The organism is Aeromonas sp. ASNIH7 (assembly GCF_002903485.1).
Taxonomy (GTDB): Bacteria; Pseudomonadota; Gammaproteobacteria; order Enterobacterales; family Aeromonadaceae; genus Aeromonas; species Aeromonas caviae.
Genome location: NZ_CP026226.1, coordinates 3,952,183 through 4,067,525, shown reverse-complemented (window position 1 = coordinate 4,067,525; position 115,343 = coordinate 3,952,183). Strand labels below are relative to the sequence as shown.

Annotated in this window: 94 protein-coding genes, 1 tRNA gene and 14 pseudogenes (2 of these 109 only partly in view); 47 read left to right on the top strand and 62 right to left on the bottom strand. The window is 59.6% G+C overall.

All coding sequences use genetic code 11. The annotated features are described in order from the left end of the window. Positions 1–581, bottom strand: the 5' portion of a protein-coding gene (locus tag C2U47_RS19175) for a DUF808 domain-containing protein (protein ID WP_041212856.1). It extends 331 nt beyond the left edge of the window; 581 of the gene's 912 nt are visible here — the first part of the coding sequence; the start codon lies at positions 579–581; the stop codon falls past the left edge of the window. Positions 582–787: 206 nt separating this feature from the next. On the opposite strand from C2U47_RS19175, the gene C2U47_RS19170 reads away from it, so the two are divergent. Continuing rightward, positions 788–1,390: a DUF924 family protein gene (locus tag C2U47_RS19170; protein ID WP_103261856.1), complete on the top strand. Its 603-nt coding sequence runs from the start codon at positions 788–790 to the stop codon at positions 1,388–1,390. A 54-nt stretch (positions 1,391–1,444) separates the two neighbouring features. Here the strand turns inward: C2U47_RS19170 and C2U47_RS19165 are convergent, their stop codons facing one another. From C2U47_RS19165 to hinT, 10 genes and pseudogenes are all read right to left on the bottom strand, one after another. Beyond that, complete coding sequence (locus tag C2U47_RS19165) at positions 1,445–3,043, bottom strand: methyl-accepting chemotaxis protein (protein WP_103261855.1); 1,599 nt, start codon at positions 3,041–3,043, stop codon at positions 1,445–1,447. Positions 3,044–3,292: 249 nt separating this feature from the next. Further along, positions 3,293–4,207: a protein translocase subunit SecF gene (secF, locus tag C2U47_RS19160; RefSeq protein WP_029314368.1), complete on the bottom strand. Its 915-nt coding sequence runs from the start codon at positions 4,205–4,207 to the stop codon at positions 3,293–3,295. A 109-nt stretch (positions 4,208–4,316) separates the two neighbouring features. Continuing rightward, positions 4,317–6,119: a protein translocase subunit SecD gene (gene secD, locus C2U47_RS19155; RefSeq protein WP_103261854.1), complete on the bottom strand. Its 1,803-nt coding sequence runs from the start codon at positions 6,117–6,119 to the stop codon at positions 4,317–4,319. A gap of 148 nt (positions 6,120–6,267) precedes the next feature. Then, positions 6,268–6,736, bottom strand: a pseudogene (locus C2U47_RS23660) (hypothetical protein). A 106-nt stretch (positions 6,737–6,842) separates the two neighbouring features. After that, positions 6,843–7,703 carry a DUF6279 family lipoprotein gene (locus tag C2U47_RS19145; RefSeq protein WP_041215412.1) on the bottom strand — a complete coding sequence of 287 codons (861 nt, stop codon included), beginning with the start codon at positions 7,701–7,703 and terminating at the stop codon, positions 6,843–6,845. A 51-nt stretch (positions 7,704–7,754) separates the two neighbouring features. Then, positions 7,755–8,618 carry a phosphotransferase gene (locus tag C2U47_RS19140; protein WP_103261853.1) on the bottom strand — a complete coding sequence of 288 codons (864 nt, stop codon included), beginning with the start codon at positions 8,616–8,618 and terminating at the stop codon, positions 7,755–7,757. Beyond that, on the bottom strand, positions 8,608–9,204 hold the full coding sequence (gene lpoB, locus C2U47_RS19135) for a penicillin-binding protein activator LpoB (protein WP_103261852.1): 597 nt from the start codon (positions 9,202–9,204) through the stop codon (positions 8,608–8,610). The genes C2U47_RS19140 and lpoB overlap by 11 nt, the downstream gene beginning before the upstream one ends. Continuing rightward, entirely contained in the window at positions 9,204–9,602 is a 399-nt protein-coding gene (locus tag C2U47_RS19130) for a YcfL family protein (RefSeq protein WP_010674345.1), read from the bottom strand. The genes lpoB and C2U47_RS19130 overlap by 1 nt, the downstream gene beginning before the upstream one ends. A gap of 68 nt (positions 9,603–9,670) precedes the next feature. Then, the gene (locus C2U47_RS19125; protein WP_171865461.1) at positions 9,671–11,092 is read right to left on the bottom strand and encodes a COG3014 family protein; all 1,422 of its coding nucleotides are present in this window, start codon (positions 11,090–11,092) and stop codon (positions 9,671–9,673) included. Continuing rightward, the gene (gene hinT, locus C2U47_RS19120; RefSeq protein WP_010674343.1) at positions 11,092–11,442 is read right to left on the bottom strand and encodes a purine nucleoside phosphoramidase; all 351 of its coding nucleotides are present in this window, start codon (positions 11,440–11,442) and stop codon (positions 11,092–11,094) included. The genes C2U47_RS19125 and hinT overlap by 1 nt, the downstream gene beginning before the upstream one ends. Positions 11,443–11,698: 256 nt before the next feature. Here hinT and C2U47_RS19115 point away from each other — a divergent pair, with 256 nt between their 5' ends. Next, a complete protein-coding gene (locus C2U47_RS19115; protein WP_103261851.1) occupies positions 11,699–13,711 on the top strand; it encodes a methyl-accepting chemotaxis protein in 2,013 nt (670 codons plus the stop codon). A 70-nt stretch (positions 13,712–13,781) separates the two neighbouring features. Here C2U47_RS19115 and C2U47_RS19110 read toward each other — a convergent pair whose 3' ends face one another. Continuing rightward, on the bottom strand, positions 13,782–14,666 hold the full coding sequence (locus tag C2U47_RS19110; protein WP_199766826.1) for a 6-carboxytetrahydropterin synthase: 885 nt from the start codon (positions 14,664–14,666) through the stop codon (positions 13,782–13,784). A gap of 79 nt (positions 14,667–14,745) precedes the next feature. On the opposite strand from C2U47_RS19110, the gene C2U47_RS19105 reads away from it, so the two are divergent. Further along, positions 14,746–16,089 (top strand): dihydroorotase, encoded by a 1,344-nt coding sequence (locus tag C2U47_RS19105; RefSeq protein WP_041212846.1) that lies wholly within the window; start codon positions 14,746–14,748, stop codon positions 16,087–16,089. On the opposite strand, the gene C2U47_RS19100 is transcribed toward C2U47_RS19105, so the two are convergent. Beyond that, entirely contained in the window at positions 16,079–16,393 is a 315-nt protein-coding gene (locus tag C2U47_RS19100; RefSeq protein ID WP_103261850.1) for a hypothetical protein, read from the bottom strand. The genes C2U47_RS19105 and C2U47_RS19100 overlap by 11 nt on opposite strands. A gap of 33 nt (positions 16,394–16,426) precedes the next feature. Here C2U47_RS19100 and C2U47_RS19095 point away from each other — a divergent pair. The 3 genes from C2U47_RS19095 (at position 16,427) to C2U47_RS19085 (ending at position 18,563) form a co-directional block, all read left to right on the top strand. After that, positions 16,427–16,503, top strand: a tRNA-Pro gene (locus C2U47_RS19095). Between the two features lie 120 nt (positions 16,504–16,623). Next, on the top strand, positions 16,624–17,100 hold the full coding sequence (locus C2U47_RS19090; protein WP_041212844.1) for a CC0125/CC1285 family lipoprotein: 477 nt from the start codon (positions 16,624–16,626) through the stop codon (positions 17,098–17,100). A 203-nt stretch (positions 17,101–17,303) separates the two neighbouring features. Then, on the top strand, positions 17,304–18,563 hold the full coding sequence (locus tag C2U47_RS19085) for a dicarboxylate/amino acid:cation symporter (protein WP_041212843.1): 1,260 nt from the start codon (positions 17,304–17,306) through the stop codon (positions 18,561–18,563). A gap of 73 nt (positions 18,564–18,636) precedes the next feature. Here the strand turns inward: C2U47_RS19085 and C2U47_RS19080 are convergent, their stop codons facing one another. Next, entirely contained in the window at positions 18,637–19,083 is a 447-nt protein-coding gene (locus C2U47_RS19080) for a methyltransferase family protein (protein WP_010674336.1), read from the bottom strand. A 179-nt stretch (positions 19,084–19,262) separates the two neighbouring features. Here C2U47_RS19080 and alr point away from each other — a divergent pair, with 179 nt between their 5' ends. Next, on the top strand, positions 19,263–20,489 hold the full coding sequence (alr, locus tag C2U47_RS19075; RefSeq protein WP_041212842.1) for an alanine racemase: 1,227 nt from the start codon (positions 19,263–19,265) through the stop codon (positions 20,487–20,489). Between the two features lie 54 nt (positions 20,490–20,543). On the opposite strand, the gene C2U47_RS19070 is transcribed toward alr, so the two are convergent. From C2U47_RS19070 to C2U47_RS19040, 7 genes and pseudogenes are all read right to left on the bottom strand, one after another. After that, positions 20,544–21,488, bottom strand: coding sequence for a TerC family protein (locus C2U47_RS19070; RefSeq protein WP_029314355.1), 945 nt, complete (start codon positions 21,486–21,488; stop codon positions 20,544–20,546). A 435-nt stretch (positions 21,489–21,923) separates the two neighbouring features. Next, a complete protein-coding gene (gene oppF / locus C2U47_RS19065) occupies positions 21,924–22,919 on the bottom strand; it encodes a murein tripeptide/oligopeptide ABC transporter ATP binding protein OppF (protein WP_049636967.1) in 996 nt (331 codons plus the stop codon). Further along, a complete protein-coding gene (locus C2U47_RS19060; protein ID WP_039038983.1) occupies positions 22,920–23,900 on the bottom strand; it encodes an ABC transporter ATP-binding protein in 981 nt (326 codons plus the stop codon). Between the two features lie 108 nt (positions 23,901–24,008). Then, on the bottom strand, positions 24,009–24,920 hold the full coding sequence (gene oppC / locus C2U47_RS19055) for an oligopeptide ABC transporter permease OppC (RefSeq protein ID WP_010674331.1): 912 nt from the start codon (positions 24,918–24,920) through the stop codon (positions 24,009–24,011). 14 nt (positions 24,921–24,934) lie between these two features. After that, a pseudogene (gene oppB, locus C2U47_RS19050) lies at positions 24,935–25,854 on the bottom strand (oligopeptide ABC transporter permease OppB). A 97-nt stretch (positions 25,855–25,951) separates the two neighbouring features. After that, entirely contained in the window at positions 25,952–27,571 is a 1,620-nt protein-coding gene (locus C2U47_RS19045; protein WP_103261849.1) for an ABC transporter substrate-binding protein, read from the bottom strand. Positions 27,572–27,851: 280 nt separating this feature from the next. Beyond that, a complete protein-coding gene (locus tag C2U47_RS19040; RefSeq protein ID WP_010674328.1) occupies positions 27,852–28,487 on the bottom strand; it encodes a YchE family NAAT transporter in 636 nt (211 codons plus the stop codon). Positions 28,488–29,319: 832 nt separating this feature from the next. On the opposite strand from C2U47_RS19040, the gene adhE reads away from it, so the two are divergent. The 5 genes and pseudogenes from adhE to C2U47_RS19015 all read left to right on the top strand — a co-directional run bounded on the left by adhE (position 29,320) and on the right by C2U47_RS19015 (position 37,650). Then, positions 29,320–31,995, top strand: coding sequence for a bifunctional acetaldehyde-CoA/alcohol dehydrogenase (gene adhE, locus C2U47_RS19035; RefSeq protein WP_039038985.1), 2,676 nt, complete (start codon positions 29,320–29,322; stop codon positions 31,993–31,995). Positions 31,996–32,105: 110 nt separating this feature from the next. Beyond that, a pseudogene (locus tag C2U47_RS19030) lies at positions 32,106–33,340 on the top strand (HD-GYP domain-containing protein). 352 nt (positions 33,341–33,692) lie between these two features. Beyond that, a pseudogene (locus tag C2U47_RS19025) lies at positions 33,693–35,383 on the top strand (LytS/YhcK type 5TM receptor domain-containing protein). Continuing rightward, on the top strand, positions 35,380–36,084 hold the full coding sequence (gene btsR / locus C2U47_RS19020) for a two-component system response regulator BtsR (RefSeq protein WP_103261848.1): 705 nt from the start codon (positions 35,380–35,382) through the stop codon (positions 36,082–36,084). The pseudogene C2U47_RS19025 and the gene btsR overlap by 4 nt, the downstream one beginning before the upstream one ends. A gap of 144 nt (positions 36,085–36,228) precedes the next feature. Continuing rightward, on the top strand, positions 36,229–37,650 hold the full coding sequence (locus C2U47_RS19015) for a carbon starvation CstA family protein (protein ID WP_103261847.1): 1,422 nt from the start codon (positions 36,229–36,231) through the stop codon (positions 37,648–37,650). Between the two features lie 62 nt (positions 37,651–37,712). On the opposite strand, the pseudogene C2U47_RS23655 reads toward C2U47_RS19015, so the two are convergent. Together C2U47_RS23655 and C2U47_RS19005 are read right to left on the bottom strand one after the other, a co-directional pair. Further along, positions 37,713–39,355, bottom strand: a pseudogene (locus C2U47_RS23655) (mechanosensitive ion channel family protein). Positions 39,356–39,680: 325 nt separating this feature from the next. Next, positions 39,681–40,907 carry an RNA-guided endonuclease InsQ/TnpB family protein gene (locus tag C2U47_RS19005; protein WP_041206018.1) on the bottom strand — a complete coding sequence of 409 codons (1,227 nt, stop codon included), beginning with the start codon at positions 40,905–40,907 and terminating at the stop codon, positions 39,681–39,683. 57 nt (positions 40,908–40,964) lie between these two features. On the opposite strand from C2U47_RS19005, the gene tnpA (C2U47_RS19000) reads away from it, so the two are divergent. The 6 genes and pseudogenes from tnpA (C2U47_RS19000) (at position 40,965) to C2U47_RS18975 (ending at position 46,627) form a co-directional block, all read left to right on the top strand. Beyond that, the gene (gene tnpA / locus C2U47_RS19000; protein ID WP_103261846.1) at positions 40,965–41,369 is read left to right on the top strand and encodes an IS200/IS605 family transposase; all 405 of its coding nucleotides are present in this window, start codon (positions 40,965–40,967) and stop codon (positions 41,367–41,369) included. 63 nt (positions 41,370–41,432) lie between these two features. Further along, positions 41,433–41,702: a DUF3302 domain-containing protein gene (locus C2U47_RS18995; protein ID WP_041201542.1), complete on the top strand. Its 270-nt coding sequence runs from the start codon at positions 41,433–41,435 to the stop codon at positions 41,700–41,702. Positions 41,703–41,712: 10 nt separating this feature from the next. Continuing rightward, on the top strand, positions 41,713–42,750 hold the full coding sequence (locus C2U47_RS18990) for an HlyD family secretion protein (protein WP_103261845.1): 1,038 nt from the start codon (positions 41,713–41,715) through the stop codon (positions 42,748–42,750). A gap of 122 nt (positions 42,751–42,872) precedes the next feature. Next, positions 42,873–44,633 (top strand): DEAD/DEAH box helicase, encoded by a 1,761-nt coding sequence (locus C2U47_RS18985; RefSeq protein ID WP_103261844.1) that lies wholly within the window; start codon positions 42,873–42,875, stop codon positions 44,631–44,633. 87 nt (positions 44,634–44,720) lie between these two features. Further along, a pseudogene (gene dacB, locus C2U47_RS18980) lies at positions 44,721–46,153 on the top strand (D-alanyl-D-alanine carboxypeptidase/D-alanyl-D-alanine endopeptidase). A gap of 216 nt (positions 46,154–46,369) precedes the next feature. Then, a complete protein-coding gene (locus C2U47_RS18975) occupies positions 46,370–46,627 on the top strand; it encodes a GrxA family glutaredoxin (RefSeq protein WP_010674029.1) in 258 nt (85 codons plus the stop codon). A gap of 59 nt (positions 46,628–46,686) precedes the next feature. On the opposite strand, the gene C2U47_RS18970 is transcribed toward C2U47_RS18975, so the two are convergent. Then, the gene (locus C2U47_RS18970) at positions 46,687–46,896 is read right to left on the bottom strand and encodes a DUF1653 domain-containing protein (RefSeq protein ID WP_103261843.1); all 210 of its coding nucleotides are present in this window, start codon (positions 46,894–46,896) and stop codon (positions 46,687–46,689) included. Between the two features lie 356 nt (positions 46,897–47,252). On the opposite strand from C2U47_RS18970, the gene C2U47_RS18965 reads away from it, so the two are divergent. Continuing rightward, complete coding sequence (locus C2U47_RS18965; RefSeq protein ID WP_005302243.1) at positions 47,253–48,467, top strand: pyridoxal phosphate-dependent aminotransferase; 1,215 nt, start codon at positions 47,253–47,255, stop codon at positions 48,465–48,467. 65 nt (positions 48,468–48,532) lie between these two features. On the opposite strand, the gene C2U47_RS18960 is transcribed toward C2U47_RS18965, so the two are convergent. From C2U47_RS18960 to C2U47_RS18930, 7 genes and pseudogenes are all read right to left on the bottom strand, one after another. Beyond that, the gene (locus tag C2U47_RS18960) at positions 48,533–50,008 is read right to left on the bottom strand and encodes a YfcC family protein (RefSeq protein WP_103261842.1); all 1,476 of its coding nucleotides are present in this window, start codon (positions 50,006–50,008) and stop codon (positions 48,533–48,535) included. A gap of 162 nt (positions 50,009–50,170) precedes the next feature. Then, complete coding sequence (gene fabV / locus C2U47_RS18955) at positions 50,171–51,364, bottom strand: enoyl-ACP reductase FabV (RefSeq protein WP_041212832.1); 1,194 nt, start codon at positions 51,362–51,364, stop codon at positions 50,171–50,173. Positions 51,365–51,566: 202 nt separating this feature from the next. Next, complete coding sequence (locus C2U47_RS18950; protein ID WP_069652667.1) at positions 51,567–51,791, bottom strand: hypothetical protein; 225 nt, start codon at positions 51,789–51,791, stop codon at positions 51,567–51,569. Further along, entirely contained in the window at positions 51,788–53,641 is a 1,854-nt protein-coding gene (locus tag C2U47_RS18945) for a hypothetical protein (RefSeq protein WP_223916910.1), read from the bottom strand. The genes C2U47_RS18950 and C2U47_RS18945 overlap by 4 nt, the downstream gene beginning before the upstream one ends. 29 nt (positions 53,642–53,670) lie before the next feature. After that, positions 53,671–54,639: a hypothetical protein gene (locus tag C2U47_RS18940; protein WP_223916912.1), complete on the bottom strand. Its 969-nt coding sequence runs from the start codon at positions 54,637–54,639 to the stop codon at positions 53,671–53,673. After that, positions 54,636–55,004 carry a hypothetical protein gene (locus C2U47_RS18935; RefSeq protein WP_103261841.1) on the bottom strand — a complete coding sequence of 123 codons (369 nt, stop codon included), beginning with the start codon at positions 55,002–55,004 and terminating at the stop codon, positions 54,636–54,638. Before C2U47_RS18935 ends, C2U47_RS18940 begins: the two co-directional genes overlap by 4 nt. Further along, positions 55,001–55,963: pseudogene (locus C2U47_RS18930) on the bottom strand (tape measure protein); the annotation flags it as partial. The pseudogene C2U47_RS18930 and the gene C2U47_RS18935, both read right to left, overlap by 4 nt. Before the next feature lie 641 nt (positions 55,964–56,604). On the opposite strand from C2U47_RS18930, the gene C2U47_RS18925 reads away from it, so the two are divergent. Together C2U47_RS18925 and C2U47_RS18920 are read left to right on the top strand one after the other, a co-directional pair. Further along, positions 56,605–56,943, top strand: a complete 339-nt coding sequence (locus C2U47_RS18925) for a hypothetical protein (RefSeq protein WP_103261839.1) — start codon at positions 56,605–56,607, stop codon at positions 56,941–56,943. Between the two features lie 68 nt (positions 56,944–57,011). Next, positions 57,012–57,728: a hypothetical protein gene (locus C2U47_RS18920; RefSeq protein WP_103261838.1), complete on the top strand. Its 717-nt coding sequence runs from the start codon at positions 57,012–57,014 to the stop codon at positions 57,726–57,728. 469 nt (positions 57,729–58,197) lie between these two features. On the opposite strand, the gene C2U47_RS18910 is transcribed toward C2U47_RS18920, so the two are convergent. Then, positions 58,198–59,178, bottom strand: coding sequence for an IS5-like element IS5 family transposase (locus tag C2U47_RS18910; protein ID WP_026141915.1), 981 nt, complete (start codon positions 59,176–59,178; stop codon positions 58,198–58,200). Here C2U47_RS18910 and C2U47_RS18905 point away from each other — a divergent pair. From C2U47_RS18905 to gloA, 10 genes and pseudogenes are all read left to right on the top strand, one after another. Continuing rightward, on the top strand, positions 59,177–60,235 hold the full coding sequence (locus C2U47_RS18905; RefSeq protein WP_103261837.1) for an ISAs1 family transposase: 1,059 nt from the start codon (positions 59,177–59,179) through the stop codon (positions 60,233–60,235). The genes C2U47_RS18910 and C2U47_RS18905 overlap by 2 nt on opposite strands. Beyond that, positions 60,217–60,477, top strand: a complete 261-nt coding sequence (locus tag C2U47_RS23805) for a zinc ribbon domain-containing protein (RefSeq protein WP_103261836.1) — start codon at positions 60,217–60,219, stop codon at positions 60,475–60,477. Before C2U47_RS18905 ends, C2U47_RS23805 begins: the two co-directional genes overlap by 19 nt. A gap of 151 nt (positions 60,478–60,628) precedes the next feature. Continuing rightward, positions 60,629–61,210, top strand: coding sequence for an electron transport complex subunit RsxA (gene rsxA, locus C2U47_RS18895; protein WP_039038677.1), 582 nt, complete (start codon positions 60,629–60,631; stop codon positions 61,208–61,210). Between the two features lie 4 nt (positions 61,211–61,214). Beyond that, the gene (gene rsxB, locus C2U47_RS18890) at positions 61,215–61,781 is read left to right on the top strand and encodes an electron transport complex subunit RsxB (RefSeq protein ID WP_042017194.1); all 567 of its coding nucleotides are present in this window, start codon (positions 61,215–61,217) and stop codon (positions 61,779–61,781) included. A 14-nt stretch (positions 61,782–61,795) separates the two neighbouring features. Beyond that, positions 61,796–64,409: pseudogene (gene rsxC, locus C2U47_RS18885) on the top strand (electron transport complex subunit RsxC). Positions 64,410–64,412: 3 nt separating this feature from the next. Next, complete coding sequence (rsxD, locus tag C2U47_RS18880) at positions 64,413–65,465, top strand: electron transport complex subunit RsxD (protein WP_010674314.1); 1,053 nt, start codon at positions 64,413–64,415, stop codon at positions 65,463–65,465. Positions 65,466–65,508: 43 nt separating this feature from the next. Beyond that, positions 65,509–66,141, top strand: a complete 633-nt coding sequence (gene rsxG, locus C2U47_RS18875) for an electron transport complex subunit RsxG (RefSeq protein ID WP_103261835.1) — start codon at positions 65,509–65,511, stop codon at positions 66,139–66,141. A 16-nt stretch (positions 66,142–66,157) separates the two neighbouring features. Next, positions 66,158–66,916: an electron transport complex subunit E gene (locus C2U47_RS18870; RefSeq protein WP_010674312.1), complete on the top strand. Its 759-nt coding sequence runs from the start codon at positions 66,158–66,160 to the stop codon at positions 66,914–66,916. A gap of 14 nt (positions 66,917–66,930) precedes the next feature. Next, positions 66,931–67,571, top strand: a pseudogene (gene nth / locus C2U47_RS18865) (endonuclease III). 77 nt (positions 67,572–67,648) lie between these two features. Further along, entirely contained in the window at positions 67,649–68,056 is a 408-nt protein-coding gene (gloA, locus tag C2U47_RS18860) for a lactoylglutathione lyase (RefSeq protein WP_010674310.1), read from the top strand. Between the two features lie 69 nt (positions 68,057–68,125). On the opposite strand, the pseudogene C2U47_RS18855 reads toward gloA, so the two are convergent. Together C2U47_RS18855 and C2U47_RS18850 are read right to left on the bottom strand one after the other, a co-directional pair. Next, a pseudogene (locus C2U47_RS18855) lies at positions 68,126–69,199 on the bottom strand (methyl-accepting chemotaxis protein); the annotation flags it as partial. Between the two features lie 52 nt (positions 69,200–69,251). After that, positions 69,252–70,478: an RNA-guided endonuclease InsQ/TnpB family protein gene (locus C2U47_RS18850; protein WP_102948227.1), complete on the bottom strand. Its 1,227-nt coding sequence runs from the start codon at positions 70,476–70,478 to the stop codon at positions 69,252–69,254. 57 nt (positions 70,479–70,535) lie between these two features. Here C2U47_RS18850 and tnpA (C2U47_RS18845) point away from each other — a divergent pair. Beyond that, a pseudogene (gene tnpA / locus C2U47_RS18845) lies at positions 70,536–70,942 on the top strand (IS200/IS605-like element ISAs26 family transposase). Positions 70,943–70,996: 54 nt separating this feature from the next. Here the strand turns inward: tnpA (C2U47_RS18845) and C2U47_RS18840 are convergent. Then, positions 70,997–71,557: pseudogene (locus C2U47_RS18840) on the bottom strand (MCP four helix bundle domain-containing protein); the annotation flags it as partial. A gap of 295 nt (positions 71,558–71,852) precedes the next feature. Between C2U47_RS18840 and C2U47_RS18835 the strand changes: the two are divergent. The 7 genes from C2U47_RS18835 to C2U47_RS18805 all read left to right on the top strand — a co-directional run bounded on the left by C2U47_RS18835 (position 71,853) and on the right by C2U47_RS18805 (position 78,588). Beyond that, positions 71,853–72,782, top strand: a complete 930-nt coding sequence (locus C2U47_RS18835; RefSeq protein WP_103261834.1) for a ZIP family metal transporter — start codon at positions 71,853–71,855, stop codon at positions 72,780–72,782. A 229-nt stretch (positions 72,783–73,011) separates the two neighbouring features. Next, on the top strand, positions 73,012–73,704 hold the full coding sequence (gene mtnN / locus C2U47_RS18830; protein WP_103261833.1) for a 5'-methylthioadenosine/S-adenosylhomocysteine nucleosidase: 693 nt from the start codon (positions 73,012–73,014) through the stop codon (positions 73,702–73,704). A 59-nt stretch (positions 73,705–73,763) separates the two neighbouring features. Beyond that, positions 73,764–74,663: a cobalamin biosynthesis protein CobD/CbiB gene (locus C2U47_RS18825; RefSeq protein ID WP_103261978.1), complete on the top strand. Its 900-nt coding sequence runs from the start codon at positions 73,764–73,766 to the stop codon at positions 74,661–74,663. After that, positions 74,656–75,513 (top strand): cobalamin-binding protein, encoded by an 858-nt coding sequence (locus C2U47_RS18820; protein ID WP_103261832.1) that lies wholly within the window; start codon positions 74,656–74,658, stop codon positions 75,511–75,513. The genes C2U47_RS18825 and C2U47_RS18820 overlap by 8 nt, the downstream gene beginning before the upstream one ends. Positions 75,514–75,669: 156 nt before the next feature. Next, complete coding sequence (gene pseB, locus C2U47_RS18815) at positions 75,670–76,674, top strand: UDP-N-acetylglucosamine 4,6-dehydratase (inverting) (RefSeq protein ID WP_103261831.1); 1,005 nt, start codon at positions 75,670–75,672, stop codon at positions 76,672–76,674. Then, positions 76,671–77,804, top strand: coding sequence for a UDP-4-amino-4,6-dideoxy-N-acetyl-beta-L-altrosamine transaminase (pseC, locus tag C2U47_RS18810; RefSeq protein ID WP_103261830.1), 1,134 nt, complete (start codon positions 76,671–76,673; stop codon positions 77,802–77,804). The genes pseB and pseC overlap by 4 nt, the downstream gene beginning before the upstream one ends. Before the next feature lie 127 nt (positions 77,805–77,931). Continuing rightward, complete coding sequence (locus C2U47_RS18805; RefSeq protein ID WP_103261829.1) at positions 77,932–78,588, top strand: class I SAM-dependent methyltransferase; 657 nt, start codon at positions 77,932–77,934, stop codon at positions 78,586–78,588. A gap of 228 nt (positions 78,589–78,816) precedes the next feature. Here C2U47_RS18805 and rffA read toward each other — a convergent pair whose 3' ends face one another. The 18 genes and pseudogenes from rffA to C2U47_RS18715 all read right to left on the bottom strand — a co-directional run bounded on the left by rffA (position 78,817) and on the right by C2U47_RS18715 (position 97,809). Beyond that, the gene (rffA, locus tag C2U47_RS18800) at positions 78,817–79,962 is read right to left on the bottom strand and encodes a dTDP-4-amino-4,6-dideoxygalactose transaminase (protein WP_103261828.1); all 1,146 of its coding nucleotides are present in this window, start codon (positions 79,960–79,962) and stop codon (positions 78,817–78,819) included. A 227-nt stretch (positions 79,963–80,189) separates the two neighbouring features. After that, the gene (locus C2U47_RS18795; RefSeq protein WP_001809438.1) at positions 80,190–81,221 is read right to left on the bottom strand and encodes an IS630-like element ISAhy2 family transposase; all 1,032 of its coding nucleotides are present in this window, start codon (positions 81,219–81,221) and stop codon (positions 80,190–80,192) included. A 105-nt stretch (positions 81,222–81,326) separates the two neighbouring features. Next, on the bottom strand, positions 81,327–82,127 hold the full coding sequence (locus C2U47_RS18790; protein ID WP_158657429.1) for a hypothetical protein: 801 nt from the start codon (positions 82,125–82,127) through the stop codon (positions 81,327–81,329). Beyond that, a complete protein-coding gene (locus C2U47_RS18785) occupies positions 82,117–82,905 on the bottom strand; it encodes a TylF/MycF family methyltransferase (protein ID WP_223917165.1) in 789 nt (262 codons plus the stop codon). Before C2U47_RS18785 ends, C2U47_RS18790 begins: the two co-directional genes overlap by 11 nt. Positions 82,906–82,998: 93 nt before the next feature. Continuing rightward, complete coding sequence (locus C2U47_RS18780) at positions 82,999–83,784, bottom strand: class I SAM-dependent methyltransferase (RefSeq protein WP_158657428.1); 786 nt, start codon at positions 83,782–83,784, stop codon at positions 82,999–83,001. Between the two features lie 157 nt (positions 83,785–83,941). Further along, a complete protein-coding gene (locus C2U47_RS22990) occupies positions 83,942–85,570 on the bottom strand; it encodes a hypothetical protein (RefSeq protein ID WP_158657427.1) in 1,629 nt (542 codons plus the stop codon). A 255-nt stretch (positions 85,571–85,825) separates the two neighbouring features. Further along, entirely contained in the window at positions 85,826–86,992 is a 1,167-nt protein-coding gene (locus C2U47_RS18770; protein WP_103261824.1) for a glycosyltransferase, read from the bottom strand. A gap of 52 nt (positions 86,993–87,044) precedes the next feature. Then, positions 87,045–87,728, bottom strand: coding sequence for a class I SAM-dependent methyltransferase (locus C2U47_RS18765; RefSeq protein ID WP_158657426.1), 684 nt, complete (start codon positions 87,726–87,728; stop codon positions 87,045–87,047). A 48-nt stretch (positions 87,729–87,776) separates the two neighbouring features. Continuing rightward, entirely contained in the window at positions 87,777–88,940 is a 1,164-nt protein-coding gene (locus C2U47_RS18760) for a glycosyltransferase (protein ID WP_103261822.1), read from the bottom strand. Continuing rightward, positions 88,937–90,343 carry a glycosyltransferase family 2 protein gene (locus C2U47_RS18755; protein WP_103261821.1) on the bottom strand — a complete coding sequence of 469 codons (1,407 nt, stop codon included), beginning with the start codon at positions 90,341–90,343 and terminating at the stop codon, positions 88,937–88,939. The genes C2U47_RS18760 and C2U47_RS18755 overlap by 4 nt, the downstream gene beginning before the upstream one ends. After that, positions 90,336–91,511: a UDP-galactopyranose mutase gene (gene glf / locus C2U47_RS18750; protein ID WP_103261820.1), complete on the bottom strand. Its 1,176-nt coding sequence runs from the start codon at positions 91,509–91,511 to the stop codon at positions 90,336–90,338. The genes C2U47_RS18755 and glf overlap by 8 nt, the downstream gene beginning before the upstream one ends. Next, entirely contained in the window at positions 91,508–92,461 is a 954-nt protein-coding gene (locus C2U47_RS18745) for a glycosyltransferase family 2 protein (protein WP_103261819.1), read from the bottom strand. Before C2U47_RS18745 ends, glf begins: the two co-directional genes overlap by 4 nt. A gap of 170 nt (positions 92,462–92,631) precedes the next feature. Continuing rightward, the gene (locus C2U47_RS18740; protein ID WP_103261818.1) at positions 92,632–93,831 is read right to left on the bottom strand and encodes an acyl-CoA reductase; all 1,200 of its coding nucleotides are present in this window, start codon (positions 93,829–93,831) and stop codon (positions 92,632–92,634) included. Further along, positions 93,810–94,865 (bottom strand): LuxE/PaaK family acyltransferase, encoded by a 1,056-nt coding sequence (locus C2U47_RS18735; RefSeq protein WP_103261817.1) that lies wholly within the window; start codon positions 94,863–94,865, stop codon positions 93,810–93,812. The genes C2U47_RS18740 and C2U47_RS18735 overlap by 22 nt, the downstream gene beginning before the upstream one ends. Further along, positions 94,862–96,219: pseudogene (locus C2U47_RS18730) on the bottom strand (AMP-binding protein). Before C2U47_RS18730 ends, C2U47_RS18735 begins: the two are co-directional and overlap by 4 nt. Beyond that, entirely contained in the window at positions 96,216–96,965 is a 750-nt protein-coding gene (locus tag C2U47_RS18725) for an SDR family oxidoreductase (protein ID WP_103261816.1), read from the bottom strand. Before C2U47_RS18725 ends, C2U47_RS18730 begins: the two are co-directional and overlap by 4 nt. Next, positions 96,965–97,198 carry an acyl carrier protein gene (locus tag C2U47_RS18720; protein ID WP_103261815.1) on the bottom strand — a complete coding sequence of 78 codons (234 nt, stop codon included), beginning with the start codon at positions 97,196–97,198 and terminating at the stop codon, positions 96,965–96,967. The genes C2U47_RS18725 and C2U47_RS18720 overlap by 1 nt, the downstream gene beginning before the upstream one ends. After that, a complete protein-coding gene (locus C2U47_RS18715) occupies positions 97,195–97,809 on the bottom strand; it encodes a GNAT family N-acetyltransferase (protein WP_158657425.1) in 615 nt (204 codons plus the stop codon). Before C2U47_RS18715 ends, C2U47_RS18720 begins: the two co-directional genes overlap by 4 nt. Positions 97,810–97,887: 78 nt before the next feature. On the opposite strand from C2U47_RS18715, the gene pseF reads away from it, so the two are divergent. The 5 genes from pseF to C2U47_RS18690 are packed head-to-tail and all read left to right on the top strand — an operon-like array spanning position 97,888 to position 102,442. Beyond that, positions 97,888–98,583 carry a pseudaminic acid cytidylyltransferase gene (pseF, locus tag C2U47_RS18710; RefSeq protein ID WP_103261813.1) on the top strand — a complete coding sequence of 232 codons (696 nt, stop codon included), beginning with the start codon at positions 97,888–97,890 and terminating at the stop codon, positions 98,581–98,583. Beyond that, a complete protein-coding gene (gene pseG / locus C2U47_RS18705) occupies positions 98,573–99,844 on the top strand; it encodes a UDP-2,4-diacetamido-2,4,6-trideoxy-beta-L-altropyranose hydrolase (RefSeq protein WP_103261812.1) in 1,272 nt (423 codons plus the stop codon). Before pseF ends, pseG begins: the two co-directional genes overlap by 11 nt. Before the next feature lie 6 nt (positions 99,845–99,850). Beyond that, entirely contained in the window at positions 99,851–100,897 is a 1,047-nt protein-coding gene (gene pseI, locus C2U47_RS18700; RefSeq protein WP_103261811.1) for a pseudaminic acid synthase, read from the top strand. After that, positions 100,890–102,182, top strand: a complete 1,293-nt coding sequence (locus C2U47_RS18695) for a motility associated factor glycosyltransferase family protein (RefSeq protein WP_103261810.1) — start codon at positions 100,890–100,892, stop codon at positions 102,180–102,182. The genes pseI and C2U47_RS18695 overlap by 8 nt, the downstream gene beginning before the upstream one ends. Then, the gene (locus C2U47_RS18690) at positions 102,179–102,442 is read left to right on the top strand and encodes a hypothetical protein (RefSeq protein ID WP_103261809.1); all 264 of its coding nucleotides are present in this window, start codon (positions 102,179–102,181) and stop codon (positions 102,440–102,442) included. The genes C2U47_RS18695 and C2U47_RS18690 overlap by 4 nt, the downstream gene beginning before the upstream one ends. Before the next feature lie 195 nt (positions 102,443–102,637). Here the strand turns inward: C2U47_RS18690 and fliB are convergent, their stop codons facing one another. From fliB to C2U47_RS18660, 6 genes are all read right to left on the bottom strand, one after another. Further along, entirely contained in the window at positions 102,638–103,813 is a 1,176-nt protein-coding gene (gene fliB, locus C2U47_RS18685) for a flagellin lysine-N-methylase (RefSeq protein WP_199766825.1), read from the bottom strand. 363 nt (positions 103,814–104,176) lie between these two features. Next, positions 104,177–104,491, bottom strand: coding sequence for a hypothetical protein (locus C2U47_RS18680; RefSeq protein WP_103261808.1), 315 nt, complete (start codon positions 104,489–104,491; stop codon positions 104,177–104,179). Next, positions 104,491–104,913: a flagellar export chaperone FliS gene (fliS, locus tag C2U47_RS18675; RefSeq protein ID WP_103261807.1), complete on the bottom strand. Its 423-nt coding sequence runs from the start codon at positions 104,911–104,913 to the stop codon at positions 104,491–104,493. Before fliS ends, C2U47_RS18680 begins: the two co-directional genes overlap by 1 nt. A gap of 25 nt (positions 104,914–104,938) precedes the next feature. After that, the gene (gene fliD, locus C2U47_RS18670; RefSeq protein ID WP_103261806.1) at positions 104,939–106,321 is read right to left on the bottom strand and encodes a flagellar filament capping protein FliD; all 1,383 of its coding nucleotides are present in this window, start codon (positions 106,319–106,321) and stop codon (positions 104,939–104,941) included. Between the two features lie 28 nt (positions 106,322–106,349). Further along, positions 106,350–106,805 (bottom strand): flagellar protein FlaG, encoded by a 456-nt coding sequence (locus tag C2U47_RS18665; RefSeq protein ID WP_223915951.1) that lies wholly within the window; start codon positions 106,803–106,805, stop codon positions 106,350–106,352. A gap of 36 nt (positions 106,806–106,841) precedes the next feature. Beyond that, positions 106,842–107,660: a flagellin N-terminal helical domain-containing protein gene (locus C2U47_RS18660; protein ID WP_103261805.1), complete on the bottom strand. Its 819-nt coding sequence runs from the start codon at positions 107,658–107,660 to the stop codon at positions 106,842–106,844. Positions 107,661–108,078: 418 nt separating this feature from the next. Here C2U47_RS18660 and C2U47_RS18655 point away from each other — a divergent pair. Beyond that, positions 108,079–108,710, top strand: a pseudogene (locus C2U47_RS18655) (trimeric intracellular cation channel family protein). A 113-nt stretch (positions 108,711–108,823) separates the two neighbouring features. Further along, positions 108,824–109,216, top strand: a complete 393-nt coding sequence (locus C2U47_RS18650; RefSeq protein ID WP_199766824.1) for a hypothetical protein — start codon at positions 108,824–108,826, stop codon at positions 109,214–109,216. A gap of 69 nt (positions 109,217–109,285) precedes the next feature. On the opposite strand, the gene thiI is transcribed toward C2U47_RS18650, so the two are convergent. After that, positions 109,286–110,734, bottom strand: coding sequence for a tRNA uracil 4-sulfurtransferase ThiI (gene thiI / locus C2U47_RS18645; protein ID WP_103261804.1), 1,449 nt, complete (start codon positions 110,732–110,734; stop codon positions 109,286–109,288). A gap of 164 nt (positions 110,735–110,898) precedes the next feature. On the opposite strand from thiI, the gene C2U47_RS18640 reads away from it, so the two are divergent. Then, the gene (locus C2U47_RS18640; RefSeq protein WP_103261803.1) at positions 110,899–111,858 is read left to right on the top strand and encodes a hypothetical protein; all 960 of its coding nucleotides are present in this window, start codon (positions 110,899–110,901) and stop codon (positions 111,856–111,858) included. Positions 111,859–111,949: 91 nt separating this feature from the next. Here the strand turns inward: C2U47_RS18640 and pbpC are convergent, their stop codons facing one another. Continuing rightward, on the bottom strand, positions 111,950–114,280 hold the full coding sequence (pbpC, locus tag C2U47_RS18635; protein WP_223915959.1) for a penicillin-binding protein 1C: 2,331 nt from the start codon (positions 114,278–114,280) through the stop codon (positions 111,950–111,952). 52 nt (positions 114,281–114,332) lie between these two features. After that, positions 114,333–115,343: the 3' portion of an alpha-2-macroglobulin family protein gene (locus C2U47_RS18630; RefSeq protein WP_223930496.1), read on the bottom strand. It continues 3,834 nt past the right edge of the window; the window shows 1,011 of its 4,845 coding nt (coding positions 3,835–4,845); its start codon lies beyond the right edge, outside the window; the stop codon is at positions 114,333–114,335.

Sequence of the window (115,343 nt, the reverse complement as noted above, 5' to 3'; positions counted from 1 at the left end):
CCGATGTCGTCGAGCTTGACGATGAGCCCCACCAGGCCATAGACCCCGACGGTCATCAGCAGGGCGATGCCCGCCACCACGGCGATCTGCAGGCCCAGGCTCGACCCCTGCACGGTGCCGAGGGCGATGACGATGATCTCCGCCGAGAGGATGAAATCGGTGCGAATGGCCCCCTTTACCTTCTGGCGCTCATAGGCCGCCAGATCCTCGGGCACCGGCGCCGCCTGATGCGCCTCTTCCTCGTGGGGCAGGAACTTGTGGACCAGCTTCTCCGCCCCCTCGAAACAGAGGTAGGCCCCCCCCAGCATCAGGAGCGGGGTGATGAGCCAGGGGATAAGAGCACTGATGGCGATGGCGGCAGGCACCAGGATGAGCTTGTTGCGAAACGACCCCTTGGCCACCGCCCACACCACCGGCAGCTCACGCTCGGCCCGCACCCCGGAGACTTGCTCTGCATTGAGGGCGAGATCGTCCCCCAGCACCCCGGCCGTCTTCTTCGCCGCCACCTTGGTCATCAGGGCGACATCATCGAGCACGCTGGCAATATCATCGAGCAGGGTCAACAAACTGGCTCCGGCCATATCTGGCATTCCTTCTATTGAGTGGGACACATCCGGGCTGCCCCGGTCAGGGTGATGAGGGGGTCAGGGGACCACGGGCCCATCCGGGGATCACCCTTTGGGGCAAAAGATGGCACAGTGTAACGGGAAGCCGCCACGGCGGCAGCCCCCCATGGCAGATCCCCTGCTCCGTTTTCACCTCACGGCCACCGGCCCAAGGAGTTCCCATGCAACCCTGGCAACCTCTGCTCGATTTCTGGTTTGGCGATGACGCAGACGACGCTCCCCGTGCCGCCCGTCAGGCCCCCCTCTGGTGGGGCAAGAGCAGCGAGACCGATGCCCTGCTGGCCTCACGCTTCGGCGAACTGGCGGCCCGTGCCGCAGCGGGCGAGCTCGCCCGTTGGGAGGACGATCCCGCAGGGCGCCTGGCCCTCATCCTGCTGCTGGACCAGCTGCCGCGAAACCTTCACCGCCACACCCCCGCCGCCTTCGCCCAGGACGACAAGGCCAGGGCGCTGTGCCTCAAGGGGCTCACCCTCGTGGTCGACAAGGGGCTCTCGCCGCTGGCCCGGGTCTTCTTCTATCTGCCCCTCGAGCACGCGGAGTCCAAAGAGCAGCAGGCCAGAAGCGTCGCCCTGTTCGAGGCCCTGGCCGACGAGCAGGCCACAGACCCGGCCCGGACCACCTTCGAAGGCTTTGCCGACTTTGCCCGCCGCCACCAGGTGATCGTCGATCGCTTTGGCCGCTTCCCCCACCGCAACGCCATCCTGGGCAGGGCGAGCACGGAGGAAGAGGCCGCCTTCCTGCAACAGCCCGGTTCGGGGTTCTGACATAAAAAAATCCCCGCCATGGGCATGGCGGGGAGAGAACAACCGATCCGCACCTCACTGGATGCGATAGCGGGAGATCTGCTGGTGGATATTCTCCGTGGTCACGTTCAGCTCCTCCGCCGTGCTGCTGGTCTGCTGCACCACCTGGGCTATCTGCTCGACCTGGAGGGCGATGGATTCCGCCGCCGAGGTCTGCTCGCGGATGGCCAGGGTGATCTCGCCGACCTGATCCATGACGCGATGGGAGGCCTGGCGGATCTGGGTGATGATGGCCCCGCTTTCCGTCGCCATGGCCACCCCTTGCGCCACCTTCTCCTCCACCAGGACCATTCTGGCCACCGTGGCCTCGGACCCTTGCTGGATAGCCTCCACCGTCCTTGAGATCTCCTGGGTCGACTGGGCCGTCCGCTCCGCCAGCTTGCGCACCTCGTCGGCGACCACCGCAAAGCCGCGTCCCTGCTCACCGGCCCGCGCCGCCTCGATGGCGGCGTTGAGCGCCAGCAGGTTGGTCTGCCCCGCCACATCGTTGATGACGTTCACCACCCCACCGATGCGGGAGATCCCCTCCCCCAACGCCGTCACATCGCGGGAGGCCTGACGAATGGCATCGGCGATGTCGTTGATGGCGAGCACAGTGCGCTCTATGGTGGCCCCGCCGTCACTGGCGAGCTTGCCGGATTCATTGGTGATGCGGCTGGTCTCCTGGGTGCGCTGGGAGATGTCCGTGATGCTCACGCTCATCTCCTCCACCCCGGCGGCGATAAGGCTGGTGGCGTCATTGGCCTGACTCGCCGACTCCGCCATGTGCTGGGCCGCCTGGGAGAGGGACTCTGCCGTGCTCTTGATTTGCAGGCTGCCCACCGAGAACTCGGTGAAGGTCTGCTGCAAGGTGTCCAGCAGGCGGTTGACCGCCGTCAGCGTCTGGCCGATCTCGTCCTGCTGGCTCACATTGGCCCGCAGGGTGAAGTTCAGGTCGCGCTGGATCTCGGACAGGGTCGCCATGGCCAGACGGAGGGGATTGGCGACCTGCCTGAACAGCCAGAGAAAGAGCACCAGCGTGAGGGCACCCGTGCCCACCGAGATGAACAACAGGGCCTGCATGCTGCTATCGGCATTCTGCTCGCCTCGCAGCTTGACGGCGTCACCTTGCTGGATGTTGAAGTGGACGTGCTTGTCGATGGCCTGGGAAAGCTGCTCAAACAAGGGGGCAAGCTCCTTGTCGATCGCCTCTCTGGCCTCCACATTCTTGTTCTCGCGGGACAGGCGCAGGACGTCTTCAGAGGCCTTGCCGTACTGGGCAACCAGGCGCCGATCATCGGCGACGAGCTGCCTGTCCTCCTCATTGGAGATCATCCCGTTTTCATACTGGCTCAGCAGGGCGTCCATCTTGGTGTGAAGGGATGCAATGCTCTGCTTTATCTGACTCATCTTGCCGTCGTCGGTGTTGAGCACGTGCGCCTGGATCAATGAATGCAGGGCGTAGAAGTCTGTCTGTATCTCCTTGATCGTGGAAATGCTGGGGACGGTGTTGTCTGTTACATAGCTGAGATCCGCATTGGCGGAGGAGAGTCTGCTGATGCTGAACCAGCTGAGACACCCCAGGGCCAGCATGACCAGCAGGGCAATGAGTTGAAGCCGACGAGCGATATTCATGAGTGCTTACTCCATCCATAGACTCCCTGCCAGTGCAGCCGATGCGGGCCCCGAAAATAGCGCCTAAAACATGCATTTCATTACACTTTTCAACTTCTGCTCGGCCGCGTCACACCCGCCGCCCCAACCCGGCCTTCGGGACCGCCGCCCCCCTCTGGCAGAATGGAAAAAGGAAGGCATTCGCCTTCCTTTTTTGCCCGGGGCGGCCGCACTGGCGGCCCATGAGCCCCGTGACGGGGCGCTCGGCGGTCACGCCGCCTCGGCCAGCTCCTCCTCTTTTTTCTGGTAGGCCTGGGGGGAGAGCCCCAGCAGCTCCTGCACGGTGGAGGCCACCGTGATGGAGGAGAGCGTCCCCACCAGGATGCCGGCGAACAGGGTGAAGGAGAAGCCGTAGAGGGCGTCGCCGCCGAACAGGAGCAGGGCCCCCACGGTGAAGAGGGTGGTGCCCGAGGTGATCATGGTGCGGCTGAAGGTGGCCTTGATGGCCACGTCCGAGCACTCGTGGATCCCCATACGGGTACGAGACCCCAGCAAGTCCCGCAACCGGTCCGAGATGACGATGCTGTCGTTGAGGGAGTAGCCTATCACCGCCATCAGGCCCGCGATGACGTTGAGGTCGAACTCGATGTCAAAGAGCGCGAGCAGCCCGATGGCCACCAGACCATCGTGCAACACCGACACCAGGATGCCGATGGCCTGGCGCCACTCGAAGCGCACCGCCAGGTAGGCGGAGATGGCGAGCGAGGCCACCAGCACCGCCAGCATCCCCTGCTGGAACAGCTCCGCGCCCACCTGGGGCCCGACGATGGTGGTGCGCAAGAGCTCCACCGGCAGGGCGAGTTGCTGCCCCAGCATGGTCGCCAGATCCTCCGCCGCCCAGGGCAGCGCGTGGGGGGGCAGCTTGATGAGCCACTCGCCGGGCACACCGGCGCCGTGCAGCTCCACCACCCCCGCCAGGGGCGCCGTCAGCAGGGCGTTGAGCTCATGGGCCTCCTTCAGGGTCTGGATGCGAAACTCCAGCAGGATCCCGCCGGTGAAATCGAGCCCGAGGGCGAGCCCTTTTGTCGCAAGGACGGCCACGCAGGCCAGGGTCAGCAGCACGGAGGCCCACAGCCCGATATAGCGCCAGCGGGTCAGCCCCATGGCCAGGATCATTCTCAGCATTGTTCTTCCCTCGACGTCAGGTGGTACAGGCTTCCCGGCAGGAAGCGGTCGGTGCGCAGGTCATACAGACTCACGGGCGCGGCGTCATGGTGATGAAGTCGGTTCATGGTCATACCCTCAGCAGCTTGGCGCGGCTGTTGCCCCACAGGGGGTTGATGATGGCGCGGGTGCCCCAGATGCCGGTCACCATGCTGGAGATGAGCCCCAGGATCAGGGTGATGGAGAAGCCCTGCAGCGGCCCGGAGCCGATGGCATAGAGCACCACGGCGCAGATGAGGGTGGTGATGTTGGCATCGAAGATGGTGCGAAACGCCGAGCGATAACCAAAGTCGATGGCGTTGGCCAAAGACCCCCCTTCCCGCAGCCGGTCCTTGATCCGCTCAAAAATCAGCACATGGGTATCCACCGCCATGCCGACGGTGAGCACCAGACCGGCGATCCCCGGCAGGGTCAGCACGGCCCCCGGCAATACCGCCAGCATCCCCACCTGCATCAGCAGGTTGGCGACCAGCGCCGTGATGGCGACCCAGCCGAACTTGCGATACCAGGCCATCATGAACAGCATCATGCCCGCCATGCCGAACGCCAGGGCGGTGAAGCCCGCCTCGATGTTCTGCAGACCCAGGGTCGGGCCTATGCTGCGCTCTTCCAGGATCTTCAGCGGCGCGGTGAGGGCCCCGGCCCGCAGCAGCATGGCGAGCTCCTGGGCCTCGGGCAGGCTGCCGATCCCGGTGATGCGGAACTGGTTGCCAAGGGCGGTCTGGATGGTGGCGACGTTGATCACCTCGCTTCGGGCGCGCAGCTTGCCTTCGGTGTTGGTCTTGTACTCGGTGAAGACGGTGGCCATGGGCTTGCCCACGTGCTGGCGGCTGAACTGGTTCATCTTGCTCCCCCCCAGGGTGTCGAGCACGATGTTGACCTGGGGCTGCCCCATCTCCCCCATGTTGGCGCGGGCATCGACGATGTGCTCGCCGCTCAGCACCGGCTGGCGGGCCAGCCCCACTGCCTGGCCGCTGCGATCCGCCATGAAGAAGCGGCTGTCGGCCTTGGCTTCATAGAAGGCCAGGGACGCGGTGGCGCCGATCACCTCTTTCGCCTGCTTGGGGTTGTGCACCCCCGGCAGCTCGATGCGGATGCCGTCCTGCCCCTGACGCACCACCGAGGCCTCGACGATGCCGAGCTCGTTGATCCGCTTTTTCAGGATCGACAGGTTCTGGGTCACGGCGTTGTTCACCAGCAAGGTGCGCTCGGCGTCGCTCAGCACCAGGGTCAGTGCATTGCCGGAGCGGCTCAGTGTCCACTGATCCTGGCGGGTACCGGCACTCTCCTTGATGATGGAGAGCCAGGCCTCCTGCCCCGCCACGTCGGGCAGGGTGACGGCCACGCTCCCCTGGGCGGTGCGCATCACGCTGGCGCCGCGCAGGTTGGCCTCGCGAAAACGGGTGCGCAGGGTATCCACCAGGTTCTTGGTCTGGTTGTCGATGACAAAATCCACGTCCACCCCGATCAGCAGCTGGGAGCCACCGCGCAGGTCCAGCCCGAGCTTGATGGGATCGGCGCCGAGCCGGCTGATCCAGGCCGGGGCGTTGGAGTAGAACTCCAGGGTCAGGGCGGCGCTGTCCAGCCCCTGCTGCTCCAGCAACTGCTTGGCCAGTTGCTGCTCCCCCTGGCTGGCGAACACCAGCGCCATCCGGCCACCCTGGGCGATCTGCTTGAGGGGGTCGATGTGGTTCTCGGCCAGCAGGGTGCGCTGCGCGTCGCTCAGGCGCGACTGGCCGTGCAGACCGAGGGAGGGCTGCTCACCGAAGAAGGTGGGCAGGGAATAGAACGCGAACGTGACCAGCATCAGCAGCAACAGGGCGTACTGCCACAGGCTCATGCGGTTCAACACGGTATGACTCTTTTTTCTCATGAAATCGGCCTCTGTCAGGCGATGGCAAGGGGCGACACCGGGGTCGCACCGTGCAAAAAAATGAAACAAGACAGCCTAGCCGTTCACTAAAAGTGAACAGCAACAGAGAGAAGATGAGGCAACAGGTGGCAAGCTGACCCCATCGGGGTCAGGCGAGGAAGCTCTGGGCGAAGCGGTACTGCAGATGCCGGCGCTGCAGGCGGCGCCTGTGAATGCCGGCGAAGTGATCGCGAAAGCTCGTCCCCGGGTAGAAGAGGGCGGCATAGAACAGCAGGCCGCACAGCAGCAGCAGGATCGCCTGCTGGGACCAGCTCATCACCAGCTCGTAGACCACGCTGCCGGGCTGATGATCGCGGCTCAGGGAGTGCTCGAGGCGCAGCAGGTGATTCTGGTGGGAGCCGACGAACTTGACGATGCCATCGTCACTGCCGCTGACGCCGTGGGCCGCCGGGCTTGCGTCGGCAGGTGCCGCCCCCTCCGCCAGCGAGTGGGCCTGCTGGGCCGAGGGCTGGAACGCGGGTACCTTGACCCCCCTCCACCGAGAGGGTAGAGAACAACAGTGCGAGGGTGATGAGCAGGGTCATCGCCGCCAGTTTCACGTTGTCGGTCAGGTTCAAAAGTTAATTCCCACACAATAGAAAGGGCAAGCTACCACAGCCTGCCCCACAAGAACAAGGGCGGCAGGCCCGGGGCCCGCCGCCCTTGTGTTGTCTCACCGCGTCCTCAGCGGCTGCGGGTCATGCCCTCGAAGTCCTCGGCATAGTCCTTGAGCAGGGTGTAGAGGTGGGCCCGCTGGGAGAGATCCATGGAGTGGCTGAGATCGCTCAGCCACTGGATGGTGCGCTGGCGGGACTGGTCCGTGTAGCCGGTGAAGCGGCCATCCATCAGGCCGTCCCCCTGCTGGAGCAAGCGGGTCAGCTCCTGGCCGAAATCCGGGCTCTGGCGCTGTTTCATCAGCCGATCCAGCTCCTTGGTCCAGGCCTCCTGAAAGTCGAGCCAGGGGGCCATCATCTCGTATTGCCACTCGGCCCACTGCGTGATGAGGGGCTCCTGGGCCGGCTTCACCTTGCCAATCCAGAACACCAGGCGCTCGTTCATCTTCTCCCGAAAGCCCTTGATCATCTCGGCCTTCGACTGGGTGGCAAAATCGTGCTGGCGCTCCTGCTGGCGCTTCACCCGATCGGCCATGAAGCGAGCCACCTGCTCGTCGGTCAGGGTCTTGGCGAGGCGCACCGTGCGGGGAATGGCATTCTCCAGAGTACGGGTCAGGCTCGCCTGGGTTCTGTCCAGATGCAGGGTCACCTGGGCCGGGCTCATGGGGCTGGCCACCGCCTTGGCCAGGGCGTCGAGATCCCGGGCATAGATGGGCAGCTCATGCTGCCGGTGCCAGGCCATCAGCCCCTTCACCTCCTGGTCCAGCAGCTTCTTCTGGCTGCGGTCCAGGGAGAAGTAGTCGTCCAGTTGCCAGACGATGGCCGAGTCGAGCCAGTAGTAGATCACCCGGGTGGCGCAACCCGTCAGCAGCAGGCAGAGCAGCAGCAGGCTCCAGCTACGCGGTTGACGCCATGAGAATGTGGTCACCATGCATGCCTCCCATTCATTGAATACACGCGTCGCGCGGGCCGTTGCCTGGCATCACTCCAGGCGCTGGCGGTTGATATCGATCAGGGCCTGATATTCGGGCCCGGGTTGCTGTTCGGCCATCAGCAGCGCCCACAGCAGGCCGATGTAATCGACCCAGGGCAGGAAGGCATCGGCCTGAAATCCCCGGTGCCCCAGCCCCGTCGGTGCCCCGTCCATGGCTTCAAGATAGCAGCTCTCCAACTGGCACCGCTGCTCTTCGCTCCAGCCGTGGGTGCGCTGGATGCTGGCGACCTCGAACCCAGGATGACCGGCGGCACCGTACTCCCAGTCGATGACCCAGGGCCGCGACCCCAACAAGTTAGCCGGATTGAGATCGTGATGGCAAGGGAGCCAGCAGTCGTCCGGCTCCCGGCTCGCGAGCAGGGCCCGCTCCAGGGCGGGCAGCCAGGGAGGGATATGGGCCAGACGCTGCCGATACCCGCCGCTGTGGGCCCGCACCGCCATCACCACGGTCGGCACCGGCAGGCGGTGCAGCCGTACCAGCACCTCCGCCATCAGGCGGGGTTGCGCGGCGAGAGGCGGCGCCTGCTCGGCCCAGTTGGGTTCGTCGCACCACGCCAGCAGCATCAGGCCGGTGGCGGGATCGCCGTGATGACAGGGCAACGCCAGCCCCTGCCCCACCGCCCCCTGGTAGAGCTGCCACTCGGTGGCCCGGTCGATGCCAAGGCGCACCGGATCCGGATGACCGCGGCGCAGGAAGGCCTGCTCGCCAGTGGGGAGACAGAGCCGGTAGTTGCCGTTGGTCAGGCCCTGGCCCAGCGGCTCAAGGCGCCCCTGATCCCAGGGCGCCGGCAGGCTGGCGAGGAGCGCCAGCTCCGCCAGATCCCCCTGCCCCCGCGGGTCCTCACCAGCCAAAGGTGGACTTCTTGGCCTGTTTGCGGATCTCTTTCTGATCGGCCCACAGCAGTTCGCCGTTCTCCACATCCATCAGGTTCATGGTCATCTGGTAGTAGACGTCCTTCACCTTGCCGTTGTCCTTGACGATGCTGGCGAGGTTGCCATAGACCATGTAGCGGGCACCGGTCTGCTTGCCGAGCCGCACCATGGTGGCGGGATCCACCATGCCGCTGCCCTGCTGGTATTCGAGCTGCTGCTTGACCGCCGCCACCTTGCTCATGTCCACGAAGCGGAACTTGCCCGAGCGCAGCAGCTTGGTGCGGATAGTGTCGGTGATGGCCTCGGTGTCGATGTGCTCCGAGGTCTTGTTGCGGATGGAGTCCATGAACATCACCGGGCGGCCCCCGGCGGTGATCTCGCTGGTGGCCGGGGACGCCAGCATGGAATCCGCCATCTTGTCGGCGATGGCCTGCAAGTCGGAGGAGCCGTAATCGACGGTCACCGTCTCGGTCTCGGTGGGATCGCCATAGCTGACGGTGGTGCTGGAACAGCCGCCCAGCAGCAGGGCGCTGGTCAGGATCAGCAGGGCATGATTCATTTTCATCAGTAGGATTCCTCCATCACTTCGCGAACGTAAATCCGGTAACCCCGTGCAGCCGGGCTCGGCGCCAGGGCGGACAGGGTGCGGGTCTGGTAGCCATGCAGCTTGAGGGGGGTCCAGCCGCGGCCATCGCTGGCCACCTCCTGCCCCGCGTCGTCATACCAGTAGAAGAGATATTGCAGCGTGTTGTCACCACGCTGGGTGCTGGCCGCCGCCACGTTGACCTGCAACAGGCCGTTCTGCTGGCGCCGGCTGAGTTCGGTCAGGGTGACGTTGACGTTTTGATGCTGCTCGGCCACCGCCGCCGCACCGGCCGCGCCATAGAGCGCCACGCCGGAAGTATTGGTGGCACAGCCCGTCAGCAGCAGAACCAGGCCCAGGGCCAACCCTTGTGCTTTCATCTTGTTCTCCTTGCCGGTGGCCGTCGGCCTGACCGGTCATTCATCTGAGTTGCCATATGCGGTTCCCCCTAGAGGGGCATCACCCGGGTCGTGAGCCCGCTCCCCAGGCGCTGTACCCACACCAGGGTGGTGCGCCCGGCGTGGACGCTGAGTGGCAGGGTACGCATGGCGCTGCCCGCCCCCAGGGTCAGGGTGACGTTCCCGGCCGGGACCATCCCCTGCCAGCTCGAGGCCTTTGCGGGCAGCGTCAGCCAGCTGCGGGTATCCGCCCGCTCCGAGAGGGTGTTGAAGATCCCCACCAGGATGTTGCCCACATCCCCCCCCTCCTTGGCGGCGGTGCGCCGTACCTGCTCCTTGGCCACCAGCCGCAGGGCCTGCCGGGTCAGCATGCCGGGCAGCCGCTCCTGCAGATCCTTGGCCGCCAGCGCCTCCAGCCTCACCAGCTCGCTGGTCTGTGCCACCCCCTTGCCCACCGACAGGGTAAGCGGGGCGCCGTCGCTGGCCCGATTGTCGTAATAGGGCACCGCCACGGTAAAGGTACGAAAATCGCCGCTGGAGGTGGAGATGGGCAGCGGCAGGAAGAGCTCCCGGCGCGCCGGGATCAGGCCATCTTCAAACAGCACCACCAGCTGGCCCTGATCCTTGGCCAAGGGCGGCGCCTTGCGGCCCATCCGTTGCTCGGTCTCCTTGAGCTCCTCGGGAGAGCCGCGAAGCCGGGCCAGGCGCAGCAGGGCATCCTGCAGGCTCTGGTTGTCCGGCGCTATCTGATAGCCGCGCTGGTAATCGACCCAGGCGTCGTTGAGATCCCCGGCCGCCTCGTAGAGCACGCCGGAGAAATAGAAGGTGTAGGCGTTCTGGAAACCGTTTTTCACCTGGCCTATCAGGCGATCGAGCTCGGGGGCGCCGCGCGACATCAGCTGGCGCATCTCCCCGGCTTCGTCCTCCTGCTCCCCCTCCTGCGCGGCCTTGCGCACCTCGTCGGCCCTCCGTTTAAGGGCCTGCTCCTGCACCTGGTTGGCACGGCGCACCTCTACCAGGGCGCCGTCGGCATCCCCGCGCTGCAAGTAGTTGAGCGCCAGATAGTGGTGCAGCATGGTGCGCTCGTAATCGGGCGCCTGGTAAGCCAGGGTCTGATCGTTGGTGAGCAGGCTGCCCGCCTGGGCCAGTCCCTGGCTCAGGCGGTACTCGGCCTGACTGTCTTCCCACGCAAGCCGGCTGTCGGCGGCGGCAAAGGCCTGCTTGCTGGGGCCGTCCTGACCCGCTAGCCAGGCGATGCGCCCCTTCTCCAGCTGGTCGAGCACGAAGGTGTCGTCCCCCGGGGTCGATTCGCGCACCTCGAGCAGGGCCTCGGCGGCATGGCCCAGCAGCAGCTGGTTGCGCAGGGGCACCATCTGATCCGAGTAGGAGACGAACATGTCTTTCCACTGGGAGGCACAGCCCCCCAGCAGCAGACCGGCCAACAGCAGGCCGGTCGACGGGACGAGGCGCATCACAGGCTCAGCAGGGGTCCCAGGGGCTCGCCACCGACCAGGTGCAGGTGGATGTGATAGACCTCCTGCCCGCCGTGACGGTTGCAGTTCATGATGAGGCGGTAGCCGTCCTCGGCGATGCCCGCGTCGCTGGCGAGCTTGCGGGCCACGGTGAACATCCGGCCCAGCGCCAGCTCGTGATCCGGCTCCACGTCGTTGACGGTGGGGATGAGCACGTTGGGAATGATCAGGATATGGGTCTTGGCCTTGGGCTGGATGTCGCGAAACGCGGTCACCAGATCGTCTTGATAAAGGATGTCGGCGGGGATCTCCTTGCGGATGATTTTGCTGAAAATGGTTTCTTGCGCCATGGGTAACTCCTTTATAGGAAAAAGAAAATTCAATACAAAGCTCAAGCGGCTCCCAAACAGGCCGCCGCAATGCGCCAAGTGTGACACAAGCCGACATTTGGCACAGCCGTTGTCCCAATCGCTTCAGTTATTGTGAAGAATACCGATAGCGAGGAGACGTCCCGCGAACCACAACGGCATCCCCTTCGGGGCATGCAGGGTATCAAAGGGACGGGGTACTCAGGCAAGGGACTTTTGCACAGACAGCGGGACAATAATGAAACAAACAATGTCAGACCTCTCGATCTTACAGAGAGTCTATCTGGGCTTTGCCATCCTGGTCGCCGTCATGGTCGCCAGTGCGGTACTGACCTTTCGCGGCCAGAGCGAACTCAGCGGCGCCCTGGATCAGGTGACCCAGGAGTCCATGCCGCTGGTACTCGCCAGCAGCCAGACCCAGATAAGCCTGCTCAGCGCCAACAAATGGCTCACCGATGTGCTGACCGAGCAGGATCTCAAGCAACTGCCGGCGGAAGTGGCCGAGTTGCAACAGGCCAAGGGGCAGGTCGACAAGATGGTCGCCAGCCTCAAACAGCAGGTGGCGGTTCATCCCCAGTTGCAGGCGGACATGACTGCCCTCGTCAAGCTGGTGGATGACTACCTGCAACTGACCCAGACCCTGCCCGGCGAACACGAGGCCCTGCTCACCCGGCTGCACAAGGTCAATCAGGCCAAGGGCCAGTTCCAGGTCAGCCTGCCCCAGTTCAAGAAGAACCTGGGGGACATGATGGTCACCATCGACGACAGCTTCATCAAGATGCTCTCCGAGACCCTGACCACCAAGCTCTCCGCCATCGAGCTCTCCACCATGGATGCCCTCAACCAGAGCATCCCCGCCCCCATCGAGGCGGCGCTCAAGCGCAACAAGATGCAGATCGAGGGCTTCAACAGCACCATCAAGGATCTCCAGGGGGAGCTCAAGGACTTCGACAACAACATGGGCCACTACGTCCATGGCTTCGTGCGCGACACCACGGGCAATGACGGCGTGCTCTCCCAATACCTGGTCCTGATGAAGCAGCAGCAGGCCATGCGCGAGCAGAGCAAGCAGGCGAGCCAGCTCATCCTCAACATCCAGAACAAGCTGGAGGGGATCACCGCCCAGAGCCAGCAGCTGATGAACGCCAGCATCCAGGCCTCCGATCGGGTGCAGACCCAGAGTACCCTGACCCAGGGGATCAGCATCGCCATCGCCATCTTCGTCGCCATCCTGGTGGCCTTCACCCTGGGCAAAGCCATCCGCCGCCCCCTGAAAGAGCTGCTGCGGGTGCTGACCGAGGTGACCCAGGGCGACATGACTCAGCGCGTCGGCTTCAAGAGCCAGAACGAATTCGGCCAGCTCGCCAGCCAGATCAACCTGCTGATCCACCAGATGGGGGATGTGCTCAAGCAGCTCTCCCAGGCGTCGACCCAGCTCAACAGTGCCGCCCACGACAACCGCCACACCACCGAATCGGTGCGGGCGGATCTGGAGAAACAGCGTCAGGAGACCGCCTCGGTCGCCGCCGCCATGACCCAGATGGAGGCCTCGGTGCGGGAGGTGGCCCAGGCCGCCAACCAGACCCTGGAGCGGGTGCAGGATGTGGAGAAGGCCTCCGAGATGGGGCGCAAGGTGATGGCAGGCAACATCACCACCACCCATCAGCTCGCGGGCAAGCTGCAGCAGACCGGCAAGGTGATTGGCGACGTGAGCGCCATGAGCGGCCAGATTGGCAACATCCTCGACGTCATCCGCGGCATCGCCGAGCAGACCAACCTGCTGGCCCTCAACGCCGCCATCGAGGCGGCCCGTGCCGGCGAGCAGGGACGCGGGTTTGCAGTGGTGGCCGACGAGGTGCGCAACCTGGCCGGTCGTACCGCCCAGTCCACCAGCGAAATCCAGACCATGATCGAGAACCTGCAGCAAGGCGTCGCCCGGGCGGTCAACGTGATGCAGGAGTGCTCCCGCGAGATGGACAGCTGCGTGGATCAGAGCTCCCAGGCCAACAACGCCATGGAAGAGGTGCAGGGCATCGTGGTGCTCATCAGCGACATGTCGAGCCAGATAGCCTCCGCCGCCGAGCAGCAGCAGGCCACCAGCGCCGACATCGCCACCAACCTCAACCGCATCTCCGACATCTCGGATCTCAACTATCAGGGCATAGAGCGGGTCGCCGAGACCAGCCAGCAGCTCGACTCCCTTGCCGAGCAGCAGGAGGGGCTGGTCCAGCGCTTCCGCCTCAGTGCCTGATGGCCACGACCCGATACGACAAGGCCCCGCATTGGCGGGGCCTTGTTTTTTACTGGCATGCGGCGCGGGATCAGGCGTAGGCGATGGCGCCCTTGCCGACCCCTTCATAGGCGACAATCTTGACGAACTTGTCCCCTACCTGCTTCTTCACCTCGCGGGCGATGTAGTGGGCCAGCAGCTCGATGGTGGTGTCGGTGTCGATCATCTCCACCTCCGCCGCTGGCATGGCGAGCTGGAACAGCCCCTGGGGCGCCACGTACTTGAAGCCGATGTAGTGCGCGTCCCCTTCTTTCAGTGACGCCTCGGCCCGCTCGCTCAGGGCGAGTTCGCCAAGGGCCACCCTGTCCTCTTCGGTGCCCAGGTAGATGTCGGCCCAGCGCTCGGCCCAGTTGAACTCCAGCTCCTCGTCACGCTCCCCGTCCACCAGGATCTCGACGGGAGAGCGGTGGCCGTGGGCGATGCGCTGGCAGTTGCCGTCGTGCTTCTTGAGGCCGTGGCTGTAGTGGTAGAAGGCGCCCTCGATGCGCTCCGAGCGCAACGTCAGGGAGAGATCCTTGATGTTGCTGGGCAGACGCTTGGCCAGTACCCCCAGCAGATAGCGGGTCACCGACTCCTTGTCCACCTGGGGGGCGGGAATGAAGGCAAAGCCCTGGGTCGGGCAGCGCAGGTGGATGGCGCGACCCGGACGCAGCAGATCCACGGTGCTCTCGTCGTTCTCCAGCGCGTGGACATGGACCAGGGGACATTCCGTCGGCACCAGCAGCTTGTGATCCACCTCTTCATCGATGATCGACTTGATGAGTTTCTTCACCCGACCGAAGTCCAGCAGCATACTCATCTCGTTGAGCTCGCCGCTCATCTCGATGTCCACCAGCCAGCTCTCGCCCACCATGCCGCGGCGCTCGCATAAATAGCTGGAATCGATCACAGTCAAATCTCTAACAAATAACTTCATTACTCAGGCCTTGCTACAGAGAAAGGGCGGTTTGCGCTATTATGACCCGCGATCACTGACAAAGGAACCGGACTCCCCCATGAACAAATTGCTTATCAAGAATGCCACCCTGGTCAACGAAGGCCGCATCTATGCCTCCGACGTCCTGATCGAGGGTGAGCGGATCGCCCGCGTCGCCCCGGACATCAGTGCCCCCGATGCCGTGGTGATCGATGCAACGGGCCGTCATCTCATCCCCGGGATGATCGATGATCAGGTCCACTTCCGGGAACCCGGCCTGACCCACAAGGGAACCATCGCCAGTGAATCCCGGGCCGCCGTGGCCGGTGGCACCACCAGCTTCATGGAAATGCCCAACGTCAATCCCCAGACCACCACCATCGAAGCCCTCGAAGCCAAATACCAGATCGCCGCCAACTCCGCCGCCGCCAACTACAGCTTCTACCTGGGTGCCACCAACGACAACCTGGAAGAGATCAAGAAGCTCGATCCCAAGCAGTCCTGCGGCATCAAGATCTTCATGGGGGCCTCCACCGGCAACATGCTGGTGGACAACCAGGAGACCCTGGCAGCCATCTTCCGCGAGAGCCCGGTGATGATCGTCACCCACTGCGAGGACACCCCGTCCATCAAGGTGCTGGAAGACGAAGCTCGCGCCAAGTGGGGCGAAGACGTGCCCATGCGCGAGCACGGCCGCATCCGCAGCGCGGACGCCTGCTACAAATCCTCCAGCATGGCGGTCTCCCTGGCCAAGCAGTACGGCGCCAAGCTGCACGTGCTGCACCTGACCACGGCGAAAGAGCTCTCACTCTTTACCGCCACCCCGGATCTGAAGGATCTCAAGGACAAGAACATCACCGCCGAAGTGTGCGTCCACCACCTCTTCTTCAACGAGGCGGACTACGACACCCTGGGCAGCCAGATCAAGTGCAACCCGGCGGTGAAGAGCGCTGCCGACCAGCACGCCCTGCTGGATGCGGTACGCAACGACGTGCTCGACATCATCGCCACCGACCACGCTCCCCACACCTGGGAAGAGAAGCAGAACAGCTACTTCAAGGCGCCCTCCGGCGTGCCCCTGGTGCAGCACTCCCTGCAGGCGCTGCTGGAGCTCTACCACAACGGCGTCTTCTCGCTGGAAACCATCGTCAAGAAGACCTCCCACGCGGTGGCCGAGCGCTTCCAGGTGCAGGATCGCGGCTACATCCGGGAAGGTTACTTCGCCGACCTGGTGCTGCTGGATCTCGGCAAGCCCTACGTGGTCACCGACAGCAACCTGCTCTACCTGTGCGGCTGGTCCCCGTTCAACGGCTACCGCTTCCAGAGCACCATCGAGATGACCCTGGTGAACGGACAAATAGCCTGGCAGAACGGCCAAGTCACCGACAAGGTATTGGGCAAGCGACTCACCTTCAACCGCTGATCTGGATGATGACCGCTTCCAGCGCGCCCTGCTTGAGATGACCCTGGTCAACGGGCAAATAGCCTGGCAGAACGGCCAAGTCACCGACAAGGTATTGGGCAAGCGTCTCACCTTCAACCGCTGATCTCGGCTTGATAGCATCACGCCAAACGGCCACCTCCGGGTGGCCGTTTTTCCTGCAAGACAGCGGTGAGGTGCCGACAAAATGCACCACTGGTCGCACTTTGATCCGAAGTTGCTCGCAAAGCAGGCAAACGATCTCGAACCTGAATTTCCCCTGTTGACAGGGTCGGGGCATCTCCATAAACTCCCTCCCCGTCAGCCGAGCTGACTCCGTCGGTGTGTAGCGCAGCCAGGTAGCGCATCTGCATGGGGTGTAGAGGGTCGGAGGTTCGAATCCTCTCACACCGACCAAATTCCCCGAGAAAGGCCTTGTCAGACGACAAGGCCTTTTCTTTTATGGTCTTCCACCGCGATTGTCTCTCCGATCCCTTTGTGCTGTAGTAAAACCCCCTTTGCCAAGCGGCCCGCATCATGTTGCCTTCCCTTCGTACTTTCTGCACCCTTGCCCTCAGCGCCCTGCTGGTCGGCCAGCTCGCGGGCTGCGCCACCGCCTATGACAGTGAAAAATCGTTCTGGAATGGCCAGACCGGTTTTTCACAGACCCAGCTTGGCCCGGCCCGCTGGCAACTGGAGTTTGTGGGAAACGATCTGGTGGACAGGGAAACGGCGCGCAAATACGTGCTCAAGCGGGCCGGTGAGGTGGCACTGGCAAAGGGATACCCCTGGATTCGGGTCGAGACGCTGACCCTGTCGCGGGATGCCGTCAGGGTCACCCCGACCCGCCCCCAATTCGGGTTCGACGAGTACGAGCCAGACACCTTCATGGACGACATGCAGGTGGAACACCGCACCTCGGCCCTGCTCGTCTTCACCCTGGAGGCCAGCCCCCGGGACGCGCAGAGCATGGAAGCCGTTTATCTCGCAAAAATTAAAATAAACAGCGATTAATACAAATAAATCACAAGATGCATATCAAGTGCAGCTAACAACAACACAAAACTCCGAAACAAGTCACTGGATTTCCCCTTCGCGATTAGGCATGCTCCAGCACACCGGCTGTCTGGATTCCACCGCCCGGATCACAAAAAAGGACTGAGGCGGCCCCTCGCCGCCTGCACAGGCATTGCACCTATCGAAACCGGAACTCCCCCATGAAAATGAACAAGTTGACCGTTGCCATCCTCATTGCGATGTTGCTTGGCATCGTGACCGGGCAGGGTTATCGCCTGCTCGCGCCCGCACAGGCCGCAGGCTTTGCCGATGACATCACCCTGCTGACCGACATCTTCCTGCGCCTCATCAAGATGATCATCGCCCCCCTGGTGTTCACCACGCTCGTGGTCGGCATCGCCAAGATGGGTGACACCCGCACCGTGGGCCGCATCGGCGTCAAGACCCTGGGCTGGTTCATGCTCGCCTCCCTGATGTCTCTGACCCTGGGGCTGGTCATGGTCCACCTGATGCAACCTGGGGTGGGGCTCTCCCTCTCCCTGCCCGATGACGGCGCCAGCTCCGGCGTGCTTGCCACCGCCATCTCCCTCAAGGATTTCGTGACCCACGCCATCCCGAAAAGCGTGGTCGAGGCGATGGCCACCAACGAGATCCTGCAGATCGTGGTCTTCTCCCTCTTCTTCGGGCTGGCCGCCGCCGCCCTGGGGGACGACGCCAAGCCCGTGGTCAAGCTGATGGCCAGCGGCGCCGAGATCATGCTCAAGGTGACCGGCTACGTGATGAACTTCGCCCCGTTCGCGGTGTTTGGCGCCATCGCCGCCATGGTCGCCAAGGAGGGGCTCGGCATCCTCGCTACCTATGGCACCTTCATGGCCCAGTTCTATCTGGCGCTCGGCTGCCTATGGCTGCTGCTCATCGCCATGGGCAGCCTCTTCATCCGCCGCCGCATCCTGACACTGCTCGCCCTCATCCGCGAGCCCATCCTGCTGGCCTTCTCCACCGCCAGCTCCGAGGCCGCCTACCCCAAGACCCTGGACAGGCTGGAGAAATTTGGCTGTGACAAGCGCATCGCCAGCTTCGTGCTCCCCATGGGCTACTCCTTCAACCTGGACGGTTCCATGATGTACTGCACCTTCGCGGTGATGTTCATCGCCCAGGCCTATGGCATCGAGCTCTCCACGGCCCAGCAGATCACCATGCTGCTGCTGCTGATGGTCACCTCCAAGGGAATGGCCGGGGTGCCCCGCGCCTCCCTGGTGGTGATTGCCGCCACCCTCAACCAGTTCCACATCCCGGAAGCGGGCATCCTGCTGCTGCTCGGTATCGACCACTTCCTCGACATGGGGCGCTCCGCCACCAACGTGCTGGGCAACGCCATCGCCGCGAGCGTGGTGGCCAAGAGCGAAGACAGCCTGGGGGAGACCGCCCCCCTCGGCGAGGTGGACACCGCCAAGGCGTGATCCCCCCTGACCCCCATGACAACGGCCCGCTTCTGCGGGCCGTTGTCATATGCCTGATGGGGCACGCCGCGCCTCAGCACCAGCGCCTGACCTGTCGGCAATAGTCGTCATAGGCATCGCCGAATTGTCGCCGCAGCGCCTGCTCCTCCGCCAGGATCTGGAAGCGGGTAAGCCAGCCCCAGAGCAGCAGCGGCCCGAGCCACACTGCCATGCCTCCCAGATAGCACGCCAGCGCCAGGGTCCAGCAGAGCAGCCCCAGGTACATGGGATTGCGGCTGATGCGATAGACGCCCCGGGTCACCAGCACCCGGCTGCTCTCCAGCCGCTGGGGGTGCACAGTGGTGCGCTGCTGCCAGAAATGCAGAAGCGCACCGCCCCCCAGCAGGGCTCCCGCCAGCCACAGCGTGGCGACCAGCACCAGCCACAGGGGCGCCGCCCTCCCCTCACCCCGCCCCAGCCACATGGCGAGCACGATGACGACGAACAGCAGCAACGGTGGAATCCGCAACGTCAGCTTCATATTTTCTTCCTGCAACACGTGCCACGATTGACGCCGTTGAGATACACTCCCAGAGTCGGCATCTGGATAAAAAGTGAAATATATCATTAGCATAGCAACATGCTATGACCAGCCCTGCCGCAGCTCGCCTCAGCGATGAGCCCAGCCTCAACTCAAGACAATAAGAAAGGACTTGCCCCATGCACAAGAAAACACTGCTCGCGACCCTGATTTTTGGCCTGCTGGCCGGCCAGGCGGTCGCCGCCCCCTATCTGCCGCTCGCCGACGACCACCGCAACGGTCAGGAACAGACCGCCGCCAACGCCTGGCTGGAAGTGGATCTCGGTGCCTTCGAGCACAACATCCAGACCCTGAAGAATCGCCTCGGTGACAAGGGCCCGCAGATCTGCGCCATCATGAAGGCGGACGCCTACGGTCACGGCATCGACCTGCTGGTCCCTTCCGTGGTCAAGGCAGGCATCCCTTGCATCGGCATCGCCAGCAACGAAGAAGCACGTGTTGCTCGCGAGAAGGGCTTCGAAGGTCGCCTGATGCGGGTGCGGGCCGCCACCCCGGATGAAGTGGAGCAGGCCCTGCCCTACAAGCTGGAGGAGCTCATCGGCAGCCTGGAGAGCGCCAAGGGGATCGCCGGCATCGCCCAGCGCCATCACACCAACATCCCGGTGCACATCGGCCTGAACTCCGCCGGCATGAGCCGCAACGGCATCGATCTGCGCCAGGACGATGCCAAGGCCGATGCCCTGGCCATGCTCAAGCTCAAGGGGATCACCCCGGTCGGCATCATGACCCACTTCCCGGTGGAGGAGAAAGAGGACGTCAAGCTGGGGCTGGCCCAGTTCAAGCTGGACTACCAGTGGCTCATCGACGCCGGCAAGCTGGATCGCAGCAAGCTCACCATCCACGCCGCCAACTCCTTCGCCACCCTGGAAGTGCCGGAAGCCTACTTTGACATGGTGCGCCCTGGCGGTATCATCTATGGCGACACCATTCCCTCCTACACCGAGTACAAGAAGGTGATGGCGTTCAAGACCCAGGTCGCCTCCGTCAACCACTACCCGGCGGGCAACACCGTCGGCTATGACCGCACCTTCACCCTCAAGCGCGACTCCCTGCTGGCCAACCTGCCGATGGGCTACTCCGACGGCTACCGCCGCGCCATGAGCAACAAGGCCTATGTGCTGATCCATGGCCAGAAGGCCCCCGTCGTGGGCAAGACTTCCATGAACACCACCATGGTGGACGTCACCGACATCAAGGGGATCAAACCCGGTGACGAGGTGGTCCTGTTCGGACGCCAGGGTGATGCCGAGGTGAAACAATCTGATCTGGAGGAGTACAACGGTGCCCTCTTGGCGGACATGTACACCGTCTGGGGCTACACCAACCCCAAGAAGATCAAGCGCTAAGCAAATTGCTGACATGAAAAAGGGCTCCCGAGGGAGCCCTTTTTACTGCACCGTTCACGCCGCCTTTTTGCGGGTCATCAGCAGACTCAGCCCCATGGAGGCCAGCAGGATCAGCGCCACCACGCCAAGGGCGATGCCGGTCGGTATCTTGAAGATATCGAGCAGCAACATCTTGACCCCGATGAACATCAGGATCAGCGCCAGGCCGTATTTGAGCAGGGCGAAACGATCGGCCACCCCGGCCAGCAGGAAGTACATGGCGCGCAGCCCCATGATGGCGAAGATGTTGGAGGTGAGCACGATGAAGGGATCCGTGGTCACCGCGAAGATGGCCGGGATACTGTCCACCGCGAAGATGAGGTCGCTCACCTCCACCAGCACCAGGATGAGCAGCAGCGGGGTCGCGTAGCGCACACCGTCACGCCAGACGAAGAACTTCTCCCCCTCCAGCGTCTCGGTCACCTTGAAGCGACGACGCATCCAGCCGAGCAGGGCATTGTTCTCGAGATCCGGCTCCTTGTCGGCCGCCCACAGCATCTTGGCACCGGTCAGCAGCAGGAAGGCCCCGAACAGGTAGAGGATCCAGTGGAACTGCTCGATGAGCCAGCTGCCCGCGAACACCATGCCGGCGCGCATCACGATGGCCCCCAGCACCCCGTAGAGCAGGACCCGGCGCTGCAGCTCCGCCGGGATGGCGAAGTAGCCGAACAGCATCAACCAGACGAAGACGTTGTCCACCGCCAGTGCCTTTTCGATGAGGTAGCCGGTGAGAAACTCCAGCCCCTTCTGGTTCGCGATTTCGCGCCCGGCACTGTGATCCAGCCAGAGCCAGATGGCCAGGTTGAACAGGAGCGCCACGCTGACCCAGATGAGAGACCAGATGCCCGCCTCTTTCAGGGACACCTTGTGCGCCTTGCCGCCACCGACAAAGCGGATATCAATCCACAACAGGACCAGCACTATGCTGAAGAAACCGGTCCACATCCACCATTCACCCATTTTCACTTCTCCCAAAACGACAAAACCCACGGCCGGGAGGCAGTGGGTTCGCGTTTGGAGCAGATACACCTTGCCTCTCGGCAAGGTCTCACTTACAGCCGACTTGCGTCAACTGCCCGGCTGCCGGGTGCACTGCAGGATATGGGTGCACCGTAATGACGACAAACCGGCGAGAAGTTACTCCCCTTGTGCGGCGGATAGTAGCAGCGACAACCGCTGGCGCCAAGAGGCATCTTATCCCCCATGCAATAAAAAGGGCGCCAGCACGCGCCCTTCTCGATACGGTTCTCCTTAGAACCTGTTTACGAGCTGTCGCGAGAGGTCGTCAACAAGGTAAAGAGCAGCGCAGGAACCGGAATGTATATGAATACATGAGGATTCCGAACAGCGCATGAGCCTTGATCACGGCCTCGCAGCAAGATCGTTAACAGGTTCTCAGAGCGGATCCACCTTGAGACAGGAAACCGCGTGGTCGAAGTTGCCCTCGAGCTGGGGCCGGGTCTTGGCGCACTCCGGGCCTGCCACCGGGCAGCGGGTGCGGAACACGCAGCCGGAGGGCGGATTCATGGGGGATGGCAAGTCCCCTTCCAGGATCTGAATGACCTTGCTGCGCTCCAGATCCGGATCCGGGATGGGAACCGCCGACATCAGCGCCTTGGTATAGGGGTGCAGGGGATTGGCGAAGATCTCCTTGCCGGTCCCGAGCTCCACCGCGTTGCCCAGGTACATCACCAGCACCCGATCGGAGATGTGTTTGACCACGGAGAGGTCGTGGGCGATGAAGATGAGGGAGAGCCCCATCTCCTTTTGCAGGGATTTGAGCAGGTTCACCACCTGAGCCTGGATGGAGACATCCAGCGCCGAGACCGGCTCGTCACAGATGATCATCTTGGGCTCGAGGATGAGCGCCCGGGCGATGCCGATGCGCTGGCACTGGCCGCCGGAGAACTCATGGGGGTAACGGTTCACCAGGTTCGGCAACAGACCCACCTTGGTCATCATGGCGCGCACCTTCTCCTTCACCTCTTCCCTTGGCAGGGTCGGGTAGAAGGTGATGAGGGGCTCGGCGATGATGTCCCCTATGGTCATGCGGGGGTTCAGGGAGGCCAACGGGTCCTGGAAGATCATCTGGATCTCCTTGCGCTTCTCCCGCAGGGCGTTCTGGTCGAGCTTGGTCAAGTCCTGCCCAAGCCACACCACCTTGCCGTCGGTGGCCGGTACCAGACCGATGAGGGCACGGGCGAAGGTGGATTTGCCGCAACCGGACTCCCCCACTACGCCCAGGGTCTCCCCTTCGTAGAGGCGCAGGGTCACCCCGTCCACCGCCTTCAGGGCGGAGGGCTTGGCCCAGGGCCAGGCCTTGTCACTCTTGATATGGAAGTGAACCTTGAGGTCGGACACTTCCAGCAGCAGTTTCTTGTCAGTACCCATTTAGTTCACTCCCTTGATCATGGCATCCGATACCCAGTGGCACGCCCGCTCCCGTCCGTCGTTGAACGGCGTCAGGATCGGAGACTGCTGGCCACAAATTTCGCTCACCCGGTGGCAACGCTCCTGGAAGGGGCAGCCGGTGGGCAAACGCAGCAGGTTGGGCGGATTGCCCGGAATGGTGGGCAGCTCTTCCCCTTCGGTGTCGAGGCGGGGAATGGCGCGCAGCAAGCCTTCGGTATAGGGGTGGCTCGGGCGATAGAAGATATCGTTGACCCGGCCGTACTCCATGGTCCGGCCTGCGTACATCACCAGCACCTTGTCGCAGATGCCGGCCACGACGCCAAGATCGTGGGTGATCATGATGATGGCGGTGTTGAACTCGCGCTTGAGCTCGTTCATCAGGGTCATGATCTGGGCCTGTACCGTCACGTCCAGCGCCGTGGTCGGCTCGTCGGCGATGAGCAGCTGCGGCCGGCACAGGAGCGCCATGGCGATCATCACCCGCTGGCGCATGCCGCCGGAGAACTCGTGGGGGTACATGTTCATCCGCTTGCGCGACTCGGGGATCTTCACCGCGTCCAGCATGCGCACCGACTCCTCGAAGGCGGCAGCCTTGGTCATCCCCTTGTGCAGCATCAGCACTTCCATTAGCTGATCCTTGACCTTCATGTAGGGGTTGAGCGACGTCATGGGGTCCTGGAAGATCATGGCGATCTTCTCGGAGCGGATCTTGTTGAGCTTGTGCTCCGGCAGATTGAGGATCTCGTCCCCCTGAAATTTGGCCGAGCCGGTGATGACACCGTTCTTGGCCAGCAGCCCCATGATAGCAAAGGCAGTCTGGGACTTGCCTGAGCCTGACTCCCCGACGATCCCCAGGGTTTCGCCAGCAGAAAGAGAAAAGTTGAGGTCGTTGACGGCCACCACATTGCCGTCCGGGGTCTTGAACTCGACCCGCAGATCTTTCACATCCAGTAATTTCATCTCAGTACTCCTTATCGCGCTGTCGTGATGGGGGCCTGCCCGTGGTGAACGCGGTGCGTTCCCTGAACGGGTCTGATGGCCCCTTGGCGTCTTGCCGGTCCCTGGGTATCAGCGATCCTTGGGATCCAGGGCATCACGCAGACCATCCCCGAGGAAGTTGAAGCAGAACAGGGTCACCACCATGAAACCGGCGGGGAACAGGAGTTGCCAGATGGCCACTTCCATCGACTTGGAGCCTTCATCCAGCAGGGCGCCCCAGCTGGTCATGGGCTCTTGCACGCCCAGACCCAGGAAGCTCAGGAAGGATTCGAACATGATCATCCCCGGCACCAGCAGGGTGGCGTAAACCGCCACTATCCCGAGCACGTTGGGCACGATATGACGGGTGATGATCTTCCACTTGGAGACGCCGCAGACGTGGGCCGCCTCGATGAACTCCTTGCTCTTGAGACTCAGGGTCTGGCCGCGCACGATCCGCGCCATGTCGAGCCAGCTCACCGCCCCGATGGCGAGGAAAATGAGGGCCAGGTTGCGACCAAAGAAGGTCACCAGCATGATCACGAAGAACATGAAGGGGAAGGCGTTGAGGATCTCAAGCACGCGCATCATCAGGCTGTCGACGCGACCACCGATGAAGCCGGACGCGGCGCCGTAGAGGGTGCCGATGATGACGGCCACCAGGGCCCCCATGATGCCGACCATCAGGGAGATGCGTCCGCCGAGCAGGGTACGCACGAACAGGTCGCGCCCCAGGCTGTCGGTGCCGAACCAGTGGCCGGTCTCCATGTCCGGGGCACTCTGCATGGCCCCCCAGTCCGGGTCATCGAACGTGTACTGGGACAGGTGGGGCCCCACGATCACCGCCAGACCGATGATGGTCAGGATGATGAGGCTGGTCAGGGCCGCCTTGTTGCGCAGGAAACGGCGACGGGCATCCTTCCACAGGGAGCGTCCTTCCACCACTTCCACTTTCTGGGCGAACGCCTCGACGGCTTCGCGCTTTTCAGTTGTGACTACCATGATGAACTCCCGGCTTAGTAACGGATCTTGGGATCGATGACGGCATAGAGAATATCGACCACGGCGTTAAAGGTGATGGTGAGGGCGCCGACCAGAATGGTCAGACCGAGCACCATGGAGTAATCACGGTTGAGGGCACCGTTGACGAACAACTGGCCGATCCCCGGCAGGCCGAAGATGGTCTCGATGACCACGGAGCCGGTGATGATGCCCACGAAGGCCGGTCCCAGGTAGGAGACCACCGGCAGCATGGCCGGGCGCAGCGCGTGCTTGAGGATGATGTGGCGCAGAGGCAGCCCCTTGGCGCGGGCGGTACGGATGAAGTTGGAGTTCATGGTCTCGATCATGCTGCCGCGCATGATGCGGGAGATGGCCGAGATGTAGTACATCATCATGCCGAACACCGGCAGTACCATGAACTGGGCGCCGCCCCCCTGCCAGCCCCCGCCGGGAACCAGCCCAGATAGATACTGAAGAAGAGCACCAGCAGCGGTGCCAGCACGAAGCCGGGTATCACCACCCCGGCCATGGCCGACGACATCAACAGGTAGTCGATGAGGGTGTTCTGTTTCAGGGCCGCAATGGTGCCGAAGGTGACCCCCAGGGTCACTGCCAGCAGGAAGGCGACCGAGCCTATCTTGGCGGAGACAGGCAGGGCCTGGCTCACCAGATCATTGACGGTGAAGTCCTTGTATTTGAAGGAAGGCCCCAGATCCCCCTGGACCAGGTTGCCGAGGTAAGTGAGGTATTGCATGCCGATGGGCTTGTCCAGGCCATATTTGGCTTCGATGTTGGCCAGGACTTCCGGCGGCAGGGCGCGTTCGCTGGTAAAGGGGTTACCCGGAGCGAAGCGCATCATGAAGAAGGAGACGGTGATCAAGACCAGCAGAGTCGGGATCGCTTCCAGTAGACGTTTAAGGATGAATTTCAACATAGACATTTCCTGTCCTGTACTGCTTCCAAAGGGTCGCGGTTGTAATAAAGGCCCGCCGTCTGGCGGGCCCTGCTTGTTATGCGACTTGTTTCTTTACTCAGTGAGCAACGATGTACATGTCTTTGCTGTAGATGTTGTCCAGCGGGTTGGCCGGGTAGCCGCCCACGTAGGGCTTGACCATGCGGGAGGTCACGTACTGATAGATGGGGGCGATCGGCATGTCCTTGGCCAGGATCTCTTCGGCCTGGACATAGAGCTTGTTGCGCGCCTCGGCATCCACCTGGTTGCGGGACTCGCTCATCAGCTTGTCGAACGTCGGGTTGGAGTATTTGCCGTCGTTGTTGCCGTGGGTGGTCTGCATCAGATCCAGCATGGAGGAGGCTTCGTTGTAGTCCGCAATCCAGCCGGCGCGGCCCACGTCGAAGTTACCCTGCTTCTTGGTCTCCAGGTAGGTCTTCCACTCCTGGTTCACCAGGCTCACCTGCACGCCGAGCTTCTTCCACATGGAGGCGACGGCCACGGCCACCTTTTTGTGGTTGTCATCGGTGTTGTAGAGCAGCTCGAACTTGAGCGGCTTGCCCGGGCCGTAACCGGCTTCGGTCAGCAGCTCTTTCGCCTTGGCATCGCGCTCTGCCTGGGTCAGCTTGGACCAGGATGGTGCCACCGGCTTGAAGCCGTCCACGAAGTCAGGCACGAGCGTATAGCCCGGGGTTTCGCCCTTGCCCATCACCTTGTCGGCGATCACGTTGCGATCGATGGCATAGGAGAGGGCGGTACGCACCCGCACGTCGTCAAACGGCTTGTGCTTGAAGTTGTACTGGTAGTAGTAGGTGCCTACATAGCCGCTGACCTTTACTTCGTCCGGCAGCTCTTTCTTCATCTGCTTGAAGCGTTCGATGGGCATGTTGTAGGTCAGATCCACTTCGCCAGCCAGATAGCGGTTCAGCTCGGCGTTGGTGGACTGGATGGGCAGGTAGGTCACCTTGTCGATGACGGTCTTGCCGTTGTTCCAGTAGTTGGGGTTGCGCTCGACGTCGACGCGCTCGTTGACCACCCAGTCCTTCAGCACGTAGGCGCCGTTGGATACCATGTTGCCGGGCTGGGTCCACTTGTCACCGAACTTCTCGATCACCTTCTTCGGGACCGGATAGGTGGTGGTGTGGGAGAGCATGCTGACGAAGTAAGGCACCGCCTTCTCCAGCTGCACCTCGAAGGTGTGATCGTCCACCGCCTTCACGCCCAGGGTGTCGGCCGGCTTCTTGCCCGCGATGATGTCGGAGGCATTGATGATGGTCGGGATCTCCATGTACCAGGAGTAAGGAGAGGCCGTCTTGGGATCCACCGCGCGCTGGAAGGCAAAGACGAAGTCATGCGCGGTGACGGGATCCCCGTTGGACCACTTGGCATCCTTGCGCAGGTGGAACACGTAATGTTTGTTGTCCTTGGTTTCCCAGGACTCGGCGACGCCGGGCAGGGTCTCACCCTTGGGGCCGGAGGAGACGAGACCTTCGAACAGGTCACGCAATACGTTGGATTCGGGGGTACCTTCCACTTTCTGGGGATCCAGGGTGGCGGGTTCGGAACCATTGCCTTTCACCAGGGTTTGCTCGGGAGCAAGCTTGGTACCGGCGGGGACATCGGCGGCGTGAGCCAGGGTGGCGCCACCGAAAAGTGCAGTCAATAAAAGGGTATTAATAATTGTTTTTCTATGAGTCATTTCCATACTCCAACAAGAACATTCCATGCATTTGTTATCCACGAGACAAACACCTCGCTGCCCGCATAATTCCCTGACAATTCTGATAATGCAATAGATATCATCAGGAACAGGCCGCTTTCATGGTCAAAAAAACAACTTAAAACCATTTATTCAGCATTTAAATATCCCGCGGCGGTCATTTTTCGTACAAGGCCGCTCGATTCTAGGAAATGACCAACAAAAAAGAAACAATAAAAAGCCGGTCACAAGGACCGGCTCCGACAAAAACGGACCAGGCTCACACCAGACCGGGGAAGACTCCCTTGATGCCCGCCACGATGATCTCGATGCCAAGGGACATCATGATGAGACCCATGATACGGGTCACCACGTTGATGCCGGTGTTGCCCATCAGCTTGAACAGCAGGGGAGCGGCGCGGAAGATGAGCCAGGAGCAGCAGGCAAACGCCACCACCACCACGAACATGCCGGCCATCTGGGGCAGGGTCTTCTGGCTGGCATAGACGATGGAAGAGGAGATGGCACCGGGTCCGGCCATCAGCGGCAGAGCCAGGGGCACCACGGCAATGGATTCACGCGCAGCCAGTTCACCCTTCTCCTGCTTGTTGTGCTTCACCTCCCCCAGCTTGCCCTGCAGCATGGACCAGGCGATCAGGGTGATCAGCGAGCCACCGGCAATGCGAAACGATGCCAGGGAGATGCCGAAACTGTCGAGGATGAGCTGTCCCATGCACATGGAGACCATCAGGATGATCATCACGGCAATGTGGGCGGTGGTGTTGGTCTTGCGTCGCTCCTCCGGCGACATGTGGCCCGTCAGGCTCACAAAGACCGGCAACAGACCCAGCGGGTTGATGATCGCAAACAGGCCGACGAAAAATTTCAGGTATAAAGAGAAGTCTATTGCTGCCATAGGCGCCATCCAGAACCAATACGAGCCACAAGGGGCCAACCCCCAAACTACGCGTAAATTTACACCATGGCTTTTCCCTTCTCCAATTAAATGATCTCACCCTTACCGGGGCTTTTTAGTTAGTTCCGCTAATGTATCGACAAAATTCAACATATCGGGTTGTTAAGGGAGAGTGGCCACCATTAACATCGCCGGGTGCCATGACAGCGCGTTATATCAACCCTCAGCCAAGAAACGATATTTTCGGCAAATGGCACCCTTGCTTCTCACCACACCTGCTTGCCGCCCCCACCCGCTCCTGTGACCCCGATTTTGGCCTTTCTCACCCTGGTGCGGTGCCAGTGGGGCCGGCTGTGCAGAGGTGACAAGCTCCCTGCCACCGCCAGATGTGCTGTTTCGCCAGGGCGACTGGATGAAAACAACAACCCCTTTCTCAACATAAATGAAACGTCAGGGGGCTAGGCGTTCTGCCGCCATCATGGCAATGCCACCTTCCCCCATCCCGGTCAAGGCGAGAATTCATCGGATCCCCTTCCCTGAGCAGATATTTCAAGGGCGCGTGACAGCAGCTCGTGATGCCAAGAAAGGATGACACACTCCCGTAACATAGTGGTGCGATAAGGGGTGAAACAAAATTTCTTTTGTTCTTTTGTTACATATGATCCAGATCAATCTTTTCTGACACATCCCGACCCTATAATCGAGTCAGAAAACAGTTTACTAAGGCATGTAAATACCCCGTTATGGTGATTCTCGCCTTGACAAGGTGGCTATAATTGCCGGGCATTGCCAAGGTCTTACTAAACAGTTTTCAAATCATCAGGAGATAAACATGGCAGTAACCAATTTGGCTGAACTGGATGCACTGGTTGCCCGCGTCAAAGAAGCACAGCGTCAATTCGCCAGCTTCTCGCAAGAGCAGGTAGACAAGGTCTTCCGCGCCGCCGCTCTGGCCGCCAGCAACGCCCGTATCCCCCTGGCCCAGATGGCCGTGGCTGAATCCGGCATGGGTATCATCGAAGACAAGGTTATCAAGAACCACTTCGCCTCCGAATACATCTACAACGCCTACAAAGATGAGAAGACCTGCGGCATCCTCAGTGAAGATGACGAGATGGGCACCATCACCATCGCCGAGCCGGTAGGCATCATCTGCGGTATCGTACCGACCACCAACCCGACTTCCACCGCGATCTTCAAGGCCCTCATCTCCCTGAAGACCCGCAATGCCATCATCTTCTCCCCGCACCCCCGCGCCAAGAACTCCACCAATACCGCTGCCAAGCTGGTACTGGATGCTGCCGTGGCTGCCGGTGCGCCGAAAGACATCATCGGCTGGATTGATCAACCCTCCGTCGAACTCTCCAACGCCCTGATGCGTCACGACGACATCAACCTGATCCTGGCCACCGGTGGCCCGGGCATGGTGAAGGCCGCCTACTCCTCCGGCAAACCCGCCATCGGCGTGGGTGCGGGCAACGTGCCCATCGTCATCGACGAAACCGCCGACGTGAAGCGTGCCGTCGCCTCCATCCTGATGTCCAAGACCTTCGACAACGGCGTGGTCTGTGCCTCCGAGCAGGCTGTCATCGTGGTCGACTCCATCTACAACCAGGTCAAGGAGCGTTTCGCGACCCACGCCGGCTACATCCTCTCCAAGGACGAAGCGGACAAGGTGCGTAAAGTGCTGCTGATCAACGGCGCCCTGAACGCCGACATCGTGGGCCAGCCTGCCACCAAGATCGCCGCCATGGCCGGTGTGACCGTGCCTGCCACCACCAAGATCCTCATCGGTGAAGGTCTGGAACTCTGCGCGGAAGACGAGTTCGCTCACGAGAAACTCTCTCCAACGCTGGGTATGTTCCGTGCCAAGAACTTCGAAGAAGCCGTCGAAATGGCCTGCGACATGGTCAACATCGGTGGTATCGGCCACACCTCCGGTCTCTATACCGACCAGGATCGCAATGCCGACCGCATCAAGTACTTCGGCGACAAGATGAAGACCGCCCGTATCCTCATCAACACCCCCTCCACCCAGGGTGGTATCGGTGACCTGTACAACTTCGCGCTGGCCCCGTCCCTGACCCTGGGTTGCGGCTCCTGGAGTGGTAACTCCATCTCCGAGAACGTCGGTCCCAAGCACTTGATCAACAAGAAGACAGTCGCAAAACGGGCAGAAAATATGCTGTGGCACAAACTTCCGAAATCCATCTACTTCCGTCGTGGTTCCCTGCCGATCGCCCTGGGCGACCTGGAAGGCAAGAAGCGCGCCATGGTGGTGACCGACCGCTTCCTGTTCAACAACGGCTATGCCGATGAAGTGGTTCGCCTGCTCAAGAAGCTGAACATGGAAGTGGAGATCTTCTACGAAGTGGAAGCCGACCCCACCCTGTCCGTGGTCCGCAAGGGCGCCGAGATGGCCAACTCCTTCAAGCCGGACGTGATCGTCGCCCTGGGTGGTGGTTCACCCATGGATGCCGCCAAGATCATGTGGGTCATGTACGAGCACCCGGATACCGCGTTCGAAGACCTGGCCATGCGCTTCATGGACATCCGCAAGCGTATCTACAAGTTCCCGAAAATGGGCGTGAAGGCCGAACTGGTCTGTATCACCACCACGTCCGGTACCGGTTCTGAAGTGACCCCGTTTGCGGTCGTGACCGACGACGCCACCGGCATGAAGTACCCGCTGGCCGACTACGAGCTGACCCCGAACATGGCCATCGTGGATGCCAACCTGGTGATGGGCATGCCCAAATCCCTGTGTGCCTTCGGTGGTATCGACGCCGTGACCCACGCCATGGAAGCCTATGTCTCCGTGCTGGCCAACGAATACTCCGACGGTCAGGCGCTGCAAGCCCTGAAACTGCTGAAGGACTACCTGCCCTCCAGCTACATCAACGGCGCCAACGACCCGGTTGCCCGCGAGAAGGTGCACAACGCCGCCACCATCGCCGGTATCGCGTTTGCCAACGCCTTCCTGGGTGTGTGCCACTCCATGGCCCACAAACTGGGTGCGGAGTTCCACATCCCCCACGGTCTGGCCAACGCTCTGCTGATCAGCAACGTCATCCGCTACAACGCGAACGACAACCCGACCAAGCAGACCGCGTTCTCCCAGTACGACCGTCCGCAGGCTCGCCGTCGCTACGCCGAAGTGGCTGACCACCTGGGCCTGACCGCTGCCGGTGACCGTACCGCCGCCAAGATCGAGAAGCTGCTGACCTGGCTGGACGAGCTGAAGGCCACCCTGGGGATCCCGGCCTCCATCCGCGAAGCCGGCGTGAACGAAGCGGACTTCCTGGCCAAGGTAGACCAGCTGGCGCTGGAAGCCTTCGATGACCAGTGCACCGGCGCCAACCCGCGCTACCCGCTGATCACCGAGCTGAAAGCCATCCTGATGGACACCTACTACGGCCGTCCCTTCATCGAGGAAGCCCCTGCTGCCGCCCCGGTTGCAGCCAAGGTCGACACCAAGGTGGACAACAAGAAAAAATCCAAGGCCTGATAAACGCCACGGATGACAAGAGCCCGCGCACATGCGCGGGCTTTTTTGTTTGTCTATCTGTTTAATTTTGCTAGCTTGTTGATAGGCAAATTCGACAGAAGAGCTAGTCCATGGCGCTGATACAGGCCTCCATCGAGCAGTTGAGAGTCGGCCACTACATCCATCTTCCCACGGGATGGACGAGCCACCCTTTCATGTTCAACGCCTTCAAAATCAAGGACCAGCAACAGCTCGACATCATCCGCCACCTCGACCTGACCCTGCTGATGGTGGATCCCGACAAGAGCGATCTGCCGGTCGAGCCCCTGCTGCGGGCCGAACCCGTCCCCTCTCTTGAGATGAGCGACACGGGGGATACCACCTCCTCTTCTGAGGGCCCCACCTTCGACGAAAAGGCGTTCAGGCGCTCCCTTCGCATCGCGGACAAGGCGTTCGGTCAATCCCTGTCAGATCTTCGCGACGCCCTTGGCGCCCTCAACCTCAAACCGGACGAAGGCCTGGCCAATACCGCGCAGATAGTGCGCAGCACCGCCGCCCGTCTGGCAGAACACCAGGGGCCGCTCGGTCTGCACCTCATCCGCAGCCAGAACACGGATACCCTGCTGCAACACAGCCTGAGCGTGGCCTTCATCGCCATGCTGATGGCACGGGAGCTTGGCATGAATCCCGTCGAGATCGAGGAGACCGGTCTGGCGGGCCTGCTCCACGACATCGGCGAGCTCAGGATCCCGAGCCAGATCATCCAGAAGCGGGGGGAGCTCAGCAAGGCGGAGCAGAATTTCCTCAACATGCACCCCCAGTACGGACTGGAGATGCTCAACCAGTTGCAGGCTTTCGAACCCAGGATCCGCGAGATGGCCTACCTGCATCACGAACGCCTCGATGGCAGCGGTTTTCCCCTCGGGATGAAGGGCGACAAGATCCCCCCCTCGCCCGCCTCATCGGGCTGGTGGACCACTATGACGAGCTGCTTCACCCGCGCAGCGGCCTCAACCCGCCGGGGCCCAGCCAGGTGATCGGCCAGCTCTACAAGCTCTCCCAGAAGAAGTTCGAGCAAACCCAGGTCAGGTTGCTGATAAAGGTGCTGGGGGTCTATCCGCCGGGTTCCCTGGTGCGCCTGGATGACGATGCCCTGGCCCTGGTGCTCTCCACCGAGCCCAGCATGCCCCTTAGACCCAAGGTGCTGCCCTACCTCAAGGGACAGCGGCCGGAAGGGGTGGCCATGATCGATCTGCGGGAAGATGCGCGAAGCATCGTCGCTACCCTCAGACAGGAAGAGCTGGACGACGCGCAACGCGCCTTTTTCGGTCTGGGTCGGCGGGTCTGTTACTATTTCGCCTTCTGAGTTATCCCCAGAAGCTGGGGATAACTCATTGGACAAACCTGAATAATTGCTCAGGTCCCCTCGAAATCGTCCACCATTGGAGCTGGATAAAAAACGCCCAGCCGATGGCCGGGCGGAGCATGCCACCTCCGTGTGGCGTATCCGGTGGATACCTTCATGCTCGCATCAGCAATATCAGGCAGGCACCGATTACACAAATATCAATTTAACGTGCTGATTTTATATGGTTTTATTTTTCCATTCTGGCAAACTGCCGCAGCGTTCAGCCAGCAGCCCGCATCAAGACGGGCTCAGGCTCCCCCTGCGTCATGACAACGCCCGGCTCCGGCGTGGTGTTTGAGGAAGCTTTTTTATGCAACTAGTCCTCTCTCTGCTCCAGCAGATGAGCGTCAGCCTGGTCATCGCCTACCTTTTTTCCAAGAGTCCCCTGCTGCGTCCCCTGGCCAACTACTCCGTCAGGCTGCCCCACAAGGTGCTCATCTATGTCATCTTCTCCTGCTTTTGCATCCTGGGAACCTATGTGGGCCTCGACATCGATGACGCCATCGCCAACACCCGGGCGGTCGGTGCCGTACTGGGGGGACTGCTGGGCGGCCCCCTGGTGGGATGCCTGGTGGGGCTGACCGGCGGCCTGCACCGCTATACCCTGGGGGGTTCACCGATCTCGCCTGCGCCATCTCCACCACCTGCGAAGGCTTGCTGGGGGGGCTGGTTCACTGGCGGCTGATGCGGGCAGGCAGGGTCAATGACCTCTTTGCCCCCAGGGTCGCCTTCTTCACCACCTTCGTGGCCGAGATCATGCAGATGGTGATCATCCTGCTGGTCGCCACCCCCTTCGACAAGTCCCTGCTGCTGGTGCGCACCATCGCCACCCCCATGATCCTCGCCAACTCCTGCGGGGCGGCACTCTTCATCAGCATGATCCGCGACCAGCAGCGGATGTACGAAAAGTTCTCCCGGGTCTTCTCCGCCAAGGCGCTCACCATCGCCAACCGTACCGTCGGCATCATGAGCCAGGGGTTCACTCCGGAGGCCAGCGGCAAGATAGCCCATATCGTTCAGGAAGAGACCGACGTCGGCGCCGTCGCCATCACGGACACCGACAAGATCCTCGCCTTCATCGGCACCGGGGAAGATCACCACAAGCCGGGCACTCCCATCACCTCGGCGATCACCCTGCAAGCCATCGCCCAGAACAAGGTGCTGTTCGCCGATGGCAACAGCCAGCCCTATCGTTGCAGCATCTCCCCCCAGTGCCAGCTCGGCTCCGTGCTGGTGATCCCCCTGCAGGGTGACGAGGGGGTGATCGGCACCATCAAACTCTATGAGCCCAAGAAGCGGCTCTTCCTCAAGATCAATCACACCCTGGGAGAAGGGATCGCCAACCTGTTGTCCCAGCAACTGCTGGCAGGCCGCCTGGAGCAGCAGCAGCGCCTGCTGGTGCAATCCGAGCTCAAGCTGGTGCAGGCACAGATAAACCCCCACTTCCTGTTCAACACCCTCAACACCATCAGCGCCATTACCCGCCGCGATCCGGGACGGGCACGGGAGCTGCTGCTGCACCTCTCCCGCTTCTTTCGCAACAACCTCAAGCGCCAGAGCGGCCTGACCACGCTGCGTGAGGAGCAGGAGCACTGCCTCTCCTACCTGGAGATAGAGCAGGCCCGCTTTGGCGAGCGGCTCACCGTCATCAACGAGATCCCGCTCCACCTTGCCGAGGTGCAACTGCCGAGCTTCACCCTGCAGCCCCTCATCGAGAATGCCATCAAGCACGGCATCTGCTCCCTGCTGGGAGAGGGGCGACTTCGCCTCTTCGCGAGGGAAACCCCCGAGGTGATCACCCTTTGCGTCGAAGACAATGCCGGGGCCTGGCAACCATCCGGCCAGGGGGATGGTCTGGGGATGAGCCTGGTGGACAAGCGCCTCAAGAGCGCCTTTGGCGAGCGCTATGGCATTGACGTCCAGTGGGAGCCGGAGCAATGGACCCGGGTCTCCCTGACACTCCCACGACAACCCCGCACCACCGCCAAGGAGATGACATGATCCGCACCCTGATCGTCGATGACGAGCCCTATGCCCGCGAAGAGCTGGCAGAGCTGCTGGCCAGCGATCCCGACATCGAGATCCTGGGCATGGCGGGCAACGCCATCGAGGCGCTCGGCCTCATCCAGCAACTCAAGCCGGATGTGGTGTTTCTCGATATCCAGATGCCCAAGCTCAGCGGCATGGAGCTGGTGGCCATGCTCGATCCCCTGCCCCGCATCGTCTTTGTCACCGCGTTCGACGACTACGCCATCCAGGCCTTCGAGGAGAACGCCTTCGACTACCTGCTCAAGCCGGTGGAGCCAGCGCGCCTCGCCAAGACCCTGGCGCGGCTCAGGCAGGACATCACCCCGCAACCCGTCGGGACCCGGGCCCCAGCCATCCACCATATCCCCGGATACCTGCACAACCGGGTACGGCTGCTCCCAACCTCCCAGGTGGAGTACGCCTTCTCCGATCTCGGCGGCGTCCATGTCGCCTGCCAGGGCGAGCTGTTTCACACCCAGCTCACCCTCAAGTCCCTCGAAGAGAAGACCCCGTTGCTGCGCTGTCACCGCCAGTATCTGGTGGCCCCAGCCGCCATCTTCGAAATCCGTTTGCTGGAGAATCAACTGGCGGAGATCGTGACCCCGAGCGGGGCCCGGGTACCGGTCAGCCGCCGCTACCTCAAGGAGCTCAAAGACGAGCTGGGACTGGAATAAAACGGGGCGCGATGTGCGCCGGATCACAGCGGGCAACCGCTCGGGTCGCCATGTCGCCGCTCACCCTCTTTCACCTGCCGTTAACAGAAGTCCCCCCCTACACTGGCTGCGCACACCAAAAAATAACAAAGCAGGAGCGTAGCAATGATCTGGTTCTTCCTCTGTGTCGGCTTGTTGATAGCCGGCTACTTCATATACGGCAAATTCATCGAACGGATATTCGGGCCCAAACCCGAGTTGAAGACCCCCGCCATCACCATGGCGGACGGGGTGGACTATGTCCCCATGTCGGACAAGAAGGTCTACCTGGTTCAACTGCTCAACATCGCAGGCGTCGGCCCCATCTTCGGCCCCATCCTGGGTGCCCTCTATGGTCCGGTCGCCATGCTCTGGATCGTCTTTGGCTGCATCTTCGCCGGTGCGGTCCACGACTATTTCTCCGGCATGCTGTCGGTACGCGCCAGGGGCGCCTCGGTGCCGACCGTGGTCGGTGAGCACCTGGGCACCGCCGCCAAGCACTTCATGAACCTCTTTGCCGTGGTGCTCCTGATGCTGGTGGGCGTGGTCTTCGTCCTGAGCCCGGCGGGCCTACTCGCCAACCTCACCTCCACCGATCTGGTCTACTGGATTGCGGCCATCTTCGCCTACTACATCCTCGCGACCATCGTCCCCATCGACAAGATCATCGGCCGCTTCTACCCCATCTTCGGTGCGCTGCTGGTCTTCATGTCGGTCGGCCTCATCATCGGCCTCATCGTCTCCGGCAAGGGCTTCTACAACACAGGGATGGACTTCTCCAACCTGCACCCGACGGACCTGCCGCTCTGGCCGCTGCTGTTCATCACCATCGCCTGTGGTGCCGTCTCCGGTTTCCACGCCACCCAGTCCCCGCTGATGGCGCGCTGCATGCAGAACGAGAGCTCCGGTCGCTTCATCTTCTACGGAGCCATGATAGGGGAAGGGATCATCGCCCTCATCTGGTGCACCCTGGGTCTCTCCTTCTACGACAGCACCGAGGCACTCAACGCCACCCTGGCCAGCGGCGGCCCCTCTGCCGTGGTGCACGAAGTCTCCACCAGCCTGCTCGGTACCGTGGGCGGCATCCTGGCGATCCTCGGCGTGGTGATCCTGCCCATCACCTCCGGTGACACCGCGTTTCGCAGCGCCCGCCTCATCGTGGCGGACTTCCTGAACCTGACCCAGAAGCCCATGGCCAAGCGTCTGCTCATCGCCATCCCCATGTTCATCCTTGGTTTCATCATCTCCAAGGCCGAGTTCGGGGTGATCTGGCGCTACTTCGGCTGGGCCAACCAGACCACCGCCGTCATCATGCTGTGGGCTGCGGCCGCCTACCTCATCAAGGAAGGCAAGCTGCACTGGGTATGCACCATTCCCGCCATCTTCATGACCGCAGTGGTCATCACCTACCTGGCCAACGCCCCCATCGGTTTCGGCCTCGAGATGAATGTTTCCACCATCATCGGTCTGGTGAGCACCGCCCTCATCACCCTCGCCTTCCTGGTGAAATTCAGGCCCTCCCAACTGAGAGAGGCCAAGGAGAACTGAGGCGTCAGCTTCTCTTCATGACAAGAGGCCCGGCATTGCTGCCGGGCCTCTGCTTTTCGTGGTCACTCCCTGACGGGGGGCTCGGCGGGATCGGGCGCCCGGGCCGGCGCCTGATACCACTGCTCCCTGGCCACCAGCACAGCCTGCTCCGGCTGGGCAATGAAGTTGGGGGACATGATCTGCACCCCGAACTCGTTGAATACATCCTGAATATGGCCATGGAGTTCCGTCTTGACCACCGCAGGGAGTTCGCTTGCCTTCATCCTCACCTGCAACTCGTACTCCACATACCAATCCTGCAGATTCAACTGCCGCACCAGGGGAGCTTCATCCTGATTGAGCCGGGTGCAGCGCCGCGCGGCCAGCTCCAGCATGGCATGTACCTGACGCCAGGGGGTGTCATAACCGATGGTCACCTTGGTCAACAGGACCACCCCCTTCTCGCCCGCCAGCCGTGTCAGGTTCACCACCTTGCCCCCCACCACCACCGCATTGGGCAGCGTGACCTCGTGATCCTGTCGCGTCACCAGCTTGGTCGAGAGGGCATTGAGCTCGCTCACCATCCCCTCCACCTCGCCGATCTGCACCAGATCCCCTGGCCGCAGTGCGCGGGAGTAAATGAGCACCAGGCCGCTCATGGCATGGTTCATGATACCGGCCGACCCAGTGTCACCATCAGACCGAAGAAGACGCTGATCCCCTTGAAGGCATCGGAATCCGCACCCGGCAGATAGGGGTAGGCCACCGTCAGGGCAAACAGCCAGATCACCACTGACAGCAGTCGCCGGGTGGCGCCTATGGTCTCGGCGTGCAAACCCTGCACCCGAAACTAGCCACGCTCGATGCGGTCGAAGAGGATGGCCCACATCTTGATGAAGAAACGGGTGATGACCACGATAAGCAGCACGGTTACCAGACCGGGCATGGCGGCAATCATGCCCTCCAGCATGTCGCCACACAGGGCAAACAGGGATTCCACAAGCTGATAGCTCCAGGCCCGGGTCTGGGGGAACAGGCCGAGCACATAGGTCAGCCAGCCATAGGTGAGCATGAAGATGAGCAGCAGCGTGATGAGGCCGAGCAAGCGGACCTCGACATTCCCGGTGACCTGGCGCCAGGAGTGGGGGACCAGCCCCTTCTGCAGCAACAGGCGGTTGGCCAGCCACTTTCTGACTCGCCGATGGCCCCGCTGCAACAGCCAGATGAGGCCGAAGAAGATCAGGCTGACCACCACCGCCAAGCCGACGGCTCTGAGCAAATAGGGGGTCGAGTGCAGCTCGAGATACTTGATGCGCACGCCGTCGAGCCGATGCAGGACACGTTCGGCCGCCTGATCCAGGGTCAGCTCGTCGAATTCATCAAGGTCCCCTTCCAGCAACACCAGAATGCGCTTGCCATTGACCAGAAACTCCCGGCTCTCCTGGCCGTGTCGGCTGCCTTTCGTCACGGCCACAGGCGTCATGAGGTCGCTTGGCTCCATCCGCTGAACTAGCTCATGGGCCAGCCGTACCCTGGCCGCCCCATCCAGGTTGCCATATTTAGCCGTCAGCATGACGATGGGTTCATGAAGCAGGACCAGGGTCTGTGCCAACTCCTGCTCATTGGGCTCCATTCTGGGTTCGGCGGTCCAGCCGAGGCGGGACCACAACAGGCAGATCAGCAACAGGCCAAGCCGCCATCCTTTGCCACTGCACCATTCGTTCATCAGGTTCACCTCTCACCTTGCCCGGGCATCTATTGCTGTTTGATTTTATCTAACCAAATCAATTTTGTGTGTTAAATGAGCAACCGATGAACCATGCCTGTACCGCCACACCAACTCTCCGATTGCAGACTTGCACCGAGGGCATATGCTGTCATTATTGCCGAAGCCTCGACTCGACAATCGAAGCATTGTTAGCGACTCAGACGGGAGAAATCGATGGTACTTGACTACATTGCCCTGGGGATCCTGGTGTTTGTCGTCTTGGTCATGTTCTTTGACATCCTCCCCCACCTTAGCGCTTCGCGTCACAGGAGGGGGATTCCCATTACTGGGTGATAGCTGCTCGCGCAGTACCGGGTTCCTGCTTCATCGGGCGGCCTGATTGCACCACGCCTCCACAGGCTAAAACGGCGTGTCCCGCCGCTAAAATATTGCGAGCGCCGTTCACATCGGCGTTCGCCTCATAACCACACGCAGCGCATTTAAACTGGCTTTGCGTCTGGCGGTTATCCTTCGCAGTATGCCCACAACAGGCGCACTGCTGGCTCGTGTAGGCCGGGTTTATCGCCAACACCTGACCGCCTCGCCATGCCTGCTTATATTCGAGCTGGCGGCGCAGCTCAAACCAGCCCTGATCTAATATCGAACGATTCAGCCCTGATTTTGCCCGGACGTTGCGCCCCGGCTGGCTGGTCGTGCCCGCTGCTGATTTTGACATGCTGGCAACCTTCAAATCCTCAATGACGATCATCGCGTGGTTTTTGCTGATAGTCGTTGTGACCTTGTGAAGGTAATCGCGGCGGCTATTGGCGATATGTGAGTGCAGCCGCTGGATCTTGGCTTTTTGTTTCTTCCAGTTGCTGCTGAACTTTACCTTTTTGCTCAACTGGCGTTGGAGCCTTGCCAGCTTGGTCTGATTGGTTTTGAAGCTGTTGACGGGCTCAAACACCGTGCCGTCTGACAGGGTTGCGAGCTTGGCGATCCCCGCATCTAGCCCGACCATTGAGCCGGAGGGGTGAATTGGCTCAAGCGTCTCCTGCTCGACCTGAAAGGAGATATACCAGTGCCCGGCTGCTTGGCTGACGGTCGCGTTTTTAATTTTCCCTTCAACTGGCTGGGACTGACGGAACTTGACCCACGCCAGCCCGGCAGGCAGCTTCACGCGACCCTTTTCAAGGCGGCAATACTTGTCGAAGTTGACGAACCGGATAGCGTCGCGGTTGTCGCTTTTTTTCTTGAATACGGGTGCCTTGGCGGCGAGTTTCTTATCAAAGCAGCGCATCCACGCGCCATGCAAATCCTTGAGCTTCTGCTGGAGGTTGTCGGTATATGCCTCGGCCAGAAAGGCCATTTCTGGGTCTTTCTTCCAACTGGTGAGCATCCTGTTCAGCTCAAAGGCAGAAGGCAGTTTTTCGCCAGCATCCAGAATGCGTTTGGTTTCTGCCAGCCCGTGATTCCAGACATAACGAGCACAACCGCCCAACTGGCGCAGGCGTTGCGCTTGTTGTTCGGTCGGTTCGAGTCGGAATTTGTAGGCTTTCAGAATTTGCATTTAGCGCTCAGTGTGTAGCATTATTGCCATATCTATTAAGCCCGATTGAGTGACAGAATGCAATTCACTAAAATTAATAAATCACGCCATGCGACCTACGTTTTGCACGTACATTTGGTGTTTATCACCAAGTATCGAAAGCCGATATTGGGGGATCTGCATCACGCTTCATTCGGTCAGTGTGCGGCAGAGGTTTGCAGAGATTTTGGTGCGGAACTGAAAGAGTGTGACGGAGAGGCTGATCATGTTCACATGCTGATAGAGTACGGCCCAACAGTGCAGCTATCGGTGCTGGTGAACTCGTTAAAGGCGGTCACATCAAGGCGACTGCGTAATGAATTTCTGGACTTGAGGGGTGCTTACAGCAAACCCGTACTCTGGTCACGCTCTTACTTTGCGGGCTCTTGCGGCGGTGCGCCGTTAGAGGTGATCAAGCAATACATTCAAAACCAGCGGGGCTGACGCCCCGGCGAAATTCCCCTCCCACCTACGTCGGAGGGAGTCCCCTTTCGCATTTAAGATGGCATTATCGTCATTCACGATATTCCATATGAAATTGCCAAGCACCGTAATCACCCCCACCAGGACGCCATTCACGTGGCAGGCTGGGTCAGCCTGTTCACCCTGCACGTGCTCTGGCCCTTCCTCTGGATCTGGGCCACGATTTATCGCCCCGATCGCGGCTGGGGCTTCTCGCAACGCCTACAACATGACGAAACAGAGATCAGCGCACTCAAAGAGGAGCTGGCAGCACTGCAGGCTCGCATGACCACGCTCGAACAGACCGACAAATAGGTAACGCCCCATGGACCTGCTACTTATTCTCACCTATACAGCCCTCTGCATAGGTATTTTCAAGATCTTCAAGATCCCGCTCAACAAGTGGACCGTGCCGACCGCCGTACTGGGTGGCGTCATCATCATCGGCACACTCATCATGCTGATGAACTACAACCACCCCTATTCCGAGCTGGCTCGCAACTATTATGTCTCCACCCCGGTCGTGCCCCTGGTCAAGGGGCGTGTCACCGACGTCCCGGTCAAGCCCAACCAGCCGGTCAAGAAAGGGGATGTGCTGTTTCGCATCGACGCTGAGCCCTTCCAGGAGAAGGTCGCCAGCCTGACGGCGCGCCTCGCCTCCAACACCGATTTTCTGAAGGCTCTGGACGCCCGCCTGCGATCAGCCAGCCTGGACAGGGATCGCGCCCAGGAGCTGATGCGACGGGGCATCGGCAAACAGCGCGACCTCGACGTCACCCAGGCCAACGTGGATGACATCGTCGCCCAAATTGATCAGCAGAAAGCGACCCTCAATGACCTGGGTGCCCAGCTCAACATCGCCAAGTACGATCTGGAGCAGACCGTGGTCTACGCCCCGAGTGACGGTCATGTCGTACAACTGGCATTGCGCCCGGGCATGATTGCCGCCCCCTTCATGTTCCGCCCCGTGATGACCTTCATTCATGAAGATGCCAATGCCTATGTCGGCTGGTTCTGGCAGAACAGCATGCAGCGGCTCAAGGCGGGTGACGAGGCCGAAGTCGTGCTCGACGGCATCCCGGGTCGCATCTTCAAGGCCAAGGTGCAGTCCGTTATCCCGGCCATGGCACCGGGCAATATCCAGGCACAGGCGGGTCTTATCGATCAGACCTCGGCCCAGGTACCGGGTCGCCTGCCCATCGTGCTCGAGATCACCGATCCCGAGTGGGCAAACTACCAGGTGATCGCGGGTTCCAGCGGTCAGGCCGCCATCTATAACGAGCACTTCCACCACGTGGCCATCATACGCAAGATCCTGATGCGCATGGGTAGCTGGCTCAACTACCTGTTCCCCTTCCACTGAGGTCCCTGACCTGCACGGGCCGGCATCCTGCCGGCCCGCTTCCTGTCAGCGCGAGCCTCCCTCGCTGCATTTTCCCCGCAAGATCCCTATAATGGCGCCATCTTGCACCACAGCCGTTCCCCATGTTCGTTCTCAGACCCTATCAAACCGACGCGGTCAACGCCGTCATCAGCCACTTTCGCAAACACCCGGATCCCGCCGTGGTGGTGCTGCCCACCGGGGCCGGCAAAAGCCTGGTGATCGCCGAACTGGCCCGCAAGGCCCGTGGCCGGGTGCTGGTGCTGGCTCACGTCAAGGAGCTGGTGGAGCAGAACCACGCCAAGTACGAGGCCTGGGGGCTCAAGGCCGACATCTTCGCCGCGGGGCTCGCACGCAAGGAGGCGAGTGCCCAGGTGGTGTTTGGCTCGGTGCAGTCGGTGGCGCGCAATCTGGATGCCTTCGACGGCGCTTTTTCGCTGCTCATCATCGACGAGTGCCACCGGGTCTCGCTCGATGACGACAGCCAATACCATCAGGTGATCGAGCATCTCAAGGCCGCCAATCCGGCCCTCAAGATCCTCGGGCTCACCGCCACCCCCTATCGGCTGGGGCTGGGCTGGATCTACCGGCGCCACTACCACGGCATGGTCAAGAGCCACGGCGAGCGGCTCTTTGGTGACTGCGTGTTCGAACTGCCCCTGCGCTTCATGGTGAAAAACGGCTACCTGACCCCGCCGCGCCTGGTGGACGCCCCCATCGTCCATTACGACTTCAGCAAGCTGGTGCCGCGGGAGAACGGCCTGTTCAGCGAGGCGCAGCTCAACGGCGAGATCAAGCGTCAGGAGCGGGTCACCCCCCATATCCTGAGCCAGGTGCTGGAGTATGCGGCCGACCGGCAGGGGGTGATGATTTTCGCCGCCACCGTCGAACATGCCCGGGAAATTCATGGCCTGCTCGGTGCCAGAGGCCAGCAGGCCGCCCTCGTCACCGGCGAGACGCCGGAACCGGAGCGCGACGCTCTAATCAGTGCCTTCAAGGCGCGCGAGCTCAAGTTTCTGGTCAACGTGGCGGTGCTCACCACCGGCTTCGATGCCCCCCACGTCGACCTTATCGTGATGCTGCGTCCCACCGAATCGGTGTCGCTCTACCAGCAGATTGTGGGACGGGGCCTGCGCCTCTCACCCGGCAAGAGCGATTGCCTAGTGCTCGACTACGCAGGCAACAACTTCAACCTGTTTGCCCCCGAGGTGGGGGAGCCCAGGCCTCACGCCGGCACCGAGCCGGTTCAGGTGCCCTGCCCCGCCTGCGGCTTTGCCAACACCTTCTGGGGCAAGACCGACGAGGATGGCAAGGTGATCGAGCACTATGGCCGCCGCTGTCAGGGACTGTTTGAAGATGACGAGGGCAACCGCGAGGAGTGCGACTACCGCTTTCGCGCCAAGATCTGCCCAGGTTGCGGTGCTGAAAACGACATCGCCGCCCGCCGCTGCCAAAGCTGTGGCCAGCTGCTGGTGGACCCTGACGACAAGCTCAAGGAGGCCCTCAATCTCAAGGACTGCATGGTGATCCGCTGCGCCGGTTTGACCCTGAGCCCTGGGCGAGGCAAGCAGGGGGAGCGGCTGGAGGTGACCTACCACGACGAGGATGGCCTGACCCTGACGGAGTACTTCCCCTTTCACTCCCGGGGTGCACAGCGCTTGTTTCAACAACGCTTTGTGCGTCATCATTGGCCCGCCCCGAGCCTGGAGCCCGAATTCACGACCCTGGCGAGCGTGATGCTCGCGGCAGACCAGTTCCGTCACCCGGATTTCGTCATCGCCCGCAAGTCGGGACGCTTCTGGCAGGTGAAGGAAAAAATATTCGATTACGAGGGGCGTTACCGGACTGCCAACGCCCCGGCCTGACCCCATGGCAGGCGATACCCGGCAGTCACCCGGTTTGATTATCGGGGCGGTTTCTGATGCCGCCCTTTCGTTCAGTTAGAGGATCCTATGCAGCGGCTGTTGATTGGTTTTTGTGCTCTCTTTTCTCTGGCGGTCCAGGCCGCCCCGCTGACCCCGCCCAAGGGGGGCCAGTACGCCGTCATCGTACAGGGCAACAACGGGGTGGAATTTGCCCGTCACGCCGATGACATGATAGCCCCCGCCTCCACCATGAAGGTGCTCACCGCGCTCGCCGCACGCCTCGAACTCGGTGCCGACTTCCGCTTCGCCACCGACATCCAGGCCCAGCCCGGCGCCAAACAGGGCACTACCATCAACGGCGACATCTGGATCAACTTCGTGGGCGACCCGACCCTGTCGCGCATGGATCTGGTTGCCCTATTCAAACAGTTGGGCGTCACCCGCATTCAGGGCAACGTCTATGTCAACACCGGTGCCTACAACGGCTATGAGCGTGGCAACGGCTGGTCCTGGGGGATCAGACCCTCTGCTTCGCCGCCCCCGTCTCCTCGGTCATCATCGACAAGAACTGCGCCTACGGCACCATCACCGCCACCCAGATTGGCAAGCCTGCGGTGGGCAACGTGGCCACCGGCGTGCCCATCGGCATCGGCGCCGACAACGTGGAGGTGATGAGCTATGGCGACATGGCGCGTCAGTTCTGCGCTCTGGAAGTAGACATGGCCAAGGGCAACTTCTACGAGCTCAAGGGCTGCATCACCCCGAACAAGGAGCCACAAGGGCTGCGCTTTGCCATCCATGACGTGGAGGCCTGGGGCTGGGACAACATCCGTTGGGCCATGAACCGCGCCGGGATCAGCCACGACGGCCTGCTGCGGGTCACCCATCAGGCCCCTGTCGGTGCCCAGACCCTGGCGACCCACTACTCTGTCTCCCTGCCGGTGATGCTCGCCAAGATGTTGAAAAAGTCCGACAACCTCTACGCCGATACCTTCCTCAAAACCGTGGGGCGTCACTACTACAACAAGCCGGGCAGCTATCGCAGCGGCACCATGGCGGTGCGCGCCATCCTGACCAAGCACGGCATTGACCTTGGCAACGCCACCCTGGCCGACGGCTCCGGCCTCTCCGCCCACAATCTCATCAGCGCGCGCCAGATGTTGTCGGTGCTTAACTTCATCCAGAAGAACGATGCCGAGCTCGACTTCATCAAGCTGCTGCCAAGCTCCCAGGTGGACGGCACCCTGGCCTGGCGCCGCAGCGTCACCGCCCCCATGATGAAGAACAAGGTGCACGCCAAGACGGGCACCATCACCGGCACCTCGAACCTCGCCGGCTTCATCGACACCGCAAGTGGCCAGCGCAAGGCCTTCGTGATGTTCCAGCGCGGCCTGTCGCAAGACCCCGCCACCCACGAGCGCTATCGCGCCAGCAAGGCCCCCTGGCCCTGGACCGTCTTCGAAAAAGGCGTGCTGGAGAGCATCTACCAGCAGCAGCCCATCCAGATCGCCGAGCAGTGATGAACGATATAGGTGGCCTTGCCAGCAAGGCGGCCCCCATTCCCCGGCCTTGGGGCGAAACAGGGGCGCTGGCGCCGTCATCAGCAGCGGGCGCAATCGGAGATGGCGAACGTAAGCATCGCTATTTTCAGCTTTGACTGACAGGGCGCCACGGCTATGCTGTGCCAGCCTCATCTCAATGGCCTTCTTCAACGGCTTGTTTAATGGAGAGAAAAGATGTTTGTAGAGATTTTTGGTCGTCCCGGTTGCCCCTATTGCGTGCGTGCCAAGCAGATTGCCGAGCAACTGACCGAGGAGCGCGATGACTTCGAGTTCCGCTACGTGGATATCAACGTGGCCGGGCTGACCAAGGACGATCTCGCCGCCAAGGCGGGCAAGCCTGTCACCACTGTGCCGCAGATCTTCCTGGATGAGCAGCACATCGGCGGCTGCACCGATTTTGAGGCCTATGCCAGAGCCAATCTGGGTCTGTAAGCCCCGACACCATGAAAAAAGGCGCCTCTGGCGCCTTTTTTCATGTCGTCAAACCTGCCTCAGGCCACCGGCGTGAAGCGGCTCACCACCTGTCCCTGATGTTCAATCCACTCCATGAACATGGCGACGGGGCGGGCATAGACCTGACCATCCTGTTCGGATTGATAGATCACCAACTGCTCCTGGGTTTCGGTGTGCAAAGCCAGGGCCAGAACCAGGTAATAGCCCCCCTTGAAATGGCGGTAGCGACCGGTGGCGGGTGCCTGCATGAGTGAACCTCGAGAGCGGGAAGATGAGCCCCCGTGCCTGCGTGCTCCCCTGGCAGACCGACGGGTCGGGGCCTTTTTTACCCCAGCCAATCGTGCCAGATGGGGGAGATATTTCAATACACTCATGTTGCTTTATGAATCTGCCCCTCATCTTTCACTAATCTACCAAAGAGAGGCAAACGATCATGCTGGATTTAACATTTCAACAACCCTGTTTCAGGGGTAAATATCAGGGATTTATTCCATAAATTAGATTGTTCTAGCATTCAATTCTGTGAAGAATAGGGGCAGAGAAATTTGATACTAAAAACAGCTTTTCTGCCAACGCGCCCCACGGGGAAGGAATCACGCTCACCATGTTCACTATCGACAAGTCGCACAAGCTCGACGATGTCTGCTATGACATCCGCGGCCCGGTGCACAAAGAAGCTCGCCGTCTCGAAGACGAAGGTCACCGCATCATCAAGCTCAACATCGGCAATCCGGCCCCGTTTGGCTTCGAAGCACCGGAGGAGATCATCAAGGATGTGATCCTCAACATGCCCCAGAGCCAGGGCTACTGCGACTCCAAGGGGCTCTTCTCCGCCCGCAAGGCGGTGATGCAGTACTACCAGCAAAAAGGGATGCGCAAGGTTGACATCGACGACATCTACATCGGCAACGGTGCGAGCGAGCTCATCGTGATGGCGATGCAGGCGCTGCTCAACAACGGCGACGAGATGCTGGTGCCCTCCCCCGACTACCCGCTCTGGACCGCAGCCGTCACCCTCTCCGGCGGCCATGCGGTGCACTACCGCTGTGACGAAGGGGCCGACTGGTATCCGGATCTCGACGACATCCGCGCCCGCATCACCCCGCGCACCCGCGGCCTGGTGCTGATCAACCCCAACAACCCGACCGGCGCCGTCTACGGCAGCGAGTTTTTGCTTGAAGTGATCGAGATCGCCCGTCAGCACAACCTCATCATTTTCGCCGACGAAATTTACGACAAGATCCTCTACGACGATATCTCCCACACCAGCGTCTGCACCCTGTGCGACGATGTGATGGTGGTGACCTTCAACGGCCTCTCCAAGGCCTACCGCGCCTGTGGCTTCCGCCAGGGCTGGATGGTCATCACCGGTCCCAAGGGTCGTGCCAAGGGTTATATCGAGGGGCTGGAGATGCTGGCCTCCATGCGGCTGTGTGCCAACGTGCCCATGCAGCACGCCATCCAGACCGCCCTTGGGGGCTACCAGAGCATCAACGAGCTGATCCTGCCGGGGGGCCGCCTGCGTCGCCAACGGGACAAAGCCTGGGAGCTTTTGAACGAGATCCCCGGGGTCTCCTGCGTCAAGCCCAAGGGAGCGCTCTACATGTTCCCGCGCCTCGACCCCAAGGTGTATGACATCCGCGATGACCAGAAGATGGTGTTCGACCTGCTGCAGCAGGAGAAGCTCTTGCTGGTGCAGGGCACCGGCTTCAACTGGCCGGCACCGGATCACTTCCGGCTGGTGTTCCTGCCCCGGGAAGAGGAGCTGGAAGAGGCTATCGGTCGCCTCGCCCGCTTCCTCAAGGGCTACAAGCAGTAAGCAAGGCTCATGAAAAAGGCTCCCGCGGGAGCCTTTTTGTTGTCTGTCGTTTTCTATCCGCGCCATCAGCCGTGCAGCAGGGCCCCGGCCACCAGCACCACCATGGTGATCAGAGCCACCCCGATGATGAAGGGCAGCACCCAGCGCACGAAGCGATCGTAGGGGATCCTGGCGAGCGACAGCCCCGCCACCAGGTGGGCGGCGGTGGGGGCGAACAGGTTGATCCAGCCGGAGGCGGACTGATAGGCGGTGATCACCAGATCCCGCGAGATGCCGGAGAAGTCCGCCAGCGGCCCCATCAACGGCATGGAGACGGTCGCGAGCCCCGAGGTGGAGGGAATGAAGAAGCTCAGGATGGTGTGCACCAGATAGGCCATCAGGATGAAGACCGACGACGACAGCCCGCTCACCAGCCCCTCGGCCCAGTGCAAGATGGTGTCGATGATGACGCCGTGCTCCATCACCACATAGATGCCGCGCGCCACCGCCACCACCAGGGCCACCCCGATGAGATCCCGCGCCCCGTTCAGGAAGGTCGCCACGTAGTTGGACTCCGGCATCCGGTTGATGAGGGCAATCAGGATGGAGGCGCTGAAGAACAGGGTAGAGAGCTCGTCGAACCACCAGCCCAGGGTGGGCAACAGATCGATGCCCAGATCGGACCAGGGCACCACCGCATAGATCATCAGCAGGAAGGTGCCGAAGAAGACCAGCATGGTGAGCTTCTGCTTGCCGCTGAAGGCGAGGTTGCCGCTCTTCATCTGGGAGAACTCGTCGTCATAAACGATGTCGGCCAGCACGGAGCGGGACTTGTCCTGCTGCACCTGCCTGGCGTAGCGCATCACGAACCAGGAGGCGAAAATCACCAGCAGCAGCCACTGGATGACCCGTAGCCCTATCCCCTCACCGATGGGGATACCCGCAAAGCCGGAGGCGATGCCGGTGGCAAACGGATTGACGGTGGAGGCTAGCACCCCGACCCCGGAGCCAAGCAGGATGATCCCCGCTGCCACCATGCGATCGAAGCCCGCCGCCATCATCACCGGCACGATGAGTGCCCAGAAGGCCACCGTCTCCTCCGCCATGCCGAAGGTGGAGCCGCCGAGGGCGAACAGGGCGATCAGCACCGGGATGAGCAGCCGCTCGCGCCCGGCGAAGGTGCGCACTATGGCCCCGACCCCGGCATCGAGCGCCCCGCTTTGCATGGTCACCGCCAGAAAGCCGCCGATGATGAGCACGAACAGTGCCACGTCCGCCGCCTTGTGAAAGCCCTGGATGGGCGCCTTGAGCACATCGAATACCCCCTGGGGTTGGGAGGGGAGCTCGGTGTAACTGCCGGGTACCGGCAGCAATCGCTCGTCACCGCTGTAGTCGGCCACGGCCGCCGCCGCAACCGGCTGCTGGGTCTTGGCCGTCACATAGTTGTATTTGCCCGCCGGCAGCACCCAGGTGAGGGCCGCCATCAGGGCGATGATGATGAAAAGCAGGGTATAAACCGTGGGGAGCTGGCGCTTCTTGGGCGCCTCATGGGTTGTGGTCATGACTTTCGTACCTCGGCGGTGCCGTCTGTGATCCGGACAGCGCAAGCCTAGCGGGTTTGTTCGGGGAAAAAGGTGATCGCGGATAATAAACCTGAGGCAACAGGTTGAGCCTGCTGCAAAAAAACAGGGCCCCGCAGGGCCCTGTCTGTGCTGACGACCGACTTACAGCTCGACCACGTCGAATTGCACGTCCGGATTCACGTCCGCATCGTAGTCCACCTCGTCCAGACCGAAACCGAACAGGCGCAGGAACTCCTGCTTGTAGCCGGTGTAGTCGGTCAGTTCACTGAGGTTCTCGGTGGTGATGGAGGGCCAGAGATCACGGCAGGTCTGCTGCACGTCTTCACGCAGTTCCCAGTCATCCATGCGGATGCGGGCCTGCTCGTCCAGCGCCATGTCGGCGCCGTACAGGCGGGTGCGCATCATGCGGTCCACCTGCTCCATGCAACCCTCGTGGATGCCCTTCTCCTTCATGATCTTGAAGGCCATGGAGATGTAGAGCGGCATCACGGGAATGGCAGAGGAGGCCTGGGTCACCACGGATTTGAGCACGGCCACGTGGGCGGTCCCCCCCTTGGCGGCCAGATCGCCACGGATGGCGGTGGCGGCGCGGTCCAGATCTTCCTTGGCGCGCCCCAGGGTACCATGCCAGTAGATGGGCCAGGTCAGGTCGGTACCGATGTAGGAGTAGGCCACGGACTTGGCGCCGTCAGCCAGCACACCCGCATCGCGCAGAGCCGCCATCCACAGTTCCCAGTCCTGGCCGCCCATGACGGTGATGGTGCTCTGGATCTCTTCCTCATTCGCCGGCTCGACGGTGGCCGTGATGATCTGATCCTTGTTGGTGTCGATGGCGGTGGAGGTGTAGACCTCGCCGATGGGTTTGAGGGCGGAGCGCACCACTTCGCCGGTGTCCGGCAGCTTGCGCACCGGAGAGGCCAGGGAGTAGACCACCAGATCAATCTGACCCAGATCCTGCTTGATGAGCTCGATCACCTTGGCACGGCACTCGTGGGAGAAGGCATCGCCATTGATGCTCTTGGCGTAGAGGCCGGCCTCTTTGGCGGCCTTGTCGAAGGCGGCGGAGTTGTACCAGCCGGCGGAGCCCGTCTTGGTCTCGGAGCTCGGCTTTTCGAAGAAGACACCGATGGTGGCAGCTCCGCTGCCGAAAGCTGCGGCAATGCGGGAGGCCAGACCATAGCCGGTGGAAGCGCCGATCACCAGCACCTTCTTGGGGCCATTCTCGATGGCGCCCTTGGCTTGGGTGTAAGCGATCTGGCGACGAACATTGGCTTCACAACCGACCGGGTGGGTGGTGGTGCAGATAAAGCCGCGAACCTTGGGTTTGATGATCATGTGTTGTCTCTTATCCGTTTGATGGATGAAATCGGGGCATAAGATACCTCATTGCGGCCAGTTATGGTGCTCTGATGTGTTGATGTAGCCCGCCGCGAAAAATGAAAAAATCTTCTGGGTAAAACGACAAACAGAGTTCAGCCGCATTTATCAAACTCGGTGAATCAGGAATCACCCAGTTTGAAAGACGCTTAACAGGGGTTTAAACCTCGATTTCATAGGTTGGTAAATCAGGCGCGGGCCCTATGATAGCACCACTCTGATAGAACGCCTTCTGGCCGATGGCCACCCCTCCCCCTCGCACGATCACCACGCCCCCGCCTGGGGTCTCCAGCGTGGTGCTGGTGCCCGTCGTTGCGGTGACGGTACCGACCAGCAACGGGTCGGCACCGGGTATCAGTGCCTGGAACTGCTTGAACAGGTTCATACAAATCGCTCCACACTCAGTTGCTGGCGCACCGTCATGGCTCGGCCCTGCATTCCAGCCGCGACCCTGACCCCTCGGTTAAAGCCCTTCCAGCCATCGACCGCCAGCAACGCACCGGGCAGGATGAGCCCGGTGTCGCTTGAGAGCGGCAGTTCGATGGTCTGGGTGCGCCTCGGCATGGTCTTGGCCAGCCCCACCACACCTTGGGCGCGAGCTGCCACCACATCGCACACCAGCGGGTGGGTGATGGCCGGTGCCTGCCGATCCCCTGCCGTGCCTTGGCGCAGCACCCGGGCATTGATGCCCTGATGGCCACCGCTGACATAGATGCCATTCGCCGCCTGCCCCGGCTGGAAGTCGCTGCCCAGCGTCGTGATGATGGCGCGGGGGATGGCCACGTCTGCCAGCGCCCCGTCGAGCTGCCAGGGGACGGTCGGATAGCGCGGCTTGATGACCAGGTGCCGCTCGCGCTGGTGCGGCAGCACGAACCCGCCCGCCGCATCTGCCAGGTACTTGATCGCCTCGATGGGAGTCTGGCTCTCCAGACTGAAGAAGCCGCCGGGTACCAGCCAGTCCGGTGCCTGCCAATCCAGAGTCCAGCCGTAAGGCAGCAGCGCCTCCGCGAGCTGGGCCATGGTAGCAGCCCCGATCTCACTCACCGCCAGGGGTAACACGTGGGTTGGCGACAGGTAGGCGGTGCGAGAGCGACCGGACAGGGTGGCGGATTCGCGGGCAAAGCTCTGGCTCGACTGCCAGCCATCGCACACGCACTCCCACTGCTGCCCGTTAATGTGGATGCGCACCTCTTCCTCATCGGTCAGGGCCGCCGCCGCGATGCGCGGGATCTGGGCCGTGAACTGCCAGGCCCAGGAATCGGTATCGAGCTCGATGCTCAGCGAGGTGGCTGGAATGTCGGTCCCATCCCTGACCCGCACAATGCTTGCTGCGTTGCTCACCAGGTAAACCCTCCGGGTTGGAATAACGATGTGGGCCTGCCCGAACCAGACGAACTCAAGGCGGGCATCGGCCCGTTGCCGGCCAAACACCAGCGCCTTGGTGCGCTTGTCCGGCCGCTCCGGCTTGATGGGCGGCTTGGGGGGCGGGCTGGTCCCCCAGGGGGGCTGCATCGCCTCCTCCCACCGCTCCAGCCAGCCCTTGTGCAACGGCAGGCCGGGCTGCCAGCGCTGATCGCGCAGGGTGACGCCGAGCGGGGTGGCCTCCTGCCAGCTGCCTGGCTGCCATACCTTGTCCTGGCGCGGGGGGTTGCGAAACCCACTCACCTGCCAGCGCCCCACCGGGGCCCCCTCGACCCAGAGCGAACGGGTCTCGGCATGGCCTGGGGGTAGGCTGTCGAACCCATGGCCATTGTTTGCGCCGATGGCCTGCCCCTCGTCGAACGGCACCCGCACGGTGCCATCCTTCCGGGGCAGCTGCTCGGCCAGGCCGGTCCACTCGGTCTGCAGGGGGCGGGCCTCCTGCCAATGATTCTGACAGGGGGCGGGAACGAGGGCTGGCTGCTGCCAGTCGCTTTGTACTGCCCGGGTCACCAGCGCGGCCCGCTCAAAATGATCGGTGCTGGTGTGGCTCGGCCCCCGGAACACGTTGATGTCGTGGCCGGCCTCGATGGCAGGCAGCAGGGGGCGGGCCGTGCTGGCCAGGGTCGCCTCGATCACCACGGTAGCCGTGACCGTCACTGCCGGGGCGGCCAGCTGGCCGATCAGTACGCCTGGATGCACCGCGACACCGGCCACGGCTGGCAGCGTATGAGCTACCCGCCCCTGCAGCGTGGCGGGCAATATCAGGCCAGGGGAGCAGGCGAGCGAGGGCGGCAGGCTGGCCCCCCGCAGCACCGCCAGCCAGCTCGTGACATAGGCCGCATTCAGTTCGAGGTGGCCGCGCCGATGGTGATGCTGAGCGTCCCCGGCTTGACGCCCGTCCCGAGGAACAGGCCCCGACTCGGGGCGATGCTGGCCACGGTCGAGAAGGTGACCAGGGCCTTGCCGGAATCCACCAGGCTGGCCAGCTCGCCGGCGGCGGTCAGATCCACCGCCGGGGTCTCGCTCCTGGCCGCCGGCACCAGCTGGGTGAAGATGGTCTTGGCCTTCACCTGCATGGCCCCGAACGCCGCATTTTCCGCGAGCTTGGTGGTGGCGAAGTAGTTGGCCGCATCGGCCACCACGGTCTCGCGCAGGGCGGTCTTGAGGTTGGTCACCACGTCATAGGGGGTCGGCTGCTCCCCCTCGAAGGTGTAGCGCAGCGGATCCGCCAGCTTGCAGGTCACCACGTTGCGGGTGAACTCGGGCACCCCGGGGATCTGGAACTTGGCCAGTTGCTGGGTCACCTCCAGCACCCGCACATACTGCTCGAACTCGCCGGCCTTGCCCTCGTTGCCGACCAGCACCAGGGTCTCCCCCACCTCCGGCAGGCGCACCTCGACGCGCTGGAAGAAGCGGATCGCCCGCTGCCCTTCCAGCTGGGTGTCGTACAGGAAGCCGCGCCACTTGGGCCCACGGGCCAGGTAGCGCTCCAGCACGTCACGGGCGGCGGCGCGGGTGTCGTGGTGATCCTCGGTGCTCATCAGGGACAGCCCCACGTTCGGGTCGCTCGGCGGCAGCAGCACCGTGGTGTTGGCGCCGTAATAGGTGTCGGTGTTGTCGGTCTGCACCGTCAAGAAGGCCTTGCGCAGGTTGACCACCCCATATGCGCGGTCGAGATCGCTGATGTCGGGGAACAGGCTGTTGTGCTCGCCGCTGACGGACTCGTGGCCGGTCACCCGGCCGCCGCCATCGGGGGTATCCGTCAGCCGCTGGCTGGCCAGCAGCTTGATGTCGCCGGAAAGAATGCTCATCGGATCACCTCGGTGAAGTTAAGGGTCAAGGCATAGGGCTCACCCGCCTCGGGGTCGGCCATCTCGATCAAGGGGGTGGCCACGACGCCGGGCCGGCGCCAGAACACCTCCCTCTGCAGCCCGTCGAGCAGGGTCAAGGTCATCAGCTGGGCCACCTGGGCCTCCAACGCCTTGAGTGCGAGCACGGTGGCACGTGGGCAATGACCCACCAGGGTGATGGGGCGCCCTTCCGGTTTGGCCGTCTCCTCGACCAGGAGGGCGCCAGAGAGCGTCGGCGTGACCACTTGTTCGACGGGGGCCCAATCGAACTCGTCGCGCCAGATGAGATCATCGGGCAGGTGCAGCCCGTTTAAGGTGACGTTCATGAGCGCAGTCCCTGCTGTTTAAGGAGGTTGATAAGGGCGGCGGCATTGGCCTCATCGGCCTGCACCTCGGCCTTGGCACCGTTCGATGCACGCAGCTCGATGATGATCCGCTGGGGTTGCCCCGGGTTGACCGAGGTTTGGGGCAGGCTTGATGGCCCGACTTGGCTGACGGTCGAGGTGGGGGCTTGCGCCTGCTGGGTCTCTTTCGCCTGGGCTTTGCTCAGCTCCTGCTGGAGTCTGGTGCGCATGGCCTCCATCTCCTTCTGGAACTTCTCGCCGTAATACTTGCTCCACTCGCTGTAGGCCGGAATGTCCCTGACCTTCTGGCTGTAGCGGGCCAGCTCCTCTTCCACGCCCGCGAGCGTATTGGCCAGGGCATCGGCGTTGCCCCGCAGGTTGTTGATGTCCACGGTCTTGTAGAAGAACGAGCCAGCGCCCACGGTGCGGGTGACCTCTCCCCGGCCACTGCCCGCACCGCCCCCGCCACCGGCCGAGGCCACGGCGTTGCCGGTCTGCACAGCTTCGTCCTGCACGCCGCGAAGATTGGAGCGCATGGCATCGGTGGCACTCTTGGCCTTGGCGGCGGCGGTGTCGAAGCCATCGCCGATCGCCGCCACCGCCTGTTTGGCATCGCCGCTGCCCCCCTTCACCTTGCTCATGGTGTCGGCCGCGATGGCCATGGAGCGGGTGATGCCATCCCCGGTGAGCTGGCCCTGCTTGGCCATCGCCTGCATGCGCTCGATCACCGCGTCGATTTCGGCCTTGTTCTTCGCCTGGTTGAACGCCGCCGCCAGGTACTCCTCACAGGCCGCCGAGCTGGAGCCGCTGTGCTGCACCAGGGTATCCAGGGCGCCAAGGGTCTCCTTGAAGCTCTCACCAATGCGACCATTGGCCCGCTCGAAGTCCAGCCCCAACGCCGCAAAGGCCTTGGCCAGTTCTGCAGCCCCATCGGCGCTTTGGCGGGTGGCTTGTCCCATCAACTGCTGCTCGCTCACCATGGTCTGCGCGGCCTGGGTGGAGCGACTGTCCAGTAGCAACAGGGTCTCGACCACCGCAGCCAACTGTTGGCCCCAGCCCTGCCACTGGGGGGTGGATTGGGCCAGCAGTTCGCCACTCTCGGGCAGGCTCTGCTGCAATGCCTCCTGCGCGTCGGTCAAGGTGGCCGTTGCCGTGGCCGCCTGTGCACTGCCGGGGCCAAGAGCCTCCAGCTCGGTCAGTAGACCTTGCAGCTCTTCGCGGCCAACAACACGGGCAACCAGCTCCAGCGCGAGTTTGAGGGTTCGGGGGTCTGACATGGGCAGCCTTACCAATAAGTGAACAGACATGCTCATTCTGCCCATGCAAGGCGATGCCAAGGGGTTATGGTGGATTAAAAAAAGAACGCCACAAGGAGGTGAAACGCTAGAATGAAAGGAAGGATGTGTGATATTTTGCCACTCCATCCCTGCATAAAGGGAGGGTTAACAGCCAATATTTGTATGGTTTACAAGCGAATTCGTGTGTACTCAGCCTCTTCTTGGCGCTAAGCTTGCTGGCAAGCTTAGCGCCAAGAAGAGGCTGAGTGACCAACTGTCAGGCACGGCAACAAAGGAGGTGCAACATGACAATCTCGATGCACTCTTTACTGCAAAAAACTGAAGTGGTGAAAGAGGTCAGCAATAACAGCTTTCCGCGCCCCATCCAGATCCGCCGTGATATCACAAGATACAATCAGCCAAGATACATAGTGCTGTGGCGTGATGAGTTTGAAACCAAGCGCAACGACAGCAGTGCCGAAAGCTACTACATCGAACCGATCGCAGAGCTGTTAGTCAAGAATGACAAGCTCCGTTATGCCGTCAAACCGTCGAGTCACCACAGAGTTAACTCACGTTTTGACGAGGCGGTAAAATGCGCAGTCAACGAAGCGCTGACCCAAGAGCTGCAACTGCTGGCATAAACAAAGAGTGGTAAAAGCCTGATCTCCGAATCAGGCTTTTTTATTTTTGAGACAAGTCCGGGAAGACTATGGCCCCCAATCTGGTTCAGACCTACCGCAAACAACTCGATACCGACCCCGAAGGCATGACAAATGAGGTGACCTTTCAGCACTTCATGATCGCCCGACGCAAATTGGCAATACTGGCGCTGACTGAATATCGCATGAGCGACGACAGCGACTTTTCATGCTGTCTGGTGGTAACCGAGCTGGGGGTGGATGAGTGGCTGACCGACGCTATCGAAGATGACAGCCAGTGGAGCGAGGAAGAGCTGCTAGCCTCTGTCGCAGATGCCCGCACCGGCAACGATACTGTTGTGGGCCGCTTTGTTTATAACCCGGTACAGCTGACCATCAATGCAGAAGCGCAAGATCAACAGGGTATTCAAATCCGTGGCGCCTTTATCGACCCGGATTACCGCAGCGGCCTTGCCCGACAAGTGTATCAATATCTGCGGGGAAAATATGGCTGCGTGGTCAGTGATGATATGCAAACCCTGAGCGGGGCCCTGCTCTGGTTGATTGGTATCAATCAACTCACCTCACAATGTATTGAAGTTTACGACGCACAGCGTCAGTCCATTCGCGGCTATCTCGACTACCCCATCAAACCGGGCAGCTTCAAACCCTGGTGCCTCACCGGATTAACCCACCAGCAAATCACCCAAGAGAGCAGCAGCAAGTTTGATGTCGTCGATTATGCAGAACAGGACGACAAACGCCATATCCTGTTTCTTTTACGCTGACCCCTATGTTGCCGCAACCATCGATTGCGGCAAACTCTCCCCTTCCTGTTTATGTCCCTCTTCGCAGCAGCTGGCCACCTTAAGAGTGGCCAGCTGCTGCGTCGTTTCGGCGGCAGTCATGTCAGAAAGTGGGCGTAGGTGCGATTAGCCGGCAGGCGTAATCGGACATTCGCCAAGCCTCACCCGCCAAAGCGGCCAGGTCCTCGCGGCCGGTGACCTTGGCCGCCAGCTCCAACGCGAGTTTCAGGGTAGAGGACGTGGACATGAGGCATTCCTGAGAGATTCAGATATGCCCCATGGTAAAGGGATTACCGTGGGCTAAGGAAGGTGCGAATAAGCGGGGAAATTCTTCTCGGCTGACTCAGTCATTTCATTTCTTCATGTTTGAGCCGATTTTTTACTCCCGTAAATGCCTTGAATCAGCCTATTTAGACCGTTTCTTCGCCATTTAAGGCGTTATCCCCAGTTTTTAGTGAGATCTCTCCCACTGACGTATCATTTGGTCCGCCCGAAACAGGTTGGCCAGCGTGAATAACATCGCCAGTTGGTTATCGTTTTTCAGCAACCCCTTGTATCTGGCTTTCACGAAGCCGAACTGTCGCTTGATGATGCGAAATGGGTGCTCCACCTTGGCCCGGATGCTGGCTTTCATGTATTCGATGTTGATGGCCGTTTTGTTCTTGCGTGGATGCTGTTTCAAGGTTCTTACCTTGCCGGGGCGCTCGGCGATCAGCCAGTCCACATCCACCTCGGCCAGCTCCTCGCGCTGTGGCGCCCCTTGGTAGCCGGCATCGGCTGAGACAAATTGCTCCTCTCCATGCAGCAGATTACCCAGCTGATTGAGGTCATGCTCGTTGGCCGCGGTGGTGACTAGGCTGTGGGTCAGGCCACTCTTGGCATCGACACCAATGTGGGCCTTCATGCCAAAGTGCCACTGATTGCCTTTCTTGGTCTGATGCATCTGCGGATCGCGTTGCTGCTCTTTGTTCTTGGTCGAGCTGGGAGCCTCAATGATGGTGGCATCGACCAAGGTGCCTTGAGTCATCATGACGCCTGCTTCGGCCAGCCAGCGATTGATGGTCTTGAACAATTGGCGGGCCAGTTGATGCTGCTCCAGCAGGTGGCGGAAATTCATGATGGTGGTGCGGTCCGGCAAGGCGCTATCCAGGGATAACCGGGCAAACAGACGCATGGAGGCGATTTCGTACAGAGCATCTTCCATCGCGCCATCGCTCAGGTTGTACCAATGCTGCATGCAGTGAATGCGTAGCATGGTTTCCAGCGGATAAGGTCGCCGGCCATTACCAGCCTTGGGGTAAAACGGCTCGATGACTTCCACCATGTTTTGCCATGGCAGAATCTGCTCCATGCGGGACAAGAAAATCTCTTTTCTGGTCTGACGGCGCTTACTGCTGAATTCACTGTCGGCGAAGGTAAGTTGATGACTCATGATGAACCCTGTTCCATGGCTCCAGATGACAAACATGATCTCATATCAGGGACTTGTTCGCACCTTCCCTAACAAGCTCGATTGGTTGCGCAAGTACCGACCTTTTGCCGGCGCCATCCCAACCCGTCACTCGATTGCCCGCATCATCAGAGGCATCGCTATCGAACCGCTGGTACACGCCTTGTTTACCTGGGTCAATGCCCGTCGCCAAGCCGCTGGTCAGTCTATCATTGCCATCGATGGCAAGACCATACGAGGGGCAGTCAACCAACACGGGTCCGATAATTGCCTGCATCTGGTGACGGCGTTTGATACCGGTGAGGGTCTGGTGCTCTGCCAGAAGGCCACTCAACACAAAGGCGGGGAAATCGAGACAGTAAGACAGCTGATTGATTGCCTTGATATTAAAGATGCCATCGTGACCATGGATGCCCTGCACTGTCAGAAAGAAACCTTGCAGCGACTGACCGCCCGTGGGGCTGACTTTGTCGTTCAGGTAAAGGAAAACCAGCCCGGCTTACTGGCGGCAATCCGTAGTCAGTTCCAGCCCTGGTGGGAGCACGATGGTGAAGGGTTGGCGCAACACTGCACGCAAGAGCAGGGTCATGGCCGCCAGGAGGAGCGAACAGTCTTTCAGTTAACCGCAGAACTCCCCGCTGAACAGAAACTGGCTTGGCCCGGCATAACAAGCCTTATCGCCGTGGAGCGCAGTCGCGGTCAAAAAGGCAAGGTCACGTTAGACACCCAATACTACGTCAGCTCGTTGGCGATAGAGCCGGAGCAAGCCGCCAAGGCAGTACGCCAGCATTGGCACATCGAGAACAAACAGCACTGGGTACTGGATGTGACCTATCGGGAAGACCTGAGCCGGATTGGTGACAGGGAGGCAGCAGAGGTGTTTGCCCTGTTTCGTCGCATTGCGCTGAACATGGCGCAGCATCATCCGAAGTCAATCAGCAAGCGGCGAAAAATCAAATGCGCTTGCTGGAGTGATGATTTTCGAATGGAGATGTTTTTTGGCGTGACGACAGATGCGAATTGCTCGCAAAAAGTATAATCCCGCCCTGGGCCTACACCAGCCAGCAGTGCGCCTGTTGTGGGCATACTGCGAAGGATAACCGCCAGACGCAAAGCCAGTTTAAATGCGCTGCGTGTGGTTATGAGGCGAACGCCGATGTGAACGGCGCTCGCAATATTTTAGCGGCGGGACGCGCCGTTTTAGCCTGTGGAGGCGTGGTGCAATCAGGCCGCCCGATGAAGCAGGAACCCGGTACTGCGCGAGCAGCTATCACCCAGTAATGGGAATCCCCCTCCTGTGACGCGAAGCGCTAAGGTGGGGGAGGATGTCAAGAATTGGGCATTCGAATAATAACCATACGGCCTTGCGGTTGTCTAAAGGCACCTAACATCAGATAATACGGCCGCCTTCATACCGGATAACCCATCTTCAATGACTGAGTACCTGCTTTTACTGGTCGGCACCGTGCTGATCAACAACTTCGTGCTGGTGAAGTTCCTCGGCCTTTGCCCCTTCATGGGTGTCTCCGGCAAGCTGGAAACCGCCATCGGCATGGGTCTGGCCACCACCTTCGTCATGACGCTGGCCAGCGCCTGCTCCTATCTGATGGAGCACTATATCCTGATCCCGCTGGAGATCGCCTACCTGCGCACCCTGGGCTTCATTCTGGTGATCGCCGTGGTGGTCCAGTTCACCGAGATGGTGATCCGCAAGAGCAGCCCGACCCTCTATCGCCTGCTCGGCATCTTCCTGCCGCTCATCACCACCAACTGTGCCGTGCTCGGCGTGGCGCTGCTCAGCATCAACGAGCGCCACAACTTCATCCAGAGCATCATCTACGGCTTCGGGGCCGCCGTCGGCTTCTCTCTGGTGCTGATCCTTTTTGCCGCCATGCGTGAGCGGCTGGTGGCCGCCGACGTGCCAGCACCGTTTCGTGGCGTCTCCATCGCCATGGTCACCGCTGGCCTGATGTCGCTGGCCTTCATGGGCTTTACCGGCCTCATCAAGATATAACGCTATGATTCACATACTCTTTGCCATTCTGGTGCTGGCCCTGCTTGCCCTGGCCTTCGGCATTATTCTCGGCTTTGCCGCCGTCAAGTTTCATGTGCAGGCCGATCCCATCGTCGATCAGCTTGATGCCCTGTTGCCCCAGACCCAGTGCGGCCAGTGCGGTTACCCGGGCTGCAAACCCTACGCCGAAGCCCTGGCCAATGGCGACAAGATCAACAAGTGCGTGCCCGGTGGCGACGCCACCATGCGCAAGATTGCCGACCTGATGGGGGTCGAGCCCCAGTCTCTGGACGGCGGTGAAGACGCGGCAATCCCCGTCAAGAAGGTGGCCTTCATTCACGAAGACATGTGCATCGGTTGCACCAAGTGCATCCAGGCCTGTCCGGTCGACGCCATCCTGGGTGCCACCAAGGCGATGCACACCGTCATCGCGGCCGAGTGTACCGGGTGCGACCTCTGCGTCGACCCCTGCCCGACCGACTGTATCGAAATGATCCCGGTGCCGACCACGGTCGACAACTGGAAATGGGATCTGGCCAAGGTCGCCATTCCGGTCAAGATAGTGGAATAAACAGCGGAGTAACCATGCAGCATCTGCTCGAACGCATCAAAGCCGGCACTCTGTGGGATTTTCACGGCGGCATCCATCCCCCGAGAACAAGCACCAGTCCAGCCTGACCCCCGTCGTTGACGCGGGCCTTCCCCCCAGCTCATCATTCCGGTGCGCCAGCACGCGGGTCCGGCCGGCGAACTGCTGGTGCGGGTGGGGGACAAGGTCAAGAAGGGGCAACCCCTCACCCGTTTTGACAAGGGGCGCATCGTGCCGGTGCACGCTTCCACCTCGGGCACCATCACCGCCATCGAGCAGCACACGGTGGCGCACCCCTCCGGTCTTGACGATCTCTGCATCCTCCTCACCCCGGACGGAGACGATGCCTGGGGCGAGCGCACACCCCAGCCTGACTACTGGAACCTGGAGCGGGGGGCGTTGCTCGAGCGCATCCAGCAGGCCGGTATCGCCGGGCTCGGCGGCGCCGTCTTCCCGACCCACAGCAAGCTCGACGGCCGTGGCCAGCTCACCGAGATCCTCATCGTCAACGGGCTGGAGTGCGAACCCTACATCACCACGGATGACAGGTTGATGCAGGAGTACGCCGACGAGATCATGGACGGCATCCGGGTACTCAAGCACCTGCTCAAGCCCAAGCTCACCCTGATCGGGGTGGAAGATAACAAACCGGCGGCTATCGAGGCCCTGACCCGCTATACCAGCGACGCCGACGTGCTGGTCAAGTCGGTACCGACCAAGTACCCCTCCGGCGGTGCCAAGCAGACCATAGAGCTGCTCACCGGACGCCAGGTGCCCAAAGGAGGCCGGGCGGTTGACATGGGCATCATGGTGCTCAACGTCGCCACCGTCTTTGCCATCAAGCGCGCCATCATCGATGGGGAGCCGCTCATCGAGCGCATCGTCACCCTCACCGGCGACGCCTTCAAGAAACCCGGCAATGTCTGGGTGCGTCTGGGCACGCCGGTACGCTGGCTGCTCCAGCGTTTCGAGCTGCAACCGGAGGCGGATCAGCGGGTCATCATGGGGGGCCCCATGATGGGCTTCACCCTGCCCCACGCCATGGTCCCCGTGGTCAAGGCCACCAACTGCCTGCTCTCCCCCACCCGCGCCGAGCTGCCGCCCCCCGGCCCGGAACAGGCCTGCATCCGTTGCAGTGCCTGCGCCGATGCCTGCCCCGCCACCCTGCTGCCCCAGGAGCTTTACTGGTACAGCAGGGTCAAGGAGTACGACAAGGCCGAGAAGCTCAACCTCTTTGACTGCATCGAGTGCGGCGCCTGTGCCTGGGTCTGCCCGAGCGAAATCCCCCTGGTGCAGTACTACAAGATCGCCAAGGATGACATCCGCGAGGCCCGTGCCGAGGCCGAGAAGGCCGAACGTGCCAAGCAGCGCTTCGAGGCCAAGCAGGCTCGCTTCGAGCGTGAGAAGGCGGCCCGCGAAACCCGCCACGCCGAGGCCGCAGCCCAGCGTCGCCAGGCCATGACGACGGCCGGGGGCGAAGATCCGGTCGCCGCCGCCCTGGCCCGTATCAAGGCCAAACAGGAGACGGCCCAGGTGGCCGTGAGTGAACCCGCACCGGACAACGGGGCCATGATTGCCGCCCGTGAGGCGCGCAAGCAGGAGGCCATCGCCCGTCGTGCCGCCAAGGCCGCCAATGGCGAGGGCAATGAACTGACTGACACCCCGGCACCTGGGGAGCAACCTCCCAAGGCAGAGTTGGATCCCAAGAAGGCCGCCATCGCCGCTGCCCTGGCACGGGCCAAGGCCAAGAAAGCCGCCCTGGCGCAAGGGGACACGCCGATGGACGCGGGTGAGACATCCGTGAACACAACCGATAACGCCATTGAGGCCCCGGCCGCCGCATCCGAACCCGCCGCAGAGGTGGACCCCAAGAAGGCGGCCATTGCCGCCGCCATCGCCCGGGCCAAGGCCAAGAAGGCTGCTCAGGCGCAAGGTGACGGGCCGGTGGTCGCAGGTGAGACATCCGTGAATACAACCGAACAGGCCGTTGAGGCCCCGGCCGCCGCAGAGGTGGACCCCAAGAAAGCGGCCATTGCCGCCGCCATCGCCCGGGCCAAGGCCAAGAAAGCCGCACAGGCCCAAGGTGACGGGCCGGTGGTCGCGGGTGATACATCCGTGAACACAACCGAACACGCCGTTGAGGCCCCGGCCGCCGCATCCGAGCCCGCCGCCGAGGTGGACCCCAAGAAGGCGGCCATTGCCGCCGCCATCGCCCGGGCCAAGGCCAAGAAAGCCGCCCAGGCGCAAGGTGATGGGCCGGTGGTCGCGGGTGAGACATCCGTGAACACAACCGATAACGCCGTTGAGGCCCCGGCCGCCGCATCCGGGCCCGCCGCCGAGGTGGACCCCAAGAAGGCGGCCATTGCCGCCGCCATCGCCCGGGCCAAAGCCAAGAAGGCTGCTCAGGCGCAAGGTGATGGGCCGGTGGTCGCGGGTGAGACATCCGTGAACACAACCGATAACGCCGTTGAGGCCCCTGCCGCCGCATCCGGGCCCGCCGCCGAGGTGGACCCCAAGAAAGCGGCCATTGCCGCCGCCATCGCCCGGGCAAAAGCCAAGAAGCTGGCGGCCGAGGCTGCCTCCTCCCCTTCGACCGACAAGAGCCACTGATCCATGTTCAATATCGCGAGTGCGCCCTTTGCCCACAACCGCAAACAGACCCAGACCCTGATGGTGCTGGTGATCCTGGCCTGCCTGCCCGGCTTCCTGGCACAGACCTGGTTCTTCGGCTGGGGGACCCTGATCCAGATCCTGCTGGCGCTGGTCACGGCCCTGGGTTCGGAGGCCCTGGTCCTTCGCCTGCGCGGCCGCCCCGTCAAACCGGCCCTGCTGGATGGCAGCGCGGCGCTCACCGCCGTGCTCATCGGTCTCTCCCTGCCCCCCCTGCTGCCCTGGTGGATGCTGGTGCTGGGCACGGCGTTCGCCATCATCATCGCCAAGCATCTCTATGGCGGGCTCGGTCAGAACCTGTTCAATCCTGCCATGGTGGCCTATGTGCTGCTGCTGGTCTCCTTCCCGGTCCAGATGACCAGCTGGCTGCCCCCTTCCAGCATCGCCGCCTACGACATCGGCTTCGCCGATGCGGCCTCGGTGATCTTCACCGGCTTCAGCCTCGACGGCTACAGCATGCTGCAGCTCAAGCAGGGGGTGGATGGCCTGACCATGGCCACGCCGCTGGATACCTTAAAGACCGGGCTGACCCAGGGGCTGACCGCCACCGAAGTGATGACCCACAAGGTCTTCGAGGGCTGGGGTGGCATCGGCTGGAGCTGGGTCAACCTCGGCTACCTGCTGGGAGGCCTCTTCCTGCTCCAGCAGAAAGTGATCAACTGGCGCATTCCGACTGCCGTGCTGGGCGCATTGCTGCTCGCTGCCACCCTGGGCTATCTGGCTACCCCGGATGCCACCGCCACCCCCATGCTGCACCTGTTCAGCGGTGCCACCATGCTCGGGGCCTTCTTCATCGCCACCGATCCGGTGAGTGCCAGCACCACCGCAAAGGGGCGCCTCGTCTACGGTGTGCTCATCGGCGTGCTGGTCTATGTCATCCGCCGTTTTGGCGGCTATCCGGATGCCTTCGCCTTCGCCGTGTTGCTGGCCAACCTGTGCGTTCCCCTGATTGACAGTCTGACCCGCCCCAAGGTCTATGGAGCCCGTCGCAAATGAACCCCCATCTGAATTGCCGCAGACGCGAGACAGGGAGCCTCCCATGTTGAAAAGCATGCGCAAGAATGGCCTGACCCTGGCCCTCTTTGCCCTCGGCTGCACCGCCATGGTGGTGCTGACCAACGAACTGACCCGGGATCGCATCGCCCACCAGCAAGAGCTGGAGAAGCTGCGCACCCTGCAGGCCCTGCTGCCCGAGGGGAGTTATGACAACGATCTGGTGGCCAGTTGCAAGCTGGTCAGCAGCCGGGAATACCTGGGCAGCGATGAGCCCATGCCCCTCTATACCGCCACTCTCAAAGGGGTGCATACCGGCTACGCGCTGGAAACCGTGGCCCCCGATGGTTACAGTGGAGCCATTCGCATGGTGGTCGGCACCGATGCCAAGGGGGCCGTCAGTGCGGTCAGGGTGCTGGCCCACAAGGAAACCCCGGGGCTTGGTGACAAGATAGAGCTGAAGAAATCCAGCTGGATCGACAGCTTCACCGGCAAGTCCCTCACGACCGACAACGACACCACCTGGGCGGTGAAGAAGGATGGCGGCGAATTCGACGCCTTCACCGGAGCCACCATCACCCCGCGGGCCGTGGTCAAGGCGGTGAAAAATTTGCTGAGGCTGCAACAGGAGCACCCCGAACTGCTGCACGATGCCCCCTCCTGCCATACCAACCCCTAACGCCGGAGCACACGCTATGGAACAAGTCGACGTGATTGACACGGCCAGCCAACCCGCCGGGGAAAGTGGCCGCCGCGAAGAGCTCAAGGAGCTGATGCTGCAGGGACTGTGGAAGAACAACCCCTCCCTGGTGCAGGTGCTGGGGCTCTGCCCCACCCTGGCGGTCTCCTCCACCTTTACCAATGCGTTGGGGCTCGGCCTTGCCACCATGGTGGTACTGGTCTGCTCCAACCTCGCCGTCTCCCTGGTGCGCAACTGGGTGCCCAAGGATATCCGCATCCCGGTCTACGTGATGATTATCGCGGCCCTGGTGACCAGCGTGCAGCTGTTGATGAACGCCTACACCTACGGCCTCTATCAGGCGCTCGGCATCTTCATCGCCCTCATCGTCACCAACTGCGTCATCATCGGCCGCGCCGAAGCCTATGCCTCCAAGAACCCGCCCCTGCTTGCCGCCCTCGACGGCTTCATGATGGGGCTGGGCTTTACCCTGGTGCTGCTGGTACTGGGGGGCCTTCGCGAGATCATCGGCATGGGCACCCTGTTTGACGGTGCCGAGCTGCTGCTGGGTGACTGGGCCAAGTCATTGCGCGTCGAGCTGTTCCACGCCGACGCCAGCCTGCTGCTGGCGATCCTGCCCCCCGGCGGCTTCATCGGCCTCGGTTTGATGATCGCCGGCAAAAACGCCATCAACGACTGGATGGGCCGCAAGCAGAGTGCCGAGAAGGCCCACTGCACCGTGCCGGCGGCGGGCGCCCGCACGACCCAGCTCTGAGACAAGAGAGAGCCATGAACAACCAGAAACGCAGGCTGATCCTGGAGCGGTTGCGCGATGACAACCCCCATCCCACCACAGAGCTCAACTTCACCACGCCCTTCGAGCTGCTCATCGCCGTGCTGCTTTCGGCCCAGGCCACCGACGTGAGCGTCAACAAGGCCACCGACAAGCTCTATCCGGTGGCCAACACCCCCAGGCCATGCTGGATCTGGGGGTGGATGGGGTCAAGGAGTACATCAAGACCATCGGCCTGTTCAACACCAAGGCCGAGAACGTCATCAAGACCTGCGCCATTCTGCTGGAGCGCCACGGCGGCGAGGTGCCGGAGAATCGCGAGGCCCTCGAGGCCCTGCCCGGCGTCGGCCGCAAGACGGCCAACGTGGTGCTCAACACCGCCTTCGGCTGGCCCACCATCGCCGTCGACACCCATATCTTCCGGGTCTCCAACCGCACCGGCTTTGCAGTGGGCAAGAACGTCGATCAGGTGGAGGAGAAGCTGCTCAAGGTGGTCCCCGCCGAGTTCAAGCTGGACGTGCACCACTGGCTCATCCTGCACGGGCGCTACACATGTCTCGCCCGCAAGCCCCGCTGCGGCTCCTGCATCATCGAAGATTTGTGCGAATACAAAGAGAAGGTCTATCCCGAGAGTTGATCTGCAGGCCTCTGCGGATCCGGTCTCGGGCAATGGATTCAAGGCAGTACCAATCCACCAACCCGGAGAATTGAGCAATGAGAATTCTGCATACCATGTTGCGCGTCGGCGATCTGCAACGTTCCATCGACTTCTACACCCGAGTGCTGGGCATGACACTGCTGCGCAAGAGCGAGAACAGCGAATACAAGTACACCCTGGCCTTCGTCGGCTACGGCGACGAGAAGGATGAAGCCGTCATCGAGCTCACCTACAACTGGGGCGTGAGCGAATACGAGCTCGGTTCCGCCTATGGTCACATCGCCCTGGAAGCGGACGACATCTATGCCACCTGCGAGGCGCTGCGCGCCGCCGGCGCCAAGATCACCCGCGAACCGGGCCCTGTGAAGGGCGGCACCACCGTCATCGCCTTCGTGGAAGACCCGGACGGCTACAAGATTGAGCTGATTGCCAAGAAAGACGCCGGTACCGGCCTGGGCGCCTGAGCCCACGCCGCCTGGCGGTGAGAAAAACAACGGGGCCCAGGGCCCCGTTTTCATTGGCTGCGGCCACCGTCAGGCCAGGCGGAAGCGCCCCATGCTCTGGCGCAGACCCGCCGCCAGCTGGCTCAGCTCCAGACAGGCTTTGGCGGTGTGATCCGCGCCGGTCGCGACCTCGTTGGAGGAGTCGTTGATGCGCGCCACGTTGCGGCCCAGCTCATCGGAGACCGCATCCTGCTCGCCACAGGCACTGGCAATCTGGATCGCCATGTCGGCTATCTGGGCCACCGCCTCTTCAATCTGACGAATGCCCGCGCTGGTGCGTTCGCTCTGGCTCACGCACTGGCGGATCATCTCGCAACTCTGGCCGGTCACCGACTTCGCCCGGTTGGCACGGGCCTGCAGGGTCTCGATGATGGCGACGATTTCGCCGGTGGAGGCCTGGGTACGCCCCGCCAGAGTGCGCACCTCGTCGGCCACCACCGCAAAGCCGCGCCCCTGCTCACCGGCACGGGCCGCCTCGATGGCGGCATTGAGTGCCAACAGGTTGGTCTGGTCGGCAATGCCGCGAATGACATCCACCACCAGGTTGATCTGGGCGGACTCTTTCTCCAGTTCACTCACCAGGTTGCCCGCCTGCTCCATCTCACCAGCCACCCGGGTGATGGCATCCAGGGCCCCCTGCACATCCTGACTGCCGCGACGAGCCAGGGCATTGGCAGAGCTTGCCGACTCCGAGGCCACCTCGGTGTTGCCCGCCACATCCGCTACTGTCGCCTTCATCTGGGCCATGGCGGTGGCGACCTGGGCTATCTCCTGCTGCTGGCTCTGGATCCCCTGGGATGATTGCTCGGAGACCGCGCTCACCTCCTCGATGGCGGCCCCCAGCTGGGTCACGGCGGCGGCCACCTCCTCGATGAGCCCACGCAGGTTGTCCTGCATCTTGAGGGAGGCGCTGGCCAGCATCCCCAGTTCGTCCTGCCCGATGTGCTGGCGATCCAGCCGATGGGTCAGATCTCCCAGGGCGATGGCATTGGCCTGGGCCACCACGGCTTGCAGGGGCAGGCAGATCTGGCGGGTGAGGAACCAGGTCATGACCCCCATGAAGATCAGCAGGGTCGCGATGCTCACCACGGCAAAGGTCATCACCTTGACATCCTCCCCCACCTTAGCGCTTCGCGTCACAGGAGGGGGATCCCCATTACTGGGTGATAGCTGCTCGCGCAGTACCGGGTTCCTGCTTCATCGGGCGGCCTGATTGCACCACGCCTCCACAGGCTAAAACGGCGTGTCCCGCCGCTAAAATATTGCGAGCGCCGTTCACATCGGCGTTCGCCTCATAACCACACGCAGCGCATTTAAACTGGCTTTGCGTCTGGCGGTTATCCTTCGCAGTATGCCCACAACAGGCGCACTGCTGGCTGGTGTAGGCCGGGTTTATCGCCAACACCTGACCGCCTCGCCATGCCTGCTTATATTCGAGCTGGCGGCGCAGCTCAAACCAGCCCTGATCTAATATCGAACGATTCAGCCCTGATTTTGCCCGGACGTTGCGCCCCGGCTGGCTGGTCGTGCCCGCTGCTGATTTTGACATGCTGGCAACCTTCAAATCCTCAATGACGATCATCGCGTGGTTTTTGCTGATAGTCGTTGTGACCTTGTGAAGGTAATCGCGGCGGCTATTGGCGATATGTGAATGCAGCCGCTGGATCTTGGCTTTTTGTTTCTTCCAGTTGCTGCTGAACTTTACCTTTTTGCTCAACTGGCGTTGGAGCCTTGCCAGCTTGGTCTGATTGGTTTTGAAGCTGTTGACGGGCTCAAACACCGTGCCATCTGACAGGGTTGCGAGCTTGGCGATCCCCGCATCCAGCCCGACCATTGAGCCGGAGGGGTGAATTGGCTCGGACGTCTCCTGCTCGACCTGAAAGGAGATATACCAGTGCCCGGCTGCTTGGCTGACGGTCGCGTTTTTAATTTTCCCTTCAACTGGCTGGGACTGGCGAAACTTGACCCACGCCAGCCCGGCAGGCAGCTTCACTCGACCCTTTTCAAGGCGGCAATACTTGTCGAAGTTGACGAACCGGATAGCGTCGCGGTTGTCGCTTTTTTTCTTGAATACGGGTGCCTTGGCGGCGAGTTTCTTATCAAAGCAGCGCATCCACGCGCCATGCAAATCCTTGAGCTTCTGCTGGAGGTTGTCGGTATATGCCTCGGCCAGAAAGGCCATTTCTGGGTCTTTCTTCCAACTGGTGAGCATCCTGTTCAGCTCAAAGGCAGAAGGCAGTTTTTCGCCAGCATCCAGAATGCGTTTGGTTTCTGCCAGCCCGTGATTCCAGACATAACGAGCACAACCGCCCAACTGGCGCAGGCGTTGCGCTTGTTGTTCGGTCGGTTCGAGTCGGAATTTGTAGGCTTTCAGAATTTGCATTTAGCGCTCAGTGTGTAGCATTATTGCCATATCTATTAAGCCCGATTGAGTGACAGAATGCAATTCACTAAAATTAATAAATCACGCCATGCGGCCTACGCTTTGCACGTACATTTGGTGTTTATCACCAAGTATCGAAAGCCGATACTGGGGGATCTGCATCACGCTTCCTTCGGTCAGTGTGCGGCAGAGGTTTGCAGAGATTTTGGTGCGGAACTGAAAGAGTGTGACGGAGAGGCTGATCATGTTCACATGCTGATAGAGTACGCGCCAACGGTACAGCTATCGGTACTCTGGTGAACTCGTTAAAGGCGGTCACATCAAGGCGACTGCGTAATGAATTTCTGGACTTGAGAGGTGCTTACAGCAAACCCGTATTCTGGTCACGCTCTTACTTTGCGGGCTCTTGCGGCGGAGCACCGTTGGAGGTGATCAAGCAATACATTCAAAACCAGCGGGGCTGACGCCCCGGCGAAATTCCCCTCCCACCTACGTCGGAGGGAGTCCCCTTTCGCATTTAAGATGGTGACGCTGCCAAGCAGGCTGCCACGGTTCTCTTCCACAAAGCCAAGATTCACCTTCACCAGGGCACGCACCGCCAGCTCCAGCTCGGTGTAGAGCCCGTTCGAGCGAAACAGCGCCTCCCTGGCCTCATCCCTGCTGCCCTGGAACAACAGGGCATCCACCTGGTTGACGGCCCCCAGATATTGCAGCCACTGCTGCTTGACGCGGTTGAAGGCCTGGCGTTCATGCTCGGCCCCCACGGTTGCCTCGTAGGCATCCATGACCTGCTGCACCTTGCCCAGGCTCTCCTGGATGCGGGCGCGGCGAACCTGCCTGTCGACGGCATCTTCCACCATCAGCAGGGCAAACTGGGCACGGCGCACATAGGAGACGTCGTAGAGCAGGTTGTCAACCGAGAGCACGCTTGGCAGGGTGGAGTCGGTGAAGTTCAATACCCGATCCCGAATGTCCCGCAGTTCGGTGGCGAGAAACAGGCCGAAGACGGCGTTGATGACAGCAATGACCGCAAAGACGGCGGCAATCTTCTTGCCGATGGAGAGATGCTTGTAAGACATGTTGGCTGGTGATCCTCGACTGCAGATGTGCAGTGACACAATGATCACATCCGTGTAAGCGGTGACCCGAGACTCCTGACGGGAAATGACGATGGGAGCAAAGAGAGGGGATCCCTTGCTTCCCGCTCGCCCCACGCCGGGCCTTGTGCCCGCCACGAGGCTGCCAGCACAGTAGCGACCAGCTCGACGCAAAACTTGAGCCGATTGCCACAATCGGTCCGTCGTCATGGACAAAGCAGGGGCCAGGTTATGTAATGGCCGTTCGTCTCTCCCCATTCCTGTCTTCAGAGGCCCCATGGACAACGTATCGACCCTCTCCCCTTCCTGGTCTGTCCAACTGCGCGAGCAGATAGCAGATCGCCCCCTCATCGCCCTGGGGCTGCTGCTCGCCCTGGTCGCCGTGCTGCTGCTCCTGGTGCAGAGTCTGGTCGTGCTGGCGGCCGGTGACATCACCGCCGGCATGCGCTATGGCCTCCTCGGCGGTGCCGCCGGTTTTGCCGCCACGGCGCTGGGCGCACTGCCAGCCCTGTTTCTGCGCGCCGTCCCCCAGCGGGTGGAAGACGCCATGCTGGGCTTTGCGGCCGGCATGATGCTGGCCGCCAGCGCCTTCTCCCTGCTGCTGCCTGGCCTGGAGGCGGCCGAGGGGATCACCGGCAACGGCTTTCTCGCCGCCGCCGTGGTGGTGACCGGCATGACCCTCGGGGTGCTGCTGATGCTGGGGCTGGATCAGTTCACCCCCCACGAGCACGACAATACGGGCCCCTGCGGCCCCGGCCACGAGAGCTGCGCCCGGGTCTGGCTGTTCGTGTTCGCCATCGCCCTGCACAACCTGCCGGAGGGCATGGCCATTGGCGTCAGCTTCTCCCAGGGGGACATGACGGTGGGGTTGCCGCTCACCACCGCCATCGCCCTGCAGGACATTCCCGAAGGACTGGCGGTGGCGCTCGCCATGTGCGCCGCCGGTTTTCGCCCTTCGGTCGCCGTGCTGGTGGCCATCGCCAGCGGCCTGCTGGAGCCCCTTGGTGCCCTGCTCGGGGTGGGACTCGCCAGCGGCATGGCCATCGCCTACCCCGTGGGGCTCGGGCTCGCCGCCGGCGCCATGCTGTTCGTGGTCTCCCACGAGGTGATCCCCGAAACCCACCGCAATGGCCATCAGACCCACGCCACTCTGGGCCTCATGGTCGGATTCGCCCTGATGATGACGCTGGATACCGCGCTGGGATAACGGGTCGGCCCCCGTGCACGCCGTGTTCTCCCACGAAGCGTTCCCCGCGCCGCTGGCCTTGTTCACCCGCCCGCTGCAACGGCTGGCAGGAAAGGGCGAGTTGGCGGCTCTGGTCGAGCGCCATCCCTGACGCCCCCATCCCCCCTCGCAATGCTCGGCGCCACCGCCAAGTTTTGTTATCATCCCCGCCAACTTTTCCGGCCCAGCGGCCATCGAGACGAGGTAGATGATGAAAGTAGGTATTATCGGCGCCATGGAGCAGGAAGTAGCCCTGCTGCGCAGCCAGCTGAGCGAGCCCACCACCCTGCAACTGGGCGGCTGCGAGTTCTACCAGGGCCGCCTGGCCGGTAAAGAGGTGATCCTGACCCGCTCCGGCATCGGCAAGGTCGCCGCCAGCGTCGCCACCAGCCTGCTGCTGGAGAAATTCGCCCCCGACTGCGTCATCAACACCGGCTCCGCCGGCGGCTTCGCCCAGGATCTGCACATCGGTGACGTGGTCATCGCGAACGAGATGCGCTTCCACGACGTGGACGTGACCGCCTTCGGTTACGAAATGGGCCAGATGGCCCAGCAGCCCGCCGCCTTCCCCTGCGATGAAAAACTGATCGCCCTGGCCCAGGCCTGCATCGCCGAGCAGGGCAAGCACCAGACCAAGGTCGGCCTCATCTGCACCGGTGACCAGTTCATGTGCAAGCCGGACGCCATCGCGAAAGCGCGCGCCGACTTCCCGCAGATGCTGGCGGTGGAGATGGAAGGGGCTGCCATCGGCCAGGTCTGCCACATGTTCAAGGTGCCCTACCTGGTGGTGCGCGCCATGTCCGACATCGCCGGCAAAGAGCAGGTAGAGTCCTTCGATGCCTTCATTGAGGTGGCGGGCCAGCACTCCGCCGAAGTGATCATCGCGCTGCTCGGCAAGCTGTGATCGACGCCCCCGCCTGGGATGCCCAGTTGACCGCCCTCGCCTCGACGACGGCGGCCATCATGGTGGGTGCCGCCCTGCTGGAAGCCGTGCTGCCCTGGCCTGCCCGCTTTCGGCCTGGCGCCGCCGTTCCCTTGCTGGCCCGCCTCGGCCAGAAGGTGTATCGCCCCGACGGCTCGCCCCGCCAGCAGGCCCAGGCGGGGCTGCTGGCCCTGCTAGTGGTCTGGGTACCCTGCGCCGCCGGGCTCTGGGCGGTGCGCAACCTATCCCTGTCGGAGCCCCTGTTCGATCTCCTGTTCCTGCTGCTGATGCTGGAATCCCGGCCCCTGCGTGAACTCGCCCAGGCGAACCAGTCCCTAGCGACCCAGGAGAGCCTGGTTGTGGCGCGGTTGCAGGCGGCCCCCTGGCTCCAGCGGGAGACGGGCAAGCTGTCGGTGATGGGGGTGAACAAGGCGATCGGCGAGACCTGCGTGCTGCGCCTCGTGGGCCAGTGGGCCGGCCCCTTGCTGGGCTTTGCCCTGGCCGGCGTGCAAGGCGCCCTGCTCTGGCGCCTCGCCCAGCTGATGAACCAGGCCTGGAGCCCCAAGCAAGCGGCGTTCGCCCACTTCGGCCGCGCCGCCGCTGCGCTCTATCAGGGGCTCTGCGCCCCCGTTACCCTGTTGTTGGCGCTCCCCCTGTGCCTGCCCCGGCTGCGCCAGCTTGGCAGCACGCTGCGCCCGGCTCTGCAGTGGCCCTATCCGGCCATGGGCTGCCTGCTCAGCCTGCTGGCCCAGGCCATGGGCAGCCGGCTCGGCGGGCCCCGCTACTATCAGGGCCAGCTGGTGCGCCTCCCGGTGCTGGGGGAAGGCCGCGAACCCGATGCCTCTCTGCCCCGGCGCCTGCTTCGCTGCCTGCTGCTGGCGGGCTGGGGCTGGCTGGCCCTGGCGCTGCTCCTGACCCTGCTGGAACTGCACCATGGATAATTCCTTCCACTGGCGAGCACTCTGCCTGCTGCTCAGCCTGCTGAGCGGCCCTCTGCTGGCCGCGACGCCCCCGGCGCCACAGCGCGTCATCACCCTCACCCCTCATCTGACCGAGCTGCTGTATGACATCGGAGCCGGGGATCGCATCGTCGCCACCGACGATGCCTCCGACTTTCCCGCCGAGGTGGCAACCCTGCCGCGCGTGGCAAACTATCGCAGCATCAACCTCGAGGCCCTGCTGGCCCTGAAACCGGATCTGGTGGTGGCCTGGCGCTCGGCCCAGGCGCGCATGCTGGCCCCCGTCGAGCGGCTCGGCATCCCGGTCTTCTACTCGGAGCCCACCGACTTTGCCTCCCTGGCCACCGAGATGCGAAGCCTGGGGCGCCTGCTCGGCGTCTCCCAGCAGGCCGACGAGCAGGCCGACGCCTATCTCGCCAGGCTAAACACCCTGGCGACGCGCTATGGCGAGCCCAAGCCCGTCTCCGTCTTCTACCAGCTCTGGTACCCGCCGCTCACCAGCGTCAACGATTCGACCTGGCCGGGCCAGGCCATCGGCCTCTGCGGGGCTCGCAACATCATGGCGCAGGCGGCCACGCCCTATCCCCAGGTCGGGCTGGAGCAGGTGATCAAGGCCAACCCCGGGCTCATCCTGGCCGGCGGCCGGGACCCCAAGGTGCTGGACCACTGGCAGCAGTGGCCCATGCTGGATGCGGTCAAGCACCGCCGCCTCGCCCTCATCAACGCCGATGAGCTGCACCGCTTCACTCCCCGCGCCCTCAACGCGGTGGAGCAGATATGCGAGGCGATACTGACGACGGATCGGGAGATAGCCCCTCATTCCAGAAACTGATAAGCGTAAATTCCGAGATATTGGTTAAACTTCTCACCTCAAACCTCGATATCTGCAAATCCAGCATTTTCTCGGCCTATCACATTCTTCTTGCAAGAAACTCGCGCCTTATTTGTTAGTATATGATTCATCACTGTTTTTAATGAGATGCTCACTATGTTCAATGAGAAAACGATCCTGATCACCGGTGGCACAGGCTCTTTTGGCAAGCTCTTTATCAAGACAATACTGGAGCGCTACCAGCCTCGCCGCCTGATCGTTTACTCACGGGATGAGCTCAAACAGTTCGAGATGCAGCAGGTCTTAGATGCCCCCTGCATGCGTTATTTCATTGGCGATGTGCGGGATGCCAACCGCTTGACCATGGCGATGCGCGGGGTCGATTACGTGGTCCATGCCGCCGCACTCAAGCAGGTTCCCGCCGCTGAATACAACCCCATGGAGTGCATCAAGACCAATATCCACGGGGCCGAGAACGTCATTCAGGCCGCCTTGATCAATCAGGTGAAGAAGGTGATCGCGCTTTCCACCGACAAGGCCGCCAACCCGATCAACCTGTATGGCGCCACCAAGCTGGCCTCCGACAAGCTGTTCGTCGCCGCCAACAATATCGCCGGCCAGGATCCGACCCGTTTTTCTGTGGTGCGTTACGGCAATGTGGTCGGCTCCCGCGGCTCGGTCGTCCCCTTTTTCCAAAAGCAGATCGCGCAGGGGGCCGACGCCCTGCCCATCACCCATGAGGAAATGACCCGCTTCTGGATCACCTTGCAGCAGGGGGTCGATTTTGTGCTGCGCAACTTCGAGCGGATGAAGGGAGGGGAAATTTTTGTTCCCAAGCTGCCTTCCGTACGCATCACTGATCTCGCCCTTTCCATGGCACCCGAGCTGCCGCACAAGATTGTCGGCATCCGCCCGGGCGAAAAAATGCACGAAGTGATGTGCCCTGCTGACGACTCCTACCACACCTTTGAGTTCGACGACTTCTTCATCATCGGGCCGACCATCAACTTCAACAACCGCAACAACGACTTCTCGAAGACCGCCGCCGACGAGAAGGGAAAGATGGTCGACTCGGGATTTGAGTACAACTCTCGCAATAACCCGGCGTTTCTGACCATCGAAGAGCTCAAACAACTCAATCAGCAAGTGGTAATGGAATGATCCCGTACGGCAGACAATCGATCAGTGAAGCGGACATCGAGGCCGTGGTCGAGGTCCTGAGATCCGACTTTCTGACTCAGGGGCCGGTCGTTCCCCGTTTCGAACAGGCGGTCGCCGATTACTGCAGCGCCCGCTTCGGGGTCGCCGTCAACTCCGGCACCGCCGCCCTGCACATTGCCTGCCTGGCGCTGGGAGTGGGCCCAGGTGACTGGGTCTGGACCTCCCCCATCAGCTTCGTTGCCTCCGCCAACTGCGCCCTCTATTGCGGCGCTCAGGTTGATTTTGTCGATATCGAACCCGATACCGGCAATATGTGCGCCGTGGAGCTGGAACGAAAACTGATGGCAGCCAAGGCCGAAGGACGGCTGCCCAAGGTGGTGATCCCGGTACACTTCGCGGGCCTGCCCTGCGACATGAAAGAGATCCACCGCCTTGGGCAAGAGTATGGTTTTCTGATCATCGAAGATGCCTGCCACGCCCTCGGCGCCCGCTATCACGACGAACCCACCGGCAACGGTCGCTACAGTGACATCACGGTCTTCAGCTTCCACCCGGTGAAGATCATCACCACGGGTGAAGGCGGCATGGCGATGACCAATGATCCGCTGCTTGCCAAGACCATGCGTCTACTGCGCAGCCACGGCATAACCCGCGAGGCCGAAGATTTTATTAACGATCCAGACGGCCCCTGGTATTACGAGCAGCAGCTGCTCGGCTTCAACTACCGGATGACCGACATCCAAGCCGCACTGGGATTGAGCCAGATGACCAATCTGGAAACTTGGATCCTCAAGCGCGCAGAACTGGCCCGACGTTACTTCGAGGCTCTGGCCCCGGAGCTACTCCCGCGCTATTTCAGCGCCGAACGGCGAAGCGCCTTTCACCTGTATGTTCACCATGTCGCCCCCGAACAGCGCGCCCACCTCTTTAGCCAACTGTGGGAACAAGGCATCGGCGCCAACGTGCACTACATGCCAATCTACCATCAGCCCTGGTATCAGCGCTGGGCCCCGGCTCCCTTGCCGCAAGCCGAACAGTTCTATGCCGGCGCCATCACGCTGCCGCTGTTCCCAGGGTTAACGCCTGAGCAGCAAGCCCAGATCTACGACGTTTTGTCGCCAACACTCTGATTCCGCCGCGGAGCCTCTATGCACATCCTAATCTATGGAACCTCTACCCAAGCCCTGCACTTCCTGCCTGCCCTGGCGCTGAACTTTACGCTACTGGGATTTGTTGACAGTGACCCGCACACGCTGGATGAACAAGCCGGTATATCACCCCAGTCAGCTTTCAGGCGTCCAATTCGACAAAATCTTGATCGCCAGCTCTTTTGTCAGCGAGATCAACCAGACGCTGGCCAGTTATGGAATCGAGCCGGGCATCCCCGTCGTAGCGTGTGACGAGATACTGCAGACCAGTCGCGAATATGAGAATGCCCTGCAAGCAGTGCATTCCAAACGCGAGGATATGCTGCCGAAGATCCCTCTGCTGCAGCAGCATATCGAGGGCACAACCTTGTTGACCGATCGATTGGCACTGCTCGAGAAGTTACCCACCCAGGGCGTCGTGGCCGAACTGGGCGTGGCGGCGGGTGATTTTAGTCGCCAGATCATGGATATCTGTGCTCCGGCGCAGCTACATCTGGTGGATATATGGGGTTCGGATCGCTACGGCGAAGAGTTGTACCTGAGTGTGAACAACCATTTTCAGCAGCAACAACAGCGCGGAGAGGTGACCATTCACCGCAAACCTTCGCTGGAGGCACTGGAGAGTTTCCCGGATCAGACCTTCGATTGGGCATATATTGACACGACACACAGTTATGAATTAACCCGAGATGAGCTCCGGACCTGTGCAAGAAAAGTAAAATCAACCGGTATTATTGCTGGTCATGACTACATTCAAGGAAACTGACGCTCTCAATATCGCTATGGCGTCATCGAAGCGGTGCATGAATTTTGTGTGGAATACAACTACCGCATTTTATATCTAACGATGGATATCTCTGAATGCCAGAGCTTTGCGTTAATTAAAAATAGTGATGGCGTTTTTCCATAATAAAAAGATGATGCATATCCAATTCTGCCAGATCACGGCATAGAACTTATTTTTATGCCGACAAACAAAGCAACCTATGATTTTTTATTTACACGAGATCAATGGTCTCAATAGAAAACCAATCAGTTGTTCACAAATAGTATCAACCTCATCATTCGACAAATCAAAATACATCGGCAAACGGACGATAGAATCGGTGAAATGATCTGCATTGGGCAGTGTTCGACCATCATGCAGTCCCTGAAAATAGGGACTGCGATGTAAAGACTGATAATGGAAAACCGCTTTGATTCCGGCTAAATCGAGATGTTGAATCAACTGACTCCGCTGTTGAAGGCTGGCACAGTCCAGGTAAAACATATGCGCATTGTTGGTGGAATAATCAGGAATCAATGGCAATTTGATACCATATGAACAAACCACCGGTGCCAGCGCCTGCCAATAGCGCTGCCATATTTCCAAGCGGCGTTTTTGAATCGCATCCAACTGCTCTAATTGTACAAACAAGTAAGCCGCAATGATATCGGATGGCAGGAACGAAGAGCCGATATCAACCCAGCCGTACTTATCAACCTCGCCTCGAAAGAATGAACTTCGATTTGTTCCTTTCTCGCGGATTATTTCAGCGCGATGCGCATATTGTTTATCGTTTATAACCAACAGACCACCTTCCCCGGAAATAATATTCTTGGTCTCGTGGAATGAGAATGTTGATAAACAGCCGACACTGCCTAATGGCCGTGATTTATAAAATGAATTTATAGCTTGTGCCGCGTCCTCAACAACGGGAATATTATATTTTGTGGCCATGAGCATGATGGCATCCATATCACATGCCACCCCAGCATAATGCACGACTATGATGGCACGTGTGCGCGGAGTAATCAGGGCTTCAATTTGCGCTGGATCAATATTTGGATGATCGGCATAAGAATCAGCAAACACAATATTGGCACCGCGCAGGACAAATGCATTCACTGTAGAAACAAATGTATAGCTGGGCGCAATCACCTCATCACCAGGTTGAATGTTGAGCAAAATCGCTGCCATTTCCAGGGCATCGGTACAGGATGTCGTCAGCAACACCTTATCAAAGTGATAGCGGGATTCCAGATAATGGTGACATTTTTGCGTGAACACACCATCACCAGAAATTTTACCACTAGCCACTGACTCGGCAATATAGACCAGCTCTCGACCATGTAGATAAGGCTTATTAAAAGGAATCATATTGTCCTACCCTTGATGATACGTTTCTGTCGATATCACAAGCCTAGGGAAAGTGCGAACAAGTATCCCACGAACAAAAAATGAAAATTTTAGTCATTTAATATCAATGGGTTACCATTAAATGCTCTCGTGCCATATGACTTATTCGCACCTTCCCTAGCAAGCAGACGACCACATAACCTCGATAAACATCAATAATATTGTCTAAATAACTGATCCCAATAGTGCTACACCTTCGCTGTGCCATAGCCATTCCCCGGGAAAGGAGACACGGTATCCATGAAGTGTTTCACTCGGGCCAGCAGGTTTGCCATCCCTCTGCATTGATGATTGCGCGTGATGGTTTCATGTAACTTGTGCCATAGCCGTTCTATGTGATTAACCCAAGGGCTGTAAACTGGCTGGAACACCAGGCAGAACTTGGGATTCTTCTTCAACCATCGCTCGGTCTGTTTGCTTTTGTGAATGATGTAGTTATCGAGGATCAACGTGATGGTTTTGGCTCGTCGGTAGTGGTGGCGCAGCTTTTCCAGCATGGCAATAAACAGCGATGAGTTTTTCTTGATCCCGCTGACGTAAAGTACCCTTCCGTTGCCTGCGTGGAGAACGCCTGCCAGATAATGCTTGGCATTCTGCCCCGGTGTGACAACCCGCTTTTGCTGCGCTCTGAACATCCAGTCGGCTCCTAATTTGGGATTGAGGTCTATATCGACTTCATCCTCATAAAACACCGGATTATCGGCATCACAGCGGGCCAGCGCGGCGTCGATATTCGCCATTTTTTCCTGATAGGCTGGGTCTTTTATCCGCAAGGTCGGCACGGGCCTGCGCCAGACAATGCCCATACGAGGTAACCATCGGCGGAGCGTGGAGGCTGCCACATTGAGCCCTGTTAACCGATTGATTTTTATAGCCAATAGTTCAGTACACCAACGGCTGCGCTGATAACCAAAATCTTGCGGAGAAAACTGCATGAGCAGCACCAGTAAGGTGACAATCTTGGCGATAGGTAAGACTGGGGCACGGCCAGCCGGTAAGGCTTCTAGCGCATCTATGCCTTCATCTCGATACCACCGAAGCCAACGACCGATGGTCGAGCGCGCAGCGCCGGTAAGGTGATGAACATCGGTGATCGTGCGTCCTTCATGTAACAGCAAGATGGCCATCAAGCGACGAGCATGTCCTTTATCACGGGTGGCATGGATGATTTTGTGAATGCGGCGCCGTTGTGGTCGTGGCAGAGGTGGTAGGATAGGCATCAACTCAGTCCTTTGGGTGTGGCTTGTTTTGTTTAGCGACTAATCAGATCGCACAAACTGGACTGAGTTCCCTTCCTCCGGTGATCTACTATTCGGAACAGCTATTTAGTCGGTGATCATTAAGTGATAACCACACAGCGCCCTATCAATATGAAATGGGAATGAATTGTATAAATTAAGAACACCAACATTCGCAGCCGAGATCATGGTGGTAATTTTCTGAATATCTCTGTCCTGTGCCAATCTAAAGGCCGCGTGCCAAAGAGGAACCGATAACATAGAATATTCAGAACAGGCGCCAGTCAAGATCCAATCGAGCTCACAACCATTCATCGAAGGTCTCTGAGCATGAAAACCTACGGCTTTATCACCATGTTTAGCCAAGTAAAGTTCGTGTGGTGAACGGGCTAACGCATCGATCCAGTTCGCGGTTCGCTGCTTGGCAGCTGTATAATCGATGTACAAATCCTCAAGCATTCTTCCGTGCTTGAAATTATCAACAGCCATTGTTTTGATAAGCCCAATGTCTTTCTGTGATTTCACCGGAAATAGTAGCAGGCGGCGACTAAGATCGCGCTCAAATACATAACGCTTGGGGTTGCGGAATGATAATTCGTAGCTTAGCTCCGCATAATAAAAACCTGTATTTTCAAGCAGGCGTCGTTTTTCTCGTATATGTTCCACTCTAGCCTGCACATATTCAAAATCCGCTTGCTTTATGAATTCGATAGCTTGCTGTAGCAAAGTGTTAAAGTCAGAAATCTCTGGACAACAATCTATTATTTCACATGTCTTTTTGGCCAGCACGACATCATTCCAAGGTGTCGGTCTTACTTCAATAAAGTGAGATGGCTGACCTGGCACAATAAAGCAATGTGCCCCCATCGCTGGCGACTTACTCCCCATAAACAGCCCAGGCACAATGGGATTGCAACGGTGTTCTATACAGACGCAAATTATTAAGTCCTAATACTTCGTCCAGTGCACGTGTTTCGCCAGGGAAAAACTCGCAATTCAACTCATCAAAAACCAGCAATGAACCACGTGTGAGCCGAGGGACAATTTTTTCCAATACGTCTTTGGTTGGCTTATAAAGATCCATATCAAAAATGGCCATGGAAATAATGGCATGTGGGTTATCGTCCAGCCATTTATCGATGGTAACCGAGGCATCTCCCTTAATAAGCCGATGTTTTACCAGGTCATTCATTGGTGCAAAGCTTTCATGCAGTTTTAACAGCTGCGCAAGTTTATCTTCATACTTCTCTGTTGATTTATAATCGCCAGCATTCGCATAAGCCCCATCTTTCACATCTACCGATGGAAACCCATCAAACGTGTCGAAGCCATGAACGACGCGACTCTGGTTAAACGGCTCAAAGATGCTGCGCATATTAATAAGCAATGACATACCGGCGCCCCAGTGCACACCAAATTCGCAAATAACACCAGGCACATCGACTATTTTTTTATACAACTCGGCATAATAAAGAACTCGCGCAACAGAATCGACCCGCAATGATACTAGATTATGTCGATGCCACGCCTCCCCAAATAAAGGGGATAATTGCTGAACCAAGGTTTTCAGTTGCTGAGTATTATTTGATTTTTCATTGGATGTATAAACCAATTCACCATCACGTGATTGAAGCGATAATTTATCATTCATATCATTGCTAGCCATATCAATCCACCTTGCGTCAGTTTAACAAAAAAGAGTTAATCACCATGCAGCCCACTCTCGATGCGGTATAGGTTGATATTAAACACTATTTATTCAGATAAAACTGACGTTAAGTTTTCTGGCACCAGTCACGACCTTCGCCGCACCAAGCAGTTGGTCTGGCACCTCAACCCAATTCACATCGGAAGCTACAAACAGTTGATCACACAGGTCCTCAAGACGTGAACCCTCTCTCACGAGGATCAGATCTGCAAACGCTCCAACTGTCATCGCAATCGGCCGAAAGGGCGAACGTTTGATGAAATGAGCTACCGCTTCAAGTACCCCCAGATTCTGCCGCATGCCATCATTCGAGAAGGCACAATCATTGAGCATGATGCAGCCATCGGGCGAAACAAGCTCCTGATATAACATCAGATCACGCAACACCCATTCATACTGATGGTTGGCATCCACATACACACACTCAAAACGTGCACCTTCCGCCTTTAGGGTCTCAAACGCAATTTCTGTTGACTCGCGCAACAGACGAACATTAGATATCGCTTTGAAGCGTTCACAGCAAATCTCGTAAAGCGCATCGAAAGTATCTTGCTCACGCATTGAGCCACCAAAATAATCGGCAAACACATCTGGATCACTAACCCAATTTGGCAGCTTTTCAAATGGGCTGTAAGCACCTAACTGCGGAAGTGGCGGTAAAGCAAGCCAACTATCGACCAATGTCATGTGACTTGGCTGCATGGTTTGGTACATGACCATCGCGTTCTCACCACGCAGGACGCCAAGTTCGGCCAAACGCGGCTGGTTACCAAGAGAAGAAAATGCTGCGGCCAAAATTTTATAAAAATCGTTTCGTGTCCAATTTACAACTTTCAATAGTACCTCCTCATCACAGATGGCAGTGATGCTGACCATTGCATGGTTTAGCTGATTATTGTGCCGTATTGGTGGTAATTATCAATTAACAAAAACAGATAGCCAGTTATTTAAGCTCTATATGTGATCTTTTTTCGGAGCGAGCACACTACTTGGCTCATATATAACCAGTTTGCCGTAACGATTGACCGACACTGCATATATTTTCATCGGCAACACCAAGTGATCCTAATTGTTCAATAATCGCCGTATGGTAATCTGATGCCACAATAAAAAATGAATCAACAATGCTAACAGTACTTATATTCTGGCATCGCAATGATCCAACCTGCATACCATGCTTATGTGGTGAATTATCTATATACCCAACAATTTTTATTGCTGAGTACTTTGGATTTAACCGGCAATACTCACTAAAGATTTCGTAGAACTTGCAGCCCAAACCACCGGCACCAAATATGTAAACTTTCCCATTATACTGCAATAATCGCTGCAGCAATGGAGTGGCTAGCGGTGTTGGAAAACGAATATCAAAAACAGCCCACTTTGCACGTTCTATGGATTGTTTTACTACAGAAAATACCGATTCAGCAGCATGATTACGTTTAACATAGTCAACTGTTTTTTGAGAAACATCGCGCCATTTAGTTGAATCCCATGTCATATAGTCGCTGATTAAATCATAGTATGAACGTCGACCATAAAGCTTGACCGTATCTTCACCCAATACATCTAATGCCAATCCATAGCCAGCTGTGATATTCAGGTCCGTCTCATGTAGCCAAGTACCTTTCATCTTCGGCATTAAACCAATTGAGCCAACATCAATCAAAATAGTCGGCAATCCTAGCGACCCAAAAAGCAATGGTGTCGTCCCCATCGCAATACCAAAGTCGAACTGCCCTGCTGATATATAGCGAGGCATATCAGAGAAAGACACTTCTCCGTCAAAAATGATATTGATACCATTAAATTGACCCATCGCGTTTTCGATATAAGTCTGCGCTCCACTATTACCCCTCCCAACCAAATGAAGCGAGATAGAAACTTCAGGGTGTACCGAAGAATACTGTTCCAATTCAGAGGAAAACTGAACCAAGCCCGGACTTTTAAATGAATCAAACCGACCACACCATAGAATGTTTAATTGATGACTATCCGGTTTGGATAAACACAATGCTTTTATTTTTTCTGTTGGTGTTTGACATATATTGTCGACATGAAAAGCATATTTGAAAACATAACTCATATACTGTTTAACCAGATAGCCGCCCCAAAACAGGCTGCGCGTTTTATCCAGCTGAATTAATAAATGCCTATATTCATCCCACAAGGTATTACGATAATGAGGATTCATACACTCTTGTTGCACAAAGCCAACAGATGGCTCCCAATGTGTCCACTCTTCATGGTGCATGGTGATTGTAGTCAAGGACCAATTTTTTTCCTGATTGAATAAAAATATTGAAAACAGGACGTTGGGCACATTATAGGTCACTATTCGCAGAAAACCATGCCTACTTGCTCGCAACTGAGCACCATACTGGGCAATAATTTCTCTAGCTGACGGAGTTTTCCATAATGAGTAATCCATATCATCTGGAATATAAATAACATCAACACAATGAGTGGTTTGGTCAAAGTAATTAGCAACATAATCACCTCGACTTGCCAACACAGCAACCTCTTCACCAATAGACAACAAGTATTCAATGACGCGAATAAAATATGTTTGAGCACCACCAAGCTCAGGATTGCGAATAAAGAAGAGGTATGTATTTTTCATGTGTACTCTCACTCCACATCACCCATGAGAAGGCTGTACAAAAAGAAAGGCACTGTTTCAAATGTAATTGATACTGCTTGCAAATCGACACTTCACATTAGCCAAAATCGGCGTCCTTTGAAATGCCAAGCTCAGCTCTAGGGAAAGTGCGAACAAGTATCCCACGAACAAAAAATGAAAATTTTAGTCATTTAATATCAATGGGTTACCAGTAAATGCTCTCGTGCCATATGACTTATTCGCACCTTCCTTAGGTCAATCAATGCAGCTCGCATAGTAAGTTTGGTCATAAATACTCTCTAACCGTTGCATGCAGTTTTTACTATTCATGTTTTTCAATATATGCTCTCGAGCATTGGTACCCAATTTTTCTGAAAGCTCATGATCTGCCAGGACCCTATCCAAAAGCATGGATATCTCGTCAATATCTTTTTCCTTATGCGAATAGCCAGTAACTCCATTCACAATGCCTTCAGTCGCCCCACCGCGAGCAGATGTAATAACTGGCACACCACAAGACTGCGCCTCTAATACAACGATAGGTAGGCCCTCAGCATCACCATTTTCTGCAGTAATACTTGGCAGGCACAGAACACGAGACTTTGATAGCTCCTGCTGTATCTCTTCTCGACCGAGAGCCCCTAAAAATTCAACGCGGATCTTATGCTCAATCGCAAAGTTTTTGAGCATTGCTTCTTGCGGTCCCGAACCGGCAACAACTAATTTTATATTTCTAAACTTCTCCTGAATTTTACAAAATGCGGCAAGGAGATACTGACATCCCTTTTTTTCGACTAATCTTCCAATGAAGAGGACCTGCCGTCGCTCCGACATGGCTATATCCGATGGCTTGAATTGCTCACAATCAACGCCAATATAACTAACTTTTAGTTTCTCTTCGGGTAAACCATATTCTATAGCACGGTTTTTTATCGCTTCTGAAACAGCCAGGAAATGAATATTCTCTTCTTTGGCGAGAGCTATAAGTCTTTCAGGATATGAGGCCATTGATCTTCCGCCACTTCCGTTATGCCACCACTCTTTATAGATGTTTATATCATATCCATGCAATGTAATTATCAATGGCACATTCATTTTTTTGGCTAACGGATATACCCTCAAGCCATCAATCGCAAAATGTGCGTGAATTAAGCTGAAGCCAACATCCTTATACCCATCTGCTCGAGACAACAACGAAGTTTGCACATAGTCATTCAATGCTCGTTGCATAGATAAAGCCGCATGTGCTGCTTCACTTTCTAATAAAGTTTCAACAGTCAGTCCATCAAGTGGCAACCCTTTACATAATTGTATTTCACCAAGTAACGTAGCTGACCAGTGTTCAAGATTGCTAGCTTGCGCTAAAATGAATGTTTCAGAATAGGGCAGAAGGTGAGTGCGAAAAATAAGGATTTTTTTCATTGCACAACTTCCTTTAAAGTTGAAGTCACACCACAACCGCTCATCGTTATAATCAACGATAGCATATTGGAACTATATCTATAAATTTATGCCCATCTACCCAATACGGATGCACCCACTCGCCATCCTGGATAATATACTCATCATTTAAATAGACAAAAGGCTGGATATTTTCATCAACATCAAATGAGCTTATCATCTCTACAGATGAAAAGACGTTTTTATAGCGTTCATAGTAATCTAACCCAGGTGCGCGGACATGATAATCTTGTAATGGGTCTGGTTCATCATATTCGATTGTATGCTCACAAATAACTGGAACAGGCAAAATAGCAATACCATTTGGTCTTAAAATGCGATGAATTTCAGATAAAGCTTTTCGATCATCAGGAATATGTTCCAGCACATGCGAGGCAAAAACAAAGTCAAATTGTCCATCGGGGAATGGCAGCGATTGAATATCCACTTGATAGTCGACATCGCCCATTGTCAAATCAGCGGTTTTATAGGAACCAAAATGCTCATCAAAAAATACCCGCATACCTGGTTCAGGTGCGAAATGTAATGCACTCATTCTCTGCATAATTTCTTTATTTAGCAATTTTTGCAAAACAGAAAATTGCAGACGATGCCGCTCGAGACTTAAGCAGCGGGGACACTGTGCATAAGGTCGTCCACGGAATGAAATCAACTCACCATGATAGTCACAGAGAGGGCAGTGATAAATTTTTTCCAAGTGTTCTCCTTATCGATACTGATCTGCATACCAAATCACTCTGCAAAATCACAAATTAGTATCGCGCATAGTTTGCAAAATATGAGCTGTTTGCCGCTCCCAGCTATAATTATTTTCCGCGTATTTTTGCAATGATTGAGCTACTTCATCCACGTTGATTTTTTTATACTCCTGATAGAGCGAAATCAAATCCACCGGAGAATCATCTGCTGCCAACATCCAAGTTCCAGGCAGTGTTGCTTTAGAAAAAGCATCTTCCACGCTATAAACAAATGGCAAACCGTAAAACATAAATTCTCGGTGTTTTAATGGTTCTGCGTAGCTGACTCCAGTGCGGTGGAAGCCCAACGATCCAAGACCAAGATGTACGCCGGCATAACGATTCGCCAATGCGTGCGGATCCAAGGCTCCGGTAAATGTCACATACTCGGCGACCCCTAATTCCTTGGCCTGTTGCGCTAATTGTGCAGACGCAGGCCCCTGGCCGACCAGAAACAGCCGCAGATCGACCTCCGGGTAGGCTTTAATAAACTTGTGTATCGTCGGAAACAACCGATCATAGCCGTGCCAACGCGCCAGATAGCCAGCTCCTAGCAGATGGAATGCCTTCCGAATTTCCGGCTTATGCTCTGGCGCTTGGGGCTCAATCCAGGTAGCCCCGTTCCCCATCTTGTAAAGATGCTTGCTTTGCAATCTAGCTCCCGGAGCCACGCGGCTGGGCGTAAAAAATCCGGCGACCAAGGGCGCCAACTGCAGGAAATAACCCAAATCGGTCTTGGCGGCTTGTGCTGGCAATTCATTTCGATATTCCAGCGTGTACATCTCGATAAACAAGGGAACCACCACTTCGTGCAGTTGGCGTGCCAATTGCAGTAACTCGTCGTTATGCATCGGGTTGTAGCGGACATAGGCCCATTCGAATGCGCGCACCAGCTCTTGTTGCCCGGCAATCCACGCCGCCACATGCACGAAGAAATCCCCGGGAGCCACCGAAGTGGTAATGATCTCGCGCTGGACCTCACTCCCCGCCTCGAACATCAGCCGGACAATGTTTGGGCCATCGCCGCAGATCATATGGACCTGTGTGTGGTTGAGACTAAAGCCCTGGGCTTGGGCCAGCACCTTGCGCATCACCCCTAAATGGCCTCGGGTTTGCAAATTAACGTTGTAGACTGCCAGCAGTTTTGAGGTCGCTATGGGCATGCTACTCATGCGTTCTCCTGCGCAAAAAATTGCTGAACTTGGTGCCGCAGCAGATCGATCTCGGTGGCCACCGTCAAACTGGTCAAACCGCTCACGGTCGGCGGGATAAGATTCCAGAACAGATCGGTCATCACTTCATCGGCCTCAGGATGGAGTGGGCCAGCATCGAATAAATGGGGAACTACTGTAAGGCGTTTGGCCATGCCTCCGGCACGAACATCCGCCAAGATGACTTGTGCAGGCCAGTTGAGAACCCGTGTCATCAATTCCGGGGGTAACGAGCTGGAGGCGACGCTAAAGGTATGAGTCATCACCGAAAACTGACTGCAACTGGTGATAAATCGGCACAAACTATTCAACTTTCTGCTCGCGGACATACCGCTTGCCAGAACAGCACTGAAATCCATGAGGTAGTGACCTGGCGGTATCATGGTGTTTAGTAATTGTCGCTTGCCATTGCCGCGCTCAGGAAAGGCTGCGCCCTGATAGCGCCCCCAGACGCCAGCTTCTGCATCGTCCAGCCCTTGGCGCAGTGCAATCAATAGCTCATCCATACCATTCAGACGCTGGAAGGTCACACTGCGGGCCAGATCCCGGGTAATAGCCGCACAGATCTCGCTCGCAGGATAACGTTGGGGATGCTTGCGGAAGAAGCGCAGCTTGTTGCGCCAGAGGTAGTAGCGCGGAATCGTGTTGGTCGCATTGACGCCACCGCCTTTGTGCAAGGCGCAAACCTGGGGATCGGCGACCACTCGCCACCCGGCATCCTTAACCCGGACACACCAGTCAATGTCATCCCAGTAGAGGAAGAATTGCTCATCAAATACCCCGACCTCAGCAATGACGGCGCCTGTTGTCATCAGACAGCAGGCGGGAACATAATCACACTCCAGCAGTTCGGTACTAATCGCGCTATAGCGCTCACTGGAATAGTTCAGCTGAAAGGTACCATTCTCCGACAATACGTTCGCTCCGACCTCCTGCACCATCTCCGGAGTATCCATCTTGCACATTGCAGGTCCAACCACGCCGATATCAGACTGACTCTCCAAACACGTCATCATACCAGCCAAGGTACCTGGCAATATGACCGCATCGTTGTCCAGCAGCGCGACATAGCGATAGCCCGCTTGTTGCGCCTCGCGCATACCATGGGCAAATCCGCCTGAGCCGCCGATATTGACCGGTAGCACGTCCAGACGGATGTCGGGGAATTGGTCGCGGATCAGCGCGACAGACTGGTCTGTCGAGGCGTTGTCAACTACCAGAATATCGGCGATATCGGTCGCTGTTTCCTGAACAGAGGCGATGGCTCCCAGTACAAAATCTTGTTTGTTGAAGTTACAGATCACCACACAGATCGGTTTCATAGTCTTTCCTGTTGGTAGCGCAGTAAACGCAGCTTCATTCATTCAATCCGTCCTGCTGTGAACGCAGCAGCTCAGCAAAACAGTGCAGCGTATTGGCAACCGCATCATCCATGTCAAAATAACGGTACTCGGCAAGACGACCCAGCGGGATCAACTGCTCAAAACACGCTAGCTGGGTACAACATGCAGCATACTGCGCCTGCGCCGTATCAGTAAAAAATGGATAATAGGGCTCCAGTCCCGCTGCTGACTCATAGGCGCAAGGATATTCATAGACAATGCTCGAACCGGGATGGTCTTGTCCGGTCAGGTGCTTGAATTCGGTGATGCGGGTATAGGCCTCTTCATTGGGGTAGTTGACCGTGGTTGCTGGCTGAAACTGTGACTGAGATAGATGACGGTGCTCAAAGCGCAGCGAACGATAAGGCAACGATCCAACCTGAAGACAGAGCTGATCAAGCATACCGGTGTAGATCAGCGGGCCGGAGAAGGGTTCGCCATCAAGCAGAATTCGCTTTTCCTCCCAATCCAGCACCACTCGCTCATCCATCGCAACACCAAGCTGTAACTCGATACCCGGTTGCGCCAACATGCGGCTGACCATGGCGGCATAGCCGTCCTTCGGTACCGCCTGGTAGGCGTCGGTGAAGTAGCGATCGTCCCGGCTCACCACCACGGGTACCCGCGCCGTCACCTCGGGGGAGATCTGCTCGGGCGGTACCCCCCACTGTTTGCTGGTGTAGTTGACAAAAGCCTTCTGATAGATGAAATCCGCCAGTTCACCCAGCAGGGGATCCTGTTCCTTGCGCAGTTCGAGAATCGGCACTCTGGCGCCGTCCCCGAACCGAGTGCGCAGTGCCTCAATCATGGCGCCGGCCTTGTCGGCGGGGAAACAGTGTTCGATGCTGGTCAGGTTGAACGGGATCGGCACCCATTGCCCATCGATGCGTGACAGCACACGATGCTCGTAAGGCAACCACTCGGTGAAGGCCGACAGATACCCCCACACCTCATGGTTATCGGTATGAAAGAGATGGGGCCCGTAGCGGTGTACCAGCACGCCATGCTCGTCATACTCATCGAAGCAGTTACCACCAATGTGGTTACGCTGCTCCAGCACCAACACCTTCCAGCCGAGCTGGCTGGCCATCCGCTCGGCCATCACGGCGCCGGATAGGCCGGCACCGATGACAATCGCCTGATAACTCATTGAGAAACCCCGAAAAGCTGTTGCGCCACAATGGTGGGTTGAGCACGATTCTCCCAGGCCAATTGATGTCGCTCATCGAAGAAGCAGCCATCCACCACGGATTCATTGATGAAGCGCTCGAAACGCGCCACATCGCCTTGCTTGAGAAAATAGAGTGCCGTCGCGAAACGGTAGTGCGCCTTGCCTGCCGCGATAACAGAATCTGCGATCCCGAATGGACGCGCGTTGTCACAGGCTTTGAGTTGATCAGCGAGTACCTGTTCCCGCCGCTCTGGCGAACGCTTGGTTTGTCCCCCAAAGCTATGGGAGTGGATCCGGTAACGTCCATAAACCTCCGGAATGCCATCGACGCTCCCCTTGCCATACAAGGCGTTGAGGATGTGCCACGGATGGTCGAGGATGATCTTGCAATCGGCATCCACCGCCTCCTGCAAATGAGGATGGCGCCGAAAGGCGATCGAACTGGCATTGGGGAAACAGCCATAGCGGATCAAGTGTTCTGCACTGGCTTGGCGGGGAATATAAGCAGCATTGTAATAATCGCGGCTGTAATGGGCCGTAACCTCTTCTGTTTCGCTGTCAAATACCTCTGCCTCGTGATAACAGAGCGCACAGCCGGGATGGGCATCCAGATAGTCGGCCAGTACCTGCAACTTGCCAGGCAGAGCAAGATCATCACCATCGACGTAGGCAATATATTCACCTCTCGCCTCGGCAAGCAGGCGTTTCTGGGTCTTGGCCAGCCCCATATTTTGCGGATTCTGCAATGCCCGCAGCTGCGGCCAGCGGGCTGCCAACCGCTGCATGATGGACCAGGAACCATCGCTCGAGCCGTCATCGATGGCGATCACTTCAAAATCGAAATTGGTTGTCTGCTCGAGCAGGCTGAGCAGGCAGGGTTCGATAAAGTGCTCCAGGTTGTAAACCGGCACCAATACGCTGAGTTTCATGACGAGATCCAGGAAAATGAGTAGAAAAGAAGCGAACGGGGGAAAATCGGCAAGGCTACCGCACGGTCTGTGTCAACCTTTCTCCCTCTTGATGGGAACTTTTACCGCAAAGCCTGTGCCAAATAAAGTTAATTCATTGAAATATCTGGTTTTTTGTGAGGTCGCAACCATTATTGCGCATTTGTGTGCCCACGGCTGCACACTCGCAGCATATTGAGCCCATCCCAGTGCCATTCGAATGCCAGTGCCTGTCCTGGTGCCACGACCCTATCGATGCGACAGGCTGTTGCTTCTACCAATGCGGCTTCGCACTGCGCTTTTTGTTCGCCCCCCCAGACACAGGTTTGCATGTCCCAAGGCTGTTGCAGCAATTCAATCAGGTTATCGGCCACAAATTCGGCAACTGTGCCTCCCCCGATATGAGGGAGTCGCAGCGAAATGGCAGAAGTCAATAAGGTGACGCCCGGGAGTGTGCTCAACTGCATCTCACCCGCCATGGCGGCATTTTGTTGACTGTTGATGAGGCGCTCCATGGCCAACGTGGGATCCTGAGCGAAGGGAGCAAACACCGCCTCCAGCACATGCCGGCGCAGGTCATTATCTGGCTCTTCCAGCCAGCAGAGGGTGGTCGGCGAGGCGCACGCCTGCTGATTGAAGCGGGTACAGTCCTGCTGCAAGGCCGACAGCACTTGCTGCAATCGTTCTGGCACCAGCCCTGCCAGCCAACGACTGTCGAGCACCGCCATGGAACGGCGATCCGGAAACACCACTTCCTGGGCATTCGGGGAGAGCGGAATGGCTCGCACCCGGCGGATGGTTTCATCGCCCCCCCAGACGATGCGCAGGCGACAGCGCTCCGACAGCCAGGCGGTGCTCCCCTCGTCATGGCCGTAACGCACGAAGCGGGTACGCTCGGCAACAGGGCGCCACCCGGGTTGTTGCAATAGCTCGTTCAGGATGGCCAGCATGGCCTCCTGCATCGGATCAATCCGTGATGAGAGACGCACCACCGAGCTGTTGCCTGTCAAGAGCGCCATCAACCAGGAGTAGAAGGCCACTGTCGGGACATTGGAGGGCACCAGATGAAAAACCATACCAAGCGGCATGCGCCCCGCCATGCGCTTGCGCTGCTCATCAATATTCCTCGGGCGAAGCCAGAAACCCAGCGCGGCCAGATCGGGATAACGCCGCCCCTCCTGCTGCAAACGGGTCGACAGCGCCACCACGAAATCGCAGATAACGGGGGCAAAGCAGGGCAAGGGTTCGGCAATAAAACCATGCCAATCCGCCAGAGGGGCCACGAAACTGACCTCGGGACCTCCCTGCCACTGCAAAGCCTGCGAAGGGGTTACTGGAAGGTGTCGCTGCATCCTCTCACCTCGGCGCCCGGCTGGCGCCCTGATACATGAAAATAACGGCCACGGCGGCCACAAGGGCAGTCATCCTCTCCCAGCAAGACGCCAAGATCTTCGGTCAACAGGCTGTGACCCGGATAACTGCCGGGTATGGCCGAGAGCACCTGCAACAGGCCCGGCCGGCCCATCCCCAGTGGTTGATGGGTCAGCGGATCACGCACCAGCAGATCGGCAAACACGGGGGCATGGAGATGACCCTGTTCACACTCGACGAAAACCGACCCCACCTGCTCCACCATGCCGTAAAAATTGTGCACCCGACGCAAACCCAGTTGCTCGTGACAGCGCTGCTTGAAGGCCGGATTGTCCACCGCCAGATGCTGCAATTTCTTCCAGCCCCCGCTGTGAAACAGGATGCCCTCGGCAAAGGGCAGTTGCATGCCGCGCTCACGTAGCGGCTCCAGCAGGCACTGCCACACCATGAAGGTAAAGCCAAACAGCAACACGGGCTGACCGGCGTATTTGTCACAAAATGCCTCGATGACCGGCCAGTTGGGCCGCATCTGCTCATCAAGGGCATAGGTGTGGTCGCGCCCGAGGAAGGAGAGCCCCAGGGCCCCCGCCCCACGAGCCGAAAAACCGCTGCGATTCTGAATAAGCGCGGGTTGCTCCACCAGCAACATGGGCAGACGCTGCTTGCCGACAAACTCCTGCAGGATCTTCACCAGCACCTTGCTCTGCAGGGCGGCGGTCTCCCGATCCAGCACTATCCGCGACGGCGCCCCCGTGGTGCCCGATGAGGTCAGTACCTTGAATACCTCCTCCTCTGGCACGCTCTGCCATTTGGCCAGTTTGAACAGGCGCGCGGCGAGATAGGGTAGCTCAGCGTAAGACGTAGCTTGCCCCCAGCCAAAGGCCGACAAGATATTGGCGTAAGGGGGACAAGCTTGCTGATGCCGGGCAGTCAGCTCGTTGAGGCGCGCCAGCAACAGAGCCGACTTCTCCTGCTGGACAAGGTCGAAAACGGGGGACTCCAGCAACCTGTTCATGATGCCTCCAACAGGGTCAGCAGGGCCGGGTAATCAATCTTCATATTGCTGCGTCGTGGCAGCGGCTGCATGCGAATGCGAACGCAGGAGGGGGTACCATCAACCAGCGGGCAACCTCGACCTGCAGCACATCGCAGGCAACCCCTTCCCCTTCGATGGCTACCAGCAGGCGATCGTCGCGACCGGTCGCGGCGCAGGAGTGGCCCCGAGCCTGCAACCAGCTCTCCACCTCGGCCAGACTCACTCGTTTGCCAAAGAGCTTCAGGAAGCGATTAAGACGCCCGGTCAGGTAGAACCGTCCGGCCTCGTCGCAGCGGGCCAGATCGCCGGTAAAGAGAGCCTCTACTTCACGCCCGCGCGCCAGCTCAGCCCACCCTTCGGCATAACCCAGCATGACGTTGGGGCCTTCATAGACCAGCTCTCCCTCCCCTTCGGGCAGTCCCGGCTCGGGGCGCAAGGAGAGATGCCCTCCCGGTACGGCACGGCCGATGGCATCCGGGGCAACCAGCACTTCGTCATGCCCCAACCAGGCGATACGCGGTGCCGCCTCGGTCTGGCCATACATGACAAAAAAACGACGCCCCAGTGACGCAGCCTGATGGGCAAACTGGCTCGCCAAAGTCGGTTCGAGGCGCCCACCGGCCTGGGTCAGGGTCATGAGACTGGGGTAACGGCTCCAGTCAAAACGCAAACGACTCAGCATCTGGAAGGTGAAAGGCACCCCGGCCACGCTGGTGACCCGATGGGCATTGACCTCCTCCCAAAACTGGCGTTCGAGAGGGCTGGCCGCGCTCTGCACCAGCGAGGCTCCCACCAGCAGATGGCTGTTGAGCACCGACATGCCAAAGGAGTAGAAGAGCGGCAGGCTGGTGATCGCCCGCTCCGCACTATCCAGCGCCAGATACTCGGCGATGGCGGCGGCGTTGGCATTGAGGCTGTTCCGAGAGATCCGCACCCACTTGCTGGATCCCGTGCTGCCGGAGGTTGGCAGCAGCAAGGCAAGCTCTGGATGCAAAGCGGGTGCCTCGCCAAGGTGCACGAGGCAACCTTCCGCTGTCACGACCAGGCTCGCGCCAAACCGCTCGCACAGGGCACGGCGCGTCTCCTCGTCCTGGGCCGGATCGGCCAGCATGACTGCATGACCATCACGCAAGGCCAGCAGGTAGTGAAGCAGGTGACGAGTTGAGGTCACAAAGGGCAGATAGATCAGCTGACGCCCGCTCGGGTAGGCCTTGGCGAGCCGTGCTACCCGCTGCGCCAGCTCGCCGTAGCTGAGCCAGCCTTCATCGGGATCCCGCCAGGCAGGGGCGCTATTGCCCACCACCAGATGGGTTAGCAAGTCGGGTGCGCTCAAATCAGCATGCCTCCATCGACCCCGATCACCTGACCGGTGACATAACGGGACAGATCCGAGGCCAGAAACAGGGCCACATTGGCCACCTCGTCCGGCGTGCCGATGCGCCCCATGGCGATACTGGCTACCCGTTCGTCAAACTTGGCTGGCGGCAAAGAGCGCGCCATGTCGGTATCGATGAAGCCGGGGGCGATGGCATTGACCCGGATCTGGCTCGCGGCCAGCTCTTTGGCCAGTGACTGGGTGATCCCGATCACCGCCGCCTTGCTGCCGGCGTAGACGGCTTGGCCGGCATTGCCTACCCGGCCAATGATGGACGCCATGTTGATGATGCTGCCCCCACCGGAGCGCTGCATCAGGCGAGACGCATACTGGCTGCAATAGAGGGTGCTGTAACTGTTGGTCGCGAAGGTGCGCTCTATCTGCTGCTGCTGGACCATGCCGAGCAGCGCATCGTCCAGCACCCCTGCATTGTTGACCAGCACATCCAGCTGGCGGGTCTGGCCAAAGAGTTGCTGGAAGGCCTGCTTGACCGCCTGCGGATCGGCCACATCGAAGCAAAGCGGCATACAAGGCACGCCAAACTCGACGCCGAGCGCCTCTGCCATCCGGGTGATGGCCTGCTCATCGCGCCCATTGAGCCACAACTCGGCGCCCTGGGCGGCAAACTGCCGGGCGATGGCGAGACCGATGCCGCGCCCTGCGCCGGTTATCAGTACCCGTTTACCCTGCAACAAGCCGGTCATCAGAGGGCGACGCCATATTTGGCCAGGATCTCCCGCGCCTTGGCGACCGAGCTCATGTCGATGATGTCATCTGTATCGAGCAGCACACCGTAGTGATCCTCCAGCTGGGCAATCAGGCCCATATGGGCGACGGAGTCCCACTGGGGGATCCCCTGATAGCTGAGCGCATCGGAAACCTGTTCAAGCTCGATGCCCAGTGCATCGGAAAAAATCTGTTCTAGTTGCATCATCAATACCTTATAAAACGAGCGAGCTTGGCGCGAGCGGCGAGATAGGCCTTACGCTCGAGCACATACAAACCGAGGCCATCCTCCCGCGTCTCGTAAAGACGGTAGCCACACGCCTCGTGAAAGCGGACAGAAGCCTGATTGTTGGCAAATATCTTGCCAAACAGCTGTGACAGACCCAGCCCTTCAAAGGCCAGATCATTGAGGGCGAACGCAACGCAGAAAGGCACTATGTTGTTGCGATACTCATCGACATAGATATACATGCCCGGTTCACCATGCCCGGCGTCACGATTGACTTTGATAAGAGAAGCGACCCCGATGGGCTGATCTTTAAACCAGACCAGATAATAAAACTGATCCTGCGCGTGCTGCAGCCTGGCAAACCACTGCTGCTGCTTCTCCCTTGTGATATGAGTCTTGTCCAGCATCAGGTCGGCAATCTTGGGATCGTTGCGCCACTGGCGCACCATCTCGATATCATTCTGTGCCAACGCCACCAGCTTGATCCCGTAGCGGGCAAACTCTTTCAAACCTGTCATATCACTGTCCATTTCTCGGTGATTTTCGATTATCTCTTTTGCCATCAATGAGTTCAATCGAAGATCCTGGGTCATACCAACTGTCATCATTCACGGATTCAGGGTTACAATCCTGCTTATTACTGTCATATTGGCTTTTCATGGAGAAACTTCATGGCCATCGCCATCATCCCGGCCCGAGGCGGCAGCAAGCGCATCCCGCGCAAGAATATCCGCCCGTTTTGTGGCCAGCCCATGCTCGCCCATGCAATCAACGCCGCCAAAGCGACAGGGTGTTTCAGCCAGATTGTGGTCTCTACCGATGATGAGGAGGTCGCCTGCGTGGCACGCCAGCTCGGCGCCGACGTGCCCTTTTTACGCGCCGCCAACCTCGCCGACGACCACACTGGCACCACCCCGGTAGTGATCGATGCCATTCGGCGACTCGACGAGCTCGGTGTCACCAGCGATCACTACTGCTGCATCTATGCCACCGTGCCGCTCATCCAGGCCGATGACCTGAAGGCGGCCCATCAGCGCCTGCTCGCAAGCCAGGCCCCCTTCGTCTATTCGGTGGCGGAATTCGGCTTTCCCATTCAACGGGCAGTGCGCATGGATGAGCAGGGTCGCGTGACCCCCTTCTGGCCAGAGCAGATGACCAAACGCTCTCAGGATCTGGAGCCCGCCTATCAGGATGCGGGACAATTCTACTGGGGCAGCCGCGCCGCCTGGTTGGGAGGCATCAGCCCGGTGGGCGGAGAAGGAATAGGACACATATTGCCAAGGCACAGAGTGGTCGACATCGATACGCCGGAAGATTGGCATCTGGCCGAACTCATCTATCGGGTATTACACCAGCATGACGTTTGATATTGCATTTCGACTCGATGCGAGCCCCGAAATAGGGCTGGGCCATCTGATGCGCTGCCTGGCCATCGCCGATCGGTTGCAGGTGGCGGGGGCCGAGTGCCACTTTCTCTGTTATGGGTTGCCGACTCACCTGCAGCCTCTGCTTAAGTTGCACCACTACCACCCTCTGGCTGCGCTGGATGATGCGGGGCCCCTGCCCCGACTACGACCGGCCTGGCTTATCGTCGACCACTACGCCATCGAGCAGTCCCTTGAAACCTTGCTGGCGTGTCACTGTAGTCAGTTGCTGGTGATCGACGATCTGGCGGATCGACCGCATCACTGTCAGCTACTGCTGGACCAGGGGCCTTTGCGCAGCACAGCCGACTATCAAGCCCTGATACCAGACAACTGTCGCCTGCTGCTGGGAACGGACTATGCGCTGCTGCGCCCGGCCTTCCGACAGCTTGCACGTCAAGAGATCGCTCAGTGGCAACGGGGACTCATCTGCTTTGGCGGCGCCGATCCGGCCGGCGCTTGTCTCACCACCCTCAACAGCTTGGCTCTTCTACCCTGGGCCCGCACCATCCAGTGGACCCTGGCGGCGGGCGGCGCCAACCCTTTCTGGAACGAATTGCAGCAGAGGGTTGCCGAACTGCCCGAGCTTCGCATCGACTTGTTACGCCAGAGCGATCAGATGGCGCAGTTGATGGCGCGCCACGATTTTGCCATCGGCGCCGCCGGCGGCATGACCTGGGAGCGCGCCTGCCTCGGCCTGCCAACCATGGCGGTGCCCATCGTCGACAACCAGCAATTCAATGATGAGGTGATCGCCCGCTTCCAGCTGGCCGAACGACTGACGCTAAGTGAGCTCGCTGACCCCTCGTGGCTCGAGCAGGCCTTGCGCTCATTGGAACAAGGGGCTGAGGCGTATCGCCAACGCGGTCAGCAACAAGTGGATGGTCTGGGGCTCGATCGCCTCACCGCCTGGCTGCTGCCGCAAACCGGTTATCAGCTGCGGCCCGATGGCCAACGCTGGCAATTTTTACAACAAGATGGCGGGCAGGAAGATACATGCCTGCTCACCCTTGACCTAAGTGGCCAGCAGTTAGCCTGGCAGGCACACCAGCCACTCAGGCCACAAGATTGGCAAGAGCTGGCATATCGCTTGCTAAAGATTATCTCCCAATTTCCACTTTATCTTGCCAAACCGCCGCAAGATGCGCCCCCTGCCCCCTGGCAGTTGGCGCCACAAGGCTGGCAACTTGGCACAGGAACCTGAACACAGATGCAGATTGCCCATCAATCCATCGGCCCGACGCAGCCCCCCTATGTGATCGCCGAATTGTCGGCCAACCACAACGGAAACCTGGAGCGCGCCCTGGTCATCATGACCGCCGCCAAGGAGGCGGGAGCCAGTGCAGTCAAACTGCAAACCTATCGCCCCGATACCATCACGCTCAAAAGCGAGCGACCCGAATTCCAGATCCATGGCGGCCTGTGGGATGGCCACAGCCTGTATGACCTCTACGAGTGGGCCCATACCCCCTGGGAGTGGCATCAGGCACTGTTTGCCAAGGGGCGCGAGCTGGGGCTCACGGTATTCAGCAGCCCGTTCGATGTCAGCGCGGTCGAGCTGCTGGAATCCCTTGATTGCCCGGCTTACAAGATTGCGTCCTTCGAGCTGGTGGACCTGCCCCTCATTCGCTACGCAGCCCAAACTGGCAAGCCCCTCATCATGTCTACCGGCATGGCGAATGAAGCCGAGATCGCCGCCGCGGTCGAAATGGCGCTCAAACACGGCAACGGCCAGCTGGCGCTGCTGCACTGCGTCAGTGGTTATCCGGCGCCCGCGGCCGAATACAACCTGCGCGCCATCCCCATGCTGCGCCAGCGCTTTGGCGTCCAGGTGGGGCTTTCTGACCATACTCTGGGCAGCGCTACCGCCATCGCAGCGACCGCGCTCGGCGCCACCCTCATCGAGAAGCACTTCACTCTGGCTCGGGCGGATGGCGGACCGGATTGCGCCTTCTCCATGGAGCCCGCCGAGCTTGCCGACCTGGTTGCCTCGGTCAATACCGCCCAGGCAGCGCTCGGCGTGGCCGACTATCAGCTCACCCCGAGCGAGCAGGGCAACCGCGCGTTTCGCCGCTCCCTCTATCTGGTCAAGGAGATTGCAGCCGGGGAGTGCCTGACCGAAGCCCACATCAAGTCGGTTCGGCCCGCCCTTGGCCTGCCCCCGGCCGATTACGATCGCCTCCTCGGCAAGCGGGTTACCCGGGACATGAGTACCAACCAACCGCTGGATTGGGAGTGGATAGCACAGGATGAATGAGGAACTGTTTGCTCGCCATGGCCAGCTTATCAGCAAGCGCTGGCCCACCCTCTGGCCCCGCCTGTTGGCGCAAGATGTAACGCACCTCCAGGTTGAACTGACCGAGGGACTAGGTTCCACTCTCAGCGTCGACGGGATCCAGCTCACCAGCCGTCACGACAGGGTAAAGGAAGCTAAGCTACAGGCCGCCAGCCTGCCCGAAGAGCCCGTACTGCATATCTATGGCACCGGGCTTGGCGATCTGCCCCGCGTGCTGTTGCAACGCAGCAGCTTGCGCCGTCTGGAAGTGAAGATCATGAATGGCGCCCTGTTTGCGCTGGTACTGCGCCTGCTGGAGCAGGATGACTGGCTCGCTGATCCCAGGGTCGTGCTCACCATGGCGGGAGATGACCAAGAGATCCGGTTACCCTTCTTCACCTTACCGGCCGAGCTGCTGCTGGTCGACGATGCTGCCGTCCGCATCCGGGATCGCCTGATCAGCGAGATCAACCTGCCATTCGTCAATCGGCGCTTCAAAGCCGATGACCCCGCACGCCTGGCACGACTAGAAAGCAATCGCAAGTTACTGGTGCACGATGCCGACGTGACCAAGCTGTTTGGCTCCCGACCTGGCTGCACAGCACTGGTCATCGCCACCGGTCCGACACTGGCACGTCACCTGCCCTATCTGGGCGGACTTGCGAAACTACCCACACGGCCACTACTCATCTGCGTCGATACGGCCTATAAGACGCTGCTGGCGCACCACATCAAGCCGGATCTGGTCGTCACGATCGATCACCTGATAGGTCAGGACAGGCTGCCAGCTCACGGCTCCGAAGAGGTCAAGCTGGTCTACTTCCCCATGCTGCCCCATGAGACGCTGACCGCCTGGCAGGGACCGCGCTATGGCGCCTACTCGATGAGCCAGACCTATGAGGCCCTGCGCACCAGCTTGCCCAGAGGCGTGCTGCATTCAGGAGGTAGCGTGATCCACCCGACCGTGGATCTGGCCGTCAAGATGGGGGCCAACAATGTCATCTTGATGGGCGTCGACTTCGCATTCCCGGGCAATCAAACCCATACCGGTTGGCAAGATGGTTCACTTGGCCCGAGTGCCCATACAGCACGTCATTGGGTACACGATGGCCATGGCAATCGGGTAGCCACGACCCTGAACTTTGCCGGCTACCTGTGTGAGCTGGAGCGCTACATAGATCGTCACCCCGAGGTTCGTTTCTGGAACACCTGCAAGGATGGTGCGCATATCCAGGGCTGCCACTATCACCCGGAGATAACCCAATGAGTGCCTCTCTGACAGCCCAACTCACTGCACTGGCGCAGCGTTTTCGCCTTGGCTTGTCTCTGGAGGCAATCCAGACACTTCCTGCCTTGCTGGAGCAAGCCGCATCCGAGAGCCTGAGCTGGCCGGCACAACAGCAGCAAGTGCTGCCCGTACTCATCAAGCGCATACTGGAGCAACAAGAACGTGAGGATTGGCTGGCCCTGGCTGACGAGCTCGAATATGAGTTCGTCGCCCTCTTCGAGATGGCTGCCAAGGGGTAATGCCCTTCGGGCCCCAGACTCGATTCACGTTCATACAAAAAGCCCTCCATCGTCTCTGACGGGAGGGCCTTAATTGTCCTGACACTGAATCACCTGCGCCGCCGCCCAGCGGCCGGTAAAGGTGTTAGCCACCCCGCACATCATGCGGCCGGATTAGTCAGAAAAAACCTGCTGCCAGCCATGTGTCCGATGCCGTCAAACTTGCTCATGGCCCGTTTTCAAGAGGGCATAGAGGGTGATATCACTCGCCAGACCTGACTGCTGCAATCCTTGCTCCAATACAGTCGCAAATTTTGCGTTATGCTGGCGGAGTGTATGGTAGCTATAAAACAGATCCGTGATATCCCGCTCGGTGAGTGGCGCCTCATCCATCGCAATCAAGGATAAATAACTGCGTAGCAGGAAATAATCTGCAATAAGAAGCTGATACGCTATTTGAGGAGTACCTGATTCTGATGGGAACTGATTATGGTAGACATGATAAAGCAGATAGTTCTGTTGAATATGGGGGCGTTCCGTTAAAAAGGGCACTACTTTCTGGTGCCAGCTTTGGTGTATCAGCAGCAGCTTGTCCTCATTAAACTCCCCCTCTAACACCTGATCTATCTTATTCAGACAGCGGACTATCGTTGCTCTCCCTCGACGCTGCTGATTTTGTATTAACAGATGCGTCAGAGTACGCAAGGCCCACCACTGAACTTTACCAATGAACGGAATTTGAGAGAAAGCCGCGCTCAACTGACCATCATTGATCATGGGAGCCAATTGTTCGATAAATGCCTGATGCGACCCCTTGCCTTCATCCCTGTGTACCAGCATACCGATCAGCCAAAGCTTGTCTTCTATTGTCATACCATCGGCAAGCAGCACGTCGATGCTCAATGAATGCAGCGTGTCGAGGGAACTGGAGACAGGGGAGGTCTTGGCCTGCCCCTTGAAGGGGGTAACGTCAACCATCATGGCATCTGGATTCAAGAGTACCTGCCTGCTCACTTCCGGGCAGGAGAGCACCAGGCTTCGCCTGTGCTGGGTACCAAATTGCCGCAACTGCCTGGGGTAGCTCTTACAGGTGTGACTCAGTGCCTCGGCCCCTATCTTCTTATGTACATTGCATAATCCGACACCATCCAGAAAGGGGCAGGCGCCAGACTCATCCATGCGGATAGTCCCCCAGTGAGCGTCTGACTTTTTCACCTTCTCAATATGTTGCCTGGCAGTGCTTTGAATCAGCTGATCCGGGTGACTGACATAATGACGATAGGTCTTCTTGTCGATGGATATCGTCCATCCATGGCAGCAATTGTCCTCACATTGATCGCCAATACAGTGAAAATCCGTGTAGTACCTGGGGGTTACCAGGGTATGGGCCATGACGGTGTCCTCAAGAAAATAATCCGGATTCACCTACCCCTTTCAAGAGCGTAGGTTTTATTAAAAGGCAAAGAGAATGCCTACATAGCAGGTCATCATCACCTAATGGGTATTAGGGAAGAGCTAACATCTTTATTGACTCCCCCCTTAGTTACTGGCTATCGTTGGAACTTTCCATTTGCTTCATTTCTACGAGATCACGTGTCTTCGGTGCAGGTATCAGGCTAATAAATCTGGCCAGACTTAGGGAAAGTGCGAACAAGTATCCCACGAACAAAAAATGAAAATTTTAGTCATTTAATATCAATGGGTTACCAGTAAATGCTCTCGTGCCATATGACTTATTCGCACCTTCCCTAGATCTTACCTATTCCCATGATAGGTAGACTTTGCCTTGTTGGCCCTGCCGAGGGCCACTATCTGCATGGCGATCTCATTCTTGAACATATCAACCTGGCTTCTCAGCTCCTGCTCTTTTGCTAATTGATCTCTGATCAAGGTAGCTATGTCCGCTGGCGCCAGCTTCTTCTGCTGGGACAATGCTGTCAGTGCCGCGATGATCGCCAGGCGCTCATCCATACAAGTTAAGGCCTCTTCATATTGATGGCCCGCCAACAATCGCTGCAGTGTCGCGATATTATTGGTCAGGGCATCACCATAAGCATTAAGCTCATCCACTACACACTCCCTGAGGCTTGTCTTAGCTGAAAGCCCTGCTGCTTATCCGCGTCGGTGATTTGATCCCAAGCCGATTTGATCGTCACCATCAGTGTCATGACCTCGTCGAGAGGCTGAACGTCACGTCGCACGCTGGCCTCCCAGATACGCTCATCCATATAGGCATAGAGCGCAAACAGATCCTCCGCGATCTGCCCTTGTGTCATATCCAGCCCATCCTGAAGGCCATGCACCAGTCCCTGAGCCTTGGAGATGGTTCTGGCCTTTGCCTCCATGTCCTTGCGCTCTATGGCTCCCTTCGCCTGTGCGAGGCACTCCAGAAGTCCTTGCATCATCAGCTGAATGACCCTATGGGGATCCGCAACCACCAGGTCCGCTTCGATACTGGTTGTCTTATATGCCTTCAGATTACGGTGGTACATAACATGGGTCCTCGAAATATCACTCTCAGTTATTGTTTATTTGCAATGCTGACAGTGCTGCCGCTGAGTTATTCATTTTCACGAGCAGGGCATCCAGGCTGCCGTATTGGGCGCGCAAGGCGGCTTCATATTTAACCAGCTGCTCATTGGTGGTGGCCTGTTTCTGACTCAGGCTGCGCAGATCTGAATTAAGGGTATCGGTCCGTTGCGCCAGCATGCCCCCTGACTTGGTGTACTCCTTCAGACCCTTGGTCAGGGTCGCCGCCAACCCCTCATCCCCGCCAAGCAGAGCCGCCACCTGATCGAAGTTCTTGTCGACCGCCTCGCCAAATTTCTCTTTATCGAGGGAGAGCTTGCCCTTGTTGTCCATCTTGACACCAAGCTCGAAGATGGTGGAATAGGTGGTGCTGGTGCCGCCCGGGTTGGTAATGACGTTGGTCATGAAGTTGCTGATGGCCCGGGTAACGGAATCTCCCGCCAGGGCCCCGCCATCATCCTGACGCACACCACCGACGATGCTGTTGCGCTTGCCCAAGCCGCTCAGTTTCTCCTGCAGCGCGTTGTAGCCATCGATAAACTTCTGCACCGTCTCTTCGATGGCGGTCTTGTCGGTGGTGATATCTACCTTGTTGGACTTGAGGTCGCCATTGCTGTCGGTGTCGGAGACCCGCAACACGGTCAGCTTCAGGTCCTGAATGACGTCATCGAAGACATTGGTATCGCTCTTGAGCACATTGCCATCGACCAGGATCTCGGCGCTGGACGCCTGTTGCGTCTCTGCCATTTTGCCCGTGAACTTATCTTGCAGTTCGGTCGTGCTACCCGTGATGACCAGATCCTTGCCATCTCCCGAGACCCCAGAATCGATGACAAGCTTCGCCTTGCCATCGGCGGTATTGACGATGTTGGCACTGAGCCCGAAGTTGTCGCCATCATTGTTGATGCGCTTGCGGATGTTTTGCAGGGTATCCCCCGCCTTGACGTCGACCGTGAACTCCTTGTCCCCCGCCTTGAAGGTCAGTTGGCCATCCTGGGTGACAAGCGGCACGGTCGAGCTGTCAAAGATCCCTTCCTGGCGGCTGGTGGTTGCCAATTTGTTGACGGTGATATTGTACTGGCCGTTCGAGGTGCCACTCTTGCTCTCCACTGCCAGCACAGGATCATCTTTATTCTGGGTGATATTGATGGCCCGCTTGTTAAAGGCACCGGGTTTGCTCAAGGTATCCAAAATATCGGTGAAGGCGGTGAGGGAGGACTTGAGCTGGCCTATGCCAGACAAGGTGATATTGGTGCTGGTTTGCTTGGTGGTGATGGGCTGCTGCAACTGCGCCTTCCTGGCGGCCACGCTCGCCGTGATCACGCTCTCGAGATCGATGCCCGACCCCGCTCCGGCGGAGGTAATCGCCATAACATGCTCCTCTTATCTCGTTAAAAACCTATACCTGACCGTCGAACAGCAGCCCAGAGAGGCCGGGACCATCGCCCTGATTCTTCCCCATCTCCTGTAGCCGCTTGTTCATCTGGAGGATCTCCTCGCTCGGGATCTGGCGGATCACCTGCCTGGTCTCGGCATCGATCACCTGGATTACCGGTCGGTCAAACTCGGGCACCAGACTGAAATGGATAGCCCACCCCTTTAGTTTGCCCAAGCTGGTCAGCTTCTCTTGCAATTCTTGGGCCTGTTTTTCTGTTTCATCATTATTCTTGGATGACGACGCTGTGGCCTTCGAAGGCTCTTCTTTCAGAGTCTTGTCTGCCGAGTCGACGCTTCCCAGCTCGACGGCTTGCTCCTCGCCGGATGTTGGCGGCACAGAAACAGGCATGGCGGCCTTAGGGCCGCCATGGGAAGTGAGCATCGAGGTAGAAGCCATGACTATCGATTCATTGGCCATCTGCCGCTCCTTATTCAGAGGTTAACCTGGACCGTCTTAGCGACCCAGCAGCGACAGAGCCGACTGCGGACGCTGGTTGGCCTGGGCCAGGATACTGGAGGCCGCCTGCTGCAGGATATTCTGCTTGGTCATATTGGCGGTTTCGGTGGCAAAGTCCGCATCGCGGATACGGGAGCGAGCGGCGCTGACGTTTTCCGAGATATTGGCCTGGTTGCGAACGGTGGAGTCCAACCGGTTTTGCACCGCACCCAGTTCGGCACGCTTGGCATCAACCTTTTTAATCATGGCATCCATATCGGTCATGGCAGTCCGAGATTTGGTTGCATCAGTAATATCAATCGTCGCCTTACCAAGGGTGGTCATATCCATCTTCTCCAGTTTGAAACCAATAACCTGACTGGTGCCATCAGGGCCGACTTGAAAATCAAACTGGCCATCATTAAACAACTTGGTACCTGCAAAGGTGGTGTCCTTGGCGATACGATCAATTTCCTTGGTCAGCTGGGTCACCTCTGATTGCAATGCAGTGCGATCATCGGTTGAGTTGGTAGCGTTCGCAGACTGCTGGGCCAGGGTACGAATACGTTGCAGCATGCCGGTCACCTCCTCCATAGCCCCTTCTGCAGTCTGGGCCAGGGAGATGCCGTCATTGGCGTTGCGGTTGCCCTGGTCCAGACCGTTGATCTGGGCGGTCATCCGGTTGGAGATCTGCAGGCCAGCCGCATCATCCTTGGCGCTGTTGATACGCAGGCCTGAAGCGAGGCGGGTATAGGAGGTATCCAGCGACTTACCAGAGTTCACGAGATTACGCTGGGCGTTGAGGGACGAGATGTTGGTGCTGATGTACATGGACATAATGAATTCTCCTGATAAGTCTAAAACTGCGGATCCCAGGGCGCACGGCGATTGAGATCCTTCTTCAGTCCGCAGGGCCAATCCGCTGCCGGTGACTGAGGCAGACCTGATTCAACGTGGTGATGACCAGATCCGCAGCACTGCAAAAAGTTGGATTTCCTGACACCCTTCCATTTGCTTCCCCCTTAGTAACGGCACCACAGCCCGATGCTTTAGAACATTTTTTGCCTCAAGGAGGATAAATCTGTATTGCACCCGGTCATGGCCGCCTCGCGGCCTGATGCGGCCCACTTGCCTACCTCAACCCCTTATCCAGAAACCGGCGCTGGCTCCCACTTTTGCACTCCCGCATTGCTCATCCCCACGGCTTGCCCCTAAAATCGCCGCCCCATCATCTATTGGACGTGAGTTGTTCTCCATGCAGACTCTGGTTGAGCAGATCGTTTACATCAGCGACATGTTTGGTACTGCGGTATTCGCGTTTTCGGGGGTCCTGGTGGCGGGTCGTCTCAGAATGGACGGCTTTGGCGTCATGGTGCTGGCCGCGGTCACCGCCATCGGTGGCGGCACCATCCGCGACATGATCCTGGGGGCGACCCCGGTGTTCTGGGTTCGCGACCCCCTCTACATCTGGGTGGTGATCGCCACGGCCCTCGTCGGCATGTGGATGGTCAAGTTGCCTCGCCGCATGCCCTGGTATGTGCTGCCGGTGGCGGACGCCTTCGGTCTCGCACTCTTTACCGTGATCGGCGCCCAGAAGGCGCTCAATTTCGGCACACCCGGGCTCATTGCAGTGATCATGGGGACCATGACCGGCGTCGCGGGCGGCATGATCCGGGACGTGCTGGCCCGGGAAGTGCCCATGGTGCTGCAAAAGGAGATCTACGCCACCGCCTGCATCCTGGGGGCATCCTCTATACCCTGTCGCTGGAAGTCGGAGTGGACAGGGTGAGCGCTATGCTCATCAGCATGCTGGGGGTATTCGGCCTGCGGGTGGCGGCCATCTACTGGCATCTCTCCCTGCCCACCTTCTCGCTGCAGCGCAACTGAACCGGTCAGGGTGGGCCAGCTCCCACCCTGACCGGGGCGAGATTGAACCAAGTCCGCTTTTCTGTTGTCATACAGGAGTCGTTTCAATCCGGACTCTCTCAATGCATTCTCTCATGCAAAAACTTGGGCTCATTACCACGCTTGTTCTGATGACTGTCGCGGCGGCTCATGCGGGGGCACAGACCCTGTTCGGGCGTCTGGCATCCACCCCGGTGCAGCAGTTCAACCAGCAGATCCGTCAGGCGAGCAGCAGCCAGCAAGGCTGGGTCAACGACTATCGTGAGGTGGCTCGCCGTTTTGTCGGCCATGAAGACGTGCCTACCCGTATCCATGCCCAGCAGCTGGACAACGATCTGGTGCTCTCGGTGGCCCTCGACGGCCAAAGGAGCGACATCCTCTATATCCTGACCCTGTTTCGCAGCAACAATCTGTGGCAGATGCGTCAGGCCGAAATGGGCTGGCGCTGCCAGGGGCAATCCACCTTTACGCCCGTCCCCTGCCCCTGACGTCATCCCGAGTGAAATAAAAAAATCCGGCACATGGCCGGATTTTTTTATGGGCGGAGGTTCACCGGATCAGGGGCGATAGACCTTGACGTTGGCAAAGCCCTTCTCTTTCAGGTAGAGCGCCTGCAGCTTGCTCATCACGCCGCGGTCGCAATAGAGCAGGTAGGTCTTCTCCTGGGGCAGATCGCCAAAGGCGGTGGCCAGCTTGAAGAAGGGGACGTGGATCACTTCACGCCCTTCCACCACCAGCGGCTTCTCGTCGTGCTCGTCCATGGAGCGAATATCCAGGATCACCTCGTTGTCGGTGGTCTCTGCTGTGGTCTCCACTTCCTGTACTTCGGCAGCAGTCTCTTCACCGATACGACGGATGTCGAGGTAGCGGGCCTCGGCCACCACCTTGTCCAAGATGGCGAAGTCGAAGTTCCCCTCTTCCTCCTCGATGCGCGCCAGATCCGCCTTCACGGTCGGCTTCTTGGAGATGACACCGCAATACTCCGGCATGGTTTCGGCGAACTCCAGGGTGCCGATGCGGCGGGCTTCGCTGATGATGTCCGGCTTGTCCCAGGTGATGAGGGGGCGCAGGATCACCTTGTCGGTCACCCGATCGATGACGTTCAGATTGGTGAGGGTCTGGCTGGAGACCTGGCCCACACACTCACCGGTCACCAGGGCCGGGATTTGGAACTCGTCGGCCACCTTGGCGGCGGCGCGCATCATCATCCGCTTGAGCACCACCCCCATCTGGCCGTTGTCGATCTTCTCGAGGATCTCGGCCACCACGGGCTCGAAGTCCACCGCGGTGAAGCGTACCCGGTGGGAGGAGCCAAAGCGGTTCCACAGGTGATAGGCCACCTGCTTGACACCGATCTCGTGAGCGGCACCGCCCAGATTGAAGAAGCAGTAGTGCACGCGGCAGCCGCGCTTGATGAACTGGAAGGAGGCGACACCGGAGTCAAAACCGCCGGAGAGCAGGCTCAGCACGTCCTCCTGGGTGGCGATGGGCATGCCGCTCAGGCCCTGGTGGATGGCGCTGACGATGAACAGCTCCTCGCCGTCGATCTCGAGGTTGATCTTCACGTCCGGGTTCTTGAGGCGCACGCCGTTGCTCACGCAGTGCTGGTTCAGGCCGCCACCCACGTAGCGCTCGATCTCGAGCGAGGAGAACTCGTGCTTGCCGTGGCGCTTGGCGCGCACGCAGAAGGTCTTGCCTTCGAGCTGGTCACCCCAGACGGCTTTCACCTGCTCGAAGATGTCGTGCAGGTCGGTAAACTTGCTGGCCTGCACCTCGAGGAAGGCCTGGATGCCGGGGATGCAGGCGAGCGCTTCGATGGCCTGCTCGCGGAACTGGTCGTTACGGGAGCTCACGATCAGCTTGTCCCAGTCCATCCGCACCCGGGCGTCGTCGTCGAAGCGTCGCAGGACGTTGCGGATGTTGCCCTGCAGTATCTTGATGAAACGCTGGCGAACCGACTTGCTCTTGATGGTGATTTCCGGGAACAGCTTGATAATGAACTTCATGGTATTGACTCGGGTGGCCTCGATTTAAGGGCGCGAATTATATCAGAACTTTGTGGCCAGCGCCTACTGGATGAGCGGCCGTTCACATTCCCCCACGCAATGTTTGCCGCACCCTGGCCATCTTGCGTATATTCCCCAGCCTGCGCCCCGGCAACACGGCACCCATGAAAACCCATATCTACTACCCCGGCATGGAAGTGCGGGATGAACTCTGGCTCAAGTTTGCCCTGCTCTATCTGGAGCGGCTCGCCTTCGTCTTCACCGTCAGTGAGAAGAGCGGCCTCACCGCCCTGCTCGAGACCCTGCGCCGGCAGACCGACCTGCTGGCCGAACCGCCAGCACCCGCCTTCTTCGCCGCCATCACGCCCCAGCTCGAGAACCAGATTACCGGCCTGGTTGCCCCCGACTTCGTCCGCCACAAGGTGTTTGGCAACAAGGAGTTGATCGGTCGCTGGCGCATGCCGGCCAATCACGACTGCTTCTGTCCGGCCCAAGCGGGGCTGGAGCGGCTGCACGGCTTTTGTCTGGCTCACGGTTTTGCCAGCCTGGAGGAGGGCGGGTTCAGGATGGCGCGCCGCTTTGCCAACCTGATCTCCATGCGGCTCGCCCGCGAGTGGGCACTCGCCAATGAGGGGGCCTTGATTACGGATCACGACTATCTGGACCGGCTGCTGCACCTGCTCGAGTCCCGCTACCACAACAGAGGCGGCCAGGATTGCTTCCACCTCGAGATCCCGCTGCGAGTGCCCGCCAACTTAAGCGAGATCCCCGTTGCAGAGCTTATTGCCCTGCGCGGGCGCAGCGGTTTTCGCCAACAGCTGGCCGAGTTCCATCAGGCGCTCGATGCCCTGCTCGCCATGCTGGGCAGCGGCTACGCCGAGCCCGCCGTGCTGACCCGTTTCGAGCAGGCACAGCAGGGGCTCAACCCGCTGCTGGGGCCCGAGACGGTCAGCCTGCCACTCACCACCCTGATCAGCACCAGCCTGCCCGCCATGGCGATGATCCACCGCCTCAAGGCGAGCCATCCTGGCTGCAACCTGGTGTTTCACCCCATCAAGAAGAGCCACTTCCACCAGCGCAAGAGTCAGCACTTCTTCACCCGGTTGGGCCAGGTCAAGCCCTGAGCCGGTCGGCGCCCAGCCGAAGGTGGATAACCCCTGGCATCGGAGCCATCCCCGATGCCGTCAATATTCTGGCGCCTGCCATGGAGCCCCCTCAGGAGGGGTTTTCCAGCCGAAACTCGATGCGATCGCTGTTACCCGCCTCGTCCACCACCACCAGCTGGTAGCGACCGGCCTCACTCAATACCTGATCCCCGTCCCAGCGCAGCCGCTGGCCGTTGAGAAACCAGGCCGGCTTGCCGACACCGCCCAGCACCTTGGGCTGCAGCCGGTAACGCTGGCTGCGAACAAAGTTGCCCTCCCCCAGCACCAGGATGCGAATGGGGGCCTGCTGCTCGGTGCTCTTCCCCTCCCCCGAGCAGCCGCTGGCCAGCAGCGCCTGCCGCCGCTCGCCGGGTGAGCGCCACGGCTCCAGCGACAGCGGCCAGAGCGCCCGAAAACCGGATTGTGCCGCATCCTGGCAACGTGTCAGCGTCGGCTTGCCCGCAACGGTCAGTGCGACCTGGCGCAGCGGCGAGGGCCAGTCCATGGGATCTGGCAAGGTGGGGGGATCGCGCCCTTCCAGCAACCAGGCGCTCTGGCGCTGCAAACAGGTCTCAGGCAGGGTCGCGCTCACCCTGCGCCCCAGCGGCCAGCAGATCTCCGCTTCGCTGACCGTGTTGGGCTGCATCGGCAGAGGGCTGTTATCCGCCAATCGCGAGTAAACCGAGAGCAGCAGCGGCACCGCCGCGCTCTGGCCGTAAAAACCGGGCATAGGGGTGCCATCGGGGCGCCCAAGCCAGACGCCGATGGTCCAGCGACCGGAGACCCCCATCGCCCAGCTGTCGCGATAGCCGTAGCTGGTGCCGGTCTTCCAGGCCAGTCGGTTGACCCGGCCGGTCGCTTCACTGGCAAAGGGCTGATCAGCCCGCCCCTGCGCGCTCAATATCTGCCAGATGATCCAGGCCGCCCCCGGACTCAGCAAGGGGCGCGACACCGCTCGCTGCCCCGCCAGCCAGACCGGCATGGCCACCTGCCCCTGCCGGGTCAGCGAGCTGTAGAGCGCCACCAGCTGCTCGAGCCGAATACCCGCCGCCCCCAGCGCTATGGCCGGATTGGGTTTGTCGGAGAGCGCCAGCCGCACCCCGGCGTTGTCGAGGCGGCTGACCAGCTTGTCGGGCCCGAGCGCCTCCAGCACCTGCACCGCCGGTACGTTGAGGGATTGCTGCAGCGCCTGAGCGAGCGTCACCGGCCCCTGAAAGGCACCGGAAAAGTTGGCGGGGCGATAATCCGAGCCGAGCCTTGGCGCATCGGAGAGCAGAGAAGCCGAATGCACCAGCCCCTCATCCATCGCCAGACCGTAGATAAAGGGCTTCAGCGTAGAGCCGGGAGAGCGGATCGCCTGCACCATGTCGAGGTAACCGTGGCGGCGCAGGTTGCCATATTCGGCGCTGCCCACATAGGCGCGCACCGCCATGGTTTGGTTGTCGACCAAGAGCAACGCCGCTGAGGTCTGCTCCGGGAAGCGGCGGATATAGCTCGCCACCCGTCCCTCCAGCCAGCGCTGCAGATCCCCGTCTATGGTGGTGTGCACCAGCTCCCCGGCCTGATGGTCGGCGGCGAGGCGGGCAAACAGCGGCGCCTCCATCGGCGTGAAGTGACCGCGAGCCAGCACCGGCTCGATGCGTCCCTCCAACCACACCGGCTCGGGCCAGACACCCTGCGCTACCAGTCGCTGCATCACCTTGTCGCGGGCTGCGCGGGCCCGCTCGGGGTGGCGATCCGGCCGGTTGCGGCTGGGGGCCTGCGGCAGCACCGCCAACAGCGCCGCCTCGGCATAAGTCAGCTTGGCTGCGCTCTTGCCGAGATAGGCAAAACTGGCCGCCTGCACCCCCTCCAGGTTGCCGCCAAACGGCGCTCGGTTGAGGTAGACGGTGAGCAGGGTGCGCTTGTCATAGTGCCACTCCAGCTGCAGCGCGCGCGCCATCTGGCGCAGCTTGCCGGGCACGCTCCTGTGGTAGGGCTCGATAAGGCGCGCCACCTGCATGGTGAGGGTCGAGCCCCCCGACACGGCGCGCCCATAGCGCAGCCACTGCCAGACCCCGCGCACCATGGCCACCGGATTGACCCCGGGATGACGCCAGAAGTAGCGATCCTCGTAGCCCAGCAGCGCCTCGATATAGCGGGGGGAGACCTGCTCCAGGGTCACGGGGTAACGCCACACGCCACTGGTATCGGCAAAGGCGCGCAGCGGTCGCCCCTTCATGTCGAGCACCACCCGTGCGTAGGCAGGGTCGAGCGGCGGCGGCGGGAAAATACGATCCAGCGCCAGCAATGACAGGAGCAGTGCTACAACGCCCAGCACCGAGAAACGCAGCCAGCGTGGCAAACGACCAAGCCAGCGCCAGCCAGCGCGGCCAGTGCGGCCAGTGCGACCCAATTTCAGCCAGCCGCGCCGCCAGAAAGTGAGCGGGCGAACCCGCTCAAGGGAGGGTTTGTTACTCAGAGATGATCACCTCGTGGATATCCTCACCCACAGCCCGCAGCTCGGGGCGGTACATATCCTCCACCTGGGTCGGCGGCACCTGATAGCGACCCGGCGTCACCGCCCGCATCAGGTAGACCAGTTGCTGGTTGCTCTCGGCGCTCAGATCCAGCGCCGCCGTGTAGCGGTCATCGCGAAACTCCTGATGCTTGAGGTAGTCGTTCCACTCGCTCTGCCACGCAGGTTTCCCCTCGATGGAGAGCTCTTCGAGCTTGATGCTGTTGCCAAGGGCCGGATTCTCCAGCTCAAAGCCAGCGGGCACCATCTCCACCAGCAGGGCATCGGGCACCGCCGATTCACTGCTGACATTGAGCCGCACTACCACCAGATCGCCCACCTTCACCTTGGTCGGGTCAAAACGCTGACCGTCGCTGTTGAACCAGCTGCGGGTCACGCTCATTCCCATGCTGATCCGTGCTGGCGCCTGCTCGGGGTAACCGACCAGGGTGCGCTGCACATAGAGCGAGCCCTTGCCCTCGTTGGTGACAGAGCTCGCCGCCAGCGCCTCGGGGGTGCCCTGCTGCAGCGGAGCCGAACCGCTCAGGGATCCACTGCTAAGAGAGGAGGTCACCCTGGCCTGCCAGTCGACGGCCGGATCGACGCGGGCGAGTCGCAACAGGGCGAGCCGCTCCTGAGTGCTGAGCCACTGACGATGGGCCAGGGTATCGGCCACCTTGGCACTGAGGGCCGGCCAGCGCTCCGCAGCCAGCTTGTGCTGGCGCAACAACGAAAGCTCAAGGGCCTGATCGCGCAGCGGCGAGCCGTAATCCCCGAGATAATCGTCCCCGCGCTCGGTCGCCAATGCCCGGCTGAGGGCCTTGGCGGCGTTCTGCTCATCCCCCATGGCCGAGAGGGCCAGGGAGAGGTGCAAGAGCGGCAAACCCGAGCGGGCGTGATCGGCCTGCTGCTCCCAGATAAGGCGCAGGGTAGCGAGCGGCGCCTTGCCCACCCGGGCCAGCACATA

Excerpts from the sequence above, each read along its gene's own strand:
- glf (WP_103261820.1), bottom strand. The coding sequence starts at position 91,511 with ATGAGTTATCAGGCGATTGTCATCGGTGCCGGCCTATCCGGCGCCGTG.
- C2U47_RS19085 (WP_041212843.1), top strand. The coding sequence starts at position 17,304 with ATGAAAATGAACAAGTTGACCGTTGCCATCCTCATTGCGATGTTGCTT.
- C2U47_RS22990 (WP_158657427.1), bottom strand. The coding sequence starts at position 85,570 with ATGAAAAATACATACCTCTTCTTTATTCGCAATCCTGAGCTTGGTGGT.
- fliS (WP_103261807.1), bottom strand. The coding sequence starts at position 104,913 with ATGTACCACCGTAATCTGAAGGCATATAAGACAACCAGTATCGAAGCG.
- C2U47_RS18660 (WP_103261805.1), bottom strand. The coding sequence starts at position 107,660 with ATGTCCATGTACATCAGCACCAACATCTCGTCCCTCAACGCCCAGCGT.
- C2U47_RS18950 (WP_069652667.1), bottom strand. The coding sequence starts at position 51,791 with ATGAACCTGTTCAAGCAGTTCCAGGCACTGATACCCGGTGCCGACCCG.
- C2U47_RS19090 (WP_041212844.1), top strand. The coding sequence starts at position 16,624 with ATGTTGCCTTCCCTTCGTACTTTCTGCACCCTTGCCCTCAGCGCCCTG.
- C2U47_RS19130 (WP_010674345.1), bottom strand. The coding sequence starts at position 9,602 with ATGAAAGCACAAGGGTTGGCCCTGGGCCTGGTTCTGCTGCTGACGGGC.
- rsxG (WP_103261835.1), top strand. The coding sequence starts at position 65,509 with ATGTTGAAAAGCATGCGCAAGAATGGCCTGACCCTGGCCCTCTTTGCC.
- C2U47_RS19100 (WP_103261850.1), bottom strand. The coding sequence starts at position 16,393 with ATGGAGATGCCCCGACCCTGTCAACAGGGGAAATTCAGGTTCGAGATC.
- rsxB (WP_042017194.1), top strand. The coding sequence starts at position 61,215 with ATGATTCACATACTCTTTGCCATTCTGGTGCTGGCCCTGCTTGCCCTG.
- C2U47_RS19040 (WP_010674328.1), bottom strand. The coding sequence starts at position 28,487 with ATGGCAGCAATAGACTTCTCTTTATACCTGAAATTTTTCGTCGGCCTG.
- C2U47_RS18920 (WP_103261838.1), top strand. The coding sequence starts at position 57,012 with ATGGCCCCCAATCTGGTTCAGACCTACCGCAAACAACTCGATACCGAC.
- rsxD (WP_010674314.1), top strand. The coding sequence starts at position 64,413 with ATGTTCAATATCGCGAGTGCGCCCTTTGCCCACAACCGCAAACAGACC.
- C2U47_RS18715 (WP_158657425.1), bottom strand. The coding sequence starts at position 97,809 with ATGACCCAGGATCTTCGATTGAACTCATTGATGGCAAAAGAGATAATC.
- C2U47_RS18805 (WP_103261829.1), top strand. The coding sequence starts at position 77,932 with ATGAACAAGCCGGTATATCACCCCAGTCAGCTTTCAGGCGTCCAATTC.
- C2U47_RS18925 (WP_103261839.1), top strand. The coding sequence starts at position 56,605 with ATGACAATCTCGATGCACTCTTTACTGCAAAAAACTGAAGTGGTGAAA.
- tnpA (WP_103261846.1), top strand. The coding sequence starts at position 40,965 with ATGCAATTCACTAAAATTAATAAATCACGCCATGCGACCTACGTTTTG.
- oppC (WP_010674331.1), bottom strand. The coding sequence starts at position 24,920 with ATGGTAGTCACAACTGAAAAGCGCGAAGCCGTCGAGGCGTTCGCCCAG.
- C2U47_RS18935 (WP_103261841.1), bottom strand. The coding sequence starts at position 55,004 with ATGAACGTCACCTTAAACGGGCTGCACCTGCCCGATGATCTCATCTGG.
- gloA (WP_010674310.1), top strand. The coding sequence starts at position 67,649 with ATGAGAATTCTGCATACCATGTTGCGCGTCGGCGATCTGCAACGTTCC.
- C2U47_RS18755 (WP_103261821.1), bottom strand. The coding sequence starts at position 90,343 with ATGAATGAAGCTGCGTTTACTGCGCTACCAACAGGAAAGACTATGAAA.
- pseG (WP_103261812.1), top strand. The coding sequence starts at position 98,573 with ATGACGTTTGATATTGCATTTCGACTCGATGCGAGCCCCGAAATAGGG.
- pseC (WP_103261830.1), top strand. The coding sequence starts at position 76,671 with ATGATCCCGTACGGCAGACAATCGATCAGTGAAGCGGACATCGAGGCC.
- C2U47_RS18870 (WP_010674312.1), top strand. The coding sequence starts at position 66,158 with ATGGAACAAGTCGACGTGATTGACACGGCCAGCCAACCCGCCGGGGAA.
- pseF (WP_103261813.1), top strand. The coding sequence starts at position 97,888 with ATGGCCATCGCCATCATCCCGGCCCGAGGCGGCAGCAAGCGCATCCCG.
- C2U47_RS18690 (WP_103261809.1), top strand. The coding sequence starts at position 102,179 with ATGAGTGCCTCTCTGACAGCCCAACTCACTGCACTGGCGCAGCGTTTT.
- lpoB (WP_103261852.1), bottom strand. The coding sequence starts at position 9,204 with ATGAAAATGAATCATGCCCTGCTGATCCTGACCAGCGCCCTGCTGCTG.
- C2U47_RS18970 (WP_103261843.1), bottom strand. The coding sequence starts at position 46,896 with ATGCAGGCACCCGCCACCGGTCGCTACCGCCATTTCAAGGGGGGCTAT.
- pseI (WP_103261811.1), top strand. The coding sequence starts at position 99,851 with ATGCAGATTGCCCATCAATCCATCGGCCCGACGCAGCCCCCCTATGTG.
- C2U47_RS19125 (WP_171865461.1), bottom strand. The coding sequence starts at position 11,092 with ATGCGCCTCGTCCCGTCGACCGGCCTGCTGTTGGCCGGTCTGCTGCTG.
- C2U47_RS19105 (WP_041212846.1), top strand. The coding sequence starts at position 14,746 with ATGAACAAATTGCTTATCAAGAATGCCACCCTGGTCAACGAAGGCCGC.
- C2U47_RS18735 (WP_103261817.1), bottom strand. The coding sequence starts at position 94,865 with ATGAACAGGTTGCTGGAGTCCCCCGTTTTCGACCTTGTCCAGCAGGAG.
- C2U47_RS19005 (WP_041206018.1), bottom strand. The coding sequence starts at position 40,907 with ATGCAAATTCTGAAAGCCTACAAATTCCGACTCGAACCGACCGAACAA.
- btsR (WP_103261848.1), top strand. The coding sequence starts at position 35,380 with ATGATCCGCACCCTGATCGTCGATGACGAGCCCTATGCCCGCGAAGAG.
- C2U47_RS19145 (WP_041215412.1), bottom strand. The coding sequence starts at position 7,703 with ATGGTGACCACATTCTCATGGCGTCAACCGCGTAGCTGGAGCCTGCTG.
- secD (WP_103261854.1), bottom strand. The coding sequence starts at position 6,119 with ATGAGAAAAAAGAGTCATACCGTGTTGAACCGCATGAGCCTGTGGCAG.
- C2U47_RS19110 (WP_199766826.1), bottom strand. The coding sequence starts at position 14,666 with ATGAAGTTATTTGTTAGAGATTTGACTGTGATCGATTCCAGCTATTTA.
- C2U47_RS18770 (WP_103261824.1), bottom strand. The coding sequence starts at position 86,992 with ATGAAAAAAATCCTTATTTTTCGCACTCACCTTCTGCCCTATTCTGAA.
- mtnN (WP_103261833.1), top strand. The coding sequence starts at position 73,012 with ATGAAAGTAGGTATTATCGGCGCCATGGAGCAGGAAGTAGCCCTGCTG.
- rffA (WP_103261828.1), bottom strand. The coding sequence starts at position 79,962 with ATGATTCCTTTTAATAAGCCTTATCTACATGGTCGAGAGCTGGTCTAT.
- C2U47_RS19045 (WP_103261849.1), bottom strand. The coding sequence starts at position 27,571 with ATGACTCATAGAAAAACAATTATTAATACCCTTTTATTGACTGCACTT.
- pseB (WP_103261831.1), top strand. The coding sequence starts at position 75,670 with ATGTTCAATGAGAAAACGATCCTGATCACCGGTGGCACAGGCTCTTTT.
- C2U47_RS18740 (WP_103261818.1), bottom strand. The coding sequence starts at position 93,831 with ATGCAGCGACACCTTCCAGTAACCCCTTCGCAGGCTTTGCAGTGGCAG.
- C2U47_RS18790 (WP_158657429.1), bottom strand. The coding sequence starts at position 82,127 with ATGGGGAGTAAGTCGCCAGCGATGGGGGCACATTGCTTTATTGTGCCA.
- C2U47_RS18820 (WP_103261832.1), top strand. The coding sequence starts at position 74,656 with ATGGATAATTCCTTCCACTGGCGAGCACTCTGCCTGCTGCTCAGCCTG.
- C2U47_RS18990 (WP_103261845.1), top strand. The coding sequence starts at position 41,713 with ATGGACCTGCTACTTATTCTCACCTATACAGCCCTCTGCATAGGTATT.
- C2U47_RS18695 (WP_103261810.1), top strand. The coding sequence starts at position 100,890 with ATGAATGAGGAACTGTTTGCTCGCCATGGCCAGCTTATCAGCAAGCGC.
- C2U47_RS18725 (WP_103261816.1), bottom strand. The coding sequence starts at position 96,965 with ATGACCGGCTTGTTGCAGGGTAAACGGGTACTGATAACCGGCGCAGGG.
- C2U47_RS18835 (WP_103261834.1), top strand. The coding sequence starts at position 71,853 with ATGGACAACGTATCGACCCTCTCCCCTTCCTGGTCTGTCCAACTGCGC.
- C2U47_RS19080 (WP_010674336.1), bottom strand. The coding sequence starts at position 19,083 with ATGAAGCTGACGTTGCGGATTCCACCGTTGCTGCTGTTCGTCGTCATC.
- oppF (WP_049636967.1), bottom strand. The coding sequence starts at position 22,919 with ATGGGTACTGACAAGAAACTGCTGCTGGAAGTGTCCGACCTCAAGGTT.
- C2U47_RS19015 (WP_103261847.1), top strand. The coding sequence starts at position 36,229 with ATGATCTGGTTCTTCCTCTGTGTCGGCTTGTTGATAGCCGGCTACTTC.
- C2U47_RS18975 (WP_010674029.1), top strand. The coding sequence starts at position 46,370 with ATGTTTGTAGAGATTTTTGGTCGTCCCGGTTGCCCCTATTGCGTGCGT.
- secF (WP_029314368.1), bottom strand. The coding sequence starts at position 4,207 with ATGCTGAGAATGATCCTGGCCATGGGGCTGACCCGCTGGCGCTATATC.
- C2U47_RS19060 (WP_039038983.1), bottom strand. The coding sequence starts at position 23,900 with ATGAAATTACTGGATGTGAAAGATCTGCGGGTCGAGTTCAAGACCCCG.
- C2U47_RS19165 (WP_103261855.1), bottom strand. The coding sequence starts at position 3,043 with ATGAATATCGCTCGTCGGCTTCAACTCATTGCCCTGCTGGTCATGCTG.
- C2U47_RS18665 (WP_223915951.1), bottom strand. The coding sequence starts at position 106,805 with ATGGCCAATGAATCGATAGTCATGGCTTCTACCTCGATGCTCACTTCC.
- C2U47_RS18795 (WP_001809438.1), bottom strand. The coding sequence starts at position 81,221 with ATGCCTATCCTACCACCTCTGCCACGACCACAACGGCGCCGCATTCAC.
- C2U47_RS18910 (WP_026141915.1), bottom strand. The coding sequence starts at position 59,178 with ATGAGTCATCAACTTACCTTCGCCGACAGTGAATTCAGCAGTAAGCGC.
- adhE (WP_039038985.1), top strand. The coding sequence starts at position 29,320 with ATGGCAGTAACCAATTTGGCTGAACTGGATGCACTGGTTGCCCGCGTC.
- C2U47_RS18640 (WP_103261803.1), top strand. The coding sequence starts at position 110,899 with ATGAAAACCCATATCTACTACCCCGGCATGGAAGTGCGGGATGAACTC.
- alr (WP_041212842.1), top strand. The coding sequence starts at position 19,263 with ATGCACAAGAAAACACTGCTCGCGACCCTGATTTTTGGCCTGCTGGCC.
- fliD (WP_103261806.1), bottom strand. The coding sequence starts at position 106,321 with ATGGCGATTACCTCCGCCGGAGCGGGGTCGGGCATCGATCTCGAGAGC.
- fabV (WP_041212832.1), bottom strand. The coding sequence starts at position 51,364 with ATGATCATCAAACCCAAGGTTCGCGGCTTTATCTGCACCACCACCCAC.
- C2U47_RS19170 (WP_103261856.1), top strand. The coding sequence starts at position 788 with ATGCAACCCTGGCAACCTCTGCTCGATTTCTGGTTTGGCGATGACGCA.
- hinT (WP_010674343.1), bottom strand. The coding sequence starts at position 11,442 with ATGGCGCAAGAAACCATTTTCAGCAAAATCATCCGCAAGGAGATCCCC.
- C2U47_RS19070 (WP_029314355.1), bottom strand. The coding sequence starts at position 21,488 with ATGGGTGAATGGTGGATGTGGACCGGTTTCTTCAGCATAGTGCTGGTC.
- C2U47_RS18745 (WP_103261819.1), bottom strand. The coding sequence starts at position 92,461 with ATGAAACTCAGCGTATTGGTGCCGGTTTACAACCTGGAGCACTTTATC.
- C2U47_RS18960 (WP_103261842.1), bottom strand. The coding sequence starts at position 50,008 with ATGACCACAACCCATGAGGCGCCCAAGAAGCGCCAGCTCCCCACGGTT.
- C2U47_RS18825 (WP_103261978.1), top strand. The coding sequence starts at position 73,764 with ATGGTGGGTGCCGCCCTGCTGGAAGCCGTGCTGCCCTGGCCTGCCCGC.
- rsxA (WP_039038677.1), top strand. The coding sequence starts at position 60,629 with ATGACTGAGTACCTGCTTTTACTGGTCGGCACCGTGCTGATCAACAAC.
- fliB (WP_199766825.1), bottom strand. The coding sequence starts at position 103,813 with ATGGCCCATACCCTGGTAACCCCCAGGTACTACACGGATTTTCACTGT.
- C2U47_RS18905 (WP_103261837.1), top strand. The coding sequence starts at position 59,177 with ATGATGAACCCTGTTCCATGGCTCCAGATGACAAACATGATCTCATAT.
- C2U47_RS18850 (WP_102948227.1), bottom strand. The coding sequence starts at position 70,478 with ATGCAAATTCTGAAAGCCTACAAATTCCGACTCGAACCGACCGAACAA.
- thiI (WP_103261804.1), bottom strand. The coding sequence starts at position 110,734 with ATGAAGTTCATTATCAAGCTGTTCCCGGAAATCACCATCAAGAGCAAG.
- C2U47_RS18985 (WP_103261844.1), top strand. The coding sequence starts at position 42,873 with ATGTTCGTTCTCAGACCCTATCAAACCGACGCGGTCAACGCCGTCATC.
- C2U47_RS18940 (WP_223916912.1), bottom strand. The coding sequence starts at position 54,639 with ATGAGCATTCTTTCCGGCGACATCAAGCTGCTGGCCAGCCAGCGGCTG.
- C2U47_RS18965 (WP_005302243.1), top strand. The coding sequence starts at position 47,253 with ATGTTCACTATCGACAAGTCGCACAAGCTCGACGATGTCTGCTATGAC.
- C2U47_RS18650 (WP_199766824.1), top strand. The coding sequence starts at position 108,824 with ATGCAAAAACTTGGGCTCATTACCACGCTTGTTCTGATGACTGTCGCG.
- C2U47_RS18785 (WP_223917165.1), bottom strand. The coding sequence starts at position 82,905 with ATGGCTAGCAATGATATGAATGATAAATTATCGCTTCAATCACGTGAT.
- C2U47_RS18760 (WP_103261822.1), bottom strand. The coding sequence starts at position 88,940 with ATGAGTAGCATGCCCATAGCGACCTCAAAACTGCTGGCAGTCTACAAC.
- C2U47_RS19115 (WP_103261851.1), top strand. The coding sequence starts at position 11,699 with ATGAAACAAACAATGTCAGACCTCTCGATCTTACAGAGAGTCTATCTG.